Origin of the sequence: Mesorhizobium sp. M0276 (genome assembly GCF_040321755.1) — a bacterium.
Classification (GTDB): Bacteria; Pseudomonadota; Alphaproteobacteria; order Rhizobiales; family Rhizobiaceae; genus Mesorhizobium.
Genome location: NZ_JAMYSC010000006.1, coordinates 57,554 through 171,055, shown reverse-complemented (window position 1 = coordinate 171,055; position 113,502 = coordinate 57,554). Strand labels below are relative to the sequence as shown.

104 protein-coding genes, 2 tRNA genes, 1 other RNA gene and 3 pseudogenes (2 of these 110 only partly in view) are annotated in these 113,502 nt (G+C 62.5%); 68 read left to right on the top strand and 42 right to left on the bottom strand.

The features are described from left to right. From NKJ01_RS07400 to NKJ01_RS07390, 3 genes are all read right to left on the bottom strand, one after another. Positions 1-106, bottom strand: partial view of an ABC transporter permease gene (locus NKJ01_RS07400; protein ID WP_352727128.1) — the 5' end (the start) only. It extends 902 nt beyond the left edge of the window; the window shows 106 of its 1,008 coding nt (coding positions 1-106); it begins with the start codon at positions 104-106; its stop codon lies beyond the left edge, outside the window. A gap of 88 nt (positions 107-194) precedes the next feature. Further along, positions 195-1,724 carry an ABC transporter substrate-binding protein gene (locus NKJ01_RS07395; RefSeq protein ID WP_352727126.1) on the bottom strand — a complete coding sequence of 510 codons (1,530 nt, stop codon included), beginning with the start codon at positions 1,722-1,724 and terminating at the stop codon, positions 195-197. 113 nt (positions 1,725-1,837) lie between these two features. Next, on the bottom strand, positions 1,838-3,412 hold the full coding sequence (locus NKJ01_RS07390) for a phytoene desaturase family protein (RefSeq protein ID WP_352727124.1): 1,575 nt from the start codon (positions 3,410-3,412) through the stop codon (positions 1,838-1,840). A 118-nt stretch (positions 3,413-3,530) separates the two neighbouring features. Between NKJ01_RS07390 and NKJ01_RS07385 the strand changes: the two genes are divergently transcribed. The 5 genes from NKJ01_RS07385 (at position 3,531) to NKJ01_RS07365 (ending at position 10,451) form a co-directional block, all read left to right on the top strand. Beyond that, positions 3,531-4,322, top strand: coding sequence for a cyclase family protein (locus tag NKJ01_RS07385; RefSeq protein ID WP_023758180.1), 792 nt, complete (start codon positions 3,531-3,533; stop codon positions 4,320-4,322). A gap of 305 nt (positions 4,323-4,627) precedes the next feature. Next, the gene (locus tag NKJ01_RS07380) at positions 4,628-6,199 is read left to right on the top strand and encodes a phytoene desaturase family protein (protein ID WP_352727122.1); all 1,572 of its coding nucleotides are present in this window, start codon (positions 4,628-4,630) and stop codon (positions 6,197-6,199) included. After that, on the top strand, positions 6,199-6,681 hold the full coding sequence (locus NKJ01_RS07375; protein WP_352727121.1) for a MarR family winged helix-turn-helix transcriptional regulator: 483 nt from the start codon (positions 6,199-6,201) through the stop codon (positions 6,679-6,681). The genes NKJ01_RS07380 and NKJ01_RS07375 overlap by 1 nt, the downstream gene beginning before the upstream one ends. A gap of 43 nt (positions 6,682-6,724) precedes the next feature. After that, entirely contained in the window at positions 6,725-8,878 is a 2,154-nt protein-coding gene (locus NKJ01_RS07370) for a thiamine pyrophosphate-dependent enzyme (RefSeq protein ID WP_352727119.1), read from the top strand. Beyond that, a complete protein-coding gene (locus NKJ01_RS07365) occupies positions 8,871-10,451 on the top strand; it encodes an indolepyruvate oxidoreductase subunit beta family protein (RefSeq protein ID WP_352727117.1) in 1,581 nt (526 codons plus the stop codon). Before NKJ01_RS07370 ends, NKJ01_RS07365 begins: the two co-directional genes overlap by 8 nt. 123 nt (positions 10,452-10,574) lie before the next feature. On the opposite strand, the gene NKJ01_RS07360 is transcribed toward NKJ01_RS07365, so the two are convergent. Then, on the bottom strand, positions 10,575-10,763 hold the full coding sequence (locus tag NKJ01_RS07360; protein ID WP_352604088.1) for a YodC family protein: 189 nt from the start codon (positions 10,761-10,763) through the stop codon (positions 10,575-10,577). A gap of 278 nt (positions 10,764-11,041) precedes the next feature. On the opposite strand from NKJ01_RS07360, the gene NKJ01_RS07355 reads away from it, so the two are divergent. Next, positions 11,042-11,117: transfer RNA gene (locus tag NKJ01_RS07355), tRNA-Cys, on the top strand. Positions 11,118-11,259: 142 nt separating this feature from the next. Here the strand turns inward: NKJ01_RS07355 and NKJ01_RS07350 are convergent. Continuing rightward, a tRNA-Thr gene (locus NKJ01_RS07350) sits at positions 11,260-11,335 on the bottom strand. Positions 11,336-11,647: 312 nt separating this feature from the next. Here NKJ01_RS07350 and NKJ01_RS07345 point away from each other — a divergent pair. Continuing rightward, a complete protein-coding gene (locus NKJ01_RS07345) occupies positions 11,648-12,826 on the top strand; it encodes a hypothetical protein (RefSeq protein WP_352727115.1) in 1,179 nt (392 codons plus the stop codon). Positions 12,827-12,849: 23 nt separating this feature from the next. Here the strand turns inward: NKJ01_RS07345 and NKJ01_RS07340 are convergent, their stop codons facing one another. Then, a complete protein-coding gene (locus NKJ01_RS07340) occupies positions 12,850-14,451 on the bottom strand; it encodes a cisplatin damage response ATP-dependent DNA ligase (protein ID WP_352727113.1) in 1,602 nt (533 codons plus the stop codon). Positions 14,452-14,455: 4 nt separating this feature from the next. Beyond that, entirely contained in the window at positions 14,456-15,466 is a 1,011-nt protein-coding gene (locus tag NKJ01_RS07335; RefSeq protein ID WP_352727111.1) for a ligase-associated DNA damage response exonuclease, read from the bottom strand. Between the two features lie 105 nt (positions 15,467-15,571). Between NKJ01_RS07335 and NKJ01_RS07330 the strand changes: the two genes are divergently transcribed. Both NKJ01_RS07330 and NKJ01_RS07325 read left to right on the top strand, forming a co-directional pair. Then, the gene (locus NKJ01_RS07330; RefSeq protein ID WP_352727110.1) at positions 15,572-16,489 is read left to right on the top strand and encodes a class I SAM-dependent DNA methyltransferase; all 918 of its coding nucleotides are present in this window, start codon (positions 15,572-15,574) and stop codon (positions 16,487-16,489) included. 117 nt (positions 16,490-16,606) lie between these two features. Further along, positions 16,607-16,969: a hypothetical protein gene (locus NKJ01_RS07325; RefSeq protein ID WP_352727108.1), complete on the top strand. Its 363-nt coding sequence runs from the start codon at positions 16,607-16,609 to the stop codon at positions 16,967-16,969. Here NKJ01_RS07325 and NKJ01_RS07320 read toward each other — a convergent pair. From NKJ01_RS07320 to NKJ01_RS07285, 8 genes are all read right to left on the bottom strand, one after another. Then, positions 16,966-17,907: a 2-hydroxyacid dehydrogenase gene (locus tag NKJ01_RS07320; protein ID WP_352727106.1), complete on the bottom strand. Its 942-nt coding sequence runs from the start codon at positions 17,905-17,907 to the stop codon at positions 16,966-16,968. The two genes, NKJ01_RS07325 and NKJ01_RS07320, sit on opposite strands and share 4 nt — an antisense overlap. A gap of 29 nt (positions 17,908-17,936) precedes the next feature. Then, on the bottom strand, positions 17,937-19,565 hold the full coding sequence (locus tag NKJ01_RS07315) for an ABC transporter ATP-binding protein (protein ID WP_352727105.1): 1,629 nt from the start codon (positions 19,563-19,565) through the stop codon (positions 17,937-17,939). Positions 19,566-19,674: 109 nt separating this feature from the next. Next, complete coding sequence (locus NKJ01_RS07310) at positions 19,675-19,908, bottom strand: hypothetical protein (RefSeq protein ID WP_352727103.1); 234 nt, start codon at positions 19,906-19,908, stop codon at positions 19,675-19,677. Between the two features lie 159 nt (positions 19,909-20,067). Then, positions 20,068-21,213, bottom strand: a complete 1,146-nt coding sequence (locus tag NKJ01_RS07305; protein ID WP_352727101.1) for an ABC transporter permease — start codon at positions 21,211-21,213, stop codon at positions 20,068-20,070. After that, a complete protein-coding gene (locus tag NKJ01_RS07300) occupies positions 21,213-22,313 on the bottom strand; it encodes a microcin C ABC transporter permease YejB (RefSeq protein ID WP_352727099.1) in 1,101 nt (366 codons plus the stop codon). Before NKJ01_RS07300 ends, NKJ01_RS07305 begins: the two co-directional genes overlap by 1 nt. Before the next feature lie 30 nt (positions 22,314-22,343). Beyond that, a complete protein-coding gene (locus NKJ01_RS07295) occupies positions 22,344-24,212 on the bottom strand; it encodes an extracellular solute-binding protein (RefSeq protein WP_352727097.1) in 1,869 nt (622 codons plus the stop codon). Then, positions 24,212-26,089, bottom strand: coding sequence for an extracellular solute-binding protein (locus NKJ01_RS07290; RefSeq protein WP_352727095.1), 1,878 nt, complete (start codon positions 26,087-26,089; stop codon positions 24,212-24,214). The genes NKJ01_RS07295 and NKJ01_RS07290 overlap by 1 nt, the downstream gene beginning before the upstream one ends. 157 nt (positions 26,090-26,246) lie before the next feature. Further along, positions 26,247-26,930 (bottom strand): c-type cytochrome, encoded by a 684-nt coding sequence (locus tag NKJ01_RS07285; protein WP_352727093.1) that lies wholly within the window; start codon positions 26,928-26,930, stop codon positions 26,247-26,249. A gap of 192 nt (positions 26,931-27,122) precedes the next feature. Here NKJ01_RS07285 and NKJ01_RS07280 point away from each other — a divergent pair, with 192 nt between their 5' ends. After that, the gene (locus NKJ01_RS07280) at positions 27,123-27,851 is read left to right on the top strand and encodes a 3-deoxy-manno-octulosonate cytidylyltransferase (protein WP_352727091.1); all 729 of its coding nucleotides are present in this window, start codon (positions 27,123-27,125) and stop codon (positions 27,849-27,851) included. Positions 27,852-27,894: 43 nt separating this feature from the next. Next, entirely contained in the window at positions 27,895-28,758 is an 864-nt protein-coding gene (locus NKJ01_RS07275) for a prephenate dehydratase (protein ID WP_352727089.1), read from the top strand. Here NKJ01_RS07275 and NKJ01_RS07270 read toward each other — a convergent pair. The 3 genes from NKJ01_RS07270 to NKJ01_RS07260 are packed head-to-tail and all read right to left on the bottom strand — an operon-like array spanning position 28,755 to position 30,498. Next, the gene (locus NKJ01_RS07270) at positions 28,755-29,060 is read right to left on the bottom strand and encodes a Dabb family protein (protein ID WP_023758158.1); all 306 of its coding nucleotides are present in this window, start codon (positions 29,058-29,060) and stop codon (positions 28,755-28,757) included. The two genes, NKJ01_RS07275 and NKJ01_RS07270, sit on opposite strands and share 4 nt — an antisense overlap. 37 nt (positions 29,061-29,097) lie before the next feature. After that, positions 29,098-30,042, bottom strand: coding sequence for an NAD(+) diphosphatase (gene nudC / locus NKJ01_RS07265; protein WP_023758157.1), 945 nt, complete (start codon positions 30,040-30,042; stop codon positions 29,098-29,100). A gap of 36 nt (positions 30,043-30,078) precedes the next feature. Beyond that, the gene (locus tag NKJ01_RS07260; protein WP_023758156.1) at positions 30,079-30,498 is read right to left on the bottom strand and encodes an HIT family protein; all 420 of its coding nucleotides are present in this window, start codon (positions 30,496-30,498) and stop codon (positions 30,079-30,081) included. Positions 30,499-30,804: 306 nt separating this feature from the next. On the opposite strand from NKJ01_RS07260, the gene ffs reads away from it, so the two are divergent. The 13 genes and pseudogenes from ffs to NKJ01_RS07195 all read left to right on the top strand — a co-directional run bounded on the left by ffs (position 30,805) and on the right by NKJ01_RS07195 (position 42,750). Next, positions 30,805-30,901: signal recognition particle sRNA small type (gene ffs, locus NKJ01_RS07255), an RNA gene on the top strand. A 104-nt stretch (positions 30,902-31,005) separates the two neighbouring features. Continuing rightward, positions 31,006-32,823, top strand: a complete 1,818-nt coding sequence (locus NKJ01_RS07250) for a DNA polymerase III subunit gamma/tau (RefSeq protein ID WP_352727086.1) — start codon at positions 31,006-31,008, stop codon at positions 32,821-32,823. A gap of 30 nt (positions 32,824-32,853) precedes the next feature. After that, positions 32,854-33,177, top strand: coding sequence for a YbaB/EbfC family nucleoid-associated protein (locus NKJ01_RS07245; protein ID WP_352604114.1), 324 nt, complete (start codon positions 32,854-32,856; stop codon positions 33,175-33,177). A gap of 24 nt (positions 33,178-33,201) precedes the next feature. Next, positions 33,202-33,609 carry a hypothetical protein gene (locus tag NKJ01_RS07240; RefSeq protein WP_352727143.1) on the top strand — a complete coding sequence of 136 codons (408 nt, stop codon included), beginning with the start codon at positions 33,202-33,204 and terminating at the stop codon, positions 33,607-33,609. Positions 33,610-33,743: 134 nt separating this feature from the next. After that, the gene (locus NKJ01_RS07235) at positions 33,744-34,673 is read left to right on the top strand and encodes a cell wall hydrolase (protein ID WP_352727084.1); all 930 of its coding nucleotides are present in this window, start codon (positions 33,744-33,746) and stop codon (positions 34,671-34,673) included. An 88-nt stretch (positions 34,674-34,761) separates the two neighbouring features. Next, a complete protein-coding gene (recR, locus tag NKJ01_RS07230; protein WP_352727082.1) occupies positions 34,762-35,367 on the top strand; it encodes a recombination mediator RecR in 606 nt (201 codons plus the stop codon). A 26-nt stretch (positions 35,368-35,393) separates the two neighbouring features. Next, a pseudogene (locus tag NKJ01_RS07225) lies at positions 35,394-36,660 on the top strand (lytic murein transglycosylase). A gap of 260 nt (positions 36,661-36,920) precedes the next feature. Continuing rightward, positions 36,921-38,561, top strand: coding sequence for an ABC transporter substrate-binding protein (locus tag NKJ01_RS07220; RefSeq protein ID WP_023758149.1), 1,641 nt, complete (start codon positions 36,921-36,923; stop codon positions 38,559-38,561). A gap of 15 nt (positions 38,562-38,576) precedes the next feature. Then, positions 38,577-39,638 (top strand): ABC transporter permease, encoded by a 1,062-nt coding sequence (locus NKJ01_RS07215; RefSeq protein ID WP_352601495.1) that lies wholly within the window; start codon positions 38,577-38,579, stop codon positions 39,636-39,638. 196 nt (positions 39,639-39,834) lie between these two features. Next, positions 39,835-40,761 (top strand): nickel transporter permease, encoded by a 927-nt coding sequence (gene nikC / locus NKJ01_RS07210; RefSeq protein ID WP_352601493.1) that lies wholly within the window; start codon positions 39,835-39,837, stop codon positions 40,759-40,761. Continuing rightward, on the top strand, positions 40,758-41,621 hold the full coding sequence (locus tag NKJ01_RS07205) for an ABC transporter ATP-binding protein (RefSeq protein WP_352727080.1): 864 nt from the start codon (positions 40,758-40,760) through the stop codon (positions 41,619-41,621). Before nikC ends, NKJ01_RS07205 begins: the two co-directional genes overlap by 4 nt. Beyond that, positions 41,618-42,367, top strand: a complete 750-nt coding sequence (locus tag NKJ01_RS07200; RefSeq protein ID WP_352727078.1) for an ABC transporter ATP-binding protein — start codon at positions 41,618-41,620, stop codon at positions 42,365-42,367. The genes NKJ01_RS07205 and NKJ01_RS07200 overlap by 4 nt, the downstream gene beginning before the upstream one ends. A 44-nt stretch (positions 42,368-42,411) precedes the next feature. Then, entirely contained in the window at positions 42,412-42,750 is a 339-nt protein-coding gene (locus tag NKJ01_RS07195; RefSeq protein WP_352727076.1) for a hypothetical protein, read from the top strand. A gap of 12 nt (positions 42,751-42,762) precedes the next feature. On the opposite strand, the gene NKJ01_RS07190 is transcribed toward NKJ01_RS07195, so the two are convergent. The 3 genes from NKJ01_RS07190 to NKJ01_RS07180 are packed head-to-tail and all read right to left on the bottom strand — an operon-like array spanning position 42,763 to position 48,070. After that, positions 42,763-45,861: an efflux RND transporter permease subunit gene (locus tag NKJ01_RS07190; RefSeq protein ID WP_352727074.1), complete on the bottom strand. Its 3,099-nt coding sequence runs from the start codon at positions 45,859-45,861 to the stop codon at positions 42,763-42,765. Continuing rightward, the gene (locus NKJ01_RS07185; RefSeq protein WP_352727072.1) at positions 45,858-46,931 is read right to left on the bottom strand and encodes an efflux RND transporter periplasmic adaptor subunit; all 1,074 of its coding nucleotides are present in this window, start codon (positions 46,929-46,931) and stop codon (positions 45,858-45,860) included. The genes NKJ01_RS07190 and NKJ01_RS07185 overlap by 4 nt, the downstream gene beginning before the upstream one ends. Continuing rightward, positions 46,928-48,070 carry an efflux RND transporter periplasmic adaptor subunit gene (locus NKJ01_RS07180; protein ID WP_352727070.1) on the bottom strand — a complete coding sequence of 381 codons (1,143 nt, stop codon included), beginning with the start codon at positions 48,068-48,070 and terminating at the stop codon, positions 46,928-46,930. The genes NKJ01_RS07185 and NKJ01_RS07180 overlap by 4 nt, the downstream gene beginning before the upstream one ends. Positions 48,071-48,307: 237 nt before the next feature. Here NKJ01_RS07180 and NKJ01_RS07175 point away from each other — a divergent pair, with 237 nt between their 5' ends. Continuing rightward, positions 48,308-49,585: a 4-aminobutyrate--2-oxoglutarate transaminase gene (locus NKJ01_RS07175; protein ID WP_352727069.1), complete on the top strand. Its 1,278-nt coding sequence runs from the start codon at positions 48,308-48,310 to the stop codon at positions 49,583-49,585. 70 nt (positions 49,586-49,655) lie between these two features. Here NKJ01_RS07175 and NKJ01_RS07170 read toward each other — a convergent pair whose 3' ends face one another. Both NKJ01_RS07170 and NKJ01_RS07165 read right to left on the bottom strand, forming a co-directional pair. Next, on the bottom strand, positions 49,656-50,258 hold the full coding sequence (locus tag NKJ01_RS07170) for a sulfotransferase family protein (protein ID WP_352727067.1): 603 nt from the start codon (positions 50,256-50,258) through the stop codon (positions 49,656-49,658). Positions 50,259-50,378: 120 nt separating this feature from the next. Next, on the bottom strand, positions 50,379-51,632 hold the full coding sequence (locus tag NKJ01_RS07165; RefSeq protein WP_352727065.1) for an NAD(P)/FAD-dependent oxidoreductase: 1,254 nt from the start codon (positions 51,630-51,632) through the stop codon (positions 50,379-50,381). A 433-nt stretch (positions 51,633-52,065) separates the two neighbouring features. Between NKJ01_RS07165 and NKJ01_RS07160 the strand changes: the two genes are divergently transcribed. The 18 genes from NKJ01_RS07160 (at position 52,066) to trmB (ending at position 69,222) form a co-directional block, all read left to right on the top strand. Further along, positions 52,066-53,355, top strand: coding sequence for an imelysin family protein (locus NKJ01_RS07160; protein ID WP_352727063.1), 1,290 nt, complete (start codon positions 52,066-52,068; stop codon positions 53,353-53,355). 110 nt (positions 53,356-53,465) lie between these two features. Beyond that, positions 53,466-53,777 (top strand): (2Fe-2S)-binding protein, encoded by a 312-nt coding sequence (locus NKJ01_RS07155; protein ID WP_352727061.1) that lies wholly within the window; start codon positions 53,466-53,468, stop codon positions 53,775-53,777. Next, positions 53,743-54,228 (top strand): bacterioferritin, encoded by a 486-nt coding sequence (bfr, locus tag NKJ01_RS07150; RefSeq protein WP_023758135.1) that lies wholly within the window; start codon positions 53,743-53,745, stop codon positions 54,226-54,228. The genes NKJ01_RS07155 and bfr overlap by 35 nt, the downstream gene beginning before the upstream one ends. 12 nt (positions 54,229-54,240) lie before the next feature. Further along, positions 54,241-55,842: a di-heme oxidoreductase family protein gene (locus tag NKJ01_RS07145; protein WP_352727059.1), complete on the top strand. Its 1,602-nt coding sequence runs from the start codon at positions 54,241-54,243 to the stop codon at positions 55,840-55,842. Further along, positions 55,842-56,918 carry an imelysin family protein gene (locus NKJ01_RS07140; RefSeq protein ID WP_352727057.1) on the top strand — a complete coding sequence of 359 codons (1,077 nt, stop codon included), beginning with the start codon at positions 55,842-55,844 and terminating at the stop codon, positions 56,916-56,918. Before NKJ01_RS07145 ends, NKJ01_RS07140 begins: the two co-directional genes overlap by 1 nt. A gap of 1 nt (position 56,919) precedes the next feature. Next, on the top strand, positions 56,920-58,026 hold the full coding sequence (locus NKJ01_RS07135) for a DUF1513 domain-containing protein (protein ID WP_352727055.1): 1,107 nt from the start codon (positions 56,920-56,922) through the stop codon (positions 58,024-58,026). 108 nt (positions 58,027-58,134) lie between these two features. Continuing rightward, positions 58,135-58,812 (top strand): tRNA (adenosine(37)-N6)-threonylcarbamoyltransferase complex dimerization subunit type 1 TsaB, encoded by a 678-nt coding sequence (gene tsaB, locus NKJ01_RS07130; RefSeq protein WP_352727053.1) that lies wholly within the window; start codon positions 58,135-58,137, stop codon positions 58,810-58,812. After that, the gene (rimI, locus tag NKJ01_RS07125; protein ID WP_023758130.1) at positions 58,812-59,306 is read left to right on the top strand and encodes a ribosomal protein S18-alanine N-acetyltransferase; all 495 of its coding nucleotides are present in this window, start codon (positions 58,812-58,814) and stop codon (positions 59,304-59,306) included. The genes tsaB and rimI overlap by 1 nt, the downstream gene beginning before the upstream one ends. 20 nt (positions 59,307-59,326) lie before the next feature. Continuing rightward, positions 59,327-60,127 (top strand): lyso-ornithine lipid O-acyltransferase, encoded by an 801-nt coding sequence (gene olsA, locus NKJ01_RS07120; protein WP_352727051.1) that lies wholly within the window; start codon positions 59,327-59,329, stop codon positions 60,125-60,127. Between the two features lie 76 nt (positions 60,128-60,203). After that, positions 60,204-61,613, top strand: a complete 1,410-nt coding sequence (miaB, locus tag NKJ01_RS07115) for a tRNA (N6-isopentenyl adenosine(37)-C2)-methylthiotransferase MiaB (protein WP_352727049.1) — start codon at positions 60,204-60,206, stop codon at positions 61,611-61,613. Positions 61,614-61,696: 83 nt separating this feature from the next. Beyond that, complete coding sequence (locus NKJ01_RS07110) at positions 61,697-62,689, top strand: PhoH family protein (protein WP_023758127.1); 993 nt, start codon at positions 61,697-61,699, stop codon at positions 62,687-62,689. Positions 62,690-62,707: 18 nt separating this feature from the next. Beyond that, the gene (gene ybeY / locus NKJ01_RS07105) at positions 62,708-63,208 is read left to right on the top strand and encodes an rRNA maturation RNase YbeY (protein ID WP_352727047.1); all 501 of its coding nucleotides are present in this window, start codon (positions 62,708-62,710) and stop codon (positions 63,206-63,208) included. A gap of 28 nt (positions 63,209-63,236) precedes the next feature. Beyond that, entirely contained in the window at positions 63,237-64,331 is a 1,095-nt protein-coding gene (locus tag NKJ01_RS07100; protein WP_352727046.1) for a hemolysin family protein, read from the top strand. Positions 64,332-64,347: 16 nt separating this feature from the next. Then, positions 64,348-64,818, top strand: a complete 471-nt coding sequence (locus NKJ01_RS07095) for a VOC family protein (RefSeq protein WP_352727044.1) — start codon at positions 64,348-64,350, stop codon at positions 64,816-64,818. A 93-nt stretch (positions 64,819-64,911) separates the two neighbouring features. Then, entirely contained in the window at positions 64,912-66,504 is a 1,593-nt protein-coding gene (gene lnt, locus NKJ01_RS07090; RefSeq protein WP_352727042.1) for an apolipoprotein N-acyltransferase, read from the top strand. A 138-nt stretch (positions 66,505-66,642) separates the two neighbouring features. Further along, positions 66,643-67,062 carry a helix-turn-helix domain-containing protein gene (locus NKJ01_RS07085; protein WP_023758122.1) on the top strand — a complete coding sequence of 140 codons (420 nt, stop codon included), beginning with the start codon at positions 66,643-66,645 and terminating at the stop codon, positions 67,060-67,062. A gap of 169 nt (positions 67,063-67,231) precedes the next feature. Continuing rightward, positions 67,232-68,497 (top strand): methionine adenosyltransferase, encoded by a 1,266-nt coding sequence (gene metK, locus NKJ01_RS07080; protein WP_352601453.1) that lies wholly within the window; start codon positions 67,232-67,234, stop codon positions 68,495-68,497. A 23-nt stretch (positions 68,498-68,520) separates the two neighbouring features. Beyond that, entirely contained in the window at positions 68,521-69,222 is a 702-nt protein-coding gene (trmB, locus tag NKJ01_RS07075; RefSeq protein ID WP_352727040.1) for a tRNA (guanine(46)-N(7))-methyltransferase TrmB, read from the top strand. Between the two features lie 57 nt (positions 69,223-69,279). Here the strand turns inward: trmB and NKJ01_RS07070 are convergent, their stop codons facing one another. Then, positions 69,280-69,456: a hypothetical protein gene (locus NKJ01_RS07070; RefSeq protein ID WP_352727145.1), complete on the bottom strand. Its 177-nt coding sequence runs from the start codon at positions 69,454-69,456 to the stop codon at positions 69,280-69,282. Positions 69,457-69,734: 278 nt separating this feature from the next. Here NKJ01_RS07070 and rimP point away from each other — a divergent pair, with 278 nt between their 5' ends. The 11 genes and pseudogenes from rimP to NKJ01_RS07020 all read left to right on the top strand — a co-directional run bounded on the left by rimP (position 69,735) and on the right by NKJ01_RS07020 (position 82,000). Beyond that, entirely contained in the window at positions 69,735-70,379 is a 645-nt protein-coding gene (rimP, locus tag NKJ01_RS07065; protein ID WP_352727038.1) for a ribosome maturation factor RimP, read from the top strand. 49 nt (positions 70,380-70,428) lie between these two features. Then, positions 70,429-72,024, top strand: a complete 1,596-nt coding sequence (nusA, locus tag NKJ01_RS07060) for a transcription termination factor NusA (RefSeq protein ID WP_023758117.1) — start codon at positions 70,429-70,431, stop codon at positions 72,022-72,024. A 38-nt stretch (positions 72,025-72,062) separates the two neighbouring features. Then, complete coding sequence (locus NKJ01_RS07055) at positions 72,063-72,713, top strand: RNA-binding protein (RefSeq protein WP_352601447.1); 651 nt, start codon at positions 72,063-72,065, stop codon at positions 72,711-72,713. Then, a complete protein-coding gene (gene infB, locus NKJ01_RS07050) occupies positions 72,710-75,283 on the top strand; it encodes a translation initiation factor IF-2 (RefSeq protein WP_352727037.1) in 2,574 nt (857 codons plus the stop codon). Before NKJ01_RS07055 ends, infB begins: the two co-directional genes overlap by 4 nt. A gap of 125 nt (positions 75,284-75,408) precedes the next feature. After that, entirely contained in the window at positions 75,409-75,834 is a 426-nt protein-coding gene (rbfA, locus tag NKJ01_RS07045; protein WP_352727036.1) for a 30S ribosome-binding factor RbfA, read from the top strand. After that, a pseudogene (gene truB, locus NKJ01_RS07040) lies at positions 75,834-76,502 on the top strand (tRNA pseudouridine(55) synthase TruB); the annotation flags it as partial. The gene rbfA and the pseudogene truB, both read left to right, overlap by 1 nt. Positions 76,503-76,607: 105 nt before the next feature. After that, positions 76,608-76,847 (top strand): annotated as a pseudogene (locus NKJ01_RS36420) (tRNA pseudouridine(55) synthase TruB); the annotation flags it as partial. A gap of 45 nt (positions 76,848-76,892) precedes the next feature. Further along, the gene (gene corA / locus NKJ01_RS07035) at positions 76,893-77,987 is read left to right on the top strand and encodes a magnesium/cobalt transporter CorA (protein WP_023758111.1); all 1,095 of its coding nucleotides are present in this window, start codon (positions 76,893-76,895) and stop codon (positions 77,985-77,987) included. A gap of 140 nt (positions 77,988-78,127) precedes the next feature. Further along, complete coding sequence (gene rpsO / locus NKJ01_RS07030; protein ID WP_269470859.1) at positions 78,128-78,439, top strand: 30S ribosomal protein S15; 312 nt, start codon at positions 78,128-78,130, stop codon at positions 78,437-78,439. Positions 78,440-78,718: 279 nt separating this feature from the next. Next, positions 78,719-80,866, top strand: a complete 2,148-nt coding sequence (gene pnp / locus NKJ01_RS07025) for a polyribonucleotide nucleotidyltransferase (protein ID WP_023758110.1) — start codon at positions 78,719-78,721, stop codon at positions 80,864-80,866. 114 nt (positions 80,867-80,980) lie between these two features. Further along, the gene (locus NKJ01_RS07020; protein ID WP_352727034.1) at positions 80,981-82,000 is read left to right on the top strand and encodes a class I SAM-dependent methyltransferase; all 1,020 of its coding nucleotides are present in this window, start codon (positions 80,981-80,983) and stop codon (positions 81,998-82,000) included. A gap of 15 nt (positions 82,001-82,015) precedes the next feature. On the opposite strand, the gene NKJ01_RS07015 is transcribed toward NKJ01_RS07020, so the two are convergent. The 4 genes from NKJ01_RS07015 to fabA all read right to left on the bottom strand — a co-directional run bounded on the left by NKJ01_RS07015 (position 82,016) and on the right by fabA (position 86,400). Continuing rightward, positions 82,016-83,560: a putative bifunctional diguanylate cyclase/phosphodiesterase gene (locus NKJ01_RS07015; protein WP_352727033.1), complete on the bottom strand. Its 1,545-nt coding sequence runs from the start codon at positions 83,558-83,560 to the stop codon at positions 82,016-82,018. 206 nt (positions 83,561-83,766) lie between these two features. Next, positions 83,767-84,579 carry an enoyl-ACP reductase FabI gene (gene fabI / locus NKJ01_RS07010; RefSeq protein ID WP_023758108.1) on the bottom strand — a complete coding sequence of 271 codons (813 nt, stop codon included), beginning with the start codon at positions 84,577-84,579 and terminating at the stop codon, positions 83,767-83,769. A gap of 35 nt (positions 84,580-84,614) precedes the next feature. Next, positions 84,615-85,835 carry a beta-ketoacyl-ACP synthase I gene (gene fabB, locus NKJ01_RS07005; protein ID WP_352601429.1) on the bottom strand — a complete coding sequence of 407 codons (1,221 nt, stop codon included), beginning with the start codon at positions 85,833-85,835 and terminating at the stop codon, positions 84,615-84,617. Positions 85,836-85,884: 49 nt separating this feature from the next. Continuing rightward, positions 85,885-86,400, bottom strand: a complete 516-nt coding sequence (fabA, locus tag NKJ01_RS07000) for a 3-hydroxyacyl-[acyl-carrier-protein] dehydratase FabA (RefSeq protein ID WP_023758106.1) — start codon at positions 86,398-86,400, stop codon at positions 85,885-85,887. A 242-nt stretch (positions 86,401-86,642) separates the two neighbouring features. On the opposite strand from fabA, the gene irrA reads away from it, so the two are divergent. Both irrA and NKJ01_RS06990 read left to right on the top strand, forming a co-directional pair. Continuing rightward, entirely contained in the window at positions 86,643-87,089 is a 447-nt protein-coding gene (gene irrA, locus NKJ01_RS06995; RefSeq protein ID WP_352601427.1) for an iron response transcriptional regulator IrrA, read from the top strand. Then, positions 87,086-87,460 (top strand): DUF4260 domain-containing protein, encoded by a 375-nt coding sequence (locus NKJ01_RS06990; protein WP_023758104.1) that lies wholly within the window; start codon positions 87,086-87,088, stop codon positions 87,458-87,460. The genes irrA and NKJ01_RS06990 overlap by 4 nt, the downstream gene beginning before the upstream one ends. A gap of 151 nt (positions 87,461-87,611) precedes the next feature. Here the strand turns inward: NKJ01_RS06990 and NKJ01_RS06985 are convergent, their stop codons facing one another. Next, positions 87,612-88,172 (bottom strand): SH3 domain-containing protein, encoded by a 561-nt coding sequence (locus NKJ01_RS06985; protein WP_023758103.1) that lies wholly within the window; start codon positions 88,170-88,172, stop codon positions 87,612-87,614. Positions 88,173-88,331: 159 nt separating this feature from the next. Here NKJ01_RS06985 and NKJ01_RS06980 point away from each other — a divergent pair, with 159 nt between their 5' ends. Beyond that, the gene (locus NKJ01_RS06980; protein ID WP_023758102.1) at positions 88,332-89,333 is read left to right on the top strand and encodes a 2-hydroxyacid dehydrogenase; all 1,002 of its coding nucleotides are present in this window, start codon (positions 88,332-88,334) and stop codon (positions 89,331-89,333) included. A 31-nt stretch (positions 89,334-89,364) separates the two neighbouring features. Here NKJ01_RS06980 and NKJ01_RS06975 read toward each other — a convergent pair whose 3' ends face one another. The 9 genes from NKJ01_RS06975 to NKJ01_RS06935 all read right to left on the bottom strand — a co-directional run bounded on the left by NKJ01_RS06975 (position 89,365) and on the right by NKJ01_RS06935 (position 99,272). Further along, a complete protein-coding gene (locus NKJ01_RS06975) occupies positions 89,365-89,853 on the bottom strand; it encodes a GNAT family N-acetyltransferase (RefSeq protein ID WP_352727031.1) in 489 nt (162 codons plus the stop codon). Between the two features lie 4 nt (positions 89,854-89,857). Next, positions 89,858-90,613 (bottom strand): molybdopterin-synthase adenylyltransferase MoeB, encoded by a 756-nt coding sequence (locus tag NKJ01_RS06970; RefSeq protein WP_352727029.1) that lies wholly within the window; start codon positions 90,611-90,613, stop codon positions 89,858-89,860. Between the two features lie 138 nt (positions 90,614-90,751). After that, positions 90,752-91,891 (bottom strand): DNA replication/repair protein RecF, encoded by a 1,140-nt coding sequence (gene recF / locus NKJ01_RS06965; protein ID WP_352727027.1) that lies wholly within the window; start codon positions 91,889-91,891, stop codon positions 90,752-90,754. 186 nt (positions 91,892-92,077) lie between these two features. After that, positions 92,078-93,196 carry a DNA polymerase III subunit beta gene (gene dnaN / locus NKJ01_RS06960; protein WP_023758098.1) on the bottom strand — a complete coding sequence of 373 codons (1,119 nt, stop codon included), beginning with the start codon at positions 93,194-93,196 and terminating at the stop codon, positions 92,078-92,080. Between the two features lie 300 nt (positions 93,197-93,496). Further along, positions 93,497-94,969, bottom strand: coding sequence for a chromosomal replication initiator protein DnaA (gene dnaA, locus NKJ01_RS06955; RefSeq protein ID WP_352727025.1), 1,473 nt, complete (start codon positions 94,967-94,969; stop codon positions 93,497-93,499). A gap of 924 nt (positions 94,970-95,893) precedes the next feature. Beyond that, positions 95,894-96,160 carry a 30S ribosomal protein S20 gene (gene rpsT / locus NKJ01_RS06950; protein WP_013533694.1) on the bottom strand — a complete coding sequence of 89 codons (267 nt, stop codon included), beginning with the start codon at positions 96,158-96,160 and terminating at the stop codon, positions 95,894-95,896. A 182-nt stretch (positions 96,161-96,342) separates the two neighbouring features. Beyond that, positions 96,343-97,116 carry an enoyl-CoA hydratase gene (locus NKJ01_RS06945; RefSeq protein WP_023758096.1) on the bottom strand — a complete coding sequence of 258 codons (774 nt, stop codon included), beginning with the start codon at positions 97,114-97,116 and terminating at the stop codon, positions 96,343-96,345. A gap of 31 nt (positions 97,117-97,147) precedes the next feature. Continuing rightward, positions 97,148-98,038, bottom strand: a complete 891-nt coding sequence (gene mutM / locus NKJ01_RS06940; RefSeq protein ID WP_023758095.1) for a bifunctional DNA-formamidopyrimidine glycosylase/DNA-(apurinic or apyrimidinic site) lyase — start codon at positions 98,036-98,038, stop codon at positions 97,148-97,150. Next, a complete protein-coding gene (locus NKJ01_RS06935; RefSeq protein ID WP_352727024.1) occupies positions 98,031-99,272 on the bottom strand; it encodes a phosphopentomutase in 1,242 nt (413 codons plus the stop codon). Before NKJ01_RS06935 ends, mutM begins: the two co-directional genes overlap by 8 nt. Positions 99,273-99,502: 230 nt before the next feature. Here NKJ01_RS06935 and NKJ01_RS06930 point away from each other — a divergent pair, with 230 nt between their 5' ends. Then, positions 99,503-100,423 carry a phosphate/phosphite/phosphonate ABC transporter substrate-binding protein gene (locus NKJ01_RS06930; protein WP_352727022.1) on the top strand — a complete coding sequence of 307 codons (921 nt, stop codon included), beginning with the start codon at positions 99,503-99,505 and terminating at the stop codon, positions 100,421-100,423. Positions 100,424-100,522: 99 nt separating this feature from the next. Here NKJ01_RS06930 and NKJ01_RS06925 read toward each other — a convergent pair whose 3' ends face one another. The 3 genes from NKJ01_RS06925 to NKJ01_RS06915 form a co-directional block, all read right to left on the bottom strand. Beyond that, complete coding sequence (locus NKJ01_RS06925) at positions 100,523-101,140, bottom strand: TadE/TadG family type IV pilus assembly protein (protein ID WP_352727141.1); 618 nt, start codon at positions 101,138-101,140, stop codon at positions 100,523-100,525. A gap of 46 nt (positions 101,141-101,186) precedes the next feature. After that, positions 101,187-101,768, bottom strand: coding sequence for a TadE/TadG family type IV pilus assembly protein (locus tag NKJ01_RS06920; RefSeq protein ID WP_352727020.1), 582 nt, complete (start codon positions 101,766-101,768; stop codon positions 101,187-101,189). 138 nt (positions 101,769-101,906) lie between these two features. Further along, complete coding sequence (locus NKJ01_RS06915; protein WP_352601402.1) at positions 101,907-102,329, bottom strand: pilus assembly protein N-terminal domain-containing protein; 423 nt, start codon at positions 102,327-102,329, stop codon at positions 101,907-101,909. A 334-nt stretch (positions 102,330-102,663) separates the two neighbouring features. Between NKJ01_RS06915 and NKJ01_RS06910 the strand changes: the two genes are divergently transcribed. The 9 genes from NKJ01_RS06910 (at position 102,664) to NKJ01_RS06870 (ending at position 111,763) form a co-directional block, all read left to right on the top strand. Continuing rightward, positions 102,664-102,846: a Flp family type IVb pilin gene (locus NKJ01_RS06910; protein WP_352601400.1), complete on the top strand. Its 183-nt coding sequence runs from the start codon at positions 102,664-102,666 to the stop codon at positions 102,844-102,846. A gap of 173 nt (positions 102,847-103,019) precedes the next feature. Next, positions 103,020-103,538, top strand: coding sequence for an A24 family peptidase (locus tag NKJ01_RS06905; protein ID WP_352727018.1), 519 nt, complete (start codon positions 103,020-103,022; stop codon positions 103,536-103,538). A 211-nt stretch (positions 103,539-103,749) separates the two neighbouring features. After that, positions 103,750-104,562 (top strand): Flp pilus assembly protein CpaB, encoded by an 813-nt coding sequence (gene cpaB, locus NKJ01_RS06900; protein WP_023758088.1) that lies wholly within the window; start codon positions 103,750-103,752, stop codon positions 104,560-104,562. Continuing rightward, entirely contained in the window at positions 104,559-106,079 is a 1,521-nt protein-coding gene (locus NKJ01_RS06895) for a type II and III secretion system protein family protein (protein WP_352601394.1), read from the top strand. The genes cpaB and NKJ01_RS06895 overlap by 4 nt, the downstream gene beginning before the upstream one ends. Before the next feature lie 14 nt (positions 106,080-106,093). Beyond that, on the top strand, positions 106,094-106,831 hold the full coding sequence (locus tag NKJ01_RS06890; RefSeq protein WP_352727016.1) for a CpaD family pilus assembly protein: 738 nt from the start codon (positions 106,094-106,096) through the stop codon (positions 106,829-106,831). Between the two features lie 38 nt (positions 106,832-106,869). Beyond that, a complete protein-coding gene (locus tag NKJ01_RS06885) occupies positions 106,870-108,159 on the top strand; it encodes a CpaE/TadZ family protein (protein WP_352727014.1) in 1,290 nt (429 codons plus the stop codon). A 29-nt stretch (positions 108,160-108,188) separates the two neighbouring features. Further along, on the top strand, positions 108,189-109,691 hold the full coding sequence (locus NKJ01_RS06880; protein ID WP_352727012.1) for a TadA family conjugal transfer-associated ATPase: 1,503 nt from the start codon (positions 108,189-108,191) through the stop codon (positions 109,689-109,691). A 29-nt stretch (positions 109,692-109,720) separates the two neighbouring features. Then, positions 109,721-110,734, top strand: a complete 1,014-nt coding sequence (locus tag NKJ01_RS06875) for a type II secretion system F family protein (protein ID WP_352727011.1) — start codon at positions 109,721-109,723, stop codon at positions 110,732-110,734. A gap of 9 nt (positions 110,735-110,743) precedes the next feature. Beyond that, positions 110,744-111,763, top strand: coding sequence for a type II secretion system F family protein (locus NKJ01_RS06870; protein ID WP_352727009.1), 1,020 nt, complete (start codon positions 110,744-110,746; stop codon positions 111,761-111,763). 89 nt (positions 111,764-111,852) lie between these two features. Here NKJ01_RS06870 and NKJ01_RS06865 read toward each other — a convergent pair whose 3' ends face one another. After that, positions 111,853-112,674, bottom strand: a complete 822-nt coding sequence (locus NKJ01_RS06865; protein ID WP_352727007.1) for a tetratricopeptide repeat protein — start codon at positions 112,672-112,674, stop codon at positions 111,853-111,855. Between the two features lie 129 nt (positions 112,675-112,803). Between NKJ01_RS06865 and NKJ01_RS06860 the strand changes: the two genes are divergently transcribed. After that, on the top strand, positions 112,804-113,502 hold the 5' portion of the coding sequence (locus NKJ01_RS06860; protein ID WP_352727006.1) for a leucyl aminopeptidase family protein. 666 nt of this gene lie beyond the right edge of the window; only the first 699 of its 1,365 coding nucleotides appear in the window; its start codon is at positions 112,804-112,806; the stop codon falls past the right edge of the window.

The window sequence follows — 113,502 nt, the reverse complement described above, 5'->3', positions numbered from 1 at the left end:
TCGGATCGCCGGGCGCTACGCGGATCACGATGAAGACGACGACGGCCACGCCGAACAGCGTGATCAGCATCGTCAGGAGACGGATCAGGAATCTTTGCAGGAGCATCTAAATCTTTGCAGGAGCCCGCTGGCTCGTATGCCGGATAGAAAATGCGCGCCGTCGCTATGGACGGCGCGCCGCAATTTCAGGCCGGTTAGGCCGGGGTCATCAAGGCCGGCAGCAGCGCGCCGGACACATGCTGGACCACGTTGACGCCCTTGGCATGCACGATCGGCTGCGAATACTGCATCAGCGGCAGCACATAGGCCTGCTCGGCGATGTATTTGTCGACTGCCTTCCAGCCGACGATGCGCTTGGCCTCGTCCTTCTCGCCCCACAGCGGGTTGATCATGTCGATCAGGTCCTGGCTGTCCCATACCGAATGCGGGCTCGGGCCATACATGGCAAAGCCGGTCGAGGTGGTCGGATCGCCGATGGCATTGCCCCAATTGTAGAAGGCGGCCGGTGCCAGCTTGTCGGCGGCGCGAAGCTCGTAGTGCTTGGCGATCTCGTAGACCTCGATCGTCGCCTCGATGCCGACCTTGCGCCACATGCCGACGATCGCCTGGATCATCTCATAGTCCTTGGGCTTGAAGCCCTTGGTCGTCTGGATGGTGAACTTGACCGGCTTTTCCGGCGAGTAGCCGGAGGCGGCCAGCAGTTCCTTGGCCTTCGTCGGATTGTGCTCGACCTTGATCGACGCGTCGTAGGCCGCGTATTCCGGCGTCTCCAGTGTGTCGATCGGCTGGCCGTAGCCGCGCAGCAGGCGGTCGACCAACAGCTTCTTATCGATCGACATGACGGCTGCCTGGCGCACGTTCTTGTCCAGCATCGCCTCGATGTCGTTGAAGAAGATCATGCCGATGTCGGAGACGTTCTTGCACGAGCCGGCCAGCCCGTCCTTGGCGATCAGCCGGTCATATTCCTCGTAGGGAATTTCGAGCGTCACCTGCGAGGAACCGGACTCGACCTCGGCGACGCGGCTCGCCGCGTCAGTGACGAACTTGATCGTCATATTCTCGAAGGCCGGCTTGCCGCCCCAGTAGTTCGGGTTGGCCTTCAGCCGCAGGAAGGCATTACGCTCGAATTTTTCGACCATGTAGGGGCCGGTACCGATTGGCGCTTTCTCGAAACCTTCAGCGCCCACCTTCTCGTAATAGGCCTTCGGCATGATGTAGCCGGTCAGGAACGACATCCATTTGAAATACACCGGGTCGAACTGCACGACGTCGCCGATGATCTTGTTGCCGTCGATCTTGAAGTTGTTGACGTTCTTCCACACGAACTGGATCGGGTTGCCGGTCTTTTCGTCACCCGCCCGCTGCAGCGACCAGACCACGTCTTCGGCCGTGAACGGCGAGCCGTCGTGCCAGGTCACGCCTTCGCGTACCGTCATCATGATCTTGGTGCGGTCGTCGTTCCAGCCCCATTCGGTGAGCAGTCCCGGCGCGAAGGACAGGTCTGGCTTCTGCGGGATGAATTGGTCGAACACCGACTGATAGAGCCCCTGGATCGTCGGGTTGACGGCCGAGGGGCCGGTGGTCGGATCCCAGGACGGCAGGTTGACGTTATATGCGATGGTCAGTTCACCGGCGGCCGCCTTGGCGATCTGCGGCAGGCCGACGGCGGCGACCCCGAGTGCCGCGGCACTGTATCCCAGCAATTCGCGTCTGTTGATTGTCATGGTCGTTCCCCTTGTTGGTTTTCTGTTTTCGTCGCGCGGCAATGTCAGTTCATTGGTTCAGGCTTCGTGGGCAGCAGCGCCTTGCCTCTCGTGGCCTCTATCGATTGTCGCTCCTACCTCCCGCCAAGCTGTTGCGCGAGCATGTAGCCGGAAGCCGCACCGGTGCCGGCGCCAGGCCAAGTTGCAGCTCCAGTAAGATGCAGATGCGCCACCGGCGTGTTCCAGCCGGCGTAACCGCGCGCTGGGCGAAACAGGAAATTCTGCGCCAGATGATGGCTGCCGCAAACCTGATCGCCACCGACGAGGTTCGGGTTCTCACGCTCGAGATCGATGGGCGAGAAGACGGCGCGGCCGAGGATCTTGTTTCGCAAGCCAGGCGCGTAGGTCTCGATCATGTCGAGGACGCGCTCGGCGTAGACCTCCTTGACCTGGTCCCAATGCGCCGGCGTGATCTTGCCGGCGGCATCGCCTGTGATTTCGGCGGGCAGCATGCGCACCTGCACCCACAGCACATGTTTGCCCTCAGGCGCCCGCGACGGATCGATCGCGGTCGGCTGGCCGACAACCAGCACCGGCTCGTCCGGCAACATGCCCGCCATCGCCTGTTGATAGGTGCGCGACATGGCGTCGAGCGACGGTGACAGATGCACATAGGCGAATTGCCGAAGCTCGGGTCCGGCGCACCAGTCCGGCAAATTGTCCAGCGCCAGATGGATCATCATTGTACCCGGCGCATGGCGGAATTTCTGCATCGCCGTGTCGAAACCAGTGTCGCCCGAACCATTGGGCAACAGCTTGCCAGTCAGCGCCTTCGGCGCGACGCCGGCGATCACAGCCTTGGTGGCGGTGTGAGTCTCACCGGAAGCGAGCCTCACACCGGTCGCCCTGCCGGCGGAAACCGTGATCTCGGCCACTTCGGCGCCAGTCACGATCTTGCCGCCGGCTGATGTGACGATGCCCGACAATGCCCGGATGATGGTGTCGGCGCCGCCCTTGCCCAGCACCATGCCAAAGCTCTGGTTGGCCATCGATTCCAGATAGGGGAACACGGCACCGCCGGCGATGTCGGGAGCAAAGTCGAGATGCATGCCCCAGGTGGCGAGCGTTGCCCTGATATGAGGCGATTCGAAGGTCGCCTCCAGCCAGGCGCGCGGTGAGGACAGCAGCAGGCGCCCGGTATCGAGCGCCCCGGACATGCCCTTCTTGCGCCACAGGTTCCACGCGGTACCCGCCAGCGCGCGGGCGCTCATCGGCGAGCCCAGCAGCCGGAACAGATGCTCGGCCTCCGACGGAAACGCGGCAACCAGTCTGCGCCATGTTGCGGCGTCAGTGGCGGAGAAGGCGGCCATGCGCGCGGTGGTCTTTTCCAGATCGTTGCTGACGCCGAACCAGCGACCGTCCGGAAAGGCACTGGCGAAACAATCGGCGACCGGGGCGAACTCGAGCCCCTGTACTTTCAATTCATTTGCATATTTCCGGTGAAAGGCCGAGCCGGCAAACAGGCTCAGGTTCATTGCGCCGAAGTCGTGGCGGAAGCCGGGAAGGGTGAATTCGCGGGTCTGGACGGCGCCGCCGATTGTTGCACTGCGCTCGAAAATCCCGGTTTTCCAGCCTTTGAGCGCCAGATGCGCGGCGCATGCCAGAGTGTTGTGGCCGGCCCCGACAAAGATGGCGTCAAATTCGCTCACGCCCCGGTCCCATTTCCTTTATGCTTAAAGATAATTGCAGATGCATATGTTTTCGTCTAGTAGGATATTAAGGGCCGAGACGAGCCTTGATCATCACATGAAAGTGGGAACAGAGACCATGGACACCCAAAAACTCCTCGGCGAAGTCGCCGGCCAGCTTCTTTCTGGCGCCATCAAGGTGGTCGACCTGACGGCGCCGCTCGGACCCGACACGCCGCTGATCAAGCTGCCGCCGGAACTCGCCGTCGACACACCCAAGATCGAGATCCACTCGATCTCCCGCTATGACAAGAAAGGCCCGTGGTGGGCCTGGAACTGGCTGAAGCTCGGCGAGCATTCGGGCACGCATTTCGATGCGCCGCAGCACTGGATTTCCGGCAAGGACTATGCCGACGGCGCCACCGACACCATTCCGGCGCAGAATTTCGTCGGCCCGGTCAATGTCATCGACTGTTCGAAGGAAGCCGCCGCCGACCCTGATTTCCTGCTCACCGTCGACCACATCAAGGCCTGGGAAGCCAGGCATGGCGCCATCAATGCCGGCGAATGGGTGGTGATGCGCACCGACTGGTACAAGCGCAACGGCTCGGAAGCCGAGTTCCTCAACGCGAACGAGACCGGCCCGCATACGCCTGGCCCGACAGCCGAAGCCATCCAGTTCCTGATCAGCAAGAACATCAAGGGCTGGGGCTCAGAGACGATCGGCACCGATGCCGGCAAGGCAGGGGGAATGGAGCCGCCATTCCCGGCGCACACGCTGATGCACAAGGCCAACCGTTACGGCCTCGCCAGCCTTTGCAACCTCGACCAGCTGCCGCCGAAGGGCGCCATCCTGATCGCCGCACCGCTCAAGATCGAACACGGCACCGGCAGCCCGATCCGCGCGCTGGCGCTGGTTTCGAAGCAATAGGTGAGATTGGGTCTTCGGGAGAAGATCATGTGTGTAGGCGAAACCGGGTTGGTGGTGTGGCAACCGTGCAGCGCTAGCGCTCTACGGCGCCCCCCTCTGTCCTGCCGGACATCTCCCCCTCAAGGGGGGAGATTGGCAGCTTCGGCACCCCGTTCGTTCCTGCAGCGTTACAGATTGGCGAAAGCAGTTGTGACAGCCGATCTCCCCCCAAGAGGGGGAGATGTCCGGCAGGACAGAGGGGGGCGCGAAGGAACGCGACCTCGTTCGATTGAATCGCATCTCCCGGAGATGGAGAGCAAGTGTCGATGAAGGCGCCCGATCACATCATCGTCGGCAGCGGCATCAACGCGCTGGTCTGCGCGGCGATGCTTGGCGGCAAGGGTGCCAAGGTGCTCGTGCTGGAGCGCAATGACTGCATTGGCGGCTGCATACGCACAGAGGAGATCACCGCGCCCGGCTTCATCCATGATGTGATGGCGACGACCTTCGTCCTGTTCATCACCTCGCCGGCCTTTGCGGCACTCGGCGCCGATCTTGCCCGGCACGGGCTGGAATTCTGCCATACCGGCACGCCGACCGGCGTGCTGCGGCCGGACGGCAGCCATGCCGTGCTTAGCACCGACCGCGCCGCCAATGTCGCCGCCCTCAATGCGATCGCGGCAGGCGACGGCGACCGGCACGCGGAGGATATCGGCGGTATCGAGCGCAATGCCGGCCTGCTGTTCGGCCTGCTTGGCGGCAGCCTGTGGTCCTATCCGACCGCGAAGCTGCTGGCCGGCGATGCCTGGCGGCGTGGCCCACGCGGCCTTGCCGCCTTTCTAGGGGAGGCGCTTGTGCCGGCACGGAGCTGGCTTGAAAGCACCTACAAGTCCGATACCATCCACGCACTGTGGGCGCCCTGGGTTTTGCATGCCGGTCTTGGACCGGAGGACGCGTTCTCCGGCCAGATCGCCAAGGTCATTGCCTTCGCGCTGGAAGCGGCCGGAGCGCCGATCGTCAAGGGTGGGGCGAAGAACCTGCTGTCGGCCTTCGAGGCGCTCGTTATCGAACGCGGTGGCGTCATCTCCACAGAAGCGGACGTCGCCTCAATCATGGTGACCGGGGGCCGCGCCACCGGTGTGCGGCTGGCCTCGGGCGAAACCGTCCATGCCAAGAAGAGCGTCATCTGCTCGGTCACGCCGACGCAGCTTTATGGCCGGCTGCTCGGCGCGGATGCGCCCAAAGCCGATGTCGAGGCGACGCAGAAATACCGCTACGGCAAAGGCAATTTCCAGATCCACTACGCCCTGAGCAAGCCGCCGGCATGGCGCGGCGAAGGCCTGGACAAGGTCGCCCTGCTGCACCTGACGCCGGGACTGGATGGCGTGTCGAAAGCCTGCAATGAGGCGGCGCGCGGCGTGCTGCCGGAGGTGCCGACCATCTGTGTCGGCCAGCCGCACGCGCTCGATCCGTCGCGCTGCCCGGAGGGCAAGGCGATCCTGTGGCTCCAGCTGCCCGAGGCGCCCCGCCACATCAAGGGCGACGCCGCTGGCGAGCTGCAGGCACCCGCCGACGGGCAGTGGACGGACGCGCTGCGGGAAACCTATGCCGACCGTGCAGAAGCGATCCTTGCCAACCATATCGACGGCTTCAAGGCCAGTGTCATCGCGCGCCGCGCCTATTCGCCCGCAGACCTCGAAGCGATGAACATCAATCTGGTCGGCGGCGACCCCTATGGCGGCTCCTCGACCATCGACCAGTCGTTCCTGTGGCGGCCGTTCAAGACCAGCCGCAACCATCAGACCGGCATCAAGAACCTCTACCATATCGGCGCCTCGACCCATCCGGGTGCGGGCCTTGGTGGCGGCTCCGGTTTTCTCCTGGCGGGGAGGCTGTGATGGAAGAGAAGGTTGCGCAAAAGCGCCAGCGCATCTCGACCCTGGGGCAGATCGGCCTGCAGCAATTCGCGCCCTATCTGATGAACCGCATCATGGGCCGCTACAATGCCACCCTGCGCGACGATTTCCGCAAGCAGGGGCTAACCATTCCGCAGGTCCGCACGCTCGCCGTGCTGTCGGTCACCGACGGCATCACCGTCAACGACCTCTCGGTCTATACCGTCATTGAGCAGTCGACCTTGAGCCGGACGCTCGACTCGCTTGAGGGCCAGGGCCTGGTGCGGCGCGAGCAGGGCGTCACCGACAGCCGCATCCGCCACGTGTTCCTGACCGATGAGGGCCGCGCCGAGTTCACCCGCGCCTGGCCGGCCATGCATGACGCGTTCGAGGCGATGTTCGACGACGTCGACGATGCGGAATACTCTGCACTGATCGCGACGCTGCAGAAGATGCTGAAGAACATTCGCAAGCACGATATCTAGACCTATGCCGCCGGCCTCGGGCGGCAACGGAAGGATTGAAAAAATGGCCGAACGGTCTTTTGCCAAGGAAGTCGAAAAGCTTCGGCTCGGCGCCGGCGAGGAATTTGCCGGCGAAGGCATCCTCGCCATCACCAAGGCGCTGCTGCAATGCGGCGTCGGTTATGTCGGCGGCTACCAGGGTGCGCCGATCAGCCACCTGATGGACGTGCTGGCCGACGCACAGGACATTCTGGGCGAGCTCGGCGTGCATTTCGAGGCCAGCGCTTCGGAAGCCACAGCCACCGCCATGCTGGCCGCCTCGGTGCACTACCCGATCCGTGGTGCGGCGACCTTCAAGTCTACCGTCGGCACCAATGTCGCCTCCGACGCGCTCGCCAATCTCGCCTCCGGCGGAGTCACTGGCGGCGCGCTGATCATCGTCGGCGAGGATTACGGCGAGGGCTCCTCGATCATGCAGGAGCGCAGCCATGCCTTCGCTATGAAGAGCCAGGTCTGGCTGCTCGATCCGCGCCCCAATCTGCCGTCGATCGTCAAGGCGGTGGAGGACGGCTTCGAGCTGTCCGAGATTTCCAACACGCCGGTCATGCTGCAGGTCCGGATCCGCTGCTGCCATGTCCATGGCCATTTCATCGCCAAGGACAACAAGCGGCCGCCGATGACGGTCGCCGATGCGCTCGACGCACCGCGTCGAGACACCGGCCGCATCGTGCTGCCGCCCGCTTCCTTCCTGCATGAGAAGGAGAAGGTGCAGAAGCGCTGGCCGGCGGCGGTGGATTTCATCGCCAAGAATAGGATCAACGAATTCTTCGGGTCCGATCATGGTTCGGTCGGCATCGTCATGCAGGGCGGCATGTACAATTCGGTCATTCGCGCGTTGCAACGTCTCGGCCTTGCCGACACCTATGGCGACACCGATGTGCCGCTCTACGTGCTCAACGCCGTCTACCCTTTGATCGACGACGAGTTCCTGTCCTTTTGCGAAGGCAAGCAGTCGGTGCTGGTCGTCGAGGAGGGCCAGCCCAATTACATCGAACAGGCCTTCGCCGCGATGCTGCACAAGGCCGGGCGAGGCACCAGGCTGGTCGGCAAGGAGCATCTGCCGATGGCCGGCGAATACACCGGCCAGGTCGTGCTCGACGGCATCGGCGCCTTCCTGCGCGCCGAGGCGCCGCATCTGCTGCCGGGCGAGGTACGCGCCCCCAACAAGGTCGGCGACGGCGTCGATACAGCCGACCTGATCAATGTCGTTCCAGGACGACCGCCCGGTTTCTGCATCGGCTGCCCGGAGCGGCCGATCTTTGCCGCGACCAAGCTGGTCGAGCAGGAACTCGGCAAGCACCACATCGCCTCCGACATCGGTTGCCATCTGTTTTCGATCATGCCGCCTTTCGAGCTCGGCGCCACCACCATGGGCTACGGGCTGGGGCCGGCCTCGGCCTCGGCATTCAACTCGCCCGATGCCAAGCGCCGTTCGATCTCCTTCGTCGGCGATGGCGGATTCTGGCACAACGGCCTGACCTCCTCGATCGGCAATGCGGTCTTCAACAAGAACGATGGCGTCATCGTCATCGTCGACAATTTCTATTCGGCCGCCACCGGTGGGCAGGACATCTTGTCGTCCCGCGCGGGCAACAAGACCAAGTCGACGAAGCATCCGATCACTGAGGCGGTGAAAGGGATGGGCGTCAAATGGCTGCGCCATGTCGACCGCACCTATGACGTGACCAAGATGCAGGACACGTTGCGTGAGGCGCTGACGACGGACGAGAAGGGGCCGAAGGTCATCGTCGCCTCGTCCGAATGCATGCTCAACCGCCAGCGCCGCGAAAAGCCGCTGGTCGACAAGGCAATCAAGGGCGGCGAGCGGGTGATAAAACCGAAGTTCGGCGTCGACGAGGACGTCTGCACCGGCGACCATGCCTGCATGCGGCTGTCGGGCTGTCCGTCGCTGTCGGTCAAGTCGCTCGACGATCCACTGCGCGACGATCCGGTGGCGCATATCGACCAGAGCTGCGTCGGCTGCGGCAATTGCGGCGAGGTCGCCGATGCGGCGGTGTTGTGCCCATCCTTCTACCGTGCCGACGTCGTGCACAATCCGAGCCGTTGGGACCGCGCCCTCGAAGCGGTGCGCCGCGCCATCATCAGCCTGTTGCAGCGCCGCCGCGAAAGCCGGCGCCTGACCTTCGCCGATGCTTGACGCTGTCCCGCCATTTCGCGCCCGGCCCGGCGCCCAGGACGGCGAGCGCGTCATCAAGCTTGCCGTGCTGGCGGTCGGTGGCCAGGGCGGCGGCGTGCTGGCCGACTGGATCACCGATGTCGCCGAGCGCAGCGGCTACGTTGCGCAATCGACTTCGGTCGCCGGCGTCGCCCAGCGCACCGGCGCCACCATCTACTATGTCGAGATGGCCCGCGACACCGGCCGGCTGCCGGTCTTCGCGCTGTCGCCCTCGCAAGGTGACGTCGACATCCTGATCGCGGCGGAACTGATGGAAGCCGGCCGCGCCATCATCCGCGGCTTCGTCACGCCCGAGCGTACCACGCTGATCGCCTCGTCGCATCGCATCGCTGCCGTGTCGGAAAAGATCGAACCGGGCGATGGCCGCGCCTCGTCCTCCAAAGTGCATGCGACGGCGGAAGCCGCCGCGAAGCGCTTCATCGCTTTCGACATGGAAAAGATCGCCGCCGACAATGGCTCGATGATCTCGGCCAGCCTGCTTGGCGCGCTGGCGGGGTCCGACGCCCTGCCGTTCTCTCGCGAGAGCTACGAACAGGCGATCGGTGCCGGTGGCCGGGGCGTCAAGGCCAGCCTCGCCGCCTTCGGTGCTGCGTTCGATCGCACGCGCGGTACGGCAGCGCCGGCGCAGAAGCAAGCTGAGCCCGCGCTTGTCGAATCTGTCCTGGGCGCCGGGCGCGTCAGCGGTCCGCAAAACCTGCTGCAAGGCTGGCAGGCCTTGGCCGCCCGTATCGATCTGATGCCCGTGGCAGTGTGCGACATGGCGCTTCGGGGCCTGAGAAAGGTCGTCGACTATCAGGACATCGCCTACGGGCGCGAGTATCTCGACCGGCTGGACAAGGCGGTCGCGCTGGACGGGCCGGATCGCGGATATGGCTTGTCCATCGCTGCCGCGAAGCATCTGGCCAATGCGCTGTGTTACGACGATATGATCCGCGTCGCCGATCTGAAGACACGCTCCACACGCAACAGGCGCGTGCGCCACGAGGTCGGCGTCAAGGACGGCTCGATCCTGCAGGTGACCGAATATTTCCACCCGCGCATCGAGGAGTTCTGCGGCACGTTGCCGGCGGGATTGGGCAGCTACATCGAGAACCGGCCGAAGCTCGCCGCCTTTCTCGATCGTCGCATCAACCATGGCCGCCGCATCCGCACCGACAGTTTCGCCGGCTTTGCCGCTTTGTGGTTCATCGGCGGCCTGCGCCGCTGGCGCCGCCGCCTGCTGCGACACAAGGTCGAGATGGCGCATCTCGATCGCTGGTACGCGCTGGCGCTCGACCATGTGCCCCGGGATTACGCGCTGGCCGTCGAGATCCTCAATTGCCGCCGGCTGATCAAGGGCTACAGCGACACCCATGTCCGCGCCCAGTCGAAATTCGACCGCGTGCTGTCCGCGCTCGATCTGGTCAAGGGCCGAGCGGATGCCGCCGACTGGATCCGTCGCCTGCGCGAGATGGCGCTGAAGGACGAGAAGGGCGACATGCTCGACGGCGCGTTGAAGACGGTGGCGACGCTGGGGCCGGATCCAGTCAGTTGAAATAGCTGGCAGGCACCCATCGGGGCCGGCGGCCCTTCGGATGGCGGCGACACGGGCGAAGGGCGAGCGCATCTTCGCCAAAGGCATCGACCACGCCTCCGGCACACTGCGTCAGCCTGGCCGCTAGTCCGACTGTTCGGCCGCAATCAGTTGTTCAGGCTTGAACCCGGCATGTTGCGGGGTCCACACTTCGCCCTCGCGATTGAACCAGTGGCACAGATACATGCCCGAGGCAGCGCTATCGCTCACCGTCATCCTGGGGCCCCCGGATTTCAGCCTGACGACGTCTCCAGTCTTGAAAGTATTGGGCATTTTGACCTCCCATGCTGAGGCCACGAGTTTCACACCAAACCAGGGCCTCGACAATGGCAGATGTGTTTCGCCGGCGCCGCATTCCTTTGCACCAGCAGCGCGACGACGGGCCAGGACGTCGTGAGCATGAACAGGTGCGAAGGCGATGCATCGCGGGTGAATTTCGGTGAGGTCGAGAGGGTCGCCGACCGTTCTGGTCGGTGTGGTTCGCGGCGGTTCGATCGATCTGCTCGGTCTTAACCTTTCCGTAAACATTTGGCCGTTACTTGGACACCGATGGCCTCGTGGCGGAGCGGCTACGCTGGAGACGGCAAATCTCTGAAGCCTCGGTTCGATCCCGAGGCGAGGCCTCCACCTTTCCAAGCTGCTGTCGGACCATCAGCGGATGCCAATCCCGTCCGGCAAGCATTCAGGAACACAATCACCAAAGAAATGATAGGCCGGACGCAAGGGGCTTAGCGCCAGTGGGGCGCCATCAATAGTTCTTTTGGGGGGATGGTGCCGCTTGCGTGACTCGAACACGCGACCCCCGCATTACGAATGCGGTGCTCTACCAACTGAGCTAAAGCGGCCCGGGAGGCCAAGGCCTCCAAGATGCGGGGGTTGATAGACGCAACCGGCCGCGAATTCAAGATGCGACTTGGCGATTCATGCGAGCGTGTCATGCAGTCGTCGAAAGCCGGCCGCCGCGTTGCTCGCAAATCGGTCGCTGCGTGCCTCCGGCGCGTGCAAATCGATGAAACATGCTGATTTCGTTGCCGGAACAGCGCCGCAATGGACTTTGCATACCTCTCCAAGGCAGAATGCGCCGTTCGCCCGTTGATTGATTGGCCGCCTGCGGCTAACGATCACGGCAAGGTTGGCGAACGGACAGAGGGACCCGCTTGGACGCGATCGAAAAAGCGATCCGGAATGCCTTGGAGAAAGGCAATGCCGAGGACCGCGCATTCCGCGAAAGGGTCTATCGTGCGGCTTTTTCCGCGCTCGATCGCGCGCTAAAGGCCAATCCGGACGTGACCGTGGAACTTGCCATCAAGCGCCGGAAGGCAATCCAGGCGAAAATCACCGAAATCGAATCCGAGTTCCTGCCGGCGGTGCCGGATGTCGGCCCGCAGGGCGACGCGCCGGCCGTCGAGCTTGGTACGGACTCTGCGCCTGCGGTCGAAACCGGCCAACAGTCACCGTCTCCCGCAGTCGTCGTCGATGGGCCCGCGGAATCTGCGTCGGATGCGCCGCGCTCTGCCTCAGATGCGCCGCGCTCTGCCTCAGATGCGCCGCGCTCGCGCGTACTGCCCGTCGTTCCCGATATCATGCCGGACGCTGCCGTTCCCGACGCCCCGTCCATCGACATGGCGGCTCCCGCCCCGGCCGGTGCCGCCGCGGAAGTGACGCCCGATCGCGATGAACGGCGCATAAGGGGACGTCGCCTGCCGCTGACCGCCATCTTCCTGACCGTGACGCTGCTTGCCGCTGTTGGCATCGGCCTGTTCTTCGCCGTGCAGACCGGCGTCTTCAAGACACAGGCGCAGCTTGATACTGCCCCGCCGCAGGCGCCGCCGACCGTCAACGACGACGATTTCACACCGCCCGGCGGACCGGCAAAGCCCGGTGCCGCGGATCAGGCACACGACTGGATCAACGTGTTTTCGCCGACCGACGCGTCGCATGTCAGCGCCCCGTCGGACGCCAAGGCCGAGGTGATGAAGGACGATACCGGCTCGTTCCTGCGCATACGCTCTGGAGCGTCCGGTTCGGCGATCAGCTTCGATGTCGGGCAAGGCGTGCTGGAGAAGCTCGCCGGCAAACATGCCGTGTTCGACATCATTGCCCGCTCCGAGGAAGGCAAGGAGACGCAAGTTTCCGTCGACTGCAATTTCGGCGAACTGGGCGATTGCGGCCGCAAGCGCTACGCGGTCGGCCAGCAGCAGAACGAATATCTGTTCGACGTGAAGTTTCCCGACAAGCGTCCCGGCTCTGCGGGCACCATCGCCATCAATTCCGACTTCGACAAGCAGGGCAAGGCCGCCGACATCTACGAAATCCGTGTTTCGGTCGAGCCGTAAGCCCCGACGCTGAAAAGGCCGCTCTAGCGGTCGAGCAGGGCCTGCAGCGTCTCGATGCGATCGGCCTCGTTGGCCGGCTTGTCCCAGCGCAATCGTGATACGCGGGGAAAGCGCATGGCGACGCCGGATTTGTGCCGGGTCGAGCGGTTGAGCCCCTCGAAGGCGACTTCCAGCACAAGGCCGTTGTCGCGGTCGGCCCGCACCGAGCGCACCGGGCCGAAACGCTCGACCGTGTTGTCGCGGACATATTTGTCGATCTGCCTCAGCTCCTCGTCGGTGAAGCCAAAATAGGCCTTGCCGACCGGCACCAGCTCCTCCTCGCCTTCGGGACCGGACCAGACACCGAACGTATAATCCGAGTAGAAACTCGAGCGCTTGCCATGACCGCGCTGCGCATACATCAGCACCGCGTCCACAGTGTGCGGATCGCGCTTCCACTTGAACCAAGGGCCTTTCGGCCGGCCGGCGACATAGGCTGAGTCCCAGCGCTTCAGCATGACACCTTCGATGATTGGATGCAGCGGTACCCGCCGCAGTTCTTCCAGCGCATGCCAGTCCGAGAATTCGACGAACGGCGACAGATCGAACCGGCTTGGGTCGAGCGTCTTCACGAAGGTATCGAGGCGGCCGCGTCGCTCGCGAAACGGCAGCGCGCGCAAATCCTCGTCGCCGATCTGCAGCACATCATAGCAGCGCATGAAGGCCGGGTATTGCTGCTGCATCTTCGCGGTAACCGTCTTGCGGTTCAGCCGCTGCTGCAGATCCGAGAATGTCCCTGTCGCCTCTCGGGGATCGCCGACCAGTAGTTCGCCGTCGAGTGTCGCCGAAAAGTGCATGGCGTCGGCAAGATCCGGAAAAGCGCCCGAAACATCGTCTCCGGTACGCGAATAGAGCCGGCGGACGCCGCCTTCGGCCACCGCCTGGACGCGGATGCCGTCCCATTTCCACTCGGCCGCATAATCGGCCGGATCGAGCTTTTCGAGATCGCCGTCACCCACCGGGTTCGACAGCATTACCGGGCGAAACAACGCCATCGCCGTGCTCCGGGGCTTTTCGGCCTTGCCTTCCAGCCACGCGAACAGTGCTGTGTAGGGAGGCGACAGGCCGTGCCAAAGCTCTTCGATCTCGGTCACATCGACCTTGCCGAAATCCGCCAGCGCCTGTTTGGCCAGCCGCGCCGACACGCCGATGCGCAGGCCGCCGGTGACCAGCTTGATGATGGCAAAGCGGGCCGAGATGCCGGCGCTATCGAGCAGCCCCGCCAGCACCTTCGGTCCGTCGGAACGGCTTGCCGCCTGCAGTTTGGCGACGACCTCGCTCAGCGTCGGTTCGCGGTTGGGGATGTTTCCGGGCGTTTGCGGCCAGACCAGCGACACCGTTTCGGCAAGATCGCCGACATAGTCGTAGGAATAGCCGAACAGCACCGGATCCATGCGCTCGGTGACCAGCGTGCGCAGCATCGCCGGCTTGACCGCCGCGATGTGGAGGTCGCCGGTGATGGCCGCCAGCGCCAAACCGCGATCGGGATCCTCCACGGTGCGGAAATAGTCGGTCAGCAAGGTCAGCTTGCCGTTGCGCGACGGCGTCAGCACCAGGCGATCGAGAAGTTCGGCGAAGCGGTTCATGCCATCAATCGCCCTCGTCCTCGTACCCCACCAGGTGCAGTGGCCGCGCCGCGATGCCTTCGAGTTCGCACCAGCGTACCAGCGCCTCCTCGCGGCCATGCGTTACCCAGATTTCCTCGGCTCCGGTCTGCTTGATGGTGGCGGTCAGTTCGTCCCAGTCGGCATGGTCCGAGATGATAAGCGGCAGTTCGACCCCGCCTTGCTTGGCGCGCTGGCGGATGCGCATCCAGCCCGAGGCAAAGCACGAGATCGGATCGGGAAAGCGCCTTGCCCAGCGGTCTGCGAAGGCGGATGGCGGACCGACGACGATGGCGCTGGCGAAATCATCCCTGCCGCCACTTTCGACGGTTGCCGGCTCCAGATGCCCGAGGTCGATGCCCTGGCTCTGGTAGTATTCGCTGAGTTTGGCCAGTGCGCCATGGATGTAGAGCGGCTTGTCGTAGCCGGCGTCGCGCAACAGCCGCATCACCCGCTGCGCCTTGCCCAGCGCATAGGCGCCGACCAGATGCGAGCGTTCGGGAAACTGTGCCGCCGACTTAAGCAGGCGAGCGATCTCCTCGGTATCGGGTGGATGACGGAATACCGGCAGCCCGAAGGTCGCTTCGGTGATGAACACATCGCACCGGATCGGCTCGAATGGCGCGCAGGTGGCGTCCCTCTGCCGCTTGTAGTCGCCGGAGGCGACGATGCGCGTGCCCTGATGCTCAACTGATATCTGCGCCGAGCCCAGCACATGGCCGGCTGGATGGAAGCTGACGCTGACGCCGTCGAGGACGATCGTCTCGCCGAGCCGGGCTGCTTGCGTCGTTCCCGCAAAATCCTCGCCGTAGCGCAGCCCCATGATGTCGAGCGTCTGCTGCGTCGCCAGCACCGAGCGGTGGCCGGAACGCGCGTGGTCGGAATGGCCATGCGTGATCAACGCCCGGTTGACCGGCCGCACCGGGTCGATGAAGAAATCGCCTGGCGGGCAATAAAGGCCCTCGGGCCGGGGATGAAGCAAGTCGCTGGCGCGCATGGTCGCAAGATAGGATATAATTCCGCCGCGGGAAGCCTGTTGTAAGTGACTGCTGACTCCCACATACAGCACCGCTGGATCGATCCGCCGACAGGACCAACCGTCATGAAACCGCTTCAGGCCTCGTCCGGCGACTTGAACGCCGATCGCCGTGCCGAATATGCCGAGATGCTCCATGCGGACGGCGCTCACGCGGCAGCGGCTGAATTGCTGCTCGGCGCGCTGGAAATGACACCGCAATGGGCGATGGGCTGGTTTCGTCTCGGCGAAATGCAGCAGGCGGCGGGCGCGCCGGATCTGGCAGCACGGGCCTGGACGATGTCGCTGCAACTCGATCCATCGGATCGACAAGGCGCTGCCCTGAACCTGCAATTGATCGGCAAGGCGCCGGCGCTCGACGCGCTGCCCAGCGCCTTCGTCGAGACTTTGTTCGACCACTATGCCGACAGCTTCGATGAATCGCTGGTCGACAGACTGGGCTACCGGCTGCCTGAGGTGCTCGACCAGGCTATTCGAACGGCGAGGCGGGGCCGCTTCCCGTTGGCGCTCGATCTCGGCTGCGGCACCGGCTTGATGGGGCAGAGGCTGCGGCCGATCGTCGATCGGCTCGAGGGTTACGACATTTCGGCCAGGATGCTGAGAAAGGCGCGGACGAAGGGCGTCTACGATGTCCTGGGCAAGGCCGATCTGCGGGATTTTGTCCATGCCGGCCCGACGGCCGATCTGGTGACTGTCGCCGATGTCTTCATCTATGTCGGTGCGCTCGACGGCGTGGTGAGGACGATTGCCGGCTTGCTGGCCAAGGATGGCCTGTTTGCGTTTTCGGTCGAGGAGCTGGCCAGCAATGGCGACTTTGTCTTGCAGCCGTCGCGCCGCTACGCACATGCGGAACTCTATGTGCGTGACGTCCTGGCCACCAACGGATTTTCGGTCCTGTCCCTGGAAACGACCGTGATCAGGCAAGACCGGCGCGAATCCGTCAAAGGGCTGGTCGTTGTGGCGGGCAAGTTGCCGGCCGCTTGAGGATACTGTCTTCGCCGGCCTCACGAATATCCGTGCTGCAAAAAAAGTCCGATTTGCATGCGCGACTGATATTTGCGATCTGGACGGATCATGCGCGATATCAGGAGGAGCATCTCGATGCGCTGGAACATGATGATCTTGGCATCTTGCGTGCTGACCGCCGGCTGCGTTGGCGGCACCTCGATGTCGGAACGCCAGGACGCCAACATCCAGTCGTCCCTGCAGTATGACAGCGTGCCGTGCGATCAGTTGCTGGCGCAGCGCAACGGGTTGGCGCAGCAATACAAACTTCCCACGACGGCCAAGCCGACATTCTCCAACCCGGCGATGGGCTTCGGCCCGTTCACGCCGGACATGCGCTCCAAGGCCAGGCGCGACACCGACCAGGCGAGCGGCGAGATCGATGCCATGAACCGGTCGATCAATCGACGCCAGTGCGGCCAACCTGACAAGCAGAAGAAATTGGCGTTGCCTGGCTAATACCCCGCCTTGCGGTCCACTAGATTGTCGAGCTTTTCGCCGCGCTCGAAGGCGTTCATTTGGCGCAGCATGATCGGCGCCAGATGGACGGGGTCGGAAGTCGCTGCCGCGTGCGGCGTGACGAACACTTTTGGATGTCCCCACATAGGACTGGTCTTCGGCAGCGGCTCGACTTCGAACACGTCAAGGCTCGCCTCCTTCAGCGTGCCGTCATCCAGCGCCCGCGAAATGTCGGCGTCCTTTTGCAGGCGGCCGCGTCCGGCATTGATCAGCACCGAGCCGCCGAGGCCGTTGCGCTTGCGCAATTCCTTCAGCACGCCATAGTTGATGATGCCCTTGGTGTCCGGCGTCAGCGGCAAAAGTACGACAAGGATGTCGGTCGCCTTGAGGAAGGGGATCAATCCGGCCTCGCCGGAATAGGTCGCCACGCCTTCCATAGCCTTGTCGCTGCGCGACCAGCCGTTCACGGCAAAGCCGAGCGATAGCAGCACCGAGGCCGCCGCGCGGCCGAGGCTGCCGAGGCCCATGATGCCGACGGAAATGTCGCCGGCCGGCCTTTGCTGCGGCTCGTGCCAGATCTTCTTCGACTGCTGCGACCGGTAAAGCAGGCCTTGGCGGTGATGGTCGAGAACCCGCCAGACGACGTATTCGGTCATGTACTGGGTGAGGTTGCCGGCGACGACCTTGACGATCGGAACATCGGGCAGCCCGGGGTCGGCGAAGATATGGTCGACACCCGCTCCAATCGAGAAGATGGCGCGCAGATTGGGCAGCGAGGCCAGCAGGTTCGGCTTCTGCTTCCACACCACCGCATAGGTGATCGAAGGATCGCTGGCGCCGTCCGGTTCCAGCACCACCTCGCGTTCGACCGACAGGAGTTCGCGCCAGCGCTGCGGATTGAAGCCGGTGACGGCAAGCAGGATGCGGCCTTTTTCCATTGCGATCTTTTAGTCCCTCTGCACGCAAATCACTCGCTGACGATGCCGACCGGCGCCGTTTCTATCTTGAAGGCGGCCGAGATCAGCGCTCGAGTATAGTCGGTTTGCGGATTTTCAAAAATCTGCCGGGAAGGGCCGGCTTCGACGATCCTGCCATTGCGCATGACGATGACGTCGTTGGCGAGCGCCCGGATAACCTTCAAATCGTGACTGATGAAGAGATAGGCGAGGTCGTGCTTGGCCTGCAGGCTGCGCAACAGGTCGACGACCTGTGCCTGTACGCTCATGTCGAGCGCCGATGTCGGTTCGTCCAGCATGACGAAGCGCGGGTTGAGCACCATGGCGCGCGCGATGGCGACGCGCTGGCGCTGGCCGCCGGAGAATTCGTGCGGATAGCGGTTGCGCGTCGCCGGATCGAGGCCGACCTCCTTCAGCACGGCCGCCACCTTGTCGTCGCGCTGGTCGGGCGACAGCTTCGGCTCGTGGATCTTCAGGCCTTCCTCGATGATCTCGGCGATCGACATGCGCGGGCTGAGCGAGCCGAATGGATCCTGGAAGACGATCTGCAACTCGCGCCTGAGCGGCCGCATGGCGTTGAAGGTGAGCTGGTTGATGTCGCGCCCGTTGAACTGGATGGCTCCGGTCGAGGAGATCATGCGCGCCAGCGCCAGGCCGAGCGTCGTCTTGCCGGACCCGGATTCGCCGACCACGCCTAGCGTCTGGCCGGCCCGCACGGTGACATCGATGCCGTCGACCGCCTTCACATTGTCGACGGTGCGGCGGAAGAAGCCCTGCTTGATCGGGAACCAGACCTTTATGTCCTTGCCCATCATCACCGGTTTGGCGGCGGCATTGGCCGCCGGCGGCTTGCCCTTCGGCTCAGCCGCCAGCAGATGTTTTGTATAGGCATGCTGCGGATTGGCGAAAATCTCCTTGGTCGGACCGGTCTCGACGATCTTGCCCTTGGTCATCACGCAGACCCGGTCGGCAATCTTGCGCACGATGCCGAGATCGTGGGTGATGAACAGCATCGACATGCCTTTGCGGCTCTTCAAGCCGGCCAGCAGCTCGAGGATCTGCGCCTGCACGGTGACGTCGAGCGCCGTCGTCGGCTCGTCGGCGATCAGCAATTCGGGCTCGTTGGCCAGCGCCATGGCGATCATGACGCGCTGACGCTGACCGCCGGACAGCTGGTGCGGATAGGCATCGAGGCGTTTCTGCGGATCGCGGATGCCGACCTCGTTGAGCAAGGCCAGCGTGCGCGCCTTGGCAGGGCGGTCGGCCATGCCCTGATGCAGCTTCAGGATCTCGACGATCTGCTGCTCGATCGTGTGCAACGGATTGAGCGAGGTCATCGGCTCCTGGAAGATCATGGTGATCTTGTTGCCGCGCACCTGCCGCAACTGCTTCTCGCTCATCGCAAGCAGGTCGGCGCCCTGGAACAGGATCTTTCCCGAGGGGTGGCTGGCACTGGGATAGGGCAACAGCTTCAGCACCGACAGCGCTGACACCGATTTGCCGGAGCCGGATTCGCCGACCAGCGCTACCGTCTCGCCCTTGGCAATGTCGAACGAGATATGGTCGACCGCCGTCGACTGGCCGCCGCCCTGGCTAAAGGCGACGCTGAGGTCCTGAACGGAGAGCAAGGAAGCAGTCATGTATCAACTTCCGCCATAACTTTATCGAGGGCAGAAATTGCCAGAGCATCGTTATTTTCGAAAGCGTAGATGAAAATGTTCGTATCGACGTAAAGCCGGAAGGCGGCCATCAATCCTCCCACTCATCGCGGAGGGCACGAACACGCGCAACAGCCTCGTCCAGACTTGTCCCCACCGCGTTGGCCTGCGCATTCCGCATAAGCTCAAGCAATTGTTTGCGGCCGAGAGGCTGTTTGGCTTCGTCTTCTATCGTCACCTTAACCGAGGCGCTCAAAGCTATACCCTCTCGCAGTTCATCCGGGAGTTTGGATGCAGGGTAATGCTCAAGGATGATCTTATTCACACCTCTGTCCTTCCGTGGGCTTCGATATGAGGAACTGCAGCTTGTGATCCGTCATTGACCATCGCCATCAGTCATCTCGACAATTAATGCACACGCTCATTTTCGTTCGAACTGCCCTCACTGGGAATATATCATGCTGAATGCCGATCCGCATCGTTGTCATCGGAACGTCTTGCGCGGATCGAAGGCATCGCGCGTCGCCTCACCGACGAAGACCAGCAGCGACAGCATCAGCGAGATGACGATGAAGCCCGAAATGCCGAGCCATGGCGCGTTGAGGTTGCGCTGCGCCTGCTTGAGCAGTTCGCCGAGCGACGCGGAGCCGGGCGGCAGGCCGAAGCCGAGATAATCGAGCGAAGTCAGCGTCGAGATCGAACCTGAGAGCAGGAACGGCATGAAGGTCAATGTCGCCACCATGGCGTTGGGCAACAGGTGCCGGAACATGATGGTGCGGTTGGGCACGCCGAGCGCGCGCGCCGCGTTGACATATTCGAAGTTGCGGGCGCGCAGGAACTCGGCCCGCACCACACCGACCAGCGCTACCCAGGAGAACAGGAGCATCAGGCCAAGCAGGATGAAGAAGCCCGGCGGCAGGATGGCGGCGACGATGAGCAGGAGATAGAGCACCGGGATCGCCGACCAGATTTCGATGAAACGCTGGAACAGCAGATCCGTCCAGCCGCCGAAATAGCCTTGCACGGCGCCGGCCGCGACGCCGATCAGTGCCGAGCCGGCAGTCAGGATCAGGCCGAACAGCACCGAAATGCGAAAGCCGTAGATGACGCGCGCCAGCACGTCGCGCGCCTGATCGTCGGTGCCGAGCCAGTTCCAGTTGCCGACGATGCAGGCCGGATCGGCCGGACCTTGGGGATATTGGTTGCATCGCGTCTTGGCGTCGTACTCCCAGGACGGCTTGGCGGGAGCTGCTTCCGGGATGGCGTTGTTGACGGTCTGGTAGGAGTACCGCACCGGCGGCCAGATCATCCAGCCATTGGCGTTGATCTCGTCCTGGATGACCGGGTCGCGATAGTCGGTGACGGCATAGAAGCCGCCGAACTTTTCCTCGGGGTAGGCGACCAGCACCGGAAACAGGATCTCGCCCTTGTAGGAAGCGATGATCGGCTTGTCGTTGGCGATGAACTCGGCAAACAGCGACAGCACGAACAGGACGAGGAATATCCATAGCGACCAGTAGCCGCGCCGGTTGGCTTTGAAATTCTGCAGGCGGCGCTTGTTGAGCGGCGACAGCCAGGGCCGCGCGATCCGCTGCGGCGCCGCTCCCACGGGGGCAGTGGCATCCGACATCAGACGTCTCTCCGCTCGAAATCGATGCGCGGGTCGACCCAGGTGTAGATCAGGTCGGAAAGCAACCCAACGAACAGCCCGAGCAGCGAGAAGATGTAGAGGTTGGCGAACACGACAGGATAATCGCGCTCGACCACCGACCTGAAGCCGAGCAGGCCTAGGCCGTCGAGGGAAAAGATGTTCTCGATCAGCAGCGAGCCGGTGAAAAAGGCCGAGATGAAGGCGCCGGGAAAGCCAGCGATAACGATCAGCATGGCGTTGCGGAAAACGTGGCCATAGAGCACCTGCCGCTCCGAAAGGCCCTTGGCCCGCGCCGTCACCACATACTGCTTGCGGATTTCCTCCAGGAACGAGTTCTTGGTCAACAGCGTCGTGGTGGCGAAGGCCGACAGCACCAGCGCCGTCAGCGGCAAGGTCATGTGCCAGAAATAATCGACGATCTTGCCCCACCAGGACAGCTGATCCCAATTGTCCGAGGTGAGGCCGCGCAGCGGAAACCAGTCCCAGAAGGACCCGCCGGCAAACAGCACCATCAGCATGATGCCGAACAGGAACCCTGGGATGGCATAGCCGACGATGACGACGCCGCTGGTCCAGACGTCGAACGGAGAGCCGTCCTTGACCGCCTTGCGGATGCCGAGCGGGATAGAGATCAGGTAGGATAGAAGCGTGATCCACAGGCCGATCGAGATCGACACCGGCATTTTTTCGAGGATCAGGTCGAGCACCGAAATGTCGCGGAAATAGCTGTCGCCGAAATCGAACCTGATATAGTTCCACAACATCATGCCGAAGCGCTCGAGCGGCGGCTTGTCGAAGCCGAACTGCTTTTCCAGCTTCTTGATGAATTCCGGATCGAGGCCCTGCGCGCCGCGATATTTCGAGCTGACGTCGCCGGCAGCGTCAAAATTGGCGCTGCCGCCTGCGTCGCCACCGCCACCACCGCCGAGGCGGTCGCTGCCGCCCTGGTTGGTCAACCTGGCGATGACCTGCTCCACCGGCCCGCCGGGGGCGAACTGGATGACGGCGAAGGATATCGCCATGATGCCGAACAGCGTCGGGATCATCAACAGGATGCGGCGCAGGATATAGGCGCCCATCAGGCTTTCTGTCCTCGTTGGACTGATATCTCAGGCTTTGCCAATTTTTGCCGCCTTGCCCTTGTCGAACCACCACAGCGCCTCGACCGGAAAGCCGAAATCGGGCTTCTGCTCGGGAAAGCCGAACATGTCCCAAAAGGCGCTTCGGTGATTCGCCAGGAACCAACTTGGAATCCAATCGCGCCGTGCGCGCAAGGCCCGATCGAGCGCCCGCATCGCAACGGTCAGGCTCTCCCGATCCTTGGCCGCGCCGACGGCGTCGATCAGTTTGTCGATCGCAGGATCTGCGATGCCCGGCAGGTTGCGCGAGCCGGACACTTTTGCCGTGCTTGAATGGAAGAAGGTTTCGAGGTCATCGCGCGTTGGCGTCGCGCTGAACGAGAAAGCGGCCGACAGCAGATCGAAATCGAACGTCGCCTGTCTGGCTTGATATTGCGCCGAATCGACCAGCCGGATCGTGGCGTCGATGCCGATCGCCTTCATATTGGCGACCCAGGGCGAATAGATTTGGACGAAGGTATCGTCGTCGACCATAAACTCGGCCGAAAGCCGGCCGCCCTTGTCGTTGACAACAAAATCGCCCGACCTTTTCCAGCCGGCCGCAGCCAGAAGCTTCGCTGCCTGGCCAAGCAGCTTGCGGTCACGGCCGGAGCCGTCGGACGGGGGCTGGCTTACCGCCTCGCCAAAGACCTCCGCTGGGAGCTGTGCGCGCAACGGCTCCAGCAGAGCCAGTTCCTGTGACGACGGCGGTCCTTCTGAGCGAAAGTCCGACTTCTCGAAACAGGACTGCGAGCGCTCATAGGAGCCGTAGAAGAAGTTGCGCCGCGTCCATTCAAAATCGAAGCAGAGAGCGATCGCCTGGCGCACGCGCGCGTCGCGAAATTGCTCGCGTCGCTGGTTGACGGCGGTTCCCTGCATCGTCGGCCGTTTCTCGGCGGGAAATTCGTGCTTGACCACCTTGCCAGCGGTCAGGGCCGGAAAGTCGTAGGCGGTCGCCCAAACGCGCGACGTGAATTCCTCGCGATAGGTGATTTCGCCTTTTTTGAACGCTTCGAAGCCGGCCATGCGGTTCTGGTAGAACTCGATGCGGATAGTGTCGAAATTGTTCATGCCGCGATTGACCGGAAGGTCGCGGCCCCAATAGTCCGCCACCCGGTCGTATTCGATCCACGCGCCGGCCGAGAAGCGACCGATCTTGTAGGCGCCGGAGCCGAGCGGCGGGTTCAGTTGCGAGGAGTCGAACGGGTTGGCCGTGTAGAAGGCCTTCGACAGGATAGGGAACTCCACGACATTGAGCACCGTGCGGGCGGACTGCTTGCCGGAAAAATTGAGCTTGAGCGTGTGCTGATCGACGGCGACCGCCTCGTCGAGGTGGATCAAGGACAGCGAAAAGTCGGGATGGCCCTTTTCCTTGAACAGCTTGAAGGTGAAGGCGGCGTCCTCTGCCGTCAGCGGCGTGCCGTCGTGGAAGCGCGCCTGCGGCCTCAGCGAGAACTCGAAGCTGTTGCGGTCGTCGGAAAGCGTCACGCCGTCGGCGAGCTGCCCATAGAGGGCGTCCGGCTCGTCCAGAGCCCTGACCATCAACGCGTCGAAGCACATCTCCATGCGCGGCGGCGCATCGCCCTTCTGGGTGAAGGAGTTCAGCGTGTTGAAGGTCAGCGTGTTCTGGTTGTAGCCCCAGTTCGGCGGCGAGAAGTTGAAGATGCCGCCCTTCGGCGCATCGACATTCACATAGTCGAAATGGGTGAAATCCGGGCTGTATTTGAGGTCACCGAAGGCGGACAAGCCGTGCAGCTTCACGCCGGTCGCAATGTCGGCGAAGGCCCTGCCCGGCAGCATGGCGGCGGCAGCGGCAGCAGTGCCCAGCGCCAGGAAATCGCGGCGGGGCAGGCCCACCATCAATTGCTGCCCCTGTATTTGGCCGCCAGCGCCTTTTCCTTGTCGATGTCGATCCACCAGGAGTCGGGATCATAGCCGGAATAAGCAGGCTGCTTTTCGGGGATGCCGAATTTGTTCCAGTAGGCCACCCATATTGCCGAGCGATGATATTGCGGCACGACATAGAAATTCCACAGCAGCACGCGGTCGAGCGCATGAGTGGCGGCGACGAGATCCTCGCGGTCGGTGGCGAAGATGACGCGGTCGACCAATGCGTCGACGGTCGGATCCTTGATGCCCATCAGATTTCGCGAACCGGGCGTGTCGGCGGCCTTCGAGCTCCAGAAATCGCGCTGCTCATTGCCGGCCGAATCGGACTGGCCGAACAGGCCGGTGACGACATCGAATTCGAAATGGTTGACGCGGTTGATGTATTGCGTCTGGTCGATGATGCGCAACGTGGCATCAACGCCGATCTTGCGCAGATTCGCGATATAGGGGCTGGCGATCACCTGGTCGGTGTCGTTCCAGCCCAGGATCTCGAACTTGAAGGGAGCGCCGGTCTTGGCATTGACCATCTTGCCGCCCTTGATCACCCAGCCGGCCTTGGCGAAGAGGTCGACGGCCTGTTTGAGGTACTTCCGTTCCGCTTGCGGTGAATCGTAGACCGGCAGCTTGAACTGCTGGGTGAAGAGTTCAGGCGGCAGCTTGTCGCGGTACTTTTCCAGGATTTCCAGTTCCTTGCCTTGCGGCAAACCGCTCGACGCCAGGTCGGTGCCCTGGAAATAGCTTGAAGTACGGGTGTTGGAACCGAAGAACAGCGTTCGGTTCATCGACTCGAAATCGAACGGATAGGTCAGCGCCTCGCGCACCAGGCGATCCTGGAACAGCGGCCGCCGTTGATTGAGCACGAATGCCTGCATCGGCTGCGGCGAGTGGCTCTCGAAGACCTTCTTGATGACGTCGCCGGCCTTGATCGCCGGGAAATCATAAGCTGTCGCCCATTTGCGCGAGCTGAATTCGCGGTTGAGGTCTTCCAGCCCGCCCTTGGTGAAGGCCAACCAGGCCGCATTGTCATCGAGTATATAGGTGAAACGCCGCGTATCGAAATTCTCGCGGCCGATCTTCACCGGCAGCTTCGCCGCCCAATAGTCCGGCACGCGCTGCCAGATGACTTCCGAGCCCGGTTTGAAGCTGGCGATCTTGTAGGCGGCCGAGCCGAGCGGAATCTCCAGCGTCGGCTTGGTGATGTCACGCTTCTTGCCATTGGCATCAGTGCCTTCCCACCAATGTTTCGGCAGCACGGCAAGGTCGCCGATGATCTTGGGCAGTTCGCGGTTGCCCTTCTGGTTGAAATGGAACTCGACCTCGTGGTCCGAAATCGCCACCGCATCGGTGACATTTTCGAAGTAGCGGCTGTATTGCGCACTGTTGGCCTTGAGCACCTGGAACGACCAGATCACGTCGTCGACGGTGATCGGCTGGCCGTCATGCCATTTGGCACGCGGGTCCAGCCGGTAGGTCGCCGAGGAATAGTCGGCGGGATATTTGTACGCGTCGGCGATCAGCGGATGGCTGGTGCTGCCTTCGTCGGTCGCCTGTTCCATCAGCGTATCGTAGAGCAGGCCACCGCCGAACCCGACCAGGCCGGCGGCCGGTGATCCCTGTACGATGTAGGGATTGAAACTGTCGAAGGTGCCGAGCACCACCGAATTCAACGTGCCGCCCTTGGGCGCGTTTGGGTTGACGTAGTCATAGTGCTGGAAGTTGTCGCCGTATTTGGACTCGCCGATCAGCGATGAGGCGGTGCGCCATTCGTCCGCTCGGCTCGTCTGCAATCCGGCCGCCAGAAGGGCTGCCGCCAGCATCGACTTGAGAAGCGTTCGGCCAACCGTCATGCACTATCCTCTTCGCAATGCCCGTTCATGGACAATCTAGACGATTTGGCGCTCGTGAAAACCGCCATGCGCGGCTTTGTCGCCGCATATGCGGTTTTCCTAACGAAAAAGCCGGGCTGAACCCGGCTTTTTCAAGGTCGTCGAGATGGATATCCGACTATTGAGCGGGCGCCGGTGCGGGTACGGCCGGAGCCGGAGCGGCCGGCTTGGCCGGCGCGGCACCTTCAGCCGGCTTCGCCGGGGCGGCACCTTCAGCCGGCTTGGCGGGCGCGGTTGCGTCGGCGGCAGCGCCTGGCGCCGGCAGCGGCTTCGGATTGTCGGACAGCGTGCGAAGATAGGCGATGACGTTGGCGCGGTCCTCGTCCTTCGGCAGGCCGGCGAAGCCCATGGCGGTGCCCTTAACGAATTTCTTCGGCGAGGTGATGAAGTGGTTGATGTTGTCGTAGGTCCACTTCTCGGTGCCGCCCTTGGAAAATTCCTTCATGCCGGCCGAATAGGCAAAGCCTTCATGCTCGGCCACCGGGCGGTCGACGAGATCCCACAGATCGGGGCCGACCTTGTTGGGGCCGCCCTTTTCGCCGGAATGGCAGGCCTGGCATTTCTTGAAAACGGCAGCGCCTTGCTCGACATTGGCGGTGGCCAGCAGGTCGGCGATCGGCTTGGCTTCGGCGGCAGGCGCGGCCGGACCGCCTTCGGCGGGCTCGGCGGCCTCGATGGCGAAACCGGGCTTTTCCGGAGTCGGCGAGGCAAACAGCGCGTCGGACACAATGCCGACCGAGAAGACGACGAAAACGGTTCCGAGCAATCCGGCGAGCAGCTTGTTGACTTCGGTGGAATCCATACGCCCCTTGCTCCCTTTTCCGGCGGACCGAACCGTCCACTCCGTCCGTCGGTATCGCGACCCGCCCTGCCGGGGCGGTCAAATCGGGCGGAAACTAGGTCTTTTGCTGCGGCGTTGCAACACCTATAAGGGCGCTTCCAGTGAGACCTTTTGCCACTTTCCCTGTCCTCTTCGAGACGCCTTGCACCGCGCATGTCCACGCTGATTCTGATCCCGGCCCGCATGGCCTCGACACGCCTGCCGGGCAAGCCGCTGGCCGACATCGCCGGCGCGCCGATGATCGTCCATGTCGCCCGCCGCGCCACGGAGTCCGGCCTCGGCCGGGTCGTGGTGGCGACCGACACGCAAAGCGTGGCCGAAGCGGTGCGTGCGCATGGTTTCGAGGCCGTGATGACGCGCATGGACCACCAATCCGGCTCCGACCGCATTCACGAGGCTCTGGTCGCGCTCGATCCCGAGCGCAAGGTCGAAACGATCGTCAATGTGCAGGGCGACCTGCCGACCATCGATCCCGGCATCATCGTCGCCTCGCTCAGGCCGTTCGATGACGGCGCGGTGGACATCGCCACCCTCGGCGTCGAGATCGTCCGCGATGAGGAAAAGACCAATCCCAACGTCGTCAAGATCGTCGGGTCGCCGCTCTCCGGCACCAGGCTGAGGGCGCTCTATTTCACGCGCGCCACGGCACCTTGGGGCGAGGGGCCGCTCTATCATCATGTCGGCCTCTATGCCTATCGTCGCGCCGCGCTAGAGCGTTTCGTCGCGCTGAAGCCGTCGCCGCTGGAGCGGCGAGAACGGCTGGAACAGCTACGGGCGCTCGAAGCCGGCATGCGCATCGATGCCGAGATCGTCCAGTCGCTGCCGCTTGGCGTCGACACGCCGGAAGATCTCGAACGCGCCAGAACCATCCTTGCAAACTGAGAAATCCCTTCGAAGCTGAGACCCCTTGAATCGAGAATTGGCCATGCCTGAAAAGACCAACAGAATATCCTTCCAGGGCGAGCCGGGTGCCAATTCCGACACCGCTTCCCGCAACGTCTATCCATCGATGGAGCCGTTGCCGTGCCCGACCTTCGAGGACGCGTTCAACGCGGTCGAGACCGGGAAGGCCGATCTCGCCATGATTCCGATCGAGAACACAATTGCCGGGCGGGTCGCCGATATCCACCATCTGTTGCCGGAATCGAAGCTCCACATCATCGGCGAATACTTCCTGCCCATCCATTTCCAGCTGATGGTGCTGCCCGGCGTCAAACGCGACGAGATCAAGACCGTGCACAGCCACATCCACGCGCTTGGCCAGTGCCGCAAATACATCCGCAAGAACGGCTGGAAGGCGATCGTCGCCGGTGACACGGCTGGCGCCGCCAAGATGGTCTCCGAGGGCAAGGACCGCACCATGGCGGCGCTGTCGCCGACGCTGGCCGCGACGCTCTATGGGCTCGACATCATCGAGCATAATGTCGAGGACACCGACAGCAACGTCACCCGCTTTGTCGTCCTCACTAAGAACAAGCAATGGGCCGAGCGCCCGTCTCCGGACGTCAAGATGATGACGACCTTCATCTTCCGCGTCCGCAACGTGCCGGCCGCCCTGTACAAGGCGATGGGCGGTTTCGCCACCAACGGCATCAACATGACCAAGCTGGAGAGTTACCAGCTGGGGGCTTTCACCGCGACGCTGTTTTACGCCGACATAGAGGGTCATCCCGAAGATCCGCTGGTCAAGCTGGCGCTGGACGAGCTTCGCTTCTTCTCACGCGAAGTCCGAATTCTGGGCGTCTACCCGGCCAGCGCGTCGCGTGAGCAGTGGAAGGTCGCTGACTAGATCACCGCGCCCAGCGGCACATAGTCGATTTCCATGAACGTCTCGACCTCCGGCACCCAGCGGTCGCGTACGAAAGCGACGTGGTCGGGATGATCGTTGTACCTGGTATAGGCAGCCTGGTCGGCGAACTCCATCGAGAAGCCGAAACGATAGTCGTTCTTGGGGCTGATCTGCCGCAATTGCTCGAAATGCGTGACGCCCCTGATCGCGGTGAGGATTTTCTTGGCGTCGACCAGGAACCTCCGTTCCTCCAGCGAATGTGGCGGATGCTTCAGCGTGAAGACGACGGTGTGACGGATCATTTGCTGCTCCTGAATGGTCTTTCGATAGTCGCTGCCATCACTCCGAGTCGACCCAGGCGCGGATGAGGTGGTGAGCAATGGCGCCTTTCGGTGGCGTGACCAAATTGCCGGGATGCTCCCTGGTCAGCATCGAACGCACCTCGTCGCGGGCAAACCAACGGCAGTCCTCCAGCTCGTTCAAATCGGCCTGGATATCGTCGTTGAGCGGCTCGCCGAAGCAGCCGATCATCAGCGAATAAGGAAACGGCCAGGGCTGGCTGGCGTGATAGACGACGCGGCCAAGCCGGATGCCAGCCTCCTCCAGCGTCTCGCGGCGCACCGCCGCTTCGATCGTCTCGCCCGGCTCGATGAAGCCGGCAAGGGCGGAGTACATGCCCGGCGCGAAATGCCGGCCGCGCCCGAGCAGGCACTTCTCCCGCGTCGCCGTCAGCATGATCGCCACCGGGTCGGTACGCGGAAAATGCTCAGTGCCGCAATTCGGGCAGTGGCGCTTGTAGCCGCCGGCCCGCATCTGCGATTGCGTGCCGCATTTGCTGCAGAAACGATGGCTTGCATGCCAGGCCAGCAGGGCCGCACCTTGCGCCATCGCGCCGGCAGCCGCCTCATCGATCAGCCCCTGCATGTAGACGGAGCGGTAGTCGATGGCCTTGATGGTTTCCGGAAGCCGTTCCGGATCGACGCCGCCGGGCACGGCCAGCACGGGTCCCTGTTCGGAAAAACCGAGCAGGACACCCTGTTCGAGAAATGGTTCGAAAGGCTCGCTCTCGGAGGCGCCAAACCAGGGGTCGAGACCACTGCCATCCCCGAGCTTCAGATAGAGCCGCCCCCCATGCATCAACAGCAGCCGTGTCGCCGGGTCGGCGAGCGCCTTGTCGACCGAATCGTCGGCGCGGTTTTCGGACTGCCGGTCGATGATGTTGCCGGCAAAGCCGACGAACTGACTCGGCTCGCGCAAGGGCGCGTCAAACAGGCGGAAGCTCATGGAAACTCTGCGTTGCGGGATGGACACGGGGAACGCTTATAGCGCCGCCTTGATCGTTTCGGCAAACCGCCGCAGGTCGGAGCCTTTATAGGGCTCGCGCAGGCCGTATCCCCACACCGGGCCCGGCCAGCCGGGATCGCCTTCCGAACGCGCAATGATATGGATGTGCAACTGGCGCACGATGTTGCCGAGCGCGCCGGTGTTGATCTTGGTGCAGCCTGTCGCTTTCTTCAGCGCCTGCGCCACCATATTGGTCTCGAAGGTCAGCATTGCCTGGTCGAGCGGCGTCATCTCGTGGATCTCCTCCGCGCCTGGCCGCTGCGGCACCAGGAGCAGCCATGGCCAGCGGCGGTCGTTCATCACCCGCAACTCGCACAGCCCCAGCCACATCAACTGCTCGCTATCCGCCTCCAGCCGGGAGTCCAGCGTGAATCCGGCCTTCAGGCCCGTCATCATCGGCGTTTCCCTTGCTTTTCTTGGTTTCCTCAAGGGCATGAACGCTAGAGCGGCGGCAAGGGGGCTGCAAGCGAATCATTGCGCCCTCGCGATCGGCAGCTCTTCACGATAGGAATTTTTTCTTGATTCGTGACCTCAGCTATGGTACATATTTGTTCATGGTGCTGATTTGCGCCAGTGACCCGCCGCGCAGGCGGGTTTTCGTTTGATGCTCCGTCAGCCGACGCGCCGGCGAAGGCTGCAAAGGAATCCGGGATTTCTTCTGCGCACTTGCATTTCATCGAACAATTGCCGATATGGACGACGGGAGGTTGGTGGTGGACGATCCACTCGCCAACCGGGTCAGGTCCGGAAGGAAGCAGCCCTAACGAGCCCGGAACGGGTCATTGTTCCAGCCTCCCACCTCACCGGCCCTTCTCGCGACATTGACGACGCATTGCAGCGCGGGCGAGACTATGCGCAGGAATCGGCCGCTTTCGGGCGCGGCCATTTGGAGCTTATGGGCGAATGAGCGAAGCCGGAAATTCGGGACCAAAAAGCCTGGAGAATGGCAAGGCGGCCGCCTATCGCGTGCTGGCGCGCAAGTACCGTCCCTCGAACTTCTCGGAACTGGTCGGCCAGGAACCGACGGTGCGCACCCTCACCAATGCCTTTGCCACCGGCCGTATCGCCCAGGCCTGGATGCTGACCGGCGTGCGTGGCGTCGGCAAGACCACGACGGCACGCATACTCGCTCGTGCCCTGAACTACAAAACCGCTGATATCGACCAGCCGTCGGTCGACCTTGCCGAGCTCGGAGAACATTGCCAGGCGATCATGGAAGGCCGCCATGTCGACGTCATCGAGATGGACGCCGCCTCGCACACCGGCATCGACGATATCAGGGACATCATCGAGCGCGTGCGCTATGCGCCGGTCTCGGCTCGCTACAAGGTCTACATCATCGACGAAGTGCACATGCTGTCGACGCAGGCCTTCAACGGCCTGTTGAAGACGCTGGAAGAGCCGCCGCCGCACGTCAAATTCATCTTTGCCACCACCGAGATCCGCAAGGTTCCGATCACCGTCCTGTCGCGCTGCCAGCGCTTTGACTTGAGGCGCATCGACGCCGGCGCGCTGGTCGCGCATCTCGCGTCGATCTCGGCCAAGGAGGGCATTTCAGTCGACGACGACGCGCTGGCGATGATCGCGCGCGCCGCCGAAGGCTCGGCCCGCGATTCGCTCTCCATCCTCGATCAGGCGATTGCCCACGGCGCCGGCTCGGTCAGCGCCGCTGCGGTTCGGGCGATGCTGGGGCTCGCCGACCGCGCCCGCATCGTCGACCTGTTCGAACATGTGATGAAGGGTGATGTAGCGGCCGCTCTTGCCGAATTCCGCGCGCAGTACGACACTGGTGCTGATCCGGCCGCCGTGCTGACCGATCTTGCCGAGTTCAACCATCTCGTCACGCGGCTGCGATTCGTGCCGACGGCCATCGAGGATGCCTCGCTATCCGAGGACGAGCGGCAGCGCGGCGCGGATTTCGCCAGGACGCTGTCGGTCAGAGTGTTGTCGAGGACATGGCAGATGCTGCTCAAGGGCATTCCCGAGGTCCAGTCCTCCAACCGGCCGGTGAGTGCCGCCGAAATGGTGCTGATCCGGCTAGCGCATGCCGCCGACCTGCCGACGCTGGACGAGGCGTTGAGATCGCTTGAGGGCGCAACGCCGGTACAAAATGGCACCCCACGCCCGAATGGTACACCCGCGGGGTCGGGCAATGGTGGCGGCGCCAGCGCTGTGGCGCAGACGCGCATGCCGGCCGGGCCGGGCGGTGCGCAGACCATGCGGCTCGTGGAGAGCACGCCTGCCCCTGTTGCTTTCATCGCTCCGCCGGAGCCGGTCGTCGAGACGCAATCGGCACCGCTGAAATCGCTCGCCGACATCATTGCCCTGGCCGACGCGCAGCGTGACATCGCCTTCAAGGTGCAGGTCAAGAGCTATATCCGCCTGGTTCGTATCGAGCCCGGCCGTATCGACGTCGGCCTGACCAGCGACGCGCCCAAGATGCTGCTCAACGACCTGACGACGAAGTTGCGCGCCTGGACCGGCCGCAACTGGCTGGTTTCGCTGTCGAAGGAAGAGGGTGGCCAGACGCTCGCCGAGATGGAATCGGCCAAGCGCGAGAACGCCTTCCTCGATGCCAAGAGCGATCCGACGGTGGCCGCTATCCTGGCGCGCTTTCCCGGGGCCAAGATCATCGACGTGCGCATTCCAGACGCGCCGGAAGCCGAAACGGCCGAGGCCGAAGTGCCGGTCGAGCCGCCGGCTGACGACGACGAAACCTGACCACAGAACGAATCCGCAAAGGACCAGACCATGAAAGATCTTCTCGGCCTGATGGGCAAGGCGAAGGAAATGCAGGCCAAGTTCCAGGCCATGCAGGACGAGATCGCCACTCTGGAAGCGTCGGGCCAGGCCGGCGGCGGCCTGGTCAGCGTGACGCTGACCGGAAAATTCGAAATGAAGTCGCTGAAGATCGATCCATCCTTGTTCAAGGAGGACGATGTCGAGATCCTGGAAGACCTGGTGCTCGCCGCCCACAATGACGCCAAGACCAAGGTCGAGCAGATCATGCAGGAAAAGACCAAGGCGTTGACCGCCGGTCTGCCGATCCCGCCGGGAATGAAACTGCCCTTCTAGCGTTCGGCGCGCCCCATGGTCGACATGACCGAAGAGCCCACCGAAAGATTGATCGAGCAACGCATCCGCAACAGGATCTACGAGATCCTGGAAATCCTGGCCGACTGCGACGATGGCGTCGATCTCGTCGGTATCAAGGGCTACTTCAACCTGTTCGAGGACTTCGTCCATCGCCCGTCGATCGAGGCCGGCACATCTGCGCTTTCGAAAGACGAGCGCGCGATCGTGCTGGAGATCGCCGAATTCCTGGAGGCGGCCAGCGAGACAAATCCGGACTTCACCAAGGCCGAGTTCGTCGAAAGCGGCTGGCCGGCAAGGATCGCGCCGACGGCCAGGGACGCGCGGGCGCTGTTCCTCCGGCGCGGCCTGTTTTCGGAGAAGATCGAAGAGGCTGAACCTGGCCAGCCGGGGGCGATTGCAGCCGGGCGGTAGCCCGCATAAAGCCATGCAACCGTGCCAATTTGGCAACAGTGCCCCAGTAATAACGTTTTGGCCATCTTTTTGCCTGAAAGTGTCTCATTCTTGCCGCAGCCTGGGGGCGGGCATGGAAATGAGAGGGTTACCTGTTGATTGCCACGCGATGGAAGGCGCCGCTGTTGCTCGGCGCCGTCATTTCACCTCTGTTTTTGGCTGCATGCAGCCAAACCACTTCGCACGGTATGTCCGTCGCCAGCCTGACCGATGCCATCACGCCGAGTTTCCTGAGCTCCCGGGCCTACAGCCATACGCCCAAGGACAAGGAATGCCTGGAACGGGCGATGTTCTTTGAATCCAATCGCTCAAGCCGCGATGGCATGATCGCCGTCGGCACGGTGGTGATGAACCGGCTCCGCTCCGGCAACCACGGAAGCACCATCTGCGAGGTGGTGGGCGAGGGCGGGCAGTTCGCGCCTGGCGTCATGACGAGACCGATGAATTCGCGAGCGATGCCCGAAGTCGAGGAAGCCGCCGATGCCGTGCTCAAGGGCGAGCGCAAGGCCAAGCTGAAGAACACGATGTATTTCCACACCGCTGGGCTGCGCTTCCCTTACAAGAACATGCACTACACGATGGTTGCCGGCGGCAATGCCTTTTATGAGAAGCGCGGCCGCAACTGGCAGCCGCTGCCGGATGAGCCGCAGGTCGCAATTGCCTCTGCGGCACCCGAGAAGCCGGCCGCACCGGCGATAATGGTCGCTTCCGCCGAGCCCGCACCTCCGGCCAGGACGGCAACCGTTCGATCCGCCCCTGCCCAACAGACCTATGTGACGGCGGCAGCTGCGCCGTCCGCGAAATCCGCGCGTGTCTCGGTTCAGCCGACGGTGGTGGCGATGCAGGAACCTATGGAAGAGCCAGATGCCGCCCGTTTTGGCGGAACCCTGAACACAAGGGTCATCTCCTCGGTTCAAAACGCGCCACAGGAGGCGACGATGGTGGGGTTCCAGTCCACGCCTGAGAACACCGACGCCATCGGCGCGATGATTGCCAGCCAGGACCGGCCACTCGAGACCAATTGATCCGGCTCCATGATCCACCTAGCCAATATGGCGGTTGATGCGGACGTGGCATGTTTCAAAGCGCTCTGAAAAATCCTAGATCAGAGCGATGTCGAAGCGAATCGCCGGTCCCGAGATCGAACGCCTGATCCAGCTCCTGGCCAAGGTGCCGGGGCTGGGACCCCGTTCGGCCAGGCGTGCGGCACTCCATCTGATCAAGAAGAAGGAGCAACTGCTGTCGCCGCTCGCCGCCGCCATGGCCGAGGCGGCAGACAAGGTGCGCATCTGCTCGACCTGCGGCAATGTCGATACATCCGACCCTTGCATGATCTGCACCGATCCGCGCCGTGACGCCGGCACCATCATCGTCGTCGAGGACGTCTCCGATCTGTGGGCGCTGGAGCGCGCGGCGGCGATGAATGTGCGTTATCACGTGCTCGGCGGCACGCTGTCGCCGCTCGACGGCATCGGGCCCGACCAGCTCAACTTGCGCTCGCTGGTCGACCGTGTCGCCGGTGGCGAGGTCAAGGAGGTCATCCTCGCCGTCAACGCGACGGTCGAGGGCCAGACCACCGCGCACTACCTCACCGACCAATTGTCCGGCTTCGACATCAAGGTGACGCGTCTGGCACATGGCGTGCCGGTCGGCGGCGAACTCGACTATCTCGACGAAGGCACGCTGGCCGCTGCACTGCGCTCGCGGACGGCGTTTTGACGAAGTTGGCGGGGATGTTTGTTGAGATGACTGCATTCCTTGGCGCAGAACGCAACCTTCGCAATGTAGTCTCTGCATTTCTTCTGGCCGCTAACCAGTCTCCTCCTTTCCGCTCCCGCCTCCGCTGCAACGATCAACGACCAGTTTCGCGCCTGGCTGCAGGACGACCTGTGGCCGCAGGCCAAGGCGAAAGGCATTTCCAGACACACCTTCGATGCCGCCTTCGACGGCATCAATCCCAGTCTGAAGCTGCCCGATTTGGTCAAACCGGGCGAGAAGGCGACCACGCCGCAGAAACAACACCAGGCCGAATTCGGCTCGCCCGGCGCCTATTTTGCCGAGAAGACGGTTCTTGCGGTGACGGCAGGCGGACGTGCGCGTGAAGCCACCAATGCCAGGACACTTGCAGCCATCGAGAAGCGCTACGGCGTGCCGGGAGAAGTGCTTTTGGCGATCTGGGGTCGCGAGACCGGCTTCGGCGCGGCGAAAATGCCTTATGACGCCTTCGAGGTGCTTGGCACCAAGGCATTCATGTCGACCAAGAAGGATTTTTTCCGCACCGAACTCCTGGCGGCACTCGAAATCGTCGAGCGCGGGCTGGCCCCGGTCGGCGCGATGAAATCGTCATGGGCCGGGGCGCTCGGCCAGCCGCAATTCATGCCGACCTCTTTCCTGAAGCATGCCGTCGATTTCGATGGCGACGGCCGCGTCGACATCTGGAACTCGACGCCGGATGTACTGGCTTCGATCGCCAATTATCTCGTCCATTATGGTTGGGTGAAGGGCCGCGGCTGGGGCTTCGAGGTGACTGTGCCGGATCAGGTTTCCTGCGCGCTGGAGGGCCCGGACCAGGGCAAGAAGATTTCGGAGTGGGCGGCAATGGGCATTAAGCGCGTCGGCGGCAAACCGTTTCCGACGAGCGAGCTCAAGGCCGAGGGTTTCCTGCTGATGCCGGCCGGGCGCAGCGGCCCGGCCTTTATCGCCACGCCCAATTTCTACGTGCTGAAGGAATACAACACCAGCGACCTCTACGCGCTGTTCATCGGCCACGGCGCCGATCGCATAGCCCATGGCGACTCGAATTTTTCAGGGAACTGGGGCGCGGTTGGCGGGCTCCACCGTTCCGACATCGCCGCCCTGCAGCGCACGCTGCAAGCCAAGGGCTATGATGTCGGCAGCGTCGACGGACTGCCCGGCTTCAAGACCCGCCGTTCGATCGGCAGGTGGCAGGCCAAGAACGGTCGCGCCGCAACCTGCTTCCCCGATGCGGAGTTGGTGACAGCGCTGAAGTAGCCCGGAATAGCAGATTTTTCTCATTTGGCAGCCTCGATTAGCCGCCAAATGCATCGACTTCCAACAGCTCCTTCTGGTCCAATGCGTCGTCCTACAAAACCCCGTTGCCGAGTTGGGGGGTGCCGGATTAGGGTGTTGACCAACTGGACAAAAAACACGACGGTAGCGGGTCAGAGGCCGTCTTCCGGCCCCTAAAAAATTTTCTGCATTCCTGAGCCGGGAACTCAGGTCGCCAAACAACAAAACAGGGAACAATCACGATGATGATGGAAAAGTTTGCTCTCCGCTCCCGCATCTTGCTTGCGGGTGCGGCCATGTCCGCGCTGCTTCTGGCCGGCGCGCCTGCCGGTGCGGTCACGCCCGCCGACACGCTGGTCGAAGGTTTCGCGATCGACGACATCATCACCATGGATCCGAACGAGGCATTCGAGCTATCTACTGCCGAGGTCACCGGCAACACCTATGATCTGCTGGTCCGTCTCGACCTCAACGACACCTCCAAGGTCAAGGGCGACCTCGCCGAAAGCTGGACCGTCTCCGACGATGGCCTGACCTACACGTTCAAACTCAAGCCCGGTCTCAAATTCGCTTCCGGCAATCCGATAACGGCGGCAGACGTTGCCTATTCATTCGAGCGTGCCATCAAGCTCGACAAGAGCCCGGCCTTCATCATCGGACAGTTTGGCATCAGCGGCGACAACGTCACCGAAAAAGCCAAAGCGGTCGACGACAGCACTTTCCAGTTCACCGTCGACAAGGCCTATGCGCCGAGCTTCGTGCTGAACTGCCTGTCGGCAACGGTCGCCTCGGTTGTCGATGCCAAGCTGGTCAAGGAACATGTCGTCACCGCGGCACCCACCGCCGACTACAAATGGGACAATGATTTCGGCAATGCCTGGCTGAAGACCGGCTATGCCGGCTCCGGCGTCTTCAAGCTGCGCGAATGGCGCGCCAACGAGGCTGTCGTTCTCGAGCGCAACGACAATTACTACGGCGAAAAGGCCAAACTAGCCCGCGTCATTTATCGCAACATGAAGGAAAGCTCGGCCCAGCGCCTGGCGCTCGAAGCCGGCGACATCGACGTCGCCCGTAATCTCGAGCCGAACGACCTCGACGCAATCGCCAAGAACGCCGACCTCACCACCACCAGCGCGCCGAAGGGCACGGTCTTCTATATCAGCCTCAACCAGAAGAACGCGAAACTCGCCAAGCCCGAGGTTCGCCAAGCATTCAAATATCTGGTCGACTATGATGCCTTGAGCTCGACCATTCTCAAGGGCATCGGTGAGATCCACCAGACCTTCCTGCCCAAGGGCGTGCTCGGCGAGCTCGACGAGAATCCGTTCAAGCTCGACGTCGCCAAGGCCAAGGAATTGCTCGCCAAGGCAGGTCTGGCCGACGGTTTCAGCGTAACCATGGACGTTCGCACCGGCCAGCCGACGACGGGCATGGCGGAATCGATCCAGCAGACGCTTGGCCAGGCCGGTATCAAGCTGGAGATCATTCCCGGCGACGGCAAGCAGACGCTGACCAAATATCGCGCCCGCAATCACGACATCTATATCGGCCAGTGGGGTCAGGACTATTTCGATCCGAACTCCAATGCCCAGACCTTTGCCTCGAACCCGGACAATTCGGATGCCGGCAAGTCCCACACGCTTGCCTGGCGGAACTCCTGGGACATTCCGGACCTGACCAAGGAAACGGAAGCGGCTTTGCTCGAGAAGGACGCCGGCAAACGCGCCGACATGTACAAGGATCTCCAGAAGAAGATCCTCGACACCAGTCCTTTCGTCGTCATCCACCAGCAGCTGGAAGTGGCCGGCCTGCGCAAGAACCTCAAGGGCTTCGCACTCGGCCCGAGCTTCGACAGCAACTTCGTCGGGCCGGTCTCGAAATAACGCCGCGGGCGCCGCATGAGCGCGGTTGAAAATGGGAGCGGGCGCGGCAGCGCCCGCGCCGTCGCCATTGCATCATCGCTCGGCCGCTTCCTGGTCATCGCGATCACGACCTATCTTGGTCTGCTCGCGGTGACCTTCTTCATCGGTCGTGTCATCCCGATCGACCCGGTGCTGGCGGTGCTCGGCGACCGGGCGCCGGCCAATGTCGTCGAGCGCACGCGCCGCGAGATGGGCCTCGACCTGCCGTTGATCGAGCAGTTCTATATCTATGTGAAAAATGCCCTGAACGGCAATTTCGGCGTCTCCGTGCTGACCACGAACCCCGTCATGACCGACATTCGCCGAGCGCTTCCGGCGACCACGGAGCTGGCGACGCTGGGAACGTTGATCGGTGCGCTGTTCGGCGTGCCGCTTGGTGTGCTGGCCGCGGTCAGGCGCGGCAGTCTCATCGACCAGATCGTGCGCATCATCGGCCTGATCGGCTATTCCGTGCCGATTTTCTGGCTCGGACTGCTGGCGCTGGTTTTGTTCTACGCCAAGCTGCAATGGGTGGCCTTCCCGGCGAGGCTCGACGTCGTCTACGAGTACACCTTCACGCCGATCACCGGTTTCTACCTGCTGGATTCCCTGTGGCAGCGGCAGTGGGATGTCTTCCACGATGCCTTCCGCCACATCATCCTGCCGGCTTCGCTGCTCGGCTATTTCTCGCTCGCCTATATCAGCCGCATGACGCGCTCGTTCATGCTCAACGAGCTGTCGCAGGAATACATCGTCGCGGCGCGCGCCAAGGGCCTGTCGGAGACCCGCATCATTTGGGGCCACGCATTACGCAACGCCGCCGTGCCGATGGTCACGGTGATCGCACTGTCCTATGCCGGCCTGCTTGAAGGTTCGGTGCTGACCGAGACTGTCTTTTCGTGGCCAGGCATCGGTCTCTACATCACCAATTCGCTACAGAACGCCGACATGAATGCCGTGCTCGGCGGCACCATTGTGATCGGCTCGGTGTTCATCGCCATCAATCTGCTCTCCGACCTGCTCTACCGCGTGCTCGATCCGAGGACGAAGGTAAGATGAGCAGAGGCATCCCACTTTCGGGCTCAGTTGCGCCCAATCACCCCCACTCCGGCCCTTCGGGCCACCTCTCCCCCTGCCCGGGGGAGAGGAAAAGCCGGGCGCACGCCTGGCGCCTTTCCTCTCCCCCGTCGAGCGGGGGAGAGGTGGTCTGCGAAGCAGACCGGAGTGGGGGTCGACAGCTCCAAGAGGCATCGTCATGACCGCCTCCGACGCCCGCCCTCTCTCTCGTCGTGACTGGCTGCTCAGCGAGCGGCCGGCCTCGCGCATGCAGGCAAGACTCGGCCGCGCCTACGTGGCGTGGCGGCGCTTTTCCGCCAACCGGCTGGCGTTTCTCGGCCTGCTCATCATCATCGCCTTGCTGGTCGTTGCCGCCTTTGCCGGCGTGCTGGCGCCGTATTCGCCGACATTTGGCGACCTGAAAAACGCGCGTCTGCTGGCTCCGAGCGCCGAGCACTGGTTCGGCACCGACGACCTCGGCCGCGACATCCTTTCGCGCATCCTCTACGGCTCGCGCTGGACGCTTTATGTGGTCATCCTGGTTGCGATTATCGCCGCACCGATCGGCCTGCTGGTCGGCACTGTCGCCGGCTATGCCGGCGGCTGGACCGATGCCATCCTGATGCGCATCACCGATATTTTCCTCGCCTTCCCCAAGCTGATCCTGGCGCTGGCCTTTGTCGCAGCCCTTGGGCCAGGCATCGAGAACGCTGTGCTTGCCATCGCCATCACCTCCTGGCCGCCTTACGCACGCATCGCGCGCGCCGAGACGCTGACGGTGCGCAATTCCGATTACATCAAGGCGGTGCAACTGATGGGTGCTTCGCCTTTCCGTATCGTGCTGCGCCACATCATGCCGCTCTGCATCTCCTCGCTGATCATCCGGGTGACGCTCGACATGGCCGGCATCATCCTGACCGCCGCCGGCCTCGGTTTCCTCGGCCTTGGCGCGCAGCCACCGCTGCCGGAATGGGGCACGATGATCGCTTCGGGCCGCCGTTTCGTGCTTGATCAGTGGTGGGTGGCCGGCGCGCCAGGCTTCGCCATCCTCATCGTCAGCCTCGGCTTCAACCTGCTCGGCGATGGCCTGCGCGACGCGCTCGATCCGCGGAGCGGCGACCAATGAGCCACGATCCCAACCAGCAGCGATCAACGAGCGCGCTGCTCGATGTCGAGGATCTCCGCGTCACCTTCCCGACCCGCACCGGGCTGATCGAAGCGGTTCGCGGCGTCTCCTTTTCGCTCGGCCGCGAGCGGCTCGGCATCGTCGGCGAGTCCGGCTCGGGCAAATCGCAGACCGGCCGCGCCATCATGGGCCTGACGTCGCCGCAGGCGCGGATATCGGCCAACAAGCTTTCCTTCGACGGCATCGACCTGCTCAGCGTCTCGCCACGCGAACGCCGGTCACTGCGGGGAAAGCGCATCGCCATGATCCTGCAGGATCCGAAATATTCGCTCGATCCGGTGATGAGCATCGGCCGCCAGATCGTCGAGACGCTGCGCACCCATGAAAAGGTCGGCAAAGCCGAGGCGCGCGATCGCGCACTGGCAATGCTGGAGGCGGTGCAGATCCGCGATCCGGCCCGCGTGTTCGACCTGCATCCGCATGAAGTGTCCGGCGGCATGGGCCAGCGCGCCATGATCGCCATGATGCTGATCGCCGGGCCGGAAATGATGATTGCCGACGAGCCGACCTCGGCGCTCGACGTCACCGTGCAGCTCGACGTACTCGGCATCCTTGATCGGCTGGTCAGTGAGCGCGGCATGGGGCTGATCTTCATCTCGCACGATTTGCGCCTGGTCTCGTCCTTCTGCGACCGCGTCATCGTCATGTATGCAGGCAAGGTGGTCGAGCAGCTCAAGGCATCCGAGCTCGGCCGCGCCCAGCATCCCTATACGCGCGGCCTGCTCAATTGCATGCCCAAGATCGGCGCCGACCGTCATCCGTTGCCGGTGCTCGACCGCAAGCCGGAGTGGGCGGCATGACTTCTGCGATTGCCGTCGACGGGCTGGAAGTGATCTTCGACCGTTTTCGCGCGCTGAAGGGCATCAGGCTTGATGTGCAGCCGGGCGAGTCCTTTGGCCTGGTCGGCGAATCCGGTTCCGGCAAGTCGACGCTGCTGCGAGCCATCGCCGGCCTTGCGCCGGTCGCTTCGGGCAGCATCGCCGTCAACGGCAAGACGCTCGGCGCGCGCCGCGACAAAGCCTTTTATCGCGAAGTCCAGATGGTCTTCCAGGACCCCTACGGCTCTCTGCATCCGCGCCAGACCGTCGACCGCCTGCTGCAGGAGCCGCTTGCCATCCACCGGTTTGCCGACGGCGAAAAGCGCATCCAGCGGGCGCTCGACGAGGTCGGTCTCGGCAACGGCTTTCGCTTCCGCTACTCCCATCAATTGTCGGGCGGCCAGCGCCAGCGCGTGGCGATTGCCCGAGCGCTCATTCTCGAACCATCGATCCTGCTGCTCGACGAACCGACCTCGGCGCTCGACGCCTCGGTCCAGGCGGAAGTGCTCAACCTTCTGGAAGATGTCCGCCGGCGGCGCAAGCTGACCTTCCTAATGGTCAGTCACGACCTCGCCATCATCACCCATATGTGCGAGCGGCTGATGGTGATGCAAAGCGGCGAGGCGGTGGAGAATCTGGCGGCGGCAGACCTCGTCGAGCGCCGCGTGACCAAGGATTATACGCGCAACCTGCTGAGAGCGAGCGACGGGTTTGTGAGAACCGCCTGAATTCGTTCTTCCTGTGTACAGAACAACCGTCTTGGGGGACTACCATGGAGGAATGGAAGTTTGCTGACCCACCCAATGTCGCGGTGTTGTCGGACAAGAGCATATTTAAACGTGGCGACTGGATCGCATACGTTGTGCATGAAGATGACGACGACGACAGCTACAACGATGACGGTGGCAGTTGGCAATTCCACAACAGCGAACCCGGACCTGTGGATGACGGCGATATAATGCTCGTCGGCCTGCAAGAGGTGGTTCAACTGGATGAAAGCATCCTGACATTGGCCGATTTGCCAAAAGGTTGGTATGCTTGGCGAAGTTCCAAATCGTCGCGGTGGCAGCGCGCCAAATCACTCCCTGTACCCTCCAACGATAACGAGTGATCCAGCACGATCTTAAGTCGACCTTTGCGCCAGATCGGCCCCATCCAGAACGGGTGGCTCTTCCCGGCCTTTCGGCTCCTTGATCCTGAACCAGGCCACATAGAGCGCCGGCAGGAACAGCAGCGTGATCGCCGTGCCGGCGATGATGCCGCCCATCATGGCGAACGCCATCGGTGCCCAGAACACCTCCCGTGCGATCGGGATCAGCGCCAGGCTGGCAGCGGCGGCCGTCAGCGCGATCGGTCGCATGCGATGTTCGGTGGCTTCGATCACCGCCGCCCAGCGGTCCTTGCCTTCGGCGACCAGATCCTCGATCTGCACGATCAGGATGACCGAGTTGCGGATCAGGATGCCGATCAACGCCAGCACGCCGAGGATGGCGACGAAGCCGAGCGGGGCGCCGCTTGGCAACAGTGCAGCAACCACGCCGATCAACCCAAGCGGTGCGACGGCAACGACCAGGAACAGGCGCTGGAAGCTTTGCAACTGGATCATCAGGATCGTCGCCATGATGAACAGCATCAGAGGCACGACCGCCGCGATCGGCCCCTGGCTGTTGGCGCTTTCCTCGACCGAGCCGGCCGTGGCGATGGCATAGCCGACCGGCAGCTTGGCGATGAAGGCATCGACCGAGGGTTTCAGCTCGTCGACCACGGTCGCCGGCAGCGCATCGCCCACGAGTCCGGCGCCCACGGTGATCGTCGGCACGCGGCTGCGCCGCCAGACTGTCGGCTGCTCCAACTCGTAGTGGAAGTTGGCGACGGCGGCCAGCGGGATGGATTCGCCGGCACCGGTCGGCAATTGCATGTTGCGCAGCGTCTCGATCGAGCCGCGTTCGGCATCGCGCGAACGGACCACGACGTTGATCAGGTAGGTGGCGTCGCGCACCTGGGTGATGGTGACGCCGCCGACGATGCTGTTCAGCGTATTGGAGATGTCCGACGAGGTGACGCCAAGCTGGCGCGCCTTGTCCTGCAACACATCCACTTTCAGCACCCGCGACGGTTCATTCCAGTCGAAGATCGGTGCGCCAAGCTTGGGATTGGCCGAGATGACGCCTGCCAGTTGCTGGGACAGCGTCCTCACCGTCTGGATGTCGGGACCGCTGACGCGGTATTGCACCGGCCGGCCGACGGGCGGACCGAGTTCGAGCGTCTTGACGAAGGCATCAGTGCCGACGAAGTCGTCGCGCAGCATTTTTTCTATTGCCGCCTTTACCCTGTCACGCGCCTCGACGTTCTTGGTGACGATGACGGTCTGGCCGAAATAGGGATTGGCCGGCTGCACGTCATAGGCAAGCACGAAGCGTACCGCGCCCTGGCCGATATAGGAGCTCCAGTGATCGATGTCGGGATTGCCGGCAAGGGCTGCCTCCTCGAAGCGCTCCATCTGGTCCCGCGTCTCGGCGATCGATGAATTCTGCGGCAGGTTCCAATCGACGATAAGTTCCGGCCGGTCGGAGGACGGGAAGAACTGCTGCTGGACAAAACCCATGCCGACGACCGAGGCGGCGAACAACAGCACCGTCGCGATGATCGTCAGCCAGTGGCGGCGCACCGACCCGACCAGCACTCTGCGGAACAGCGAGGTGAAACGGCCGGGCTTGTCATGGTGCTTCTGCTTCATCACCGCAGGCAGGATGGTGATGCCGAGCAGCGGCGCAAACAGCACCGCGACGATCCAGGACACCAGAAGCGAGACCGCAATGACGACGAACAGCGTGTAGGTGTATTCGCCAGCCGCGCTGTTGTTGAGGCCGATCGGAATGAAGCCGGTGACCGTCACCAGCGTTCCGGTCAGCATCGGGAACGCGGTCGAGGTGTAGACATAGGTCGCCGCCTTGCGCAGATTGTCGCCTGCTTCCAGCCTCGCCACCATCATCTCGACGGCGATCATCGCGTCGTCGACCAGCAGGCCGAGCGCGATGATCAGTGCGCCCAGCGAAATGCGCTGTAGCGAGATGCCGAGATAGTCCATGAACAGGAAGGTGATGGCGAGCACCAGCGGGATCGACAGCGCCACGACGAAGCCGGCGCGCATGCCGAGGCTGATGAACGAGACGGCAAGCACGATGGCGACAGCCTCGAACAGCGCGCGGGTGAAGCCCGAGACCGCTTCCTCGACAATGACAGGCTGGTCTGCGACCAGATGTACGCCGACACCAACCGGCAGGTCGGCGACGATCTTGTCCATCTCGACCTTCAGCGCCTTGCCGAAGTCGAGCAAATTGGCGTTGGGCTTCATGCCGATGGCGAGCCCGATCGCATCCTCGCCGTTGAAACGGAACAATGTCGTCGGCGGATCGGCGTAGCCGCGGGTGATGGTGGCGACATCGCTCAGCCGAAAGAAACGGTCGTTGACGCGCAAATTGATGGCGCGCAGGCTTTCCTCCGAAGTGAACTGGCCCGAGACGCGCACGCTGACGCGTTCGGGGCCGGTCTCGATGACGCCCGATGGTGCGATCGCGTTCTGCGCCTGCAGGCTTGCGACGATCGCCTGCTGGTTCAGGCCAAGGGCTGCGATCTGGCGGGTCGAGAACTCGAGATAGATCGCCTCGTCCTGCGCGCCGATCAGGTCGACCTTGCCGGCGTTGGGCACGGCCAGGATCTGGGTGCGCGCCTGCTCGACATAGTCGCGCAGCTGGCGCGATGTCAGCCCGTCCGCCGTGAAGGCGTAGATATTGCCGTAGACGTCGCCAAAACTGTCGTTGAAGAACGGACCTTGCACGCCCTGCGGAAACTGGGCGCCGATGTCGTTGATCATGTTGCGGATGCGCACCCAGGTCGGGGCCACGTCGCGTGCCTTGGTCGACGGCTTGAGATTGACGAAGATGACGGTCTTGCCGGCCGTGGTGACGGATTTGCTGTAGTCGAGGCTGTCGAGTTCCTCCAGTTTCTTCTCGATGCGGTCCGTCACTTGGCGGACTGTCTCGTTGACCGAGGCGCCCGGCCAGTTGGCCTGGATCAGCATGGTCTTGATGGTGAAGGCCGGGTCCTCCTCGCGACCGAGATTGAGATAGGCCGAGACGCCGGCAACGACGAACACCAGCATGAAATACCAAACCAGCGAACGATGGCTCAGCGCCCAGTCGGAGAGGTTGAAGCCCTTCACTTGGCGGCTCCTTCGGGGATCTTGACCGTCTCGCCCGGGATCAGGCTGTGCACGCCTGCGGTGACGACGCGTGCGCCCGCGTCTAGTCCGCCGGCGACGACAAAGCTGCCGCCGCGTTTGGCGCCGATCTGGATATCGTGCAAGGCGACCTTCGATTGCGCATCGACGATCCACACTTGCTGCTTGCCGTCCTTTTCGAGCAGTGCCGACAGCGGCAGCTCGATCGTCGGCTCGATCGGCATCACCCGTGTCGCCGTGACCGTCGAGCCCAGCCGGAACGCGGTCGGCGCATTGAGCAGCGACAGGCGCACGCGGCGTGTGCGGGTCGAACTATCGGCCTGCGGCGCGATCTCGCGCAGCTTGGCTTCCGTGCGGATCGAGGGCAGAGACTGCAGGATCACGTCGAAGCCGGTTCCGACAGCGAGATCGCTGGTCAGTTGGTCGGGAATATCGACGACGGCTTCGCGCATGTCCGAGCGCGCCACCGTCACCACCGTCTGGCCGGCCGACACAGTCTGCCCGACCTCGGCGCCGGTGGCGGTGACGACGCCATCGAAATCCGAAAACAGGCGGGCATAGCCAAGCTGTTCCTGAGATTTAGCCAGCGCAGCCCTGGCGCGCTCGACATTGGCCTGCGCGGCTTGCCGCGCCTGCCGGGCTGCCTCATAGGTGGCCTGCGAGGTGTTCTTGTCAGCCAGCAATGCGCGCTGGCGCTCCTCGCTGGCGTAAGCGTTGGTGAATTCCGCCTGTGCGTTCGAAAGGCCAGCCTTGGCCGCCTGAACGGCCAATTCCAGCGCCGTCGGATCGAGCGTGGCGATCGTCGTACCTTTGGTGACGAGATCCCCGATATCGACGTCGCGCGTGACGACTCGGCCAAGCAGGCGAAAGGCCAGGTTGGCACTGAATTCCGGCTGGACGACGCCGGCGAAGCCAAGCGTCTGGCTGGTGCGCGGCTCGACCACCACCGAAAGCACCGGCCGGATGATCTCGGGCGCCTTTTCCGGCTCGGCCGAACAGGCGCCGACAACAACCAGCGCCGACAGGACGATCACGCGCGTAGGCCGGCTCATTGCGTTGCCGCTCCGGCGATCTCGACCGTTTGGCCCGGGCTGAGCAATTGGCCACCGGCGGTGATGACGTCCTGGCCGGGCTCCAGCCCCTTGTCGACGACGATGACGCCGGAACCATAAGCGAGAATATCGACCGGCGCGACGGTGACCTTCTTGGAAGCAGGGTCGACGAGCCAGACCGCAGGTTGACCGTTGCTGGAGGTCAGCGCCTGCCAGGGCAGGATCACGGCTTTCACCGGCTGGGCGCTGACCGTGCCGGTGACGGCGGCGCCGAGCGGCATGGCGGCAGGGGTCTTGGGAATGGCGACCTTGACCCGAACCGAGGCCGAGGCGGCATCGACCACCGGAGAAATCTCGCGCACCTTGCCTGTCGCCTTCACCGACGGATCCGACACAAGCGTGATCGACACCGGTGGTGGTGCCATCGGGCTGCCGGCAACCAGCGTTTCATGAACGTTGAAGACGGCGTCGCGGTCGCCGTCCTCGGCGATGGTGAAGACTGTTTGTGCCCCTTGCACCACCTGGCCGGCCTCGACCGAGCGTGCCGTGACGACACCCGGCGCGCCGGCCCGCAACTCGGTGAAGGTGAAGCTCTCCCGGGCATTATCCAACGCGCTCTGCGCCTGCTGGACGCTGCCTTGTGCAACACTCTGCACCTGTGCTGCCTGGTCATAGTCCCGGCGCGTGGTGAAACCCTGAGCAAGCAGCGTCTTTTGGCGCTCGAAGGCGGCGGATGCCTGCGTCAATTGCGCCTGTGCCGCGTCGAGATCGGCCTGCGCCGAGCGCAGGTCCGATTCCTGCTCCTGTGGATCGATGCGGGCCAGCAACGTGCCCTTGTCGACATGCTGGCCGATTTCCACCAGCCGCTCGGCGATGCGGCCGCCGACCCGGAAGGCCAGGTTGTTCAGCGTACGCGCGGCGATGACCCCGGTCAGCGACGTCGTCGGGGCATAGAAGGAGATTTCGACTTCGGCGGTGCGCACCATGGTCGGCAGCTTGTGTTCGGCCGCCTCCTGCTTCTGGCAACCCGCCAGCAGCAGGCTGGCCATCGTGCAGGCGATAAGGATCGGGGCGTTTCGAAACGGCAAAGGGCTGGATGGCGACAGTGGCAAGGCGGGAGATGTCACGTTCCGGCTCATGGCTTCCCTCGCCTGTGTGGGACGCTCTCGCCACGGAGCCTCGCGGCGTCAGAAGATAGTCGATCCCTTGGAAAAGGGAACCTCCTTCGCACGCTTACCGGTCGACTGGTTCTGGCCGCGCGGGGCGACAGGCCCAATCGCCTGTTGACGGTGCCAACTTGAGGAAAACGTGAAATAAGGTCAGAAGACGTGTCAGCGACATCAAACAAGAACGGGCGCCGGCTCGATGAGGACAGCATGAAGAATTCAGCCATTTCCGAACGCAAGAACCAGTCGATCTCGCGCGGCGTCGGCATGACCACGCAGATCTATGCCGACCGGGCCGAGAATTCGGAGATCTGGGATGTCGAAGGCCGTCGCTACATAGATTTTTCGTCGGGTATCGCCGTCGTCAACACCGGTCACCGCCACCCCAAGGTGATCGAGGCGGTCAAGGCGCAGCTCGACCGCTTCACCCACACCTGCCATCAGGTGGTGCCCTATGAAAGCTATGTGCGGCTGGCCGAACGGCTGAACGGCATGCTGCCCGGCAAGTTCGAGAAGAAGACGATCTTCGTCACCACTGGCGCCGAGGCAGTCGAGAACGCGATCAAGATCGCCCGCAACGCCACCGGCCGCCAGGCGGTCATCGCCTTTGCCGGCGGCTTCCACGGCCGCACCTTCATGGGCATGGCACTGACCGGCAAGGTCGTGCCCTACAAGGTCGGCTTCGGCGCCATGCCGGGCGACGTTTATCACGCGCCGTTCCCGGTGCCGCTGCATGGCGTATCGGTCGCCGATTCGCTGGCCGCCCTCGACCGCCTGTTCAAGGCCGATGTCGACCCGGCCCGCGTCGCCGCCATCATCATCGAGCCGGTCCAGGGCGAGGGTGGCTTCTACGAGGCGCCGCGCGAGTTCCTGACGGCTCTGCGCAAGCTTTGCGACCAGCACAGCATGCTTCTGATCGCCGACGAGGTGCAGACCGGCTTTGCCCGTACCGGCAAGATGTTCGCGATGGATCACCACGAGGTAGCGGCCGACATCACCACCATGGCCAAGAGCCTGGCTGGCGGCTTCCCGCTGGCCGCGGTCACCGGCCGCGCCGAAATCATGGATGCACCAGGCCCCGGCGGGCTCGGCGGTACCTATGGCGGCAGCCCTATCGGTGTCGCCGCGGCGCACGCCGTGCTCGACGTGATCGATGAGGAAAAGCTGTGCGACCGCGCCAACACGCTGGGTGCAAGACTGAAGCAGCGGCTGCAGTCGATCCGCGACGACGTGCCCGAGATCGTCGACATAAGAGGCCTCGGCTTCATGAACGCGGTCGAGTTCAACGACGTCAAGAAGGGCCTGCCGTCGGCCGAGATAGCCAATGCGATCAGGCTGAAGGCGCTCGACAAGGGCCTGATCCTGCTGACCTGCGGCGTCTACGGCAACGTCATCCGCTTCCTGGCGCCGATCACCATCCAGGACGGCGTCATGAACGAGGCGCTCGACATTCTGGAAAGCTCGATCCGCGAAGTGTGCGCCGCCTGATCGGCGAGGATATCGCCTAGGATTCAACAACCTTGCGGGAAAAGGCCGAGATAGGGTGGCAAGCTGCCGTTCAACGCCCTATGCGAGCACGAAATTCTGCGTTCGAATTGGTGCGTGGAAACGGTTCGGAAGGCAACTGTACACCGAGAAAGGCGCAAAGGGGCTCCCATCCTTCGGAGGCCTGATAAGTGAGAAGGCGTTCAGGTGGCAGCGTTGATTTCACGGAAGCGTTATGTGCTTCATAGACAGCGATTGCGTGATCTCGGTCATCAAATCGACCGCCAAAGACACTGTTTCCAACCACTGCCACACCAAAGGACTGTGGATCATTGGTAGCAGCATCCATCGTGAACCCTATCGTTTGCGCCATGCTTTCATACCAGGCTTCTGGGTCACGAACTGTCAAGATAACCTTTGCGTCAGGGTAGTGGTCACTCACTTCTCGCCAGAAATGCGCCGTTGGCCAATCGACCGCGGAAAGATAGCCGGCATATGCCGTATCCCAGGTAGGGAGTTGTCCCTGGCCGGCGGCGCGCCACAGCGCCTTCTGCTCGGGATTGGCGTGGACATCTGCCATGTGATGACACGGCCCGAACCCAAGATGCTCCAACGCGAGTTTCAGCGAATATGTGCCAGTGCGACCCATGCCTGCGCCAATGACATCTAGAGCCATGAGCACCCCCCAAAGACGACTTCAATTGGTCAAAATACCGCTGTTTCCTTTACTTCGCTATAGGTTTTGAAGGTCAGCTCCCGGGCGAACTCGGTCGTTTAGGGTGATTGGGTTTTGATCCTATCCCGCCGCGCGGACAGGCTCCTCTTCCTGGAAGGCGGCAAGCGCAGCCTTCAGCCCGTCCGGTCCCGTCGCAACGATCCCCGGCGTCGGCGAGAAGCCGGCGCCGAGCATCTTGCGGCCAAGCATGTGGTCGCCGGGACGGTTCACCGATTCGATGCCGAGCAGCCGGTCTCCAGCATAATGGTAGATCGAGAATTTGTTGTCGGGCAGATCACCCAGCACGACATGGCTGTCGCTGCCTGCAGTCAGCCCAACCATCTGCAATTTCATGTCGCCGATGTCGGACCAGAACCACGGCACGGCTGAATAGGCATCGGCATGGCCGGTAATGGTGCGTGCAGCAAGCCGCGCCTGGTCGGTGGCGTTCTGCACCGATTCCAGCCGCACGTCGCCGCCGGTGAACCAGTGCCGGTAGGAGGCGGCGTCGCCGATGGCGAGGATTTCAGGCACCGAAGTGCGCATCTGATGATCGACGCGGATGCCGTTGGCGATGCTGAGGCCTGCGGCCTGTGCCAGCTCGACATTCGGCACGGCGCCGATGCCGACGATGACCATGCGCGCCGGCAGCCTTTCACCGCTGGATGTGATCGCGGCTGCGACATGGCCGTTTTCGCCTTCGAGTCTTGCAATCGAGGTGCCGGTGAGGATGCGCACGCCTGTCGCTTCCAGTCGTTGCCGGACGTGGCTCGCCACGACCGGCGCCACGGCGCGGCCGAGCAGCCGGTCGACTGCCTCGACAATGGTCACCGTGCGGCCGGCTGCCCGCAACGTCGCGGCGATCTCCAGCCCGATGAAGCCGCCACCGAGGATGACGACCTCGTCGCTCTGGGCGCTGAGTTCCCGGATCAGACGCGCATCGGCCAGCGAGCGCAGCGACAGCACGCCCGACAGGTCTGAACCGGGCAGCGGCAAGGTGCGCGGGCGCGAGCCGGTCGCCAGGATCAGATGGTCGAAGGCAAGTGCGCCGCCGCCTGATATCTCCAGGCTACGGCGTCCGGCATCGATGCGATCGATCCTGATGCCCGGCCGGAAGTCGATGGCGCTGCCGGTGTAGAAGGCCTCGCCGCGCAACGGTTGCGGTCTGGCCTCGGCATCCTTGATGAAGGTCTTCGACAGTGGAGGTTTATGGTAGGGCAGCTCGTTCTCGTCGCCGACTAGGATCACCGGCCCGTCATAGCCGTCGTCGCGCAGACTGGCGGCCGCTTGCACGCCCGCATGACCCGCGCCGACAATGACCACACCGTTCTTCATTGCATTCCAATCCTGCCGGTATCCTAGGATGTCTCGCCATGTGGCGATTGTCTGGCGCCGCCGCAAGCGAGGCTGTGCGGGTCGCACTCGGGATGGCTGCTGTCAATCGTACAGTTCAGCGGCAAGACCGGTGCAGGCCGCGCATTAAGTTGACAGTTGCAGTTTAGAATAATTCTAAACTATTGTTTCAATTGATTTTTCTTGCCAATCTCCATTGACATCCGACGATGTCGCAGCTTTATGGAAGCTCGCGCGTCAGCGCATCCCTTTAATGTCTGGGCCTTGAACCCTTTCGATTGGAGGCATTTTGGTGTCTTTCTTCCACGAACCGCGCGAAGGCGCGGCATCTCTTGCGCCCGATGGCTTGCAGATGGCCTGGTGCCAGTTGCCGCGCGCGCCGATTACAAAAAATCCGAGAAACTGGAGAGCGATTATGACAGCACGATATGGCGGCAGGCTTGCCGCGATCGGCGCCACGGCCCTACTGACGGCGGCGGTGTTCGTGCTGCCCGCAAAGGCCGAAACCGATGCGAAGGCGGTCATCAAGACCTATTCCGACATCGCCTTGGCCAAATATGAGGATTCGCTGACGACCGCGCAGTCGCTCGACAAGGCAGTCGACGCGCTTCTCGCCAATCCCTCGGCGGAAACCCTCAATGCAGCCCGCGACGCCTGGAGGGCATCGCGGGTTCCCTACCAGCAGACCGAGGTCTATCGCTTCGGCAACAAGATCGTCGACGACTGGGAAGGAGAGGTGAACTCCTGGCCGCTGGACGAAGGGCTGATCGATTATGTCGCCAAGAGCTATGGCACCGAATCGGATGCGAATGCGCTCTATACGGCCGATGTGATCGCCAACAAGGAGATCGAGATCAACGGCAAGAAAGTCGACGCTTCGAGCCTTTCGCCGGAATTCCTCTCCGGCACATTGCAGGAAGCCGGCGGCGTGGAGGCAAACGTCGCCACCGGCTATCATGCCATCGAATTCCTGCTCTGGGGTCAGGACCTGCATGGCACCGGCCCGGGTGCCGGCGAGCGCCCCTATTCCGACTACGACCTCAAGAACTGCACCGGCGGCAATTGCGACCGTCGCGCCCAATACCTGAAATCGGCGACTGACCTTCTGGTCGGCGACCTGCAGAAGATGGTCAACGACTGGAAGGAAGGCGGTGCCGCACGCAAGGCCCTCATCGACGGCGACCCGAACACCGCCATCTCGATCATCTTCACCGGCATGGGCTCGCTATCCTACGGCGAACTGGCCGGCGAGCGCATGAAGCTCGGCCTGCTGCTGCACGATCCGGAAGAGGAGCATGACTGCTTCTCCGACAACACCTATAACTCGCATCTCTATGATGCCATCGGCATCCGCTCCGCCTATCATGCCAGCTATACGAGGCTCGACGGCACCGTCGTTTCGGGTCCCTCGGTGGCCGATATGGTGAAAGCAGCCGATCCGGCGATCGACAAGGAACTGTCGGACAAGCTCGACGTGACGGTCGCCAAGATGGAGGCGATCAAGGCGCGGGCACTGGCTGGCGAGGCCTATGACCAGCAGATCGCCGAGGGCAATGCGCAAGGCAATGCGACCGTGCAGGCGGCAATCGACGCGTTGATCGACCAGACGAAGTCGATCGAACGCGCCGTTGGCTCCCTGAAACTCAGCACCATCGCCTTCGAAGGATCCGACAGTCTCGACGCACCCGACAAGGTGTTCAAGTAAGTCAAAGGGTTGGAGCCTGATCCGGAGCCGGGCAATCGGTGTCGGACGGGCTTCGATAGGAAATCAAGCCACACGGCGCGGGAGGCGCCGCCAGCCATCCGAGCAAACCAATGCTGATCTGCCATTGCAACATCATCACCGAGAGGGAAATCGAGCAGACGATCATTGCGCTGCTGGATCAGGACCCCTGGCAACTGATCGTGCCGGCAAAGGTCTATCACGCCATGCAAAAGCGCGGGCGCTGTTGCGGCTGCTTCCCAAATGTGGTGGAAACGATCATTCGGGTCACCGAAAATTACCACGCCCGCTCCGAGGCGAGCAGCGTCGATATCGTTTCACACCTGGATCGCGTCAGAAGCCTGCGCGTCCAATACGGGAGCAGAAATCATGAAAGGCGACCCCCAGGTCATCGAGCGGCTTAACGAGGCTCTTTTTCTGGAGCTGGGGGCCGTCAATCAGTACTGGGTACATTTCCGTCTGCTGGAGGACTGGGGATACGCCAAGCTGGCAAAGAAGGAGCGGGCGGAATCGATCGAGGAGATGCACCATGCCGACAAGCTCGTGGCCCGCATCATCTTCCTTGAAGGCCATCCGAACCTGCAGTCCGTGGCGCCGCTGCGCATCGGACAGAACGTCAAGGAAGTGCTCGAATCCGACCTTGCCGGCGAATATGACGCGCGTACCGCCTACAAGCGTTCACGCGAGATCTGCAACGACGCCGGCGACTATGTGACAATGAAGCTGTTCGAGGAATTGCTGGCCGACGAAGAGGGTCACATCGATTTCCTCGAGACGCAGCTCGACCTGCTTGCCTCGATCGGCGAGGAAAAATACGGCCAGCTCAACGCTGCATCGGCGCACGAGGCCGATTAAGGACATGCGGGGATGCGGCGCCTGTTAGAATTCATGCGCCGCGTGCGGCGGGCCGACGGCTCGCTGCTCCTTCGGAAGACGCCGGCCGGATTGGCGCGTCGGCGCTGTATCGTCTTCGCAATCGCGCTCTCCTCTTCCGCGATGGCAGGTGATCTTCAACCTGCCGGCCTCGCCACCACGCGCACCGACCTCAGTCCGAAGGATCAGGCGCGCGTCACCGCCATCACCAGGCCGACCGCTGATTTTTCCAGGCCTGAGCAGTTCGAGCTGATGCAAGGCGGCGCCGGCACGTCCAGGAAGGACGTCAGCCGCGATTCCTTCTCGCAATCCTCGGCCAACATCACCTTCGAGGAGGAGGGCGACTTCAAGCTCGGCAATGCCCTGTTTCGCAAGAACTGGGTGTCGTCGCCATCCTCGACGCAGGCGTCGGATGGGCTCGGCCCGCTGTTCAACGAACGCGCCTGCCAGAACTGCCATTTGAAGGATGGTCGCGGCCGTCCCCCGCAAGGCGATGCCGGCACGACTTCGATGTTCCTGCGGCTGGCGCGCGATGCCAGTACGGCCGAAGAGAAAGCAGCGCTTGTCGACCACAAGGTGCTGAACTTCCCCGATCCGGTCTATGGCGCGCAATTGCAGGACCTGGCGGTGCCCGGCCTGCGCAGCGAGGGCCGCATGCATGTCGACTATCAGGAGCGTAAGGTAGAACTGGCAGACGGCGCCGTGATTTCCTTGCGCAAACCCAGCTATTCGGTGGTCGATCCTGCCTATGGACCTCTCGATCCGCGCACCACGCTGTCGCCGCGCCTGACGCCGCCGATGATCGGCCTTGGCCTGATCGAAGAGATTGCACCAGCGGATATTCTTGCCAACGCCGATCCGCACGACCGCAACGGTGACGGCATTTCCGGCAAGCCGAACATCGTGCGGGACAGCTCCAGCGGCGAATTGACGCTTGGCCGTTTCGGCTGGAAGGCGCAAGCCGCATCGATCCGCCGGCAGGCGGCGGACGCTTTCGCCGGCGACATCGGCATCTCGACGCCGGAAGTGCCAAAACACTGGGGCGACTGCACCGCCACGCAAGTCAAATGCCTCGCCATGCCGAACGGCGTGCAGCAGCGTCTCGGCCCGGTCGAGGCGCCGCCGCCGGTGATGGATCTGGTCACCTTCTATTCGCAGAACCTGGCCGTGCGGGCGCGCCGCGACCTCGACCAACCAGATGTGCTCACCGGCAAGAAGGTCTTCTATGAGATCGGCTGCATTGCCTGCCACACGCCGAAATTCGTCACCCGTCGTGGCACGCCCAACAAGGCGCAAGCCTTCCAGTTGATCTGGCCTTATTCCGACTTCCTGCTGCACGACATGGGGCCTGATCTGGCCGACGGCCAGGCCGTAGGCGATGCGACGGGCAATGAGTGGCGCACGCCGCCTTTGTGGGGCATCGGCCTGACCGAGACGGTCAACGGCAATTCCTTCTTCCTGCATGACGGGCGCGCGCGCAGTCTGACCGAGGCGATCCTGTGGCATGGCGGCGAAGCGCAGAAGGCGCGTGACCGCTTTGCCGCCGCTGACGCGGCCGACCGCGATGCGCTGCTCAAATTCCTGGGGTCACTGTGATGCTCAAGCGCTCTGCATTGTTTCTCGTTCTCCCGCTGGCTCTGCTCGCCGTCCCGGCATCTGCGGCGGTCAAAGCCTCCGAAATCATCCAGGGGGCGATCGACGGCTTTGTTCGCCCAGCCTATGCCGGCCTGCACGAGCATGCGGAAGCCTTAACGAAAGCGATGCACAAGCTCTGCGAAGCGCCCTCGCAAGGGGAGCTCGATGCCGCGCGCGCGGCATTTTCCGCCACCGTCTATGCCTGGTCGTCGGCCGAAATCATCGGCTTCGGGCCGATCAAGGACAACAACCGGCTGGAACGCATGCTGTTCTGGCCGGATCGCAAAGGCATCGGCCTGAAGCAGGTGCAGGCGGCCTTGGCGAACAAGGATGCGACCGCCACCGACCCGGCACAGCTGGCCAGTAAAAGTGTCGCCATGCAGGGGCTGGGTGCGCTGGAATTCGTGCTTTATGGCGATGGCGCGGAAGCACTGACCGCGAAGGGCGATCCCTATCGCTGCGCCTATGGCGCCGCGATTGCCGGCAACATCGAAACCATGGCCGGCGACGTCAACGATGCCTGGAACAAGCCCAACGGATTTGCTGCCCTTTGGGCCAATCCGGGGCCACAGAACCCGCTCTACCGCGACGGCAACGAAGCGGTGACCGAACTGGTCGGCGTCTTCATCAATGAACTGGAAATGGTTCGCGATGTGCGCCTGAAAGGGTTTTTCGGCGACAAGCCGGATGCGGACAAGCCGAAACAGGCGATCTACTGGCGCTCGCAGAACACTGCCAATTCGCTAGCCGGCAATCTGTCCGGGATAGACACGCTGTTCCAGGCGTCGAAGCTTGGCGACGCACTGCCGGCCGATGCGCGCTGGATGGCGGAATCGATCCGTATCCAGCTGATCAATGGTATCGCTACCGCGAAGTCCATCCAGGGTCCGATCGACAAGGCGCTTGCCGATCCGGCACTGCGTGACAAGCTCGACCATTTCGCGCTGATCACCTCCAGCCTGTCGACCCTGATCGGCACCAGGCTGACCGCCGAATTCGGCCTGACCGCCGGCTTCTCGTCGCTGGATGGGGACTGAATTGAGAACCCCGCTGTTAGATCGCCGCGATTTCCTGAAGGCTGCAGGCGTTGGCTTCGTAGCGGCAATGGCGCCCGCGGCCTGGGCGAAGACGCTCGCGGCGGACGCCGTCTTCGCCACCGCCTTCGTCAAGCGTGATGGCAGCTATGGCGTCGCTGTCCTATCCGAGGCCGGCAATATCCTGCACGCGATCGACCTGCCCGATCGTGGCCATGACGTCACCTTCGATCCGGTGTCGAAGCGTTCGGTGGTCTTCGCTCGCCAGCCCGGCACGTTCGCCGTGGTATTCGATCATTCGGGCCATGACGCGCCGTTGACCATCGCCAGCATCGCCGGCCGGCACTTCTTCGGCCATGGGGTGTTCTCGCCCGACGGGGCACTGCTCTACGCCACCGAAAACGACTTCGACAACGCCGCCGGCGTGGTCGGTGTCTACGATGCGCGGTCCAAATTCAGCCGCGTCGGTGAATTCCCGACCTACGGCATGGGTCCGCACGAGCTTCTGCTGCTGGGCGACGGCAGGACGATCGCTGTTGCCAATGGCGGCATCGAAACCCATCCGGATTATGGTCGCGCCGAGCTCAACATCGCCACCATGAAGCCGTCCTATGTGCTCATCGACCGCCTCACCGGCGATCTCATCGAGAAGCATGAACTCCCGGAGGCACTGCACCAGCTGTCGATCCGCCACATGGACACAGATCGATCCGGCACCGTCTGGTTCGGCTGCCAGTACCGGGGGCCGGGCACCGATCGTCCGCTGCTGGTCGGCCGCGCCGCGCGCGGCAAAGACTTGCAGCTGCTCGACATGCCGCAGGACGTGCTGTCCGGCTTCCGCAACTATATCGGTTCGGTCGCCGCCAATCCGGCCGCCGGCACCGTCGCCGTCTCGTCGCCGGAAGGCAATTCGCTTGTCGTGATCGATGCGGCAAGCAGCCGGATCGTCTCGGCCAGCGCACTAGTCGAGGTTTGCGGCGTGGCGCCCGACGGAACCGGCTTCATGGCCACCACAGGCGCCGGCGAGATCGTCGAGGGCAGCGGTGCGACACGCTCCGAACCGGACTATGTCTGGGACAACCACCTGCTGCGCATCGAACAGATTGCGTAGATATTTCCTGCCGGGCTGAAGCGAAGCCGCTTAACGAATTATGCACTAACCACTTGCGGTGGCGAGCCGTGGCAGGCACAGGGAACTCTCTTTCGAACCGGTCGCTTCATGAAACTGCTTGCCATCGACTGTGCCGCCAACCTCTGCGCCGCTTGCGTCTACGACGAGGCGGCGAAGCAAGAGCTTGGCCGTTCGGTGCTCGACCTCGGCAAAGGGCATGCCGAGCACCTGATGGCGGTCATTGCCGAAGCCCTGAAGGCAAGTGCGACCGACTATGCCGGTCTTGGCGTCGTCGCCGTTTCCGTTGGCCCGGGTTCTTTCACCGGTCTGCGCGTCGGCGTCTCGACCGCGCGTGGCCTGGCGCTGGCGCTCAAGATTCCGGCGATCGGGGTGACGACGCTCGAGGCGCTGGCTGCTGAGGCGGCAGCGGCATTTCCCGATCGCGCCGTACTGGCGGCGCTCGATGCTGGTCGCGAGGAAATCCATGCCGCCCTTTATGATGAAATGTCGGTTTTGACTTACGGTCCGGCTGTCGCCACATTGGCCGAGGTGGTCGCGATGGCGACGGAGCGTTCTTTGGTGCTTGCCGGTACAGCGGCGGCGCTGATTGCCGCGTCGGCCGGTCGCGCGTTCGATATCGGGCCTCAGACGGCCACCGCCGATATTGTCACATACGCCCGTCTGGCTGCCGCCAAGGGTCCCGGCGAAAGGCCAAAACCGCTTTATTTGCGCGGCGCCGACGCCAAGCCGCAGGCCGGGTTCATTCTTTCAAGGCAAGAAAATTGATGCGCATACCTTTTCTCCAACCACGCCGCCGGGACTATGCGCTCGAGCCGCTGAAGATCGCCGACAGCCCGGCGGTCTCCCTGTTGCATCGCGAGGACTTCGTCCGCCCGTGGACCGATGGCGAATTCGCTGCCTTGCTCGAACAGGACACCGTATTCGGCTATGCCGCGCGTGAAACCGGACAGGGCGCCAAGCCTCCGGTCGGCTTCGTGCTGGCCAGGCTGGCGGCCGGCGAAGGCGAGATCCTGACCGTCGCGGTCGCTCGATCCCACCGTCGGCAGGGGCTCGGTTGGCAGTTGATGGACGCGGTGCTGCGCGAACTTCACGCGCAGCGCGCCGAAGCGCTGTTCCTCGAGGTCGACGAGACCAATGTCGCGGCGATCGCGCTCTATCGGCGGCTGGGCTTCCGTGAGGTCGGCAAGCGACCGAATTACTACAAGTCGCCGGAACATGGACCGACCGGCGCGCTTGTTATGCGCCGCGATCTTCGCTAGCCGGAGGCCAGGGTAGGGCGATGATCAAGAAAATCAGGATTTTCCTGGCGCTGGGCCTCGTTGTCGCCGGTTCATTGGTCCTCGTGCCGCTGCAGATCCTGTCGATGAAGACCGGCTGGTGGCCGGAAACCTTCATCCTCAAGATATGGCACAAGCTGATCATCAGGGCGCTCGGCATGCGTATCCACGTCAAGGGAACGCTATCGACCAAGCGTCCTTTGCTGGTGGCATCCAATCACATCTCGTGGACCGACATCATGGTGCTCGGCTCCATGGCCGACGTGAAGTTCATCGCGAGAGCTGATATGGAAGGCTGGCCGCTGATCGGCATGCTGTCAAAACTGCAACGCACCGTGTTCATCGAGCGCGAGCGCAAGCGGTCCTCGGGCGACCAGGCCAGCGAGATCGCCAGCCGCATGGGCAAGGGCGATGCCATGGTGCTGTTTGCTGAGGGCTCGACTGGCGACGGAAACATCGTCCTGCCGTTCAAGAGCACGCTGTTTGGCGCCGCCTCTATGGCCATTTCGGAAGGCGCGACGGAGCAGGTCTTCATCCAGCCGGTGGCTATCGCCTACACGCGCCTGCACGGCGTGCCGCTCGGCCGCCGCCACCGCCCGCTTGCCGCCTGGATCGGTGATGAAGACCTAATGCCGCATCTCAAGGTGCTGCTGGCAGAGGGCGCCCTCGACGTCGAGGTGCATTTCGGCGAGGCGATCGCCTTTTCCAAGGGTTCGAACCGCAAGGAAACATCGAAATTGATGGAAAGCCGGGTGCGCGACATGATGCAGGCAGCGCTCGCCGATCCGCGCCCGAGCCGCTAGCCCCGGGCATGCAAACTGCAGGCGCATGCCGAGAATTGTCTGTTTTTTGTCACGGAAAGGCGTTAGAAGCCGCCTTATGGACTTGAACACGATAGAGCGCGACGACGTCGACGCCGCGGCCGAAGCGATGGCCGCGCCGGCGGCAACCGCCAGGAAGGTCTTCGTCAAGACCTATGGCTGCCAGATGAACGTCTATGATTCACAGCGCATGACCGATGCGCTGGCCGCCGACGGCTATTCCACGACCGATGCCATCGGCGAGGCTGATCTGGTGCTGCTCAACACCTGCCATATCAGGGAAAAAGCGGCGGAAAAGGTCTATTCCGAGCTCGGCCGAATCCGCGATATGAAGGCCGAACGTGCCTTGGTCGGCCGCGAGATGCTGGTCGGCGTCGCCGGCTGCGTGGCGCAGGCCGAAGGCGCCGAGATCATTCGCCGCTCGCCGGCCGTCGATCTGGTCATCGGCCCGCAGACCTATCACCGGCTGCCCGACGTGCTGGCGCGGGTGCGCGGCGGCGAGAAGATCGTCGAGACCGACTACGCCATCGAGGACAAGTTCGAATACCTGCCGCAGCCGAAGCGCGCCGAGGTTATCAAGCGCGGCGTCACCGCTTTTCTCACCGTGCAGGAAGGCTGCGACAAATTCTGCACCTTCTGCGTCGTGCCCTACACCAGAGGCTCGGAAGTCTCGCGTCCGGTGGCGCAGATCGTCGCGGAGGCCGAGCGCCTGGCGGAAGCCGGCGTGCGCGAGGTGACGCTGCTGGGCCAGAACGTCAATGCCTGGCATGGCCGGGGCGAAAACGGCGAGGAATGGGGCCTTGGCCGCCTGCTGTTCAGGCTGGCCGAAATCCCGGGCCTGGCGCGACTGCGCTACACGACCAGCCACCCACGTGACATGGACGACGAACTCATCGCCGCTCACCGCGATCTGCCGGCATTGATGCCTTATCTGCATCTGCCGGTGCAATCAGGTTCCGATCGCATCCTCAAGGCGATGAACCGCCGGCACACGGCCAAGGATTATCTGGCGCTGCTCGACCGCATCCGCACTGCCCGGCCCGATATCGCGCTTTCCGGCGATTTCATTGTCGGCTTCCCCGGTGAGACCGAAGCGGATTTCGAGGCGACCATGGAACTGGTGCGGCAGGTGAATTACGCCTCTGCCTTCTCGTTCAAATATTCGCCGCGTCCCGGCACGCCGGGCGCTGAAATGCCCGATCATGTGCCGGAAACGGTCAAGGATGAGCGCCTGCAGCGGCTACAAGCTCTGCTTTTGAAACAGCAGCAGGACTTCGGCACAAGCCTGGTCGGCAGCACCATCGACACGCTGATCGAGAAGCCCGGCCGACAGGCCGGCCAGAAGGTCGGCCGCTCACCGTGGCTGCAGCCGGTTATTGTTGATGAAACGGCCGGCGAAATCGGTGACATTATCCAGGTGCGAATCACGAAGACGGGCTACAACAGCCTGTTCGCCGAATTGGCCTGAGGGTCTCGGCAGATGAGGAGAGACGGTTGAGCGCTGCGGAAGTGAAGAATCTACCCCACGCCACGGCATCCGGGGCTTCTGATATGGCGCATATCGTTCTGACTTTCGACAACAACAAGCTTGCCAGCGCCCTTTACGGTCAGTTCGACGAAAATCTCGCCAGACTCGAGCAGAAGCTCGGCGTCGACATCCGCTCCCGCGGCAACCAGCTGACCATCAAGGGCTCGGCGTCAGCCGCCGAGCAGGCGCGCCGCGCCCTGGACAATCTCTACGGCATTCTCCAGAAAGGCGTCGATATCGGCCAGTCCGACGTCGATGGCGCCGTCCGAATGGCAATCGCCGCCGACGATCAGCTGACGCTGCCGACGCTGGAGCGCAAGGGCAAGGTCTCCGCCGCCCAGATCGCCACCCGCAAGAAGACGATCTATGCCCGATCGCTCAACCAGGACGCCTATATGCGGGCGCTGGAGCGGTCGGAACTGGTGTTCGGCATTGGTCCGGCCGGCACCGGCAAGACCTATCTGGCGGTAGCGCATGCGGCGATGCTGCTCGAGCGCGGCATGGTCGAGCGCATCATTCTGTCGCGGCCGGCCGTCGAGGCCGGCGAGCGGCTCGGTTTCCTGCCGGGCGACATGAAGGAAAAGGTCGATCCCTATCTGCGGCCGCTCTATGACGCGCTTTACGACATGATGCCGGCCGACAAGGTCGAGCGCGCCATTGCCGCCGAAGTCATCGAGATCGCGCCGCTCGCCTTCATGCGCGGCCGCACGCTGGCGCATGCCGCCGTCATCCTCGACGAGGCGCAGAACACCACGCCGATGCAGATGAAGATGTTCCTGACCCGTCTCGGCGAGAATTCGCGCATGATCGTCACCGGCGATCCGACCCAGATCGACCTTCCCTCCAACACCAAATCGGGCCTCGTCGAAGCCTTGCGGGTGCTGGACGGCGTGGCAGGTGCGGTCACCGTGCGCTTCAACGACGGCGACGTGGTCCGCCATCCGCTGGTGGCGGAAATCGTCAGGGCCTATGACCGGGATGCCAAACTGGCGCGCGGCCTCGGCGCCGAGAATTGATTTTGACGATGCGGCTTTATGCCTGAGGATTTAATATCCGGCGACGGGAATGTTCCCGTCGATATCGATATATCAGTCGAAGCGGGCGAATGGCCGGATGAGGCAAGCCTGATGCGGCTGGTCGATCGCGCTGTTGCGGCTGCCTTTGCCGAGACCGGCGGGGCTGGCCGTTCCGAACTCAGCCTCGTTTTTTCCGACGACACGCATATCCGGACCCTCAACGCTGGCTGGCGTGGCAAGGACAAGCCGACCAACGTATTGTCTTTCCCGGCTTTTCCGCTTGTGAAAGGCGCTCCTTTGCCGCCGATGCTGGGCGACATCGTGCTCGCCGCAGAGACGGTCACGCGTGAAGCGGCACTGGAAGACAAGCCGGTTGAGAACCATATCACTCATCTCGTCATCCACGGCCTGCTGCATCTGCTGGGCTACGATCACGAGACCGATGCGGATGCCGAGGCGATGGAGGCCGTTGAACGCGCAGCGCTCGCGAGACTTGCCATTCCCGATCCCTACGCGTAACTACATCTGATCAATTGACCGGACGACGATGAACGACAAACCAGAGACTGCCGCCCGCCCCGACGCCGGCAGTGCGACCAAGGCTTCCGATACGTCGGAAGAGGGATCAAGTCCCAGTACCGTTACCTCTGGTGCTGCCAGCACCGGCAGCGCTGCCAGCGAAACCTCGCCTGCCGGCCCCTCCCTGTTCGACCGCGTGCTGCGTTTGTTCCGGCAACGCAACGGAACCAGCCTGCGCGAGGAAATCGCCGGCGCCCTTGCCGAGACGACGAGCGACGCCGGGGCCTTCTCGCCTGGCGAACGCGCCATGCTCAACAACATCCTGCGCTTGCGCGAGGTGCGCGTCGAGGACGTCATGGTGCCGCGTTCCGACATTCAGGCGGTCGAGATCGCGACGACGCTCGGCGATCTGCTTGGCACCTTCGAGCAGTCCGGCCATTCGCGCATGCCGGTCTATTCCGAGACGCTCGACGATCCCCGCGGCATGGTGCATATCCGTGACGTGCTGGCTCACATCACCAAGATCGCGCGCGTCAAAAAAGGCCGCACGACAAGGAAAACCCCTGCCGCCACGGTTCTTGACCTCGCCCAGGTCGACCTCGCGCGCACCATTGGCGACCTCAATCTGATCCGTCCGGTGCTGTTCGTGCCGCCGTCGATGCTTGCCTCCGACCTGATGGCCCGCATGCAGACGACGCGCACGCAGATGGCGCTGGTCATCGACGAATATGGCGGCACCGATGGCCTCGCCTCGCTGGAAGACATCGTCGAGATGGTGGTCGGCGATATCGAGGACGAGCATGACGACGATGAGCCGATGATTACCCGGAGCGGCGACGGCGTGTTCATCGTCGACGGCAAGGCCGAGATCGACGATGTCGCCAAGATGATCGGCGAGGATTTCGCCGCTGGCGAACATGGCGATTATGTCGATACCATTGGCGGCATGATCTTCAACACGCTCGGTCGCGTACCGGCGCGCGGCGAGGTGGTTCAAGCCATTCCCGGCTTCGAATTCCATGTGCTGGATGCCGATCCGCGCCGCGTCAAGCGCGTGCGCATCGTGCAGAGCCAGAAGGGCGAGCGCCGCCGGCGCGCCACGGCCCGTGCCGAACAGGCGTGAGCGTTTCGCTCGCCCGATGACCGTCGACGACCCGTTCAAGCACGCAAGCCTGGGCTCCGGCGTGTTCTACAAGGATCCTCGAGCCGCGCTGGACTGGCTGGAGGCGGGTTTCGGCTTCGAGCGCAGCATGGTGGTCAGCGATGCCGAGGCAAAGCTCGTCCATTCCGAGATGAGGTTTGGCGACAGCTACATCATCGTCGATTCCGAATGGACCGATCACGTAGCCAGCCCGGCCTCTGTCGCCGGCAAGAACATGCAGTCGGTCTATGTCAGGCTGAAGGACGGCCTGGATGCCCATTGCGAGCATGCCAGGGCCAAGGGGGCCGAGATCGTCCAGGAGCCAGCGGATCAGTTCTATGGCGAACGCCAGTATCGGGCGCGCGATCCCGAGGGCCATGTCTGGACCTTCACGCAAACCCTGCGTTCTGTTTCTCGTGAAGAGGCCGAACGGCTGGGCGGCCTGCGCATCGAAGGCTGGCACCGCTAGGCTCGGTCCACCGCTGGCGATCTCCTGCCGTTTGGCCCGCGGACCGTGGCCTGTTAAATCTTGGCTATTGATTCGCGCGACTCGGAAGTATGCATGGTGCGCCTTGCCGGCCGGATAATTCTGCTTTGGGGTTGGGGGCGCGCGCTCGTGGCGTTTCTCGCTGGCGCGCTGGCGGTGCTTGGCCAGGCGCCTTACGATTTCTTCGCCGCCTGTTTCATCTCTTTTCCCGTGCTGGTCTGGCTGCTCGACGGCGCGACCGGTGATGCTTCCGGCGGCCTGATGCGGCGCCTGCGGCCGGCCTTCGCCGTCGGCTGGTGGTTCGGCTTCGGCTATTTCCTTGCCGGCCTGTGGTGGATCGGCTCGGCTCTGCTGGTCGAGGCCGACAACTTTGCCTGGGCGCTTCCCTTCGCGGTGGTCGGCATTCCCTTCGCACTCGCCTTTTTCTACGGCTTTGCGGCCGTGGTTGCGCGGCTGTTGTGGAGCAGCGACATCGGACGCATCGCCGCCCTTGCCTTCGGCTTCGGGCTGGCGGAATGGCTGCGCGACTTCCTGTTCACCGGTTTTCCCTGGAATGCCATCGGCTACGCGGCCATGCCCGTGCCGCTGTTGATGCAAAGCGTCTCGGTCACCGGCATGATCGGCATGAACGCGCTCGCGGTGTTCGTCTTCGCTCTGCCGGCGCTGCTGGCGGCGCGCCGGCATCTGCGCCTCGGCGCCGGATTGTTTGTCGTGCTTGCCGCTGCCCATGTCGGCTACGGCTATGTCAGGCTTGCCGCTCCCGAAAAACCTGCGGTGCACAGTCTGGACGTCCGCATCGTCCAGCCGGCCGTTGACCTCTCGGAAAAATGGGACGCCTCGGTGCGCGACCGCATCTTCGCAACCTTGATGGGACTATCGGCCAAGGCACCCGATCCGGGTCACGGCAAGCCGCAACTGATCCTGTGGCCCGAAACCTCGGTTCCGTTCCTCTTCACGGAGCGTCCGGACGCATTGACGGCGCTGGGCGACATGCTGGCACCCGGCCAGATGCTGATGGCCGGCGTCGTCCGCGAGGAGGGCGGTTCGGCCGCAAGTGCCGACAGCCGCTACTACAACTCCGTGGTGGCGATCGACGACAAAGGTGAAATAACTGATGCCGTCGACAAGGTTCACCTTGTGCCGTTCGGCGAATATCTGCCTTTCTCCGATCTGCTCGATCATTTCGGTATCGAGCAACTCGTTGCCGGGCCGATGAGTTTTGCGGCCGGCAACGAGCGGCACGCCATTGCGTTGCCTGATGGCATCCGTGCATTGCCATTTATCTGCTATGAGGTGATCTTTCCCGATCTCGCGGCAGTTGACGCTACGTCAGCACAGCTTATTGTGAACGTCACCAATGATGCGTGGTTCGGCGACACGCCGGGTCCGTATCAGCATTTCAGGCAGGCCCAGATCCGTGCGGTGGAGAATGGATTGCCATTGTTGCGTGCAGCCAACAACGGCATCTCGGCCGTCGTCGATCCGCGCGGGCGCATCGTCGATGCGCTGGCGATCGACGCCCGCGGCGCCATCGACGCCCATGTGCCGATTTCCGAACAGGCGGTCATCTCTCCTGGCCAACGACGCATTAACGGAATGCTGATCATGTTGCTGTTTGCCATTGCGGCCGCACTTTTGAGCGTAAGGCAGAAGCTACGGGTGAATTGACAGCCCACACATTAGAAACTCATACTGTAAGCGCCTGATATTTCTCGAAGTCGGTTGATCGTTCTGTTGGGGCAGTTGCCTCCGGCTTCATTTGGGCAGGAAAAAATAGAGAAGCCGAAAAAATTCGGCGAGGAAAAAATGATAGAAGATAACAAGAAGAAACCGAATCCGATCGACATCCATGTTGGCAGTCGCATTCGGCTTCGCCGCAATATGTTGGGAATGAGCCAGGAAAAGCTGGGAGAAAATCTCGGCATCACATTTCAACAAATTCAGAAGTATGAAAAGGGCACCAACCGCGTCGGCGCCAGCCGTCTGCAGGCGATCGCGTCCATCCTCGGCGTGCCTGTCGCCTTCTTTTTCGAGGATGCGCCCGGCCAGGAGGCCGTGGCAGGCCGGGGATTTGCCGAGGATGCGTCGATGGCCTTCGCCGTCGAATTCTGCGGCAGTCCCGAAGGCCTCCAACTCAACCGGGCCTTTGTCAAGATCGCCGACGCCAAGGTCCGCCGCAGGATCATAGATCTGGTCAAGTCTCTCTCCACCGACGATGCCGACTGATCCGCAATCACGCTTGGACCGGCGGCGCCCTGCCGCCGGTGGCACAAGATAACTGCAGCGACATTCATGCCAGAACCGAAGCATCGCTTGACGAGCGGCGCATCGCCCCGCTAACACGTGGCGCGCCAAAGTCGGCAGCCTGCCGATCGTTTTTCAAGAGGGGACACCCGTGACGCGGCAGAACTACTTCTTTACCTCGGAATCCGTTGCCGAGGGCCATCCCGACAAAGTCTGTGACCGGATTTCCGACGAGATTGTCGATCTGGTCTATCGCGAAGCCAAGAAGACCGGCATGGACCCATGGAAAGTCCGAGTCGCCTGCGAGACGCTTGCGACAACCAACCGCGTCGTCATCGCCGGCGAGGTGCGCGTCCCGGAGACACTGCTGAAAAAGGACAAGGCAGGCAACATCCTCACGGATGCCGCCGGCCATCCCGTCGTCAATCCGGCCAAGTTCAAGTCGGTCGCCCGCAAGGCGATCCGCGAAATCGGCTATGAGCAGGCCGGCTTCCACTGGAAGACGGCAAAGATCGAGGTCCTGCTGCACGGCCAGTCGCCGGACATCGGCCAGGGTGTCGACAATGCCTCCGACCGTCAGGGCGAAGAAGGCGCCGGCGATCAGGGCATCATGTTCGGCTACGCTTGCCGCGAGACGCCGGATCTGATGCCGGCTCCGATCTATTACAGCCACAAGATCCTGGAACTGCTGGCTGCTGCCCGTCACGAAGGCAGCGGTGAAGCCGGCAAGCTCGGGCCGGACGCCAAGAGCCAGGTCACCGTCCGCTATGTCGACGGCAAGGCCGCCGAGGCGACGCAGATCGTGCTGTCCACGCAGCACCTCGATGCGAGCTGGGATTCGAAAAAGGTCCGCAAGGTCGTCGAACCCTATATCCGCGAGGCATTGGGCGAGCTGAAGATCTCCGACGACTGCATGTGGTACATCAACCCGACCGGCAAGTTCGTCATCGGCGGGCCGGACGGTGACGCCGGCCTGACCGGCCGCAAGATCATCGTCGACACCTATGGCGGTGCCGCTCCCCATGGCGGCGGCGCTTTCTCCGGCAAGGACACCACCAAGGTCGATCGTTCGGCGGCCTATGCGGCGCGCTATCTGGCCAAGAACGTCGTGGCGGCGAAACTGGCCGACCGCTGCACCATCCAGCTTTCCTACGCCATCGGCGTCGCCCAGCCGCTGTCGGTCTATGTCGACCTGCACGGCACCGGCAAGGTCGACGAGGCAAAGCTGGAGGAGGCGCTGCGCAGCGTGATGGATCTGTCGCCGTCCGGCATCCGCCGCCATCTCGATCTCAACAAGCCGATCTACGCCAAGACGTCGTCCTACGGCCATTTCGGCCGCAAGGCCGGCCGCGACGGGTCTTTCTCCTGGGAAAAGACCGATCTCGCCAAGGCGCTCAAGGACGCGGTCGCCGCCTGATAGCGACGCCGCAAAGTCCCGCCATGGACCCGAAGGACAGACCAAGCCGCGCGACCGAAGCCTTTTTCGGTCGCCGGCGCGGCAAGACCATGCGTCCGCAGCAGGCGGCTGCTCTGGAAAGCGGTTTCGGAACATATCGGCTCGATCTGACAGCTGAACCGCCGGTCGATCTATACGCTCTGTTCAAAGCCGATGTTTCGGCGGTTCGCCTCGAGATCGGCTTCGGCGGTGGCGAACATCTCCTCCATCGCGCCACCGAGGCGCCCTCGATCGGCTTTATCGGCGTCGAGCCGTTCGTCAACGGCATGGCCAAGATGATGATGGCAGTGCGGGAGGAGCCGCTCGCCAATCTGCGGGTTTATGACGACGACGCCACCCGGTTGCTGGACTGGTTGCCGCAAGCCTCGCTCGACGGTATCGACCTGCTCTATCCCGATCCCTGGCCGAAGAAGAAACACTGGAAGCGGCGCTTCGTCAGCCCGGTCAATCTCGATCGGTTCGCGCGCGTGCTGAAGCCGGGTTCGAAATTCCGCTTTGCGTCCGATATCGACACCTATGTCAACTGGACCTTGCTGCATTGCCGTGCGCATGGTGCGTTCGCCTGGCAGGCTTCGGAGGCGGCGGACTGGCACCGGCCCTATGATGGCTGGCCGGGCACCCGCTACGAAGCGAAGGCCATTCGTGAGGGCCGGCGGCCGGCCTATCTCACTTTTGTCAGAACATAGGCGCGCTCACGGCGCACCAGCCTCCGGCCGTTGCAAAGGCGAGTCCATTCGCCAAATCTAGAGACGACCGATCCTGTTGAAGACAGCCGGATCTATTCCGAGCTTGCGCAGGTCGTCAGCACGCGGCTTGCGGCCCACTTGCACCGCCACCGCGCGCGAGGCGGCGACCGCGCTGCCAAATGTCATGAAGAGTTCGCCAATGGCGGAAAAGATCTCGCGGTTGGTCATGGTCATGCCCCTCTGTGCTGTGTCGTGCAATCCTTGTGCGATGTGTTATAAATGGAAATGCAGCGGCAAGGCTCACAGGGGTTTCGCCGCATGGAGGCCATGCGTCTGGCGCAACACTGGCGCCGTAATGGGTTTCCTGCGGCCCGCACGGCGGGCTTGAAACACCAGCCGCGATCGTTTATATCAACCTCAAATTCTTGGTCGGTATGACGAAGAGTGGGTCCACCCGGTCCCGCTCTTTTTTATTACCTGCCGATAACTTCGGATAGAGCGACAGGATATCAATGACTGCAACGGCAAGCGAGGGCGACGATCGCATCATCCGCGAAAGCGGCATCGATGCGCGCATCGCGCTGATCGTCCAGCCGGTTCTGCGCGGCATCGGCTTCCGCCTCGTGCGGGTGCATCTGTCGGGCCAGAACGGGCTGACGCTGCAGATCATGGCCGAGCGCGAGGACGGCACCATGACCGTCGAGGATTGCGAAGAGGTCAGCCGCGCGGTGTCGCCGGCGCTCGACGTCGACGATCCGATCGAAAAGGCCTATCATCTGGAGGTCTCGTCGCCCGGCATCGACCGGCCGCTCGTCCGCAAATCGGATTTCACGACCTGGACGGGTCATCTGGTCAAGATGGAAACATCGATCGTCGTCGCCGACCGCAAGCGGTTCAAGGGCAAGATCGTCGAGGCCGGCGAAGACGATGTGGTGATCGAGCGCGAAAAGGCTGCCTATGGCGAGGAGCCGACGGTGCGTGTCCCCTATGATGCGATTTCCGAAACGCGCCTGATCCTGACCGACGATCTCATTCGCGATGCCCTGTCGAAGGACAACAGGGCGCGCAAGGAAGCCAAGAAACGTCGCGGCGAACCGGACGACGATGAGTCGGGTACGGAAACGGACGCCACGGAAGAACACGAACAGGAACTATGATTGAGCTGCTGGGCGCGAAGGTCCGGCAAACAGGCTCGGGAGAAAAACGATGGTTGTAAGCGCCAACAGACTTGAACTGCTGCAGATCGCCGACGCGGTCGCGCGCGAAAAGTCGATCGACAAGTCGATTGTCATCGCCGCCATGGCCGATGCGATCCAGAAGGCGGCACGTTCGCGTTACGGTCAGGAGACCAACATCCGCGCCGACATCAACCCGAACACCGGCGAGATGAAGCTGCAGCGGCTGATGGAAGTGGTCGAGAAGGTCGACGACTATGCCACGCAGATCGCCATTTCCTCGGCCCGCGAGCGCAATCCCGATGCCCAGCTCGGCGACTTCATCGCCGAACAACTGCCGCCGATGGATTTCGGCCGCATCGCCGCCCAGTCGGCCAAACAGGTCATCGTGCAGAAGGTTCGCGAGGCCGAGCGCGATCGCCAGTACGACGAGTACAAGGACCGCATCGGCGAGATCGTCAACGGCACCGTCAAGCGCGTCGAATACGGCAACGTCATCGTCGATCTCGGCCGTGGCGAGGCAATCATCCGTCGCGACGAACTGATCCCGCGCGAAAACTACAAATACGGCGACCGCGTCCGCGCTTATGTCTATGACGTGCGCCGCGAGCAGCGCGGCCCGCAAATCTTCCTGTCGCGCACCCATCCGCAGTTCATGGCCAAGCTGTTCACCATGGAAGTGCCGGAGATCTATGACGGCATCATCGAGATCAAGTCGGTCGCCCGCGACCCCGGCTCGCGCGCCAAGATCGCGGTCATCTCACGCGACAGTTCGATCGATCCGGTCGGCGCCTGCGTCGGTATGCGCGGCAGCCGCGTCCAGGCCGTTGTCGGCGAGTTGCAAGGCGAGAAGATCGACATCATTCCGTGGTCGCCATCGGCGGCGTCTTTCATTGTCAATGCGCTGCAGCCGGCGGAAGTCGCCAAGGTCGTGCTCGACGAGGATGCCGAGCGCATCGAAGTCGTGGTTCCCGACGACCAGCTGTCGCTGGCCATCGGTCGTCGCGGCCAGAATGTGCGGCTTGCTTCGCAGCTGACCGGTTGGGATATCGACATCCTGACCGAGGCCGAGGAATCGGAGCGTCGCCAGAAGGAATTCGTCGAGCGTTCGTCGCTGTTCATGGAAGCCCTCGACGTCGACGAGATGGTCGGCCAGGTGCTCGCCTCCGAAGGCTTCACCAGCGTCGAGGAAGTCGCCTATGTCGATTCCGGCGAGATCGCCTCGATCGATGGCTTCGACGAGGATACCGCTTCGGAAATCCAGACCCGCGCCCGCGAATATCTGGAGAAGATCGAAGCCGAACACGACGACAAGCGCAAGGCGCTCGGCGTCTCGGACGAATTGCGCGAAATCCCCGGCATCACCACCGCTATGATGGTGACGCTCGGCGAGGACGGCGTGAAGACGATCGAGGACTTTGCCGGCTATGCCGCCGACGACCTGACCGGCTGGAAGGAACGCAAAGACGGCGAGACCAAGGTCTATCCGGGCGTGCTGGCCAATCATGGCGTGACACGCGCCGATGCCGAGCAAATGGTTCTGGCCGCCCGCCTCAAGGCTGGATGGATCACCGAAGACGAGCTTGCAGCCGAAGAAGAATCGGCTGACGAAGCCGTTGGTGCGTGAGGTGAAACCGCATCGCACCGAACCCGCCCTTGGACGAGATGAACGATCGCACCTGTATCGTTACCCGCAGGCAGGCCGAACCGGATGATCTGATCCGGTTCGTCGTCGGCCCGGATTCGGCCGTCGTTCCCGATATCAAGAGAAATTTGCCCGGCCGCGGTTGCTGGGTGAGTGCCGACCGCCTACATATCGACAAGGCTGCGGCGAAGAACCTTTTCGCTCGCGCCTTCAAGGCACAGGTGGTCGTGCCGCCCGATCTTGGCGGCATGGTCGACGGGCTGCTTTCCAGACACGCTCTGGGCATGCTCGGTCTTGCCCGCAAGGCAGGCGCGATTGCGCTGGGCGCCACCAAAGTCGAGAGCGCTGTGCGTGGCGGATTGGCGCTTTTCGTGCTCCACGCGACCGAGGCGTCCGACGACGGTGTACGCAAGATCAGTCAGGCACGACGGGCGACAGTCCATCTCGGCGGCCCTGTTATCCTTGCCTACAAACTTTTCTCCGAGGCCGAGTTGAGCTTGGCATTGGGGGGTACAAATGTGATACATGCTGCCGTTCTCGCGGGAGACGCGGGCAGGGCGGTCCAGAAGCGCATGGTTGCGCTCGACCGGTATCGGGGCGGTTCCCCGGACGATCTGGCAATGCTTGCGGCTGTTGCTGACGAAGATGATGCCGCAGAGGATATGGAATGAGCGATACGAAATCGGGTGACGACAATACGCTGAGTGTGACGCCGAAGAAGACCTTGACGCTGAAGCGCCCCGGTATGGAACAGGGCACTGTGCGCCAGAACTTCTCGCACGGCCGCACCAAGCAGGTCGTCGTCGAAACCAAGAAGCGCAAGTTCTCGATGCCCGGCGACAAGCCGGAGCCGGTTGCCGCCCCCGTCTTCACACCGAAGCCGGCGGTCGTGGCTGCACCCGTCGTCGTGCAGGAAGCGCCGAAGGCGCCGCCACCCCCGCCACCGGCCCCGGTCGAGCGCAGCGGCATGGTGCTGAACGAACTGTCGCGCAGTGAAATGGAAGCACGCCGCAGGGCGCTCGAGGGCTCGAAGGTTCGCGAGGTCGAGGACCGTCAGCGCGCCGCCGAGGAGGCCAAGCGCCGCGCCGAGGACGAAGAACGCCGCAAGCGCGAACGCGATGAATCGGCGCGCCGCCAGGCCGAGGAAGAGGCGCGGTTGCAGACCGAGGCCGAATCCCGCCGTCGGGCCGAGGAAGAGGCGCGCCGCCGCGCGCCGCTGACCGCTGAACTGGCGACGGTCGACGACGAAGAACAGGTCAAGCCGAAGCGGACTGGTGCCGGTGTGCCGGTGCGCCGTCCGGTTACGCCTGAAGTGGCGCGTCCGGCCAAGCCGACCAAGAGCGAGGAGGACCGCCGCCGCGGCAAGCTGACGCTGAATTCAGCATTGTCCGACGAGGATGCGCGAGCCCGTTCGCTGTCGTCGATGCGTCGCCGCCAGGAAAAATTCAAGCGCGCGATGCACAATGAGCCGCGCGAGAAAGTCATGCGCGAAGTGATCCTGCCAGAGACGATTACCATCCAGGAATTGGCGCAACGCATGTCCGAGCGTGCGGTCGACCTGGTCAAGTTCTTCATGAAGCAAGGCCAGATCCTAAAGCCGGGCGACGTCATCGACGCTGACACGGCCGAACTGGTTGCTACCGAATTCGGCCATACGGTTCGCCGCGTCGCCGAGTCCGACATCGAGGAAGGCCTGTTCAACATCGCCGACAACGCCGAGGACCTGGTGTCGCGTCCGCCCGTCGTGACGATCATGGGTCACGTCGATCACGGCAAGACCTCGCTGCTCGATGCCATCCGCAATGCCAACGTCGTTTCCGGCGAAGCCGGCGGCATCACCCAGCATATCGGCGCCTATCAGGTCGAGAAGAACGGTCACAAGATCACCTTCATCGACACGCCCGGCCACGCCGCCTTCACGGCAATGCGTGCTCGTGGCGCCCAGGCGACCGACATTGCCATCCTGGTGGTTGCGGCCGACGACAGCGTCATGCCGCAGACGATTGAATCGATCAGCCATGCCAAGGCGGCCGGCGTTCCGATCATCGTGGCGATCAACAAGATCGACAAGCATGATGCCGATCCGCAGAAAGTGCGCTCCGAACTGCTGCGCCACGAAGTCTTCGTCGAATCCATGGGCGGTGAAGTTCTGGACGTCGAAGTGTCGGCGACCAAGGGCACCAATCTCGACAAGCTGCTCGAGGCGATCCTGCTGCAGGCCGAAATTCTCGACCTGAAGGCCAATCCGGATCGTACCGCCGAGGGCGTCGTCATCGAAGCCCAGCTCGACAAGGGTCGCGGTCCCGTTGCCACCGTGCTGGTGCAGACCGGCACGCTGATGCCGGGTGACATCCTTGTTGCCGGCAACGAATGGGGCCGGGTGCGTGCGCTGGTCACCGATCGTGGCGTGCAGATCAAGGAAGCGCCGCCGGCGATGCCGGTGGAGGTGCTTGGTCTGCAGGGTACACCGCAGGCCGGCGACCGCTTCGCCGTGGTCAACAATGAGGCCCGCGCCCGCGAAATCACCGAGTATCGCCAGCGTCTGGCGCGCGAGAAGGCGGTTGCCAAGCATGCCGGCCAGCGCGGTTCGCTCGAGCAGATGATGTCGCAATTGCAGACGAGCGGGCTGAAGGAATTCCCACTGGTCATCAAGGGCGACGTGCAGGGTTCGATCGAGGCGATCAACGCAGCGCTGGACAAGCTCGGCACCGACGAAGTGCGTGCGCGCATCGTCCATGCAGGCGCCGGCGCCATCACCGAAAGCGACGTGTCGCTTGCGGAAACCTCGGGTGCGGCGATCATCGGCTTCAACGTCCGCGCCAACGTCCAGGCGCGTGCTGCCGCAGCGGCCGCGGGCATCGAGATCCGCTACTACTCGATCATCTACAATCTCGTGGATGACGTGAAGGCGGCTCTGTCGGGCCTGCTGTCTCCGGAGCGTCGCGAGACCTTCATCGGCAATGCACAGATCCTCGAAATCTTCGACATCACCAAGGTCGGCAAGATCGCCGGCTGCCGTGTCACCGAAGGCAAGGTCGAGCGCGGTGCGGGCGTTCGCCTGATCCGCGACAATGTCGTCATTCACGAGGGCACGCTGAAGACGCTGAAGCGCTTCAAGGACGAAGTTTCGGAAGTCCCCGGCGGCCAGGAATGCGGCATGGCCTTCCAGAACTACGAGGACATGCGCGTCGGCGACGTCATCGAGTGCTTCCGCGTCGAGATGGTGACCCGGACGCTCTGAGTTCGAGTGACTTGTTCATAAGGGCGGTGGTCGAAAGGCCGCCGCCCAAGGTCTATTGAGAATGGCCCATATGAGACATGAGGCGCGGTCCCATCCCGCGCTTCACGCTTTCAGGATTGAGAAAAATGCCCCGTCCAACCGCATCCAGCCCATCCCAGCGCATGCTGCGCGTCGCCGAACAGGTCCGCCATGCGCTGTCCGAAACCCTGCAGCGGGGCGAGATCATCGATCCGTTGATCGAGAACACCGTGGTGTCGGTCTCGGAAGTGCGCATGTCGCCCGACCTCAAGGTCGCCACCGCTTTCGTCTCGCCACTCGGTGCCAAGGATACCGATGCGGTGGTCGAGGCGCTGAACAAGCACGCGAAATTCATCCGCGGCCGCGTCTCTGGCGCGCTGCGGCAGATGAAATTCATGCCGGAGTTCCGCTTCAAGCTCGACACCTCCTTCGATAATTTCGCCAGGATCAACGACCTGTTGAAGTCGCCCGAGGTAGCACGCGATCTGGGTCCTGAGGACCAGGACAAAGACGACAACAAGGACACAGAATAGTGGCGCGTCGCGGTAAGAAGAAAGGCCGGCCGATCTCGGGCTGGCTGATCCTGGACAAGCCGGTCGGCATGGGCTCGACCGAAGCCGTCTCCAAGATCAAATGGCTGTTCCAGGCGGAAAAGGCCGGCCATGCCGGCACGCTTGACCCGCTCGCCTCCGGCATGCTGCCGATCGCGCTTGGCGAGGCCACCAAGACCGTGCCCTACGTGCAGGACGGCGCCAAGATCTATCGCTTTACCGTTGCCTGGGGACAGGAGCGCTCGACCGATGACCTCGAAGGTCCGGTGACGAAGGAGTCCGACCTGCGTCCATCGGAAGCCGAGGTCAAAGCGCTGCTGCCGAAATACACCGGCGTCATCATGCAGACGCCGCCGCAATTCTCGGCCATCAAGATCGCGGGCGAGCGTGCCTATGATCTGGCACGCGACGGCGCGACAATCGATATTCCGCCACGCGAGGTCGAGATCGGCCGGCTCGATATTGTCGGGCATAGCGCCGACCATACGGTTTTCGAGGTCGAGTGCGGCAAGGGCACCTACGTGCGCTCGCTGGCCCGCGACATGGGCCGCGACCTCGGCTGCTTCGGTCATATTTCCGAATTGCGCCGGGTCGAGGTCGAGCCATTCACGCCGGAGGATTTCGTCACCATCGCCGAACTGGAAGCCGCTCGTTTCGGTGTGCGGGATGAAGACAGCTCGGAGGCGACGGATGTCGCCGACACGACAGAAGCCACTGGCGCGACAGAAGTCGCTGACGTGATGGAAGCGCCGATCGACTTCGACGCCATCGACGCGCTTCTGGTCGATACGGCGGCCGCCCTCGACTGCCTGCCGCAGGTCGCCATCAGCGACGATGCAGCGACCAAGATCCGCCTTGGCAATCCCGTAATCATCCGCGGCCGCGACGCGCCGGTGGAAGCCGAGGAAGCCTGCGCCACTGCTCGCGGCAAGCTGGTCGCCATCGGTGCCATCGAGCAAGGCATGTTCAAGCCCAAGCGGGTCTTTGCCGGCTGAGGGCACTCATCTAATGTCTGCGGACATAGCGTTAGAGGGGGCTCCATGGCAAAGGCTGAGGCGGTGAAGAAGCGGGCGCCGGTGAGGACGAGGCGGCCGCCGGTTGGTGCATCGCCCGGTACGCTGATTGCCGACCCGGCAGCTCGTCGCTCGGAACTGCGGCTGACTATGATCTCGCCGCAGAAATTCAAGACCATCGAAAACGCCAGCATCGACGACCTCAACACCCATTGCGACAAATGGCCGGTCATCTGGCTCGACTGTACCGGCCTCGCCAACATCCCGCTGATCGAGGAAATCGGCCGCATTTTCAGCCTGCATCCGCTGGCGCTGGAAGACGTCGTCAACACCGGCCAGCGGCCGAAGGTCGACTTCTTCGAGGACCATGCCTTCGTCGTCGTCAGGATGATCGACGATATCACGTCGCACCGCTATGAGCAGATCGCCGTCTTCTTCGGCAACAATTTCGTCGTCACCTTTCAGGAGCGTGAAGGCGATCCTTTCGATCCCGTGCGCAAGCGCATCGAGAGTTCCGCGCCCAACCGGTTGCGCGCGCGGGGCGCCGACTACCTCGCTTACGCGCTCATCGACGCCGTCGTCGACAGCTATTTTCCGCCGGTCGAGTCGGCCGGCGAACTGGTCGACAGCATCGAGGATGAGATGCTGCATTCGACGCACAAGCATCAGATGCGACAGCTGCATGAATTGCGGCGCGATGCCAATGTGCTGAAAGGGGTGCTGTGGCCCATGCGCGACGCGCTGGCGACGCTGATCCGCAACGACGTGCCCTATGTGAAGGCCGAGACCAAAATATTCCTCAACGACACGCTCGACCATTCGCTCAGGCTGATCGAACTGGTGGAAACCCAGCGCGACATGCTGACCGGCCTGATCGAGATGCATCTGTCGCTGAGCCAGGCACGCACCAACGACGTCATCAGCTATCTCACCATCGTGTCGGTCATCTTCATGCCGCTTACCTTCCTGGTCGGCATCTGGGGCATGAATTTCGATCCAGGGTCTTCGCCCTGGAACATGCCGGAACTGAAGGCCTATTATGGCTATCCGTTATCGCTTCTGTTCATGGCGCTTGTCGCGCTCGGGCTGATTGCCTTCTTCAAATGGAAGAAATGGCTCTGACAAGGATAGAACCGGCCATTTTGGCCTGAAAAGCCGGCTTGTGAATTGGGCTGGTGTTTTCCGGGGAATTGCACTATATGCGCCGCAGCATAGCGCTATGACGCCTTGCTTGCACCGGCCCCTGCTGGACGACATCCCGGCTGAGGGCGACCCGTTTCCTCAAACAGATAAGGAAAAACACGATGTCGATTACTGCCGAGCGCAAACAGGAATTGATGGGTGAATTCGCAACCGCCAAGGGCGATACCGGGTCTCCGGAAGTCCAGGTGGCCATCCTTTCCGAGCGCATCAAGAACCTGACCGACCATTTCAAGGACCACAAGAAGGATAACCATTCCCGCCGTGGTCTGCTCGCTCTCGTCTCCCAGCGCCGCAGCCTGCTTGATTATCTCAAGCGCAAGGATGACGCGCGCTACCAGACGCTGATCGAGAAGCTCGGTCTGCGCCGTTGACGAATTGACCGGCGGGCTTTCTTCGGAGAGCCCGCCGGTCGCGCATTCTGCCAGTCGCATCGACTGGCCAGACCCGGTTTCGATCGTGCAGAGGGCACTCGAAACCGCCCATGGACGGTCATGGGGCAGGATTGCAGGACGCTCGTGCGCGCTCGCCGCGCCGAAATTAGCCGAGCCTCCCGCTGTCTTGCCCGTGGCTGCCCGAGAAAGGAAGCCAAGGGAATGGGCATCCGCGCACCGTGAAACGGCGCGGCCCTTTCCTCATATTAAGGACAAGATATGTTCAATCACCACAAAGTGGAAATCGAATGGGGCGGCCGTCCGCTCATCCTCGAAACCGGCAAGATCGCGCGCCAGGCTGATGGCGCGGTGCTCGCCACCTACGGCGAGACCAAGGTTCTCGCCACCGTCGTTTCGATGAAAGAGCCGAAGCCCGGCCTCGATTTCTTCCCGCTGACCGTCAACTACCAGGAAAAGACCTACGCCGCCGGCAAGATCCCGGGTGGCTATTTCAAGCGCGAAGGCCGTCCGAGCGAGAAGGAAACGCTGGTTTCCCGCCTCATCGACCGCCCGATCCGCCCGCTCTTCGCCTCAGGCTACAAGAACGACACCCAGATCGTCGTCACCGTCGTCCAGCACGATCTGGAAAACGATCCCGACATCCTGTCGATCGTTGCCACCTCGGCTGCCCTGACGCTCTCGGGCGTGCCGTTCATGGGCCCGATCGGCGGCGCCCGCGTCGGCTATATCAACGGCGAATATGTGCTCAACCCGCATGTCGATGAGATGCAGGAATCGAAGCTCGACCTGGTCGTCGCCGGCACCACCGACGCCGTTCTTATGGTTGAGTCCGAAGCCAAGGAACTCGGCGAAGAGCTGATGCTCGGCGCCGTCATGTTCGGCCACAAGGGCTTCCAGCCGGTCATCGACGCCATCATCAAGCTGGCCGAAGTTGCCGCCAAGGAGCCGCGCGACTTTACCGCGCCGGATTATTCCGCGCTTGAAGCCGAAATGCTCAAGATCGTCGAAGGCGAACTTCGCGATGCCTACAAGATAACCGACAAGCAGAAGCGCTACGCCGCCGTCGACGCCGTCAAGGCCAAGGTCAAGGCTGCGTTTGCCCCGGCGGAAGGCGAAGAAGCCAAGTACGCCTCCGAGCAGATCGGCACCGTGTTCAAGGAACTCCAGGCCAAGGTTGTGCGCTGGAACATCCTCGACACAGGCTCGCGCATCGACGGCCGCGATCTCAAGACGGTCCGCAAGATCGTCTCCGAAGTCGGCGTCCTGCCGCGCACCCACGGTTCGGCGCTGTTCACCCGCGGCGAGACCCAGGCTCTGGTCGTTGCCACGCTCGGCACCGGTGAGGACGAGCAGTATGTCGACTCGCTGACCGGCATGTACAAGGAGAAGTTCCTCCTTCACTACAACTTCCCTCCCTACTCCGTCGGTGAGACCGGCCGCATGGGTTCGCCGGGCCGCCGTGAAATCGGCCATGGCAAGCTCGCCTGGCGCGCCATCCGTCCGATGCTGCCGAGCGCCGACCAATTCCCCTACACGCTGCGCGTCGTCTCGGAGATCACCGAGTCGAACGGTTCGTCGTCGATGGCGACCGTCTGCGGCACCTCGCTGGCGCTGATGGATGCCGGCGTGCCGCTGGCCAAGCCCGTCGCCGGCATCGCCATGGGCCTGATCAAGGAAGGCGAGCGCTTCGCGGTTCTGTCCGACATCCTTGGCGACGAGGATCACCTCGGCGATATGGACTTCAAGGTCGCCGGCACCGCCAACGGCATCACCTCGCTGCAGATGGACATCAAGATCGAGGGCATCACCGAGGAGATCATGAAGATCGCCCTGGACCAGGCCAAGGATGGCCGCCAGCATATCCTCGGTGAGATGGGGCACGCGCTCTCCGGCGCGCGTGCGGAACTCGGTGAGTTCGCACCGCGCATCGAAGTGATGCACATCCCGACCGACAAGATCCGCGACGTCATCGGCTCGGGCGGCAAGGTCATCCGCGAGATCGTCGAAAAGACCGGCGCCAAGATCAACATCGAGGACGACGGCACGGTCAAGATCGCTTCGTCCAACGCCAAGGAGATCGAGGCGGCGAAGAAGTGGATCCACACCATCGTCGCCGAGCCGGAAGTAGGCGAAATCTACGAAGGCACGGTCGTCAAGACCGCCGACTTCGGTGCTTTCGTGAACTTCTTCGGTCCGCGTGACGGCCTCGTCCACATCTCGCAGCTTGCCAACGACCGGGTCGCCAAGACCTCGGACGTGGTCAAGGAAGGCGACAAGGTCTGGGTCAAGCTGATGGGCTTCGACGAACGCGGCAAGGTCCGCCTGTCGATGAAGGTCGTCGACCAGGCCACCGGCAAGGAACTCGCCCGCGACAAGAAGACCGAAGGCGAAGAAAACGCCGCCTGATCGGTCTTGAGTTCATGACTCGAAGCGGGCGCGGCTTATGTCGCGCCCGTTTTCATTTTCAGCCGCTTTTTCACTTTCATATTGCAAACACAGGCTTCGTTTCGAGATCGAACAATGTCCGCCGAGCCGCTGAAGACGCTTTTTCACCCCTTTGAGGCCGAGGCTGTTCCTCTGCCGGGAAAGGGTAATCGCGCCCTGTTTCTTGGCGCTGAGCCGGGTTTTAGGCTGCCCGAAGGCTTCGAGGCAGCGCTTCACCTCGTGCAAGGCTTCCGACCGCATTTTCGCGCGCTGCAGGCTTCTGGCTTCATCGTCACCGCGCAAGCGGAAGGCGACGGCTACGATATGGCACTCGTGCTCGCTGGCCGGCATAGGGGCCTTAACGAAGTGCGCATCGCGCAGGCGCTTGAGCGCGTGGCGCCGGGCGGGCTGGTCATCGTTGCCGGCGGCAAGGATGATGGCATAGCCAGCCTGCGCAAGCGCGTTGACGAGCTTGTGCCGCTTGAGGACCATCAACCGAAATATCACGGCATCGCCTTCTGGTTACGCCGTCCTGCCGATCTGGCTGCTGCGGAAGAATTGCGCGCCGCGAACCCCGCCTTGCTGGTCGAAGGCCGGTTCCATACCGCGCCCGGCATGTTTTCCTTCGACCGGATCGATACCGGCTCGAGATTGCTGGTCGAAAACTTGCCCAATGATCTGCGTGGCAGCGTTGCCGATTTCTGCGCCGGCTGGGGCTATGTGGCGGCCGAGATCGCCGCCCGCTCACAAGGCCTGTCGGTGCTTGATCTCTACGAGGCCGAATTCGATGCGCTCGAAGCCGCGAAGCTCAATCTGGCAGGGGTTAGCCAGTCGGTCGCGAGGAACTTCTTCTGGGTCGATCTGTTGAAGGAACCGGTCGAGAAGCGCTACGACGCGATCGCCATGAACCCGCCCTTTCATCGCAGTCGGGCGGCCGAGCCGGAGATCGGCGCCGGCATGATCCGCGCTGCAGCCAAGGCCTTGAAGCCGGGTGGGCGGTTGTTCATGGTCGCCAACCGCCAGCTTCCCTACGAGCCGATCCTGTCGGCTGCCTTTTCGAGCCATGTCGAGCTCGCCCGCGACGGCATGTTCAAGGTGCTTGCCGCGCGCCGTTGATGCAATGCGTAGCATTCAATGCAGATTGGCGACGCGTCGGACCTCGTCGGTGACATGCGCGTCGCCAATTCTGATCTTGAGTGGCGCCGGCCTGCCAAACAGATAGCCCTGCACCACCTCGCAGCCGGCCGCCCGCAGCAGCGTCGCCTGGCTTTCGGTCTCGACGCCTTCGGCAATGATGCCGACGCCGAGCGCGCGCGAAAGCCCGACGATCGTCGAGACGACCGCGCCTGAGCTGGAATCCGTATCGAGGCGGCTGACGAAGGACCGGTCGATCTTCAGCTTGCCGAATGAGAAGTCGATCAGGTAGCTCAAATTGGAATAGCCGGTGCCGAAATCGTCGACGGCGACCGAGATGCCCATGTCCGCAAGCTGCTTCAGGATGGCGGCGGCGCGGTCGCGATCCTGCATCATCGCCGTCTCGGTCACTTCCAGTTCCAGCCGCGACGGTTTGATGCCGGTGCTCGTCATGGTGTCGCGCACGGTGCCGACGAAGTCCTTGGTCATGAACTGCACGGGCGAGATGTTGACGGCGACGAAGCAGTCGTCGGGCAGATGCCGGGCGTCGCTGCAAGCCTTGCGCAGCACCCATTCGCCGATCGGGCCGATCATGCCGGTTTCCTCAGCGATTGGGATGAACTCCATCGGCGGGATCATGCCGCGTTCAGGGTGCCGCCAGCGGATCAGGGCTTCATAGCCGACGATGCGGCCGGTCGGGAGGTCGAGCTGCGGCTGGTAGTGAAGATCGAAGTCACCGCGCTCGAAGGCTGTATTCAGCTCGGATTCGATCCACTGGCGATGATCGGCGACCCTGCCCATTTCGGCATGGAAGACAGACCAGTTGCCGACGCCGCTGGCGCGGGCATTCTGCAGCGCCAGATTGGAGCGGCGCAGGATGAGGACGGGATCTACGCCGTCCTTTGGCATCGCCACGATGCCCACCGACAGGCTGACCGATTGCAGGTGAGTGCTGAGTTCATAGGGCTCCATCATCTCGTCGATGAGCCTCTCGATGGTGCTTTCCAGCGACCCGGACACCTGATTGTCGGGGAGTAGAACCGCGAATTCACCGGCGCCAATGCGTCCGATCAGCGCCCGCTGCGGCACGCAGCTCTTCAATCGCTTGGTGAAGGCGCGGATCAACTCATCGCCCTGGCTGTAGCCGATGGCGTCGTTGATCTGCTTGAAGCGGTCTATGTCGATGTCGATGAGGAACATCGGCTCGCCGGTCCGGCTTGTCGCGCACGCCGCCTCGGCAATCTTGCCGACCATTGCCGGACGCGCCAAAAGGCCCGTGAGCTTGTCGAAATGGGTTTCCGTGAAGACGAAATCCGCCGATTCATCCACGCCGGCGAAGAAGGACATCGCGGCTGCCGACGCCGCCAGTGCGCAAAGCGCGGCCATCATCGCGACCATCATGTCCGCGGAGATGCCGGCAAAGCCTTCGCCGAGACCGAGCTTCAGGCCCCAGAGTCCGAGGACGAAACTGCCGAGACCCGAGCTCGCTATGGTGAGCAATCGGAACACCGGTGTTCGCTTCGGGTTGCTGACGGCCGACATTGAAAGATCCCCAGAGTACGGGGCTTTCTAGCGGATATCTCCTTAAAATGAGTTTCCGCCAATGCATCTAATTTTATTCGACCGAAAGTATTTCTTTAGAGGGTTAAAGCGCGTCGCGTTGAAACGGATTCCGCCGGCGCATCTTAAGCTTTTGTTTCATAAATGTCGTTGTCCCAAGACCGCTGCGCACGCTTGGGCGAGATGCATTAGTCTCGTCCGCCGTCGGTCTGCTTCAATTCGTCCAGCGTCGGCATGGAAACGATGTGATAGCCGGAATCGACATAGTGGATTTCGCCCGTGACGCCGGACGACAGACCCGACAACAGATAAAGCGCGGAGCCGCCGACCTCGTCGATGGTCACCGTGCGGCGCAGCGGCGAGTTGCGCTGCTGATAGGAGAACATGTGGCGGGCGTCGGAAATGCCGGCGCCGGCAAGCGTGCGCACGGGTCCAGCCGATATGCCATTGACCCTGATTCCGCGTGGACCGTAATCGTTGGCGAGATAGCGCACACTGGCCTCCAGTCCTGCCTTGGCGACGCCCATGACATTGTAGTTCGGCATGACGCGGACCGACCCCGCATAGGTCAGCGTGATCATCGATCCGCCGTCCTGCATCAGGGCGGCGGCATGGCGGGCGACCTCGGTGAAGGAGTAGCAGGAGATCACCATGGTGCGGACGAAATTATCCCGGCTGGTGTCGGCGTAGAGGCCTTTCAACTCGTTCTTGTCGGAAAAGCCGATGGCGTGGACGACGAAATCCAGCCCGCCCCATTCCTTGCCCAGGGTCTCGAACGTGGCGGCGACCGAAGCGCTGTCCTCGACGTCGCACGGCACCACCAGCGAGGCACCGAGCTTGTCCGCCAGCGGCTTGACCCGGCGCCCGAAGGCATCGCCCTGATAGGTGAAGGCGAGTTCCGCTCCATGTTCGGACAATTTCCGGGCGATGCCCCAGGCGATCGAATGATCGTTGGCGACACCCATGACAAGCCCGCGCTTGCCCTTCATCAATCCGTCCATGGCCGCCAATCCTTATTACAAAAAAAACGCTGGCCTTATGCGGAATAGCGCTGGAAAACGAGCGTCGCGTTGGTGCCGCCGAAGCCGAACGAATTAGACAAGACGGTGTCGATCCTGGCGTCGTCGATGCGCTTTCGCACGATCGGCATGCCCTCGAATTCGGGGTCGAGGGTCTCGATATGGGCGCTTTCGCCGATGAAACCACCCTGCATCATCAGGATCGAGTATATGGATTCCTGCACACCCGCCCCGCCCAGAGAATGGCCGGTCAGCGATTTTGTCGAGGTGATGTAGGGCATCTTCTCGCCGAACACCTCGCGGATCGCGCCCATTTCCTTGGAGTCACCCACCGGCGTCGATGTGCCATGGGTGTTGATGTAGTCGACCGGCGTGGAAACCGTGGCCAGCGCCTGGCGCATGCAGCGAACCGCGCCCTCGCCTGAAGGGGCAACCATGTCGTAGCCGTCCGAGGTCGCGCCGTAGCCGACGATCTCGGCGTAGATCTTGGCGCCCCGCGCCTTGGCGTGCTCAAGCTCTTCCAACACCAGCACACCCGCGCCGCCGGCGATGACGAAGCCGTCGCGATTGGCGTCGTAGGCGCGCGAAGCGGTCGATGCCTTGTCGTTAAACTTCGACGACATGGCGCCCATGGCGTCGAACAGGTCCGACATCGTCCAGTCGAGATCCTCGTGGCCGCCGGCAAAGACTATGTCCTGTTTGCCCCATTGGATCAGTTCGTAGCCATTGCCGATGCAATGCGCCGAGGTCGAACAGGCCGAAGAGATCGAATAGTTGACGCCGTGGATCTTGAACCAGGTGGCAAGCGTTGCCGATGCGGTCGACGACATTGCCTTCGGCACCGCGAACGGACCGATACGCTTGGGACTGCCGTTCTTCAGCGTGGTCTCGGCCGCCTCGAAGATGGTGCGGGTGGATGGTCCGCCCGATCCCATGACGATGCCGGTACGCTCATTGGTGATGTCGCTCTCTTCCAGGCCCGCATCCGCGATTGCCTGATCCATGGAGACGTGGTTCCAGGCTGCACCTTGGCTTAGGAAGCGCATCGCTCGGCGGTCGATCATGGCGGAAGGATCGAGCGTCGGCGCACCCCAGACCTGGCACCGGAAGCCATGCTCGGCGAACGAATCGGAGAAACTGATGCCGGATCTGGCATCATGCAGCGAGGTTTGCACCTCGTTGGCATTGTTGCCGATCGACGACACGATGCCGAGGCCTGTGACAACGACACGTCTCATTCGCAACTCCTTCCAGGGATGCTGGCCAAGGGCCGGCTAGGAATTCTGGTCAGCCGACCGTCGGCTGTTTCGACAGACCGACCTTCAAATCCGTTGCCGCGTATATGGGCTCGCCATCCGCCTTTAGCCAGCCATCGGCGATGCCGAGCACCAGCCGGCCACGCATCACGCGCTTGAAGTCGATGCCGTACTCAACCTTCTTCACCGAGGGCGTGACCATGCCCTTGAATTTCACTTCACCGGTCGACAGCGCCATTCCTTTGCCGGGTTCGCCGAGCCAGCCAAGATAGAAGCCCGTCAATTGCCACATGGCATCGAGGCCGAGGCACCCCGGCATGATCGGATTGCCGATGAAATGGCAGGCAAAGAACCACAGGTCCGGCTTGATGTCGAATTCCGCGCGGATGAAACCCTTCTCGAAGGCGCCACCCGTCTCGCTGATCTCGGTGATACGATCGAACATCAGCATGGGAGGATAGGGAAGCTGGGCATTGCCCGGTCCGAACAACTCGCCGCGGGCGCAGGCCAGCAATTCGTCGTACTCGTAGCTGGATTTACCCGTCATCAACCTCATCCCCATACCGTTCGGGCTATCGGGTGCCCTGTCGTTGGCTTCCTAACACAATCTGTTTCAGGCCGGAAACCGGCGTTTGCGCTTAACCTGCCCGTCTGCCTGGGTCAATGCGCGCTATTGATCGCATTCGGACGACAGAATATATGTCCTGAAAAGGTCCGGTATCGGCAGAAGTTCATTATTTTGCCATTCTGGACGTGTCTTGGGGCGGAACTGTGAGGTTCGACGAGAAGATGGACCTGGACGGCCGGAAGGGAAATGTGGCTGTGGACAAGCGGGTCCGTGAAGCCGGGCTGAGGCCGACGCGTCAGCGCATTGCGCTGGCCGACCTGCTTTTCGCCAAGGGCGATCGTCATTTGTCGGCCGAGGAACTGCACGAGGAAGCGGTCGCCGCCGGCGTGCCGGTATCGCTGGCCACTGTCTACAACGCCCTTCATCAGTTCACCCAGTCGGGACTGTTGCGTATCCTCGCTGTCGAGGGCGCGAAGACCTATTTCGACACCAACACCTCCGACCATCACCATTTCTATATCGAAGGCGAAAACCGCATATTCGATATCGACAGCGGTCCGGTGACGGTCGCCAACCTGCCGGAGCCACCGGAAGGGATGGAGATCGCCAATGTTGACATCGTGGTGAGGCTGCGCCCCAAGCGCCGCGAAGGATCGGCAGGAGATTGAAATCGCTTGATCTGGCAATTCGGCTGGAATGGGCCATCGTTGCGGCAGCTGCCGTCGTTTTCTACGGCTCGACTGGCATGTCGTGGTGGCTCTTCGGGGTGCTTATCCTGGTGCCGGACTTATCGATGTTCGGCTATCTGGCGGGGCCGCGCGTCGGTGCCCTTGCCTATAACGCCCTGCATATCCCGATCGTACCAGTATTCTTGCTGCTGGCCGGGCACCTGTCCGGCAATGCGACCGTGATGGCGGTCGCATTGATCTGGATCGCCCACATCGCCATCGACCGTGCGCTGGGCTACGGCCTCAAGCTGTCGACCAGCTTTCAGGACACCCATCTCGGCCGCATCGGGCGCCAAACGACCACGGTCTGATACAGGCGACCAGACTGCGTGACTACTGAACCGGTCGCATGGATTGCCGGGTTTGCCTGCCAGCAGGATCACGCTCCTGACACGGCTGCGTTGCCGTCATCGTGATTTGCCGGGCCTACATATCTGATCCCGCGTCCTCGCGATGAGGTGGTCAGTTCTTGACCCGCTCGCCGGGGTAAGCGCCCCACACAATCGACTGGGCAAGCCAGCCGGTGTGGCCATCGAACGTCATTTCGCACCACTGGCCGTCGCAGGATTTGATCGTGCCCATGACGCCAGGCTCTACCATCGCGACCACCCGAGCGTCCTTGTCGGGGCTGTTGAGAAGGTTGATCTGAGCGCCCTTGCCGCGCTGCCACGGTGCGACTATTGCCGTGCGCCGGCCGGAAAGCAGCGACTGATTGATCCAGCCTTCCGAACCATCGGCATCGCGCACGCGGCGCCATGTGTCGAATTCCTGGATGATCTCCATCGGCAGGCCGGCCTTCATATACATCCAGTCGACCGAATAGTTGGCGCCGGGGCCGACGCGTGAGTTGACGCGGCCGGATTTCAGGCTGACGAATCGCGGCAGCGGCAAACCGCTCGGCCCGACCGTGACGACGCTCTGGGCAGGTGCTGCTGCACTCTGCGCCGCGGCAAGCGGAGAATAAAGCAAAGCGCCGAGAAGTGCTCCGCTGAGGGTCAGGCGAAACGACGCGAAACCAGACACTTTCATTCCTTTCGGCGCTTGCCTGGCGGCATCGGCGCCCCTTTTTCTTTGTCTTCGGCGGCACCGCTTGTTACATGGGGTAATCGGCACCGCGACCGGCTTTCAGTTTCGCCGGTCTTGGTTAAAGAGGTCTCAACGAGATCGGGGTACGAGGAAACAATGGCAGGCAAAAAGAAGCCTCTCGTCGTCATCACGCGAAAGCTGCCCGACCCGGTCGAGACCCGCATGCGCGAACTGTTCGACGCCCGGCTGAATGTTGAGGACAGGCCGATGACGCAGCCGGAACTGGTTGCGGCGGTCAAGGAGGCCGACGTGCTGGTGCCGACGGTGACCGACCAGATCGACGCGGCACTGATCGCCCAGGCCGGCGACAACCTCAAGCTGATCGCCAATTTCGGCAATGGCGTCGACAAGATCGATGTCGAGGCCGCGGCCAAGAGGGGCATCACTGTCACCAACACGCCCAATGTGCTGACCGAGGACACCGCCGACATGACTATGGCGCTGATGCTGGCGTTGCCGCGGCGGCTGGCGGAAGGCGCCAACGTGCTCACCGGCGACAAGAAATGGGCCGGCTGGTCGCCGACCTGGATGCTTGGCCGACGCATTTGGGGCAAACGGCTGGGCATCGTCGGCATGGGGCGCATTGGCACGGCGGTTGCCAGGCGGGCCAAGGCGTTCGGCCTCTCGATCCACTACCATAACCGCCATCGCGTGCTGCCTGACGTCGAAGACGGGCTGGAGGCGACCTATTGGGAAAGCCTCGACCAGATGCTGGCCCGCATGGATATCATTTCGGTCAATTGCCCTTCGACGCCGGCGACCTTCCATCTGCTTTCGGCGCGGCGGCTGGCGCTGATGCAGCCCACGGCCTATATCGTCAACACCGCGCGCGGCGACATCATCGACGAGGAAGCGTTGGTCAGGCTCATCCAGGACGGCAAGATTGCCGGAGCCGGCCTCGATGTCTATGAGCACGAACCGGCTTTGAACAGCAAGCTGCTGAAGCTCGCCGCCAAGCACAAGGTCGTGCTGTTGCCGCACATGGGCTCGGCGACGCTCGAAGGCCGCATCGATATGGGCGAAAAGGTCATCATCAACATACGCGCTTTCGTCGACGGACACCGCCCGCCGGACCGCGTGCTGCCGCTCAGAACCTGACGCAATCGAAACGCAGAATGAAAGACCAGGCTTACACAAGCACCTTGCGCATGGTGATCGAGGTCGGCTTGAAGTAGCCCTCATGCGCCGTCCGTTCGGTTTCATGAAAGCCGAGTCGGGCAAAGGCTGCATGGTTTGCGGTCAGCTCGACCCGCGTCTGAAGCTCGAGCGCCGCCTTGCCGCGGCTTAGGGCAAGGTCTTCGACCGCCTGCATCAACCGCCGGCCAATACCTTGTCCCTGGCAGTCCGGCGCCACGGCGAGCTTGCCGACATAGAGTTCCGCCACCTTTTCAAGGGTAAAGATACAGCCGACGATCCCGCCGTCCTTGAGTGCCACGAAGCCGGTCTCCCGCCGCGCCTTGTCCCGTAGAGTATCGGCGGTCAGCAGGCGGGCAGAGGAGGGTGGGTCGATCACGCCGTCCATGGAGGCGAAGGCGCGCATGATCAGTGCGAGCACATCGTCCCAACGGTCGAAATCGGCCGAAATCTGTGTGATGGAGACAGCTTCAGTCTGTTCCACGGGATCAGTTTCTCTTGTAGCGGATCGTGTCGAAACGCGCCGCCAGCCCATCATAGAGCAGCAGCCTGCCGACCAGCGGCTCGCCGACGCCGGTGATCAGCTTGATCGCCTCCATTGCTTGCAGCGTGCCGACGACACCGGTCAGCGCTCCAAGCACGCCGGCTTCGGCACAGGACGGCACCAGCCCAGGCGGTGGCGCCTCGGGAAACAGGTCGCGGTAGCTCGGATTGGGCTTGCCGTCCTTGCCGTCTTCGAATGGTTTCAAAACCGTCACCGAGCCATCGAAGCGTCCGACGGCGGCATGAACCAACGGTTTCCCAGCGCTCGCGCAGGCATCGGCCACCGCGTAGCGGGTTTCGAAATTGTCGGAACCGTCGACGACGATGTCATAGCCGGCGACGAGGACAGGGGCATTGTCCGCAGTCAGCCGGAATGTGTGCGTTTCGACGCTGGTGTTGGGATTGATGCGGGCGATTGCCGCCTTGGCGCTGTCGGTTTTCAGCATGCCGACACTGTCCGTGCCGTGAATGACCTGGCGCTGCAGGTTGGAGAGCGAAATGGTGTCGTCATCGACCACGCCGAGCGTGCCGACGCCGGCTGCGGCAAGATATTCAAGCACCGGCGCGCCCAGCCCGCCGGCGCCGATGACCAGCACTCGCGCCTGTTTCAGCCTCTGCTGGCCAACGCCGCCGATCTCGGGCAGCACGATGTGGCGGGCATAGCGTTCGATCTCGTCGGCGGTCAGGGCGGCAGGGGTCATCGCCGGATCATATAGCGGCTGCAAAATCCTGTCAGGGGCTAATGCATGTCGCCCAAAAGTGTAGAGCGGTTTTGGGACAACGACATGCATAATCTCATGCACGTCGCCCAAAAGTGTGGAGCGGTTTTTGGGACAGAGTTAGATCGTTGGCCCAACTGTGCCGTGGTCGACAGTCAGGAATTGCGCACGCCCCTTGAGACTGGAAAAAAGCGCAGCATCGGTTCCGGTCATGAACACCTGGCAGTTCAATTCTTCAAGGATGGAAAACAGCGCCGCGCGCCGCCCGCCATCGAGATGCGCGGCGATCTCGTCGAGCAGCATGATAGGTGTCATGCCCGACATTTCCCCAGTCAGCCGGGCATGTGACAGCACGATGCCGACCAGCAGCGCCTTTTGCTCGCCTGTCGAACAGAGCTCGGCCGGCATCGCCTTGGGACGGTGCCGCACCACCAGATCGGAACGGTGTGGCCCTTCGAGCGTGCGCCCGGCGGCACAGTCGCGGTCGCGGCCGTCTGCAAGCGTCCGGCGGAAGCTCTCCTCGACATCGACTGCCGGTGTGCTGGAAACCGCGGCCTCCAGGTCTCCTGAAAGGCCGATATCGGCCTGCGGAAACGGCCCCGTGTCAGGCAACCTGTCGATCATCGCGGCGAGCAGCCGCACCATCTCGGCCCGCGCCGCGGCGATCGCCACCCCGGTTTCTGCCATCTGCGTCTCGATCGCGTCGAACCAGCGGTCGTCTCGAGACCCATCTGTAAGCAGACGGTTACGACTGCGCATCGCTTTCTCGTAGTCGATCGCACGTTGCCCGTGGCGGGGGTCGATCGCCAGCACCAGCCGGTCGAGAAAGCGCCGGCGATCCGCGGCCGGCCCGGTGAACAACGCGTCCATCGCCGGCGTCAGCCACACCACGCGCAGCCATTCCAGCATGTCCTCGGCCGAACGCGCCGAAGCTCCGTTGATGCGCACCCGCCTGCCGCCTTCGCCGGGGTTGTCGCCACCGGAAATGCCTGTTCCGATCTCGACCTGGCCGTCAGGCCCGTCGAGCCGTGCATGCAGGGCAAAGCCGCCGTCGCCGCCCTCGCGAGCGACGTCAGCGTAAGGGGTGCGGCGCAAGCCACGCCCAGGTGTCAGAAGGGAGATCGCTTCGAGGAGATTGGTCTTGCCGGCACCGTTGTCGCCGGAAAAAACCACGGCGCCCGGCGCCAGATCGATCGTCAGCGTCGCGTAATTGCGAAAGTTAGTAAGTGTAAGCTTACTTATGTGGGTCTGTGCCGGCAACCGCTATCCGCCTGTAGAGCGTTCATCGTTTCACGGAAACGCCGAACCGCTCTATCTCTTTGTTTCGACGCAATTCCGGACGGAAAGCCGTTTCACACCTTTCCTGGAACTGCTCTGGAAGTCGCCGCAACCATCATTCTCGTAGCCGGTCCCGGCTGCAGAGCCGGGCTGATGACTCGGCCGAGGCTACACTCGCATCGGCATCAGCACATAGAGTGCAGTTTCGTCGGCCATGTCGTGGATCAGCGTCGGCGAACCGGCGTCGGCCAGCATGAACTTGGCCTCCGTGCCGGTCAGTTGCGCGGCAACGTCGAGCAGATACTTGGCATTGAAGCCGATTTCGATCGGATCGGACGAATAGTCGGCGGCCAGTTCCTCGGTGGCGCTGCCTGAATCCGGATTGTTGACCGCAAGCGTCACCTGACCCTCGCTGATCGAAAGCTTCACCGCGCGGCCGCGCTCGGAAGAGATGGTCGACACGCGATCGACCGCGGCGGCAAAACTCTGGCGGTCGATGATCAGCTTCTTGTCGTTGCCGGTCGGAATGACCCGCTGATAATCGGGGAAGGTGCCGTCTATCAGCTTCGAGGTCAAAATTACGCTGCCGATGGTGAAGCGGATCTTGGTGTCCGACAGTTCAGTGGTCACCGCGACATCCGGATCGTCCACCAGCTTCTGTAGCTCGCTCACCGTCTTGCGTGGAATGATGATGCCCGGCATGCCCTCGGAACCCGCCGGCGCGTCGATCTCGGCGCGCGCCAGGCGGTGGCCGTCGGTCGCCACGGAACGAAGCTTCAGCTTGCCGCCGACCTCATGCGTGTGCAGGTAGATGCCGTTCAGGTAATAGCGTGTCTCTTCGGTGGAGATGGCGAACTGGGTCTTCTCGATCAGGCCTTTCAAGCCAACCGACTCGAGACGGAAGATATGCGAGAACGATCCGGCCGAAAGCTCCGGGAAGTCGGATTGTGGCAGGCACTGAAGGCGGAAGCTCGATCGGCCTGACGTCACCGTCATGGCATTGCCGTCCTCGTCCGTCTTAAGCATCACCTCGGCGCCATCGGCGAGCTTGCGCACGATGTCGTAGAGCAGATGTGCCGGAACCGTCGTCGCCCCGCCGCGCTCCACTTTGGCGGGCGTCGCTTCCGTCACCTCGAGGTCGAGGTCGGTCGCCTTCATTTCAAGGCTGGCGCCTTCGGCGCTGAGCAGCACGTTGGACAGGATCGGTATAGTGTTGCGCCGTTCGACCACACGGTGGACGTGGTTGAGCGACTTCAGGAGATTTGACCGTTCCAGGATAACACGCATGACGAAACAAGCTCGCTTGAATGAATGACGGGGTCACCAGTAAGCGGCACCCCGCGAAAGGTCTGAACAGGCTCAGAATCTGCGTAGACTGACAGGAAAAAATCAGCGAACGCAAGCCCGCGCGACCGGTTCGGGCCGGCTACGCGGGCTTTCTGGGGATAAAGCGTGCCAAGTCCGCGCGCCGGTGTCGCAAAACCGAAATCCGGGTCGATTCCATGCGCCGCCACGAGCCCGTTCCGGGCCCGAGCCGCACTGGCAAGCCATTGAATTCCGGCGTTGTTCCGGTTCGCCCCAGTCCGGTCAGGCCTGATCGTTGATCAACCGCCTCAACAACTCGAGTTCCTGCGCCAGCGTGTTGTCGTTGCCAGAAAGGTCCTCGATCTTGCGCACGGCATGCAGCACCGTGGTGTGATCGCGGCCGCCGAAACGCCGTCCGATCTCGGGCAGCGAGCGCGGCGTCATCACCTTCGACAGGTACATGGCGACCTGCCGCGGCTTGACGATGGTGCGCGTGCGCCGGTTGGACAGCAATTCGGTCTTCGACACATTATAGTGGCGCGCGACGATGCGCTGGATGTCCTCGATGCGGACCCGCTTCGGTTCACCGGTGCGATAGATGTGGCCGAGGATTTCGTCGATGCGGTCGATGGTGATCTGCGGCTCGAAGGATTGACGAAACAGCAGCTGGTTGAAGGCGCCTTCCAGTTCACGTCCGCTGCCGGTCACGGTACGGGCAACGTGATTGAGGATCTCTTCCGAAATATTCAGCGACCCGTCATCGACCCTGGCGGTGGCAAGGCGCAATTTGAGCATGCCAAGGCGCATGGAGAAATCGGGCGCCGACATTTCAAGCGCGACGCCGCCATTGAGGCGCGAGCGGACCCGCGGTTCAAGCGATTCCAGTTCCGACGGCGGCCGGTCGGCGGCAACGACGACCTGCTTGGCGCTGTCGAGCAACATGTTGATCAGGTGGCAGAACTCATGCTGGATGGACTTGCCCTGCAGGAATTGCATGTCATCGATGATGAGCAGGTCGATGTCGCGCAGCTGCTCCTTGAGCGTCAGCGCGTTGTTGTCGCGGATTGCGGTGGCAAAGCGCCACATGAAATACTCGGCCGTGAGATAGACGACGCGCGACTTTGGATTCTGCTTCAGCGATTCCGCCGCGATAGCCTGCAGCAGATGTGTCTTGCCGAGACCGACGGTTGCGTGAAGGAAAAGCGGGTTGAAACGCACCGCGCTCGATTGCGATTCCGCCACTGCCTTGGCGGCGGCGAAGGCCACCCGGTTCGACGGTCCCTCGATGAAGGAGCTGAATGTGTAGCGAGGATCAAGCGGTGACCCCAGCACATTGTGCCGGAATTCGCTCTCGACCGGTGTGCCCGGACGCGGGACCGGTGCACGCTCTGTCCGGCCGGGGCTGACGGTGCCGGCGGCGAGCGCAGTCTGCGTCTGGCGGGTCATCTTGCGTGCCGGCACCACCTCCGCCTCGGCCTGGCTACGGCCCTGGCGGGTCGCCGTGCGCACGACGATGTCGATCTTGAGGAGACCCGGATCCTCCTGCTTCCACAGCTCTGAGATGAGGTCGAGGTAATGTCCGTTGATCCATGAGCGCAGGAATGCCGTGGGCACCGAGATGCGGACAATGCCCTTGGAAGCTTCCGCGACCTTCATGCGGCCAAACCAGCTAGAATAAACTTCGGTTCCCAGACGCGCCTTCAACTGGGCTTTCACCCGGTCGAATTTCTGTTCCGCGTCATTGGGGACCGCCATGTCGCTTGCTCCGATCAAAGTTCCAGGAAATGGGAGGTCGCCCGCAAGCTCCCTTTCGATGCCGCTCTGCATGATCTTTTCCTTGTCCTTCCGTACCTGTTTTCCACCGGGGATGCGCCTCCTGCATCCGGTTCCGGCGACTGCGTCTTCGCTACGATGTCCGCTGCCGCCGCCGGCAGATGAACGTCGCCCACTATCAGCGGGAACCGGTGCCGGCCCATGGAAGCCAGTCCGCGTTGGGTATGTCAGGGCAACACAACACCGTCCGGCGAAAAGAGCGCCGGCCGCCGTCTACCTGCCATGTCTAGTTACGCCAGTCCCCTACCGTATCGAAAAAAGACAAGCCAAATCGGTCCGCGGACTTGATCCGCGTTGCAAATCCCGCCAATTTAAGCTGGCCGATTCAGGCTGGGTTTAAGGCCCAGAGCCCGTCCCTTTCGATGGATCGACATTACCGAAATCGCTGTGGATAGGGCAAGGCCACGTCTAACGGATTTTTAAGGAATCTGGTTACTGGAGGCGAGTTCGAGCGGCGTACCGCAACGGCACATTTTAACAAAGCCATTGTGATTCAAACCCTTTTCCGGCGAATATGAAAAACCGCGCGCTGAGAGAAATATTCTGAAATAATTCACTTGACAGCCACTTGTCCCCCATCGCTCCGGCTCGATGTGGACAAGCTGTGGATCACCGCCGGTAAATGTCTGAAAATTAAAGACTATTTCTGGTAGCTAAGAATCTTTAAGTCGGCCCATTTCAAGCATGCTGACCAAGTGCAGGCATGCATACGCCGGCAAAGTATTCCCAATGGACAAATCCGCATAGAACGTCGTTTTCGGACATTCTTTTTAAGTGCTTGCCGGCAAACGAAAAAACCCGGCACAAACGGCCGGGTTCGAAGAACATCAGTCTAGGCAAGTAATGTTAGGCTGACAGGACTTTGACCCGTTGAGCCAGTCGCGACACCTTGCGGGACGCCGTGTTCTTGTGGATCACGCCCTTGGTTGCGGCGCGCATCAATTCCGGCTCCGCGATCTTGAACGCAGCCTGCGCGGCGGCCTTGTCACCGGAGGCAAGCGCCTCTTCGACCTGGCGGATATAGGTACGCACGCGCGAACGGCGGTTCTTGTTGATCGCTGCGCGGCGTACGATCTTGCGCGTTGCCTTTTTGGCCGAGGATGTATTGGCCATGATGCCTCTCTTCTGATCTGGTCGGCGCATGCGGGATGCCGCAGGGCGCAAAAAACAAACGGGCAGCCACGGGGCCGCCTCGGTTGGTGCGGCTTATAGTGCAGCTTTTCCGGCGCGTCAACGCTGCCCGGCCTTCTTTTTGGCGGCCAACAGCCAACTTCTTCCCAGCCAAAGGATTGGCATCAGCGGTTGGTGAAATTCGGCTTCCGCTTCTCGGCGAAAGCCGCCATGCCTTCCTTCTGATCGTCCAGTGCGAACAGCGAGTGAAACAGTCGGCGCTCGAACCGCAAGCCCTCGGCAAGCGTCGTCTCGAAGGAGCGGTTGACAGCCTCCTTTGCCATCATCACCGATGGCAGCGAGAAACTGGCGATCTTGGCGGCCGCCTTCAGCGCCTCATCGACAAGATCGGCGGCGGGCACGACCCGCGACACGAGGCCCGAACGCTCCGCCTCGGCGGCATCCATCATCCGTCCCGTCAGGCACATGTCCATCGCCTTTGCCTTGCCGACGAAGCGGGTCAGCCGCTGCGATCCACCCATGCCTGGGATGACGCCGAGCGTGATTTCGGGCTGGCCGAACTTTGCCGTGTCGGCGGCAATGATGAAATCGCACATCATCGCCAACTCGCAGCCGCCACCGAGTGCATAGCCGGCGACCGCCGCGATAACAGGCTTTCGCGCCCGCGTAAGTTCCTCCCAGCCGACGAAGAAGTCTTGGGCGTAGGCGTCCGCATAAGAGATAGACTGCATCTCCTTGATGTCGGCGCCGGCGGCGAAAGCCTTTTCGGAACCGGTGATGACCATGGCGCCGATACCGGCATCGGCACTGAAGCCGTTCACGGCTGCGACCACTTCGGTCAGGATCTGCGAATTCAACGCATTGAGCGCCTGCGGCCGGTTCAGCCTGATCAGTCCGACCTTGCCATGCGTTTCGGTGATGATCGCTTCATAGGTCATGGCTGCTTCTCCTTGCTCGCGCTCGTCTAACTCACCGCTGACATGTCCGGCAATAGAACGTCGATCGGCCGCTCTGCACGATCCGTTCGATGTGGCCGCTGCAACCGGGCTTCGAACAGGCCTCTCCTTCGCGATCGTAGACCGCGAAGGAATGCTGGAAATAGCCCAGTGACCCATCGGTCTGCATATAGTCACGCAGTGAGGACCCACCCGCAGCGATCGCATCTGATATCACCGAGCGAATTGCCTGGGCGAGTTGTTCGCTTTGAGCATGGCCTTTCTTTCCCGGTTTGGCGATCGTGCCCGCCTCGCGCAGCGGCGATAGGCCGGCGCGCCACAGCGCCTCGGAGACATAGATGTTGCCGAGCCCGGCGATCAGTCGCTGGTCGAGAAGCGCTGCCTTCAGTGGTGATCGCCGCCCTTTCATCAACGAGGCAAGCAGTACGCCGTCCAATGTGTTGCCCGTTGGCTCAACGCCGAGCCCGGCCAGCATCGGGTGAACGTCCGGCGATCCTTCCGCAAACAACATGAAACCGAAGCGGCGTGGGTCGTTGAAGATCACGCGGGATCGGACGCCCGCCGGAGATACGACATGGAAGACGACGTGGTCGTGATTGGAACTCTTCGAGCGGTCATGCTGGAAGATGCCAGGCATGTCGCTGCCGTCCGTCGTCTCGATGCGGAATGAGCCCGACATGCCGAGATGGCAGATCAGCACCGGACCGCCTTCCAGGTCCATCGTCAGATATTTGGCCCGGCGGCCGAGGGCCGTGATCGTCTTGCCGGTCAGCCGCTGCGAGAACTTCTCGGGAAATGGAAAGCGCAAATCCGGTCGGCGCGCCTCGACACGGGCAATGGTGGCGCCTTCCAGGACCGGCTGCAGTCCACGCCGGACGGTTTCGACCTCCGGCAATTCAGGCATGGCCGCCAATCGCCGTATAGAAGGAAGTGCCGTAACGGCCGTGCGCCAGCCCAAGATGCTCGGCCACCGTTTCACCGATGTCGGCGAATGTCGTTCTCAGCCCGATGTCGCCGCCCTTGAAACCCGGTCCGGTGCCGATCACCGGAATGCGCTCGCGCGTATGATCGGTACCGCGCCAGGTCGGATCGTTGCCGTGATCGGCCGTCAGGATGAGAAGATCGCCCTGCCGCAGCCTTGCAAATGCTTCCGGCAGTCGCCGGTCGAACGCTTCGAGCGCGGCAGCATAGCCTGCAACATCGCGGCGATGGCCGAATTCGGTGTCGAAGTCGACGAAATTGGCGAAGACGAGATCACCGTTGCCGGCATCATCCATCGCGCCCAGCGCCTCGTTGAACATCGCCATATTGCCCGCCGCCTTGCGCTCCTGCGAAATCCCGCGATGGGCGAAGATGTCGCCGATCTTGCCGATGGCGATGACACGGCTACCACGCGCCGTCAGCCGGTCGAGCAGGGTCGGCTCCGGCGGTGGCACGGCGTAGTCATGGCGGTTGTAGGTTCGCTCGAAAGTGGCGGCGGTTTCGCCGACGAAAGGCCGCGCGATAACCCGTCCGATCCTCAGCGGGTCGACCAGCCTGCGCACCACCTTGCAGAATTCATAAAGCCGCTCGAGGCCGAAATGGACTTCATGCGCGGCGATCTGCAGCACCGAGTCGACAGACGTATAGCAGATCGGCATGCCGGTACGGATGTGCTCCTCGCCGAGCCGCTCGATGATCTGGGTGCCCGGCGCATGACAATTGCCGAGAATGCCCGGCACCTTGCCTTCGCGGATCATCGCCTCGGTCAGCTCGGCCGGAAAGGCGGGAACCGTATCCGGGAAATAGCCCCAGTCGAAGCGCACCGGCAGGCCGGCGATTTCCCAATGGCCCGACGGTGTGTCCTTGCCGCTTGAAACCTCCTGCGCGGCGCCGTGGAAGGCAGTGGTAAGCAGATCTGTCCCGCTACTGGCAAAGCCCAGTCCCGTCGCGGTTTCGGCAGCCTTGCCAAGCCCGAGCGAGGCCATGTGGGGGACAAACAGCGGTCCACTGCGAAGCCCTTCGCGATCCGCGCGGCCTTCTGCGCAGGCCTCGGTGATGTGCGCGAATGTGTTGGCGCCGGCATCGCCGTATCGATCGGCGTCGGTGGCGCCACCGATGCCGACGGAGTCCAGAACGAAGAGGAAAGCGCGCGCCATCGAGTTGTTGCCAGTTTGAATGACCAGACATAGGGTTCCGCGACTTCATTGGCAATTCGGAAACCAAACGGCAACGGCCAGGCGTGATGGTCCACTGATGTCGCCCAAAGCTGCGCAGCGGTTGGGCAACGACATGCACATACAAACGACATGCACATACAAAGAATGCATGTCATCAACGATGAGACGAGCATGGGCATGGGTCTAGAAAAACAGACGGCGGTTTTGTCATGAGCGTTGCGCTGAAGGTGTCTGCCGCCCTCATGCTGGTTCAGGCCACGTTCTGGTCCAATCCGGCGCATGCCGACTGGCGCGACGATATCGGCACGTTTCGCATCGGCATTGTTGCCGAGCCAGGCGCCGGCAATACCGTTCCCGGGCTGGCTGTGTTGACCGACGCCTACACCAAGGCCCTGGGTATGAAGGTCGAGTTTGTCGTTGCCCGCGACTATGCCGCGCTGATCGAGGCGCAGGCCAATGCCCGCATCGAATACGCGATCTATTCGGCGACCGCCTATGCGACGGCCTCGCAGCGCTGCTTGTGTATCGAGCCACTTGTGGCTGCGGTCGATTCCGACGGCGCGACCGGTATCCGCTCCGTTCTGCTGACCCGGGACGGCAAGCTGCCCAATCTGGCGGCGATGGAGAGCCATCGCATCGCCATTGCGCCTTCTGACAGCGTCGGCGGTTCTCTTTTGCCACTGGTGGCGTTGGCGGCGGAAGGCCACAAGCTGGCGGAAGATGCACCGTTTCTGGTCCGCGCCGACTCGGCTGCAGCGGCCGAAACGATGCTGATTGATGGCACGGCCGATGGTCTGTTCGGCTGGGTGACGGCTGCGGCGGACGGTCAGCCGGAAGCATCGGGCACGCAGGCCAGGCTCGAAGCGGCAGGCCTTTCAGCGGCGGAACTTCGGGTCGTATGGACGTCTGGCCTGCTGAGATATGGTCCCCACGCGGTGCGTAGCGATCTCGACCCTGAAGCCAAGCGACGGCTCACCGTGTTCCTCACCAACCTCAAGTCGACGACTCCGGACATTTACCACCTCCTGGAACCGAAACATTCCGGTGGCTTCGCTGCCGTTGCCCCAAAGGACTACGAGATGGCGGCTTCTATCGTGCGCTTCGTCTCGGGCAGAGGTCAGCAGCACTAGCGCATTTCCAAAACGGAAAATCTGCGTAACGGCTTCTCACCTGCAATCGCGGTGGATTAAGAGCCGGAGCGGTTCTGCAAACTGCCTGGCCGTCATGGTTCAACAGTCGCTGCAAGTAACCGCCACGCTTCTGCGGGGACGCAGATAATAGGTTTCGCCCATCGTTATGTTGCTGAAAGCCGAGGTCAATCCGAGCTTCTGCTGGTCGCTCGCCGTCCAGGCGATGACCGGGATGTAGCCAAGATTGCTTTCGGCGCGGATGAGGAAGGTGTTGGCGACCATGAGCGGTGCTGGAACCGTGGTCTCCGTGGTCGCGGCGGCGCCGGGGCCGGCGACGCCTGCGACCAACTTGCGCGACCATACCACCAATGCCCTCGTCCCGTCGGCCGAGACCTGTATTGCCGTTATGGTGATGCTCGGGTTCGAGCGGTTGTAGGGTTGAAGGGTTACGGAGCCGATCTTCATGATGCCGTCGATGTCGGCTTTGAGGACGCTTGTCTGCTGGGTGACGAGATCAGCCACCATGCTGCCGATACGACTGACCTTCTTGCTGGTCTCGATGGCCTGTGACGCCTCCATTGTCAGGAAATACATGATCAGCAGAATGGGCATGATCAAGGCGAATTCGACTGCCGCGATGCCGCGGCGATCGGACCAGAATCGACTTGCTTTCCGCCAAATTCCCGTAATCCCAAGATGTGCCCCCGCACGCATCATGCCCATTGCCTTTTTTCTTCTTGCTGCTCGTGCATCCGCCTCGAACTCAGTTGTCGAACGGCTCGTTCTGCCAGGTTACCGATGCGAAATGCAGCGTCTTGTTGCCGCCCATCGACTGCGCCAACAGGTCGGTCATAATAGGCCATTTGTAAAAGACCCGAAGCATGTTCCGCGACCCCGCCGCCCCCCACGTAACAGCAAAGGGCGGCTCGGCGGTGCCGTTCGTCAGGATGATTTGGCCGCCCTGGATCTTGAAGCCGGCCGCGGCCGCGTCGGCGAACGTCGTATATTGGCGAAGATCCACTTGCAGCTGATTGGGACAATCCTGCGAGACCATGATCTCCAGTTTTGTGCAGATCGTGGTCGTCAAACTGTCTTTGGAGACGTCGGCCGCCTTCAACTGGCCAGTGCGCAATTGGCGCGCGACATCATCGGTGATGTTGGCCATCACTTCCTGGCTGGCGAACGAGATGCAGCTTTCCAGAATGGCAAAGACAAGCAGCGCGAACGGGACCGAAAGGATTGCGAATTCGATTGCCGTGGCGCCGCGCCGGTCGCGCAGAAAACGGCCGAAAAAACTTGGGCGTCTCGCCTTGTGTTCGCCTGCGGAGCCGAATTCCATGCTCATGTCTGATCCTGCCGGTCTCTATGCGGTCTCGGAGGGAGCATTAGCGCAAACCGATTGAGTTCCGGTTTGGATGATCGTTAAAGTCGGCGTTGGCTTCTTAACCAGGCGATAACCTGAACGGCATTCAGCTGCACCATCCTAGTGGCTGACACTCATTTCAGCTTCGGAGGACTTCTCCGCATCGCTCTTGTAAGAGCTTTCGCAATAGGGCGTGCAGGACATTGTCTGGATTTCGGCGCGCCTATAGATACGCACGGACGAGGCAGCCTGCCGCATGACGGTAACCTGCTCGTCGACGATTGGGCTGCCATCCGCATCGAGCACGACCAGATTGGTGACGCCGAAGCCTTTGCCGGTCAGCACGATCGTCGAGGCATCCTGCACGGAAGCGTCGGCGATTGCCGGGTTGCCGACCACTATTGTGTCGGCGGGGCGCGACAGTTTGACGATCTTGGCCTGGTTCATCGTGACCTCGATGCCGGCGCCGGCCATGGCTGGCGCGACGAAGGTCGTGGCGGCAAGAAGCGCGGCAATCACGATTGACGATCTCGGCTGGGCCATTGAGGCGCTCCACGCAAGCAGACTGATCAACGGAACATGAACGAGATTGGTGAACCAACGGTTAAGCATGCGGTGCTGCCAACGGTGTCATGGCCAGCAAGGGTGCTCGCGAGGCATGGTCCGGGTGCGGCCGCAAGGCTGCCAAATCCTGGACTGGAAGGTTCGGCGGCACTTTAGCCCGAAGTTAACCACGCAATATGTTCGAACCGGGAAAGGAATCGGTAAGGCTGTTTATTAAGCCGATCGAAAGAGCTTCTCCCTAGATTGGCAGCATCCGATCGACCATCACAGAAGTTGACGGAAGTGCTGTAACACGTGGAGTAGGAGCTCTCGAATGTCTAATCTCATCGCACGTTTTGTGAAGGACGAATCCGGCGCGACCGCTATCGAATATGGTCTGATCGCCGCTCTCATCGCGCTCGCCATCATCACTGGCGCCGGCGCGCTCGGCAATTCGCTCAACGCTAAGTTCACCGCCATCGGAACCACCCTGAACTCCGCGCCGGGCGGCGCCTGATCGGCCTTGTCGCCGAGCGCACTTGGATTGTGTTTTGGAAAAGGGCCGCCGCTTGGCGGCCCTTTTTCCATGCCGCTGCCAACATCACTCGTTTTTTCGGCCGGCCCTCATCAATCGTTAATCGAACATATCTAGGTTAAGCCCCGTGAAAGCCGACAATAGGCATAGCGCCGATGCTTGAAGCCCTGATCTTCGTGGTTTTTCCGTTCTGCATGCTGTTTGCCGCGATCTCTGACATGCTGTCGATGACGATCGCCAATCGCGTGCCGGTGCTGCTCGTCGTTGTCTTTGCGCTGGTTGCGCCTCTGACGGGTATGGAATGGGCGGCCTATGGCGGACATTTCGCCGCCGGCGCCCTGGTCCTTGCAGTGACGTTTGGCTTGTTTGCGATGGGCGGGATGGGCGGCGGCGACGCCAAGCTTCTGGCAGCCACCGCGATGTGGATGGGTCTCAACGTCAATCTCGTCGAGTATCTTGTGGCCTCGACAATCATCGGCGGCCTGCTGACGCTCGCGATCATCATCTACCGGAAGTCGTTGCTTGCGACCGTTACCGGCCAGAATCCGTTTCTGCGCCATTTCGCCGACGAGGCAAAGGGCGTTCCCTACGGCGTCGCGCTAGGCCTTGGCGGGTTGCTGACCTATCCGGATTCGCCCTTGATGGTATGGGCGCTCACCAGGCTGGCGGCCTGAGCACGATCTTTTTTATTATCTGCCTGCATTGCCGCAACCGGCTCGAAACAGGGCCGGCCCGGCCATTTTGGCCGGTCAGGGCGCGTTCCGGCTAATTTATGTAAACCTTAAATTAATCACGATCGTAAGCATTACATTAACCTTGTTTTGACGATTGCCGCTGCAAAGTCCGGCTTGGCTACGTGGTTTGCCAGGGCAAGGGTTCGGACAGATGCCAGCATCGCGATTGATAATTCTGAGCGTGGCGGTGGCCGCGGCGGGTGGTGCGGGCTATGTCGCGAAAAACATGGTGGCACCGCCGCCCCAGGTCGTCGTCGAATCCGGCCCTCAGGCCCCTGCGGTGGCTCTGCAGGATGTGCTTGTGCTTTCGGGCGACGTTCCGATGGGCAGCCCGATCGAAAGCAACATCGCCTGGCAATCCTGGCCCGCCGACGGCGTCAATGCGAATTTCATCACCCGCGCCGCCGAGCCCGAGGCGTTGGAGAAGCTGAAGAGTTCCGTTGCCCGTGTGGCGATGTATGCCGGAGAGCCTCTGCGGCGTTCCAAGCTGATCGGCGAGGGGCAGAGCTTCATGTCGTCGATCCTGCCTTCCGGCATGCGGGCGGTCGCCACGGCTATCTCGGCCGACACGTCGGCCGGCGGCTTCATTCTTCCGAACGATTTCGTCGATGTCATCATGACCCGCAGGGCCGATGCCAGCGCCGCTGGCGCCGGTTTCAACACCGAGACCATCCTCAAGAACATCCGCGTCCTGGCCATCGACCAGACCATTCAGGAGGATGAGGAAGGCAAGAAAACCAGGGTGGGCCAGACGGCCACGCTGGAACTGACGCCCAAGCAGGCAGAGATCATCACTGTCGCCCAACAAATGGCCGATCGCTTGACCCTGGCACTGCGGGCAGTCGCGGACACGCAGGAAAAGAATCTGGGTGAGGCCGACTATCTCGTTTCCGGCAATGGCCGCAGGGGAACGGTGAGGCTGATCAAGTCGGGCGAAGTTTCCGAGGTAGGGGCAAGGAAATGAGGCTAAGTGGTAAACTGCCGGCAATTGTAGCCGCGGCATTCGGCCTGCTGCTCGTCGGAACGAATGTGCAAGGCAGCATTGTCGAGGCAAAAAACGCTCAGGTCACGGCATCGACGGCCACCCAGCGCGTCAAGCTCGGTCTCAACAAGTCGGTGGTCATCGATTTGCCGAGCGATGCCTATGACATTCTCGTCGCCAACCCGGCGGTGGCCGATGCGGTGACCCGCACCGCAAGGCGCATCTACTTGTTCGGCAAGGCGGTTGGTGAGACGAACATCTTTGTCTTCGGCCCGAATGGCGAGCAGATCGTCAGTCTGGATCTGGCCGTCGAACGCGACGTTGCCGGCCTTGAGGATTATATCAGGCGCTTCCTCCCAACGTCGGCCATCAAGGTGGAACTGCTCAATGACAACGTCGTCCTGACCGGAACGGTCGATACGCCGCTGGACGCAAAACGCGCGGTCGACCTGGCGACGATCTTCGTTTCGGGCGGTGAAGCGACGACGGGCCAATATTCGCAGACGGCGGCCGGCGGTTCGGCCCAGAGCGGTGTCGACATCAACAATCCGGACCAGGAGCGCCGCACCAGCAAGATCGTGAACCTGCTCCAGATCATCGGCGACGATCAGGTCACGCTGAAGGTGACGGTGGCCGAAGTCAGCCGTTCGGTGATGAAGCAGCTCGGCGTCAACATGGTCGGCAGCGGTGGCAGCAACGGCATCAGCTACGGCGCGATCAGCGATAATTTCATGGGTCTCGGCAAGCAGCTGTCGAACTCGGGCTTTCAGATCGGCGCGTCGGGGCTGCAGGCTTATGTCAACGCCATGGAGCAGTCCGGGGTCATGAAGACCTTGGCGGAGCCGACCCTGACCGCGGTTTCCGGCGAGAAGGCGACCTTCAAGGTCGGTGGTGAATACAACATGGTGTCAAACGTCGACCAGAAGGTATCCACCGACAACCAGACTGGGTTGAAGACCTACACTGTCGAAAAGATCGAGTACGGCATCGGCCTGGAATTCCAGCCGGTGGTGTTGTCTCCCGGCCGCATAAGCCTGAAAGTCCGAACCTCCGTTTCCGAACCAACAACCGAGGGATCCGTATCGTTGTCCGAAGGCGTGACGAGCGCCGGCATGAACGCCCTTTCGCTTCGCAAGCGTCTCGCCGACACCACGGTGGAACTGCCATCTGGTGGCTCCATGATGATCGCCGGCCTGGTTCGCGACGATGTCAGGCAAGCCGTCAACGGCTTGCCCGGGCTGACAAAAATCCCGGTGCTCGGTGCGCTCTTCCGCAGCAGGGACTTCGTGCGCAACGAGACCGAGCTCGTCATCATCATCACGCCCTATCTGGTGAAACCGGTCGCACGCAACGACCTTGCCAAGCCAGACGACAATTTCAACGCCGCCAGCGACGGCGCCGCCATGTTCCTCGGCCGCGTCAATCGCGTCTACGGCACCATGCAGACCGACAAGCCCAACGGCCGCTACCACGGCGTCGTCGGCTTCATCTACAAGTAAGCGGGGAAGCGGACATGTCTCAGTCAGCATTGAAGGCAAGCACCATCGCCACAAGGATGCGCTTTGGCAGTTCGCAGGTCAGCCGGCGAGCCGTTCCGGTCGTGGCGGTTGCAATGGCGGCGCTGCTCGCCGGCTGCGCCCATCGCGACAGCATCACGGTCGGCGCCATCCCGGATGACTATCGCACGAACCATCCAATCGTGATCGCGGAGAAGAACCAGAAGATCGACCTGCCTGTCGGGGCTGGTGACCGCGGCATGACCGGCTCGCAGCGCGATACGCTTCTTGGCTTCCTCGACGGCTATGACAAGAGCGCCGCCCCGACGCTGACGATCCAGGTCCCGAGCGGATCGGCCAACGAGGTTGCCGCGACGGCGGCCGGCCGTGATTTCGCCAGGCTCGCAGTCGCCAGCGGCATCAAGCGCAACCGCATCGTCGTGGTCTCCTATCAGGCCGGATCGAGCGAGACATCCGCCCCGGTTCGCGTCTCCTATATCTCGGTGAGAGCCCAGACCGACAAATGCGGACGCTGGCCCGACGACCTCGTCGATACGTCGGAAAACAAGCACTATGCCGATTTCGGCTGCTCCTATCAGAACAATCTTGCCGCCCAGATGGCCAATCCGGCCGATCTGCTCGGCCCGCGCAAGCCCTCCACAATCGATGCTGAAAATCGCGGCGCGGTGATCGATGTCTATCGTGCAAGAGGTATTTCGGACGAGTTCCTCGGCAATTCGGAAGTGACGTACTGAGCCGCCAGTCTCGGATTGAACAGGCCACGGAAAAGAGCATGACGATGAGCAACCTTGCCTACGATGCCCCGGTGGATGGCAGCGATACCTCGCAGCAGGACATTGCCGCGATGCAGGCATTGCGGCCGATCCCGCGCATCTCAATCCAGGCATTCTGCGAGACCGAGGGCGTTGCCAATCCGGTCGAGCGCGCCGGCGAGGACCGCCGCATGACGAAGGCGCATCTCAAGGTCCATATGGGCGGCGTCCCCACCGCAATAGAATTCTACCAATCGGCGCCGACGCCCAACCTGATCCTGCTGGAATCGCGCAGCGAACCGAAGCAATTGCTGGAGCAACTCGCCCAGCTTTCGGAATATTGCGATCCGACCTCGAAGGTGGTGGTGATCGGTCATTACAATGATGTCGGCCTCTACCGCGAACTCATCCGCAACGGCATTTCCGAATATGTGATCGCGCCGGTGTCGATGGCCGACATCGTCAGCGTGATATCGTCGATCTTCATCGATCCGGAAGCCGAGCCGCTCGGCCGCTCGATCGCCTTTGTTGGCGCCAAGGGTGGTGTCGGCTCCTCGACGATTGCTCATAATATCGCCTGGGCGATGTCGACCCTGTTCAAATCCGAAGTGGTCGTTGCCGATCTCGATCTTGCTTTCGGCACGGCCAACATCAACTTCGACCAGGATCCGGCGCAAGGCATCGCCGAGGCGGTGTTTTCGCCGGAGCGTATCGATGAAGTCTATCTTGACCGGCTGCTGACTCAATGCGCCGAGCATTTGTCGCTGCTGGCAGCGCCTTCGACGCTCGATCGAGTCTATGATTTCGATCCCGAGGCCTTCACGCAGCTCGTTGACACCGCTCAGCGCAGCGTGCCGCTTTTGGTTCTCGATGTTCCCCATGTCTGGACGGGCTGGACCAAGAACACCCTGATCAAGGCCGATGAGATCGTCATCACGGCGACGCCGGAACTGGCCAATCTGCGCAACACCAAGAACCTCGTCGACATGCTGAAGCGGCTTCGTCCCAACGATCCGCCGCCGAAGCTGATCATCAACCAGGCCGGCGTCCCGAAGCGCCCGGAGATTTCGCCGTCCGATTTCGCCGAGCCGCTCGGCCTGTCGGCAATGTCGGTCATTGGTTTTGATCCGTTGCTGTTCGGCAATGCCGCCAACAACGGACGCATGCTCGGCGAAATGGATGCCAAGAACCCGGTTGTCGCAATGATCAACGAAATGGCGCATGTGCTGACCGGGCGCAGCGAAATCAAGGCCAAGAAGAAGACCGGGCTTGGCAATTTGCTCGGCAAGCTTTCGCGCAACAAGAAGTGACGCTTCAGCAGTGGAATCGGTAGTCGATCATGTTTGGTAAAAGAGGCAGCGACGACGGCAACCGGTTCACGCCGGAATTTCGCCCGCCAGCACCAGCGCCTGTTGCGCCGCCGGCTGCAAGTTCCACGGACACGGCGGTTCTGGCCAGGCCTGCGGCTGCGCCAAGCGCACCTGTCGCGCCGCCAGCGCGCCGTGCGGTCGAGGCGCCGCCATTGGCGCCTGAGCCGAAGCGGGCACAGCGCGAAAAGAGCGAGACTTATTACGACACCAAGAGCCAGGTCTTCTCCGCGCTTATCGACACCATCGACCTGTCGCAGCTTTCCAAGCTTGATCCTGAAAGCGCGCGCGAGGAAATCCGCGATATCGTCAACGACATCATCGCGATCAAGAATTTCGCGATGACGATCGCCGAGCAGGAGGAACTGCTCGAGGACATCTGCAACGATGTGCTCGGCTATGGGCCGCTCGAGCCGCTGCTCGCCCGCGACGACATCGCCGATATCATGGTCAATGGCTCCAGGAACGTCTACATCGAAGTCAACGGCAAGGTCGAACAGACCGGCGTTCGCTTCCGTGACAACCAGCAGCTGCTCAACATCTGCCAGCGGATCGTCAGCCAGGTTGGCCGTCGTGTCGACGAGTCCAGCCCGATCTGCGACGCCCGCCTTCCCGACGGCTCACGCGTCAACGTCATCGCGCCGCCGCTCTCCATCGACGGTGCCACGCTCACCATCCGCAAATTCAAGAAAGACAAGCTGACGCTCGATCAACTGGTCAAGTTCGGCGCGATCTCACCGCAGGGCGCCGAAGTTCTCAAGATCATCAGTCGGGTTCGCTGCAACATCGTCATCTCGGGCGGTACCGGCTCGGGCAAGACGACGCTGCTAAACTGCCTGACCAACTATATCGACCGCGAGGAGCGCGTCATCACCTGCGAGGACTCGGCCGAGCTGCAATTGCAGCAGCCGCACGTCGTGCGCCTTGAAACCCGCCCGCCCAATCTGGAGGGCGAGGGTGAAGTGACGATGCGCGACCTGGTCAAGAACTGCCTGCGCATGCGGCCCGAGCGCATCATCGTCGGCGAAGTGCGCGGACCCGAAGTGTTCGACCTTCTGCAGGCGATGAATACCGGCCATGACGGCTCGATGGGAACGATCCACTCGAACAGCCCGCGCGAATGCCTGAACCGTATCGAATCCATGATCGCCATGGGCGGCTATTCGCTGCCGCAGAAGACAGTGCGCGAAATCGTCGTCGGCTCCATCGATGTGATCATCCAGGCGGCACGCCTGCGCGACGGATCGCGCCGCATCACCCACATCACCGAGGTGATCGGGATGGAGGGAGATGTCATCATTACGCAGGACATCGTCCTCTACAATATCAAGGGCGAGGACGCCAACGGCAGGCTGCTGGGAGAACATGTATCGACCGGCATCGGTCGTCCGCATTTCTGGGACCGCGCCCGCTACTATGGCGAGGAGCAGCGCCTCGCCATAGCCCTCGAGGCGATGGAGAAACGCGCTGACTGACGCATATTGGGGCGCAAGGGTTCAAGCCAATGTTTGGAATTGACGGCACAGTACTGGCGTTTGTCGTACTCGCCGGCTTCAGCGCCGGCGCCGTCGCCTATGCATTTCTGTTCACTCGGATCAGCAACGAGAAACAGGTCGGCAAGCGGCTCGAAACGATCAGGACCGCCGAGACGGATCGCTCGGTCGTCAAGGCCTCGCGTGATCGCGCGGCGGAAGCCACCAAGCGGCGCAAGTCGGTTCAGGATTCACTCAACGAGCTCGACGCAAAGCAGAGAACCAAGGACAGCGCCGTCAAGAAACCGCCGCTGAAGGTCCAACTCCGCCAGGCCGGCCTGAAGACCACGGTAGAGCGCTTCTATGTATATTCCGCCGTATGCGGCCTCGTTTTGACCATGGCCGCCTTTGTGGCCGGAGCGCCGAAGCTCGCCTTGCCTGGCGTGCTGCTGGCCGGGGCGCTCGGCCTGCCGCGCTGGTTCGTCTCGTTTCGTCGCGGGCGTCGGGTCAAGGCATTCCTCAACGAATTTCCAAACGCGCTCGACATCATCGTGCGCGCGGTCAAATCCGGCCTGCCGCTGAACGATGCCGTGCGCCTGATCGCCAACGAATCGCCCGAGCCTGTAAAGGCCGAGTTTCGTCGCATCGTCGATTCACAGCAGATGGGCCTCTCGATCCCCGACGCAACCTTGCGCATGCCCGAAACCATGCCTTGCACGGAGGCGGGTTTCTTCGGCATCGTCATCCAGATTCAGTCGCAGGCCGGTGGCAATCTCTCCGAGGCGCTGGGCAATCTTTCGCGCGTGCTTCGCGATCGCAAGAAGATGAAGGCCAAGGTGCAGGCGCTGTCGATGGAAGCCAAGGCGTCCGCCGCGATCATCGGTGCGCTGCCCTTCATCGTCGCCTTTCTCGTCTACCTGTCGAGCCCGGCCTACCTGATGCCGCTTTTCACCACCAGCGTCGGAAATCTGATCCTTGGTTGCGCTGGGGTCTGGATGTCGATCGGCATCCTGGTGATGCGCAAGATGATGAACTTCGAAGTCTAGGATGCTGGCATGACCGAGCAAGTTGTCAAAACCCTGACGGATCCAAGCTTCCTGATCGCGCTGCTGGTCGGAATAGCGGTGTTTGCGACCTTCTTCACCTTGCTGCCGGCGTTTGGCGGAAACCAGCTCAAGTCACGCATGAAAACCGTTGCGCTGGAACGCGACGAATTGCGTGCCAAACAGCGCGCCCGGCTTGCCGTCGAGGCGGATCGCCGTCGCAAGGGCCTGCGCGAGGAACAGTCTGTTGGCATGCGCAACATTGTCGACCGGCTGGATCTGAGGCGCGCGCTCGCCGACGAAGGCACGTTACAGAAACTTAAAGTGGCCGGGTTTCGGGGCCAGAATCCGCTGACGCGGTTTCTTTTCTTCCGTCTGGTACTTCCTTTTGTCGGCTTTGCGCTGGCCACAATCTACATCTTCGTGCTCGGGGCATTGCCCGACAAGCCATTGGTCATCCGGCTGTTCGTCTGTATCCTCGTTGCGTATGGCGGCTTCTACGCACCGGTCGTCTATGTCAACAACCGTGCCACCAAGCGCAAGCAGTCAATCCAGATGGCATGGCCGGATGGGCTCGATCTGATGCTGATCTGCGTCGAATCGGGCATGTCGGTGGAAGCAGCGCTGCGCAAGGTCGCCGATGAGATCGGCGCGCAATCGGTGCCGCTGGCGGAAGAATTCATCCTCACCAATGCCGAGCTTTCCTATCTGCCGGAGCGCAAGCAGGCCTACGAGAACCTGGCAAGCCGTACCGGCCTGGATTCGGTCAAGTCGGTGTCGCAGGCACTCGTCCAGGCCGAGCGTTACGGCACGCCGGTGGCGCATGCGCTACGCGTGCTTGCCGCCGAAAGTCGCGACATGCGCATGAATGCGGCCGAGAAGAAGGCCGCCGCCTTGCCGCCAAAGCTCACCGTGCCGATGATCCTGTTTTTCCTGCCTGTGCTTTTCGCCATCATTCTGGGCCCTGCAGGCATTCAGGTCAGTCAGCGCGGCATCTTCGGAGATCGTCCGGCGCCGGCAGCATCTCAGTAGCAGCGCGGCAAATCGCTGTACGACATGTGAAGAAGCCGCGCTGGATGCAGCGCGGCCTTTTTCATTCAACTTCCTTGCGGATTGTTGTTTCAGTTAGTCGCGGACTTTGACTTGTCCTGATCCTTGAGCTGGCTCCAGGCATTCTGCTGTGCCAGCATCTGCCTGAGATAGGCGACGTTGGCCTGCGCCTGCTCAGGCGAGAGTTCCTGCGAGGCAATCTTCTCGGCTTCGTCGAAACGGCCTTGCAGTCCGACGACCAGCGCCAGGTTCTGGCGGACCCGGCTGTCCGCATTCGGCTGCTGCGCGGCCGAGCGCATATAGGTTTCGGCGGTGCGCAGGTCCCCTTCCAGCACATAGGACATGCCAAGGTTGGAGAGCACCGAAGGCTCGTTCGGCTTGAGTTCGAGCGCCTTGCGGTAAAGCTGGCGCGCATTATCCTTCTGGCCGGTCTGGTCGAGAATGGCCGCTTCGGCCGACACCAGCCTCCAGTCGGGATATTCCGGTGTCTGAGCGCGGCGCACGGCGTCAAGCGCTGCCTCGAACTGGCCGTTGGCCGCCAGCGCCTTGCCATAGGCGGCAAGCACGTCACGATCCTTCGGCAGAGCGATCGCCAGCTTGCGCATCACGGCGAGCGACTGGTCGGCGTCACCATCCATCTGCAGTGCCGCCGCATAATTCGTCGCTATCCGCTTGTCGTTGGGGTTCCTGGCGTAGGATTGGCCAAGGGCGCCGGTGGCATTGTGCAGTTCTCCGGTCGACATGGTTTCCAGCGGTTTGCCTCCGGTGCGCCCGATCGAGCCGGTGGAGAGCTTGTCGGTTCCGCAACCGGCGACGCCCGCCGCGAGCGCCAAGGCAAGGGCCGTGGTGATGAGCCGCTTTCCCTTGACGCTGATCGTGCTGTTGGTCGGCATCGGCTACCTAAGCCTCCATTCATGCGCGGCCATTGCGTGGCCGTCTTCCCTCCCGCAGAAATATTCTGTTAACCCTAACGGACAGTTAAGAACGCCGACTCGCGGCGCCCGCACCATGGAGACCGTCGAATGCCTGTCGAACTCGTCGAGAAGAAATTGCCGGGCGCACTGCCGATCCATCTGGTCGCCAGCGACGGTCTGGACGCAGCCGGTCTCGCGCCAGCGGCCGTTGCCTGGGCCAGAGCCAACGGCTTTTCCGGCGAGGCAGGCAGGACGCTGGTCGTACCTGGCGAAAACGGAGCGCTCGGCGGCGCGCTCTTCGGTACCGGGGATGGCGAAGGCGCGCTCGCCCTCGGCGCATTGTCGAGAGCCTTGCCGGAAGGCGACTGGCATTTCGCCTCGACGCCGGCCGAGCCGGAACTCGCGGCAATCGCGCTGATGCTCGGCGGCTATGTCTTCACCCGCTATGGCAAGAAACCTGGCAGGGCGCTACGCTTCGGCCTGCCGGCCAGTGTCGATACCGCGCGGGCTCGCCGCATTGTCGATGGCGTTTTCCTGGCCCGCGATCTGGTCAACACGCCGACCAGCGATATGGGCCCGGAAGACCTGGAGAAGGCGGTGCGGACCCTTGCCGACAGGCACAAGGCCGAAGTCTCGGTGGTCAAGGGCGACGAGCTCCTCGATCAGAATTTCCCGATGATCCACGCCGTCGGCCGCGCGTCGACCGCCGCGCCGCGCCTGATCGACATGCGTTGGGGGCAGCAAGGCGCGCCGAAGGTGACGCTGGTCGGCAAGGGTGTCTGTTTCGACACTGGCGGTCTAGACATC

Bases quoted from the DNA above. Each gene is read 5' to 3' on its own strand.
- NKJ01_RS07395 (WP_352727126.1), bottom strand. From the start codon at position 1,724: ATGACAATCAACAGACGCGAATTGCTGGGATACAGTGCCGCGGCACTC.
- NKJ01_RS07385 (WP_023758180.1), top strand. From the start codon at position 3,531: ATGGACACCCAAAAACTCCTCGGCGAAGTCGCCGGCCAGCTTCTTTCT.
- NKJ01_RS07380 (WP_352727122.1), top strand. From the start codon at position 4,628: ATGAAGGCGCCCGATCACATCATCGTCGGCAGCGGCATCAACGCGCTG.
- NKJ01_RS07375 (WP_352727121.1), top strand. From the start codon at position 6,199: ATGGAAGAGAAGGTTGCGCAAAAGCGCCAGCGCATCTCGACCCTGGGG.
- NKJ01_RS07370 (WP_352727119.1), top strand. From the start codon at position 6,725: ATGGCCGAACGGTCTTTTGCCAAGGAAGTCGAAAAGCTTCGGCTCGGC.
- NKJ01_RS07365 (WP_352727117.1), top strand. From the start codon at position 8,871: ATGCTTGACGCTGTCCCGCCATTTCGCGCCCGGCCCGGCGCCCAGGAC.
- NKJ01_RS07360 (WP_352604088.1), bottom strand. From the start codon at position 10,763: ATGCCCAATACTTTCAAGACTGGAGACGTCGTCAGGCTGAAATCCGGG.
- NKJ01_RS07340 (WP_352727113.1), bottom strand. From the start codon at position 14,451: ATGAACCGCTTCGCCGAACTTCTCGATCGCCTGGTGCTGACGCCGTCG.
- NKJ01_RS07335 (WP_352727111.1), bottom strand. From the start codon at position 15,466: ATGCGCGCCAGCGACTTGCTTCATCCCCGGCCCGAGGGCCTTTATTGC.
- NKJ01_RS07330 (WP_352727110.1), top strand. From the start codon at position 15,572: ATGAAACCGCTTCAGGCCTCGTCCGGCGACTTGAACGCCGATCGCCGT.
- NKJ01_RS07325 (WP_352727108.1), top strand. From the start codon at position 16,607: ATGCGCTGGAACATGATGATCTTGGCATCTTGCGTGCTGACCGCCGGC.
- NKJ01_RS07320 (WP_352727106.1), bottom strand. From the start codon at position 17,907: ATGGAAAAAGGCCGCATCCTGCTTGCCGTCACCGGCTTCAATCCGCAG.
- NKJ01_RS07315 (WP_352727105.1), bottom strand. From the start codon at position 19,565: ATGACTGCTTCCTTGCTCTCCGTTCAGGACCTCAGCGTCGCCTTTAGC.
- NKJ01_RS07305 (WP_352727101.1), bottom strand. From the start codon at position 21,213: ATGTCGGATGCCACTGCCCCCGTGGGAGCGGCGCCGCAGCGGATCGCG.
- NKJ01_RS07300 (WP_352727099.1), bottom strand. From the start codon at position 22,313: ATGGGCGCCTATATCCTGCGCCGCATCCTGTTGATGATCCCGACGCTG.
- NKJ01_RS07295 (WP_352727097.1), bottom strand. From the start codon at position 24,212: ATGGTGGGCCTGCCCCGCCGCGATTTCCTGGCGCTGGGCACTGCTGCC.
- NKJ01_RS07290 (WP_352727095.1), bottom strand. From the start codon at position 26,089: ATGACGGTTGGCCGAACGCTTCTCAAGTCGATGCTGGCGGCAGCCCTT.
- NKJ01_RS07285 (WP_352727093.1), bottom strand. From the start codon at position 26,930: ATGGATTCCACCGAAGTCAACAAGCTGCTCGCCGGATTGCTCGGAACC.
- NKJ01_RS07280 (WP_352727091.1), top strand. From the start codon at position 27,123: ATGTCCACGCTGATTCTGATCCCGGCCCGCATGGCCTCGACACGCCTG.
- NKJ01_RS07275 (WP_352727089.1), top strand. From the start codon at position 27,895: ATGCCTGAAAAGACCAACAGAATATCCTTCCAGGGCGAGCCGGGTGCC.
- NKJ01_RS07270 (WP_023758158.1), bottom strand. From the start codon at position 29,060: ATGATCCGTCACACCGTCGTCTTCACGCTGAAGCATCCGCCACATTCG.
- nudC (WP_023758157.1), bottom strand. From the start codon at position 30,042: ATGAGCTTCCGCCTGTTTGACGCGCCCTTGCGCGAGCCGAGTCAGTTC.
- NKJ01_RS07260 (WP_023758156.1), bottom strand. From the start codon at position 30,498: ATGATGACGGGCCTGAAGGCCGGATTCACGCTGGACTCCCGGCTGGAG.
- NKJ01_RS07250 (WP_352727086.1), top strand. From the start codon at position 31,006: ATGAGCGAAGCCGGAAATTCGGGACCAAAAAGCCTGGAGAATGGCAAG.
- NKJ01_RS07245 (WP_352604114.1), top strand. From the start codon at position 32,854: ATGAAAGATCTTCTCGGCCTGATGGGCAAGGCGAAGGAAATGCAGGCC.
- NKJ01_RS07240 (WP_352727143.1), top strand. From the start codon at position 33,202: ATGACCGAAGAGCCCACCGAAAGATTGATCGAGCAACGCATCCGCAAC.
- recR (WP_352727082.1), top strand. From the start codon at position 34,762: ATGTCGAAGCGAATCGCCGGTCCCGAGATCGAACGCCTGATCCAGCTC.
- NKJ01_RS07220 (WP_023758149.1), top strand. From the start codon at position 36,921: ATGATGATGGAAAAGTTTGCTCTCCGCTCCCGCATCTTGCTTGCGGGT.
- NKJ01_RS07215 (WP_352601495.1), top strand. From the start codon at position 38,577: ATGAGCGCGGTTGAAAATGGGAGCGGGCGCGGCAGCGCCCGCGCCGTC.
- nikC (WP_352601493.1), top strand. From the start codon at position 39,835: ATGACCGCCTCCGACGCCCGCCCTCTCTCTCGTCGTGACTGGCTGCTC.
- NKJ01_RS07205 (WP_352727080.1), top strand. From the start codon at position 40,758: ATGAGCCACGATCCCAACCAGCAGCGATCAACGAGCGCGCTGCTCGAT.
- NKJ01_RS07200 (WP_352727078.1), top strand. From the start codon at position 41,618: ATGACTTCTGCGATTGCCGTCGACGGGCTGGAAGTGATCTTCGACCGT.
- NKJ01_RS07195 (WP_352727076.1), top strand. From the start codon at position 42,412: ATGGAGGAATGGAAGTTTGCTGACCCACCCAATGTCGCGGTGTTGTCG.
- NKJ01_RS07185 (WP_352727072.1), bottom strand. From the start codon at position 46,931: ATGAGCCGGCCTACGCGCGTGATCGTCCTGTCGGCGCTGGTTGTTGTC.
- NKJ01_RS07180 (WP_352727070.1), bottom strand. From the start codon at position 48,070: ATGAGCCGGAACGTGACATCTCCCGCCTTGCCACTGTCGCCATCCAGC.
- NKJ01_RS07175 (WP_352727069.1), top strand. From the start codon at position 48,308: ATGAAGAATTCAGCCATTTCCGAACGCAAGAACCAGTCGATCTCGCGC.
- NKJ01_RS07170 (WP_352727067.1), bottom strand. From the start codon at position 50,258: ATGGCTCTAGATGTCATTGGCGCAGGCATGGGTCGCACTGGCACATAT.
- NKJ01_RS07165 (WP_352727065.1), bottom strand. From the start codon at position 51,632: ATGAAGAACGGTGTGGTCATTGTCGGCGCGGGTCATGCGGGCGTGCAA.
- NKJ01_RS07160 (WP_352727063.1), top strand. From the start codon at position 52,066: ATGACAGCACGATATGGCGGCAGGCTTGCCGCGATCGGCGCCACGGCC.
- NKJ01_RS07155 (WP_352727061.1), top strand. From the start codon at position 53,466: ATGCTGATCTGCCATTGCAACATCATCACCGAGAGGGAAATCGAGCAG.
- bfr (WP_023758135.1), top strand. From the start codon at position 53,743: ATGAAAGGCGACCCCCAGGTCATCGAGCGGCTTAACGAGGCTCTTTTT.
- NKJ01_RS07145 (WP_352727059.1), top strand. From the start codon at position 54,241: ATGCGGCGCCTGTTAGAATTCATGCGCCGCGTGCGGCGGGCCGACGGC.
- NKJ01_RS07140 (WP_352727057.1), top strand. From the start codon at position 55,842: ATGCTCAAGCGCTCTGCATTGTTTCTCGTTCTCCCGCTGGCTCTGCTC.
- tsaB (WP_352727053.1), top strand. From the start codon at position 58,135: ATGAAACTGCTTGCCATCGACTGTGCCGCCAACCTCTGCGCCGCTTGC.
- rimI (WP_023758130.1), top strand. From the start codon at position 58,812: ATGCGCATACCTTTTCTCCAACCACGCCGCCGGGACTATGCGCTCGAG.
- olsA (WP_352727051.1), top strand. From the start codon at position 59,327: ATGATCAAGAAAATCAGGATTTTCCTGGCGCTGGGCCTCGTTGTCGCC.
- miaB (WP_352727049.1), top strand. From the start codon at position 60,204: ATGGACTTGAACACGATAGAGCGCGACGACGTCGACGCCGCGGCCGAA.
- NKJ01_RS07110 (WP_023758127.1), top strand. From the start codon at position 61,697: ATGGCGCATATCGTTCTGACTTTCGACAACAACAAGCTTGCCAGCGCC.
- ybeY (WP_352727047.1), top strand. From the start codon at position 62,708: ATGCCTGAGGATTTAATATCCGGCGACGGGAATGTTCCCGTCGATATC.
- NKJ01_RS07100 (WP_352727046.1), top strand. From the start codon at position 63,237: ATGAACGACAAACCAGAGACTGCCGCCCGCCCCGACGCCGGCAGTGCG.
- NKJ01_RS07095 (WP_352727044.1), top strand. From the start codon at position 64,348: ATGACCGTCGACGACCCGTTCAAGCACGCAAGCCTGGGCTCCGGCGTG.
- lnt (WP_352727042.1), top strand. From the start codon at position 64,912: ATGGTGCGCCTTGCCGGCCGGATAATTCTGCTTTGGGGTTGGGGGCGC.
- NKJ01_RS07085 (WP_023758122.1), top strand. From the start codon at position 66,643: ATGATAGAAGATAACAAGAAGAAACCGAATCCGATCGACATCCATGTT.
- trmB (WP_352727040.1), top strand. From the start codon at position 68,521: ATGGACCCGAAGGACAGACCAAGCCGCGCGACCGAAGCCTTTTTCGGT.
- NKJ01_RS07070 (WP_352727145.1), bottom strand. From the start codon at position 69,456: ATGACCATGACCAACCGCGAGATCTTTTCCGCCATTGGCGAACTCTTC.
- rimP (WP_352727038.1), top strand. From the start codon at position 69,735: ATGACTGCAACGGCAAGCGAGGGCGACGATCGCATCATCCGCGAAAGC.
- nusA (WP_023758117.1), top strand. From the start codon at position 70,429: ATGGTTGTAAGCGCCAACAGACTTGAACTGCTGCAGATCGCCGACGCG.
- NKJ01_RS07055 (WP_352601447.1), top strand. From the start codon at position 72,063: ATGAACGATCGCACCTGTATCGTTACCCGCAGGCAGGCCGAACCGGAT.
- infB (WP_352727037.1), top strand. From the start codon at position 72,710: ATGAGCGATACGAAATCGGGTGACGACAATACGCTGAGTGTGACGCCG.
- rbfA (WP_352727036.1), top strand. From the start codon at position 75,409: ATGCCCCGTCCAACCGCATCCAGCCCATCCCAGCGCATGCTGCGCGTC.
- corA (WP_023758111.1), top strand. From the start codon at position 76,893: ATGGCAAAGGCTGAGGCGGTGAAGAAGCGGGCGCCGGTGAGGACGAGG.
- pnp (WP_023758110.1), top strand. From the start codon at position 78,719: ATGTTCAATCACCACAAAGTGGAAATCGAATGGGGCGGCCGTCCGCTC.
- NKJ01_RS07020 (WP_352727034.1), top strand. From the start codon at position 80,981: ATGTCCGCCGAGCCGCTGAAGACGCTTTTTCACCCCTTTGAGGCCGAG.
- NKJ01_RS07015 (WP_352727033.1), bottom strand. From the start codon at position 83,560: ATGTCGGCCGTCAGCAACCCGAAGCGAACACCGGTGTTCCGATTGCTC.
- fabI (WP_023758108.1), bottom strand. From the start codon at position 84,579: ATGGACGGATTGATGAAGGGCAAGCGCGGGCTTGTCATGGGTGTCGCC.
- fabB (WP_352601429.1), bottom strand. From the start codon at position 85,835: ATGAGACGTGTCGTTGTCACAGGCCTCGGCATCGTGTCGTCGATCGGC.
- fabA (WP_023758106.1), bottom strand. From the start codon at position 86,400: ATGACGGGTAAATCCAGCTACGAGTACGACGAATTGCTGGCCTGCGCC.
- irrA (WP_352601427.1), top strand. From the start codon at position 86,643: ATGGACCTGGACGGCCGGAAGGGAAATGTGGCTGTGGACAAGCGGGTC.
- NKJ01_RS06980 (WP_023758102.1), top strand. From the start codon at position 88,332: ATGGCAGGCAAAAAGAAGCCTCTCGTCGTCATCACGCGAAAGCTGCCC.
- NKJ01_RS06970 (WP_352727029.1), bottom strand. From the start codon at position 90,613: ATGACCCCTGCCGCCCTGACCGCCGACGAGATCGAACGCTATGCCCGC.
- dnaN (WP_023758098.1), bottom strand. From the start codon at position 93,196: ATGCGTGTTATCCTGGAACGGTCAAATCTCCTGAAGTCGCTCAACCAC.
- dnaA (WP_352727025.1), bottom strand. From the start codon at position 94,969: ATGGCGGTCCCCAATGACGCGGAACAGAAATTCGACCGGGTGAAAGCC.
- rpsT (WP_013533694.1), bottom strand. From the start codon at position 96,160: ATGGCCAATACATCCTCGGCCAAAAAGGCAACGCGCAAGATCGTACGC.
- NKJ01_RS06945 (WP_023758096.1), bottom strand. From the start codon at position 97,116: ATGACCTATGAAGCGATCATCACCGAAACGCATGGCAAGGTCGGACTG.
- mutM (WP_023758095.1), bottom strand. From the start codon at position 98,038: ATGCCTGAATTGCCGGAGGTCGAAACCGTCCGGCGTGGACTGCAGCCG.
- NKJ01_RS06935 (WP_352727024.1), bottom strand. From the start codon at position 99,272: ATGGCGCGCGCTTTCCTCTTCGTTCTGGACTCCGTCGGCATCGGTGGC.
- NKJ01_RS06930 (WP_352727022.1), top strand. From the start codon at position 99,503: ATGAGCGTTGCGCTGAAGGTGTCTGCCGCCCTCATGCTGGTTCAGGCC.
- NKJ01_RS06925 (WP_352727141.1), bottom strand. From the start codon at position 101,140: ATGATGCGTGCGGGGGCACATCTTGGGATTACGGGAATTTGGCGGAAA.
- NKJ01_RS06920 (WP_352727020.1), bottom strand. From the start codon at position 101,768: ATGAGCATGGAATTCGGCTCCGCAGGCGAACACAAGGCGAGACGCCCA.
- NKJ01_RS06915 (WP_352601402.1), bottom strand. From the start codon at position 102,329: ATGGCCCAGCCGAGATCGTCAATCGTGATTGCCGCGCTTCTTGCCGCC.
- NKJ01_RS06910 (WP_352601400.1), top strand. From the start codon at position 102,664: ATGTCTAATCTCATCGCACGTTTTGTGAAGGACGAATCCGGCGCGACC.
- NKJ01_RS06905 (WP_352727018.1), top strand. From the start codon at position 103,020: ATGCTTGAAGCCCTGATCTTCGTGGTTTTTCCGTTCTGCATGCTGTTT.
- cpaB (WP_023758088.1), top strand. From the start codon at position 103,750: ATGCCAGCATCGCGATTGATAATTCTGAGCGTGGCGGTGGCCGCGGCG.
- NKJ01_RS06895 (WP_352601394.1), top strand. From the start codon at position 104,559: ATGAGGCTAAGTGGTAAACTGCCGGCAATTGTAGCCGCGGCATTCGGC.
- NKJ01_RS06890 (WP_352727016.1), top strand. From the start codon at position 106,094: ATGTCTCAGTCAGCATTGAAGGCAAGCACCATCGCCACAAGGATGCGC.
- NKJ01_RS06885 (WP_352727014.1), top strand. From the start codon at position 106,870: ATGACGATGAGCAACCTTGCCTACGATGCCCCGGTGGATGGCAGCGAT.
- NKJ01_RS06880 (WP_352727012.1), top strand. From the start codon at position 108,189: ATGTTTGGTAAAAGAGGCAGCGACGACGGCAACCGGTTCACGCCGGAA.
- NKJ01_RS06875 (WP_352727011.1), top strand. From the start codon at position 109,721: ATGTTTGGAATTGACGGCACAGTACTGGCGTTTGTCGTACTCGCCGGC.
- NKJ01_RS06870 (WP_352727009.1), top strand. From the start codon at position 110,744: ATGACCGAGCAAGTTGTCAAAACCCTGACGGATCCAAGCTTCCTGATC.
- NKJ01_RS06865 (WP_352727007.1), bottom strand. From the start codon at position 112,674: ATGCCGACCAACAGCACGATCAGCGTCAAGGGAAAGCGGCTCATCACC.